The organism is Pseudomonas sp. CVAP#3, from assembly GCF_018986375.1.
GTDB classification, from domain to species: Bacteria; Pseudomonadota; Gammaproteobacteria; order Pseudomonadales; family Pseudomonadaceae; genus Aquipseudomonas; species Aquipseudomonas helvetica.
Genome location: NZ_JAHMSC010000005.1, coordinates 56551 through 170751 on the forward strand (window position 1 = coordinate 56551; position 114201 = coordinate 170751).

Annotated in this window: 98 protein-coding genes, 2 pseudogenes and 1 riboswitch (1 of these 101 only partly in view); of the genes and pseudogenes, 57 read left to right on the forward strand and 43 right to left on the reverse strand. The window is 58.9% G+C overall.

Annotated elements, in window-relative coordinates; genetic code table 11:
- Positions 1 to 32 precede the first annotated feature (32 nt).
- A complete protein-coding gene (locus tag KRR23_RS10885; RefSeq protein ID WP_054598207.1) occupies positions 33 to 263 on the reverse strand; it encodes a hypothetical protein in 231 nt (76 codons plus the stop codon).
- Positions 264 to 424: 161 nt separating this feature from the next.
- On the opposite strand from KRR23_RS10885, the gene KRR23_RS10890 reads away from it, so the two are divergent.
- Complete coding sequence (locus KRR23_RS10890; protein WP_216742499.1) at positions 425 to 2083, forward strand: SulP family inorganic anion transporter; 1659 nt, start codon at positions 425 to 427, stop codon at positions 2081 to 2083.
- Positions 2084 to 2146: 63 nt separating this feature from the next.
- Here KRR23_RS10890 and KRR23_RS10895 read toward each other — a convergent pair whose 3' ends face one another.
- Positions 2147 to 2332 (reverse strand): ribbon-helix-helix protein, CopG family, encoded by a 186-nt coding sequence (locus KRR23_RS10895; protein WP_216742500.1) that lies wholly within the window; start codon positions 2330 to 2332, stop codon positions 2147 to 2149.
- A gap of 254 nt (positions 2333 to 2586) precedes the next feature.
- Positions 2587 to 4227 carry an NRAMP family divalent metal transporter gene (locus KRR23_RS10900; RefSeq protein WP_216742501.1) on the reverse strand — a complete coding sequence of 547 codons (1641 nt, stop codon included), beginning with the start codon at positions 4225 to 4227 and terminating at the stop codon, positions 2587 to 2589.
- A gap of 1316 nt (positions 4228 to 5543) precedes the next feature.
- Between KRR23_RS10900 and KRR23_RS10905 the strand changes: the two genes are divergently transcribed.
- The 5 genes from KRR23_RS10905 (at position 5544) to KRR23_RS10925 (ending at position 12418) form a co-directional block, all read left to right on the forward strand.
- Positions 5544 to 7286: an ABC transporter permease subunit gene (locus tag KRR23_RS10905; RefSeq protein WP_216742502.1), complete on the forward strand. Its 1743-nt coding sequence runs from the start codon at positions 5544 to 5546 to the stop codon at positions 7284 to 7286.
- Positions 7287 to 7300: 14 nt separating this feature from the next.
- Positions 7301 to 8623, forward strand: a complete 1323-nt coding sequence (locus KRR23_RS10910) for an AAA-associated domain-containing protein (protein ID WP_216742503.1) — start codon at positions 7301 to 7303, stop codon at positions 8621 to 8623.
- A 43-nt stretch (positions 8624 to 8666) separates the two neighbouring features.
- Positions 8667 to 9569, forward strand: a complete 903-nt coding sequence (locus KRR23_RS10915) for a LysR family transcriptional regulator (protein WP_216742504.1) — start codon at positions 8667 to 8669, stop codon at positions 9567 to 9569.
- 130 nt (positions 9570 to 9699) lie between these two features.
- Positions 9700 to 10323 (forward strand): glutathione S-transferase family protein, encoded by a 624-nt coding sequence (locus tag KRR23_RS10920; RefSeq protein WP_216742505.1) that lies wholly within the window; start codon positions 9700 to 9702, stop codon positions 10321 to 10323.
- A 64-nt stretch (positions 10324 to 10387) separates the two neighbouring features.
- A complete protein-coding gene (locus KRR23_RS10925) occupies positions 10388 to 12418 on the forward strand; it encodes a pyridoxamine 5'-phosphate oxidase family protein (RefSeq protein ID WP_216742506.1) in 2031 nt (676 codons plus the stop codon).
- A gap of 21 nt (positions 12419 to 12439) precedes the next feature.
- Here KRR23_RS10925 and KRR23_RS10930 read toward each other — a convergent pair whose 3' ends face one another.
- From KRR23_RS10930 to KRR23_RS10955, 6 genes and pseudogenes are all read right to left on the reverse strand, one after another.
- Positions 12440 to 13570, reverse strand: a complete 1131-nt coding sequence (locus tag KRR23_RS10930; RefSeq protein ID WP_216742507.1) for a glycosyltransferase family 1 protein — start codon at positions 13568 to 13570, stop codon at positions 12440 to 12442.
- Complete coding sequence (locus tag KRR23_RS10935) at positions 13554 to 14921, reverse strand: glycosyltransferase family 1 protein (RefSeq protein ID WP_216742508.1); 1368 nt, start codon at positions 14919 to 14921, stop codon at positions 13554 to 13556. Before KRR23_RS10935 ends, KRR23_RS10930 begins: the two co-directional genes overlap by 17 nt.
- The gene (locus tag KRR23_RS10940; RefSeq protein ID WP_216742509.1) at positions 14918 to 16171 is read right to left on the reverse strand and encodes an ABC transporter ATP-binding protein; all 1254 of its coding nucleotides are present in this window, start codon (positions 16169 to 16171) and stop codon (positions 14918 to 14920) included. The genes KRR23_RS10935 and KRR23_RS10940 overlap by 4 nt, the downstream gene beginning before the upstream one ends.
- On the reverse strand, positions 16171 to 16968 hold the full coding sequence (locus KRR23_RS10945) for an ABC transporter permease (RefSeq protein WP_145018220.1): 798 nt from the start codon (positions 16966 to 16968) through the stop codon (positions 16171 to 16173). Before KRR23_RS10945 ends, KRR23_RS10940 begins: the two co-directional genes overlap by 1 nt.
- A pseudogene (locus KRR23_RS10950) lies at positions 16969 to 17229 on the reverse strand (mannose-1-phosphate guanylyltransferase/mannose-6-phosphate isomerase); the annotation flags it as partial.
- Between the two features lie 38 nt (positions 17230 to 17267).
- Entirely contained in the window at positions 17268 to 18188 is a 921-nt protein-coding gene (locus KRR23_RS10955; RefSeq protein ID WP_216742510.1) for a GDP-mannose 4,6-dehydratase, read from the reverse strand.
- A gap of 429 nt (positions 18189 to 18617) precedes the next feature.
- On the opposite strand from KRR23_RS10955, the gene KRR23_RS10960 reads away from it, so the two are divergent.
- The 7 genes from KRR23_RS10960 (at position 18618) to KRR23_RS10990 (ending at position 28112) form a co-directional block, all read left to right on the forward strand.
- On the forward strand, positions 18618 to 20183 hold the full coding sequence (locus KRR23_RS10960) for a glycosyltransferase (RefSeq protein WP_216742511.1): 1566 nt from the start codon (positions 18618 to 18620) through the stop codon (positions 20181 to 20183).
- Positions 20177 to 21481 (forward strand): glycosyltransferase, encoded by a 1305-nt coding sequence (locus KRR23_RS10965; protein WP_216742512.1) that lies wholly within the window; start codon positions 20177 to 20179, stop codon positions 21479 to 21481. The genes KRR23_RS10960 and KRR23_RS10965 overlap by 7 nt, the downstream gene beginning before the upstream one ends.
- On the forward strand, positions 21478 to 22371 hold the full coding sequence (locus KRR23_RS10970; RefSeq protein ID WP_216742513.1) for a class I SAM-dependent methyltransferase: 894 nt from the start codon (positions 21478 to 21480) through the stop codon (positions 22369 to 22371). The genes KRR23_RS10965 and KRR23_RS10970 overlap by 4 nt, the downstream gene beginning before the upstream one ends.
- Complete coding sequence (locus tag KRR23_RS10975) at positions 22365 to 23204, forward strand: class I SAM-dependent methyltransferase (RefSeq protein ID WP_216742514.1); 840 nt, start codon at positions 22365 to 22367, stop codon at positions 23202 to 23204. Before KRR23_RS10970 ends, KRR23_RS10975 begins: the two co-directional genes overlap by 7 nt.
- 249 nt (positions 23205 to 23453) lie before the next feature.
- Complete coding sequence (locus KRR23_RS10980) at positions 23454 to 24662, forward strand: acyltransferase (RefSeq protein WP_216742515.1); 1209 nt, start codon at positions 23454 to 23456, stop codon at positions 24660 to 24662.
- Between the two features lie 116 nt (positions 24663 to 24778).
- On the forward strand, positions 24779 to 25978 hold the full coding sequence (locus KRR23_RS10985; protein WP_216742516.1) for a DUF3142 domain-containing protein: 1200 nt from the start codon (positions 24779 to 24781) through the stop codon (positions 25976 to 25978).
- Entirely contained in the window at positions 25965 to 28112 is a 2148-nt protein-coding gene (locus KRR23_RS10990) for a hypothetical protein (protein WP_216742517.1), read from the forward strand. The genes KRR23_RS10985 and KRR23_RS10990 overlap by 14 nt, the downstream gene beginning before the upstream one ends.
- Here KRR23_RS10990 and KRR23_RS10995 read toward each other — a convergent pair.
- A complete protein-coding gene (locus KRR23_RS10995) occupies positions 28109 to 28738 on the reverse strand; it encodes a LysE family translocator (protein WP_216742518.1) in 630 nt (209 codons plus the stop codon). The two genes, KRR23_RS10990 and KRR23_RS10995, sit on opposite strands and share 4 nt — an antisense overlap.
- Positions 28739 to 28882: 144 nt before the next feature.
- Here KRR23_RS10995 and KRR23_RS11000 point away from each other — a divergent pair, with 144 nt between their 5' ends.
- The 7 genes and pseudogenes from KRR23_RS11000 to cfaB all read left to right on the forward strand — a co-directional run bounded on the left by KRR23_RS11000 (position 28883) and on the right by cfaB (position 36945).
- A complete protein-coding gene (locus KRR23_RS11000; RefSeq protein WP_054594814.1) occupies positions 28883 to 29356 on the forward strand; it encodes an Lrp/AsnC family transcriptional regulator in 474 nt (157 codons plus the stop codon).
- A 170-nt stretch (positions 29357 to 29526) separates the two neighbouring features.
- A complete protein-coding gene (hflK, locus tag KRR23_RS11005) occupies positions 29527 to 31500 on the forward strand; it encodes a protease modulator HflK (protein ID WP_216742519.1) in 1974 nt (657 codons plus the stop codon).
- Positions 31497 to 32546 (forward strand): protease modulator HflC, encoded by a 1050-nt coding sequence (gene hflC, locus KRR23_RS11010; protein ID WP_019694358.1) that lies wholly within the window; start codon positions 31497 to 31499, stop codon positions 32544 to 32546. Before hflK (KRR23_RS11005) ends, hflC begins: the two co-directional genes overlap by 4 nt.
- On the forward strand, positions 32543 to 33601 hold the full coding sequence (gene hflK / locus KRR23_RS11015; protein ID WP_216742520.1) for a protease modulator HflK: 1059 nt from the start codon (positions 32543 to 32545) through the stop codon (positions 33599 to 33601). The genes hflC and hflK (KRR23_RS11015) overlap by 4 nt, the downstream gene beginning before the upstream one ends.
- The gene (locus KRR23_RS11020; RefSeq protein ID WP_216742521.1) at positions 33598 to 35508 is read left to right on the forward strand and encodes a cation-translocating P-type ATPase; all 1911 of its coding nucleotides are present in this window, start codon (positions 33598 to 33600) and stop codon (positions 35506 to 35508) included. Before hflK (KRR23_RS11015) ends, KRR23_RS11020 begins: the two co-directional genes overlap by 4 nt.
- A gap of 39 nt (positions 35509 to 35547) precedes the next feature.
- Positions 35548 to 35673: pseudogene (locus KRR23_RS29085) on the forward strand (DUF2063 domain-containing protein); the annotation flags it as partial.
- A gap of 84 nt (positions 35674 to 35757) precedes the next feature.
- Entirely contained in the window at positions 35758 to 36945 is a 1188-nt protein-coding gene (gene cfaB, locus KRR23_RS11025) for a C17 cyclopropane fatty acid synthase CfaB (RefSeq protein ID WP_216742522.1), read from the forward strand.
- A gap of 10 nt (positions 36946 to 36955) precedes the next feature.
- Here the strand turns inward: cfaB and cls are convergent, their stop codons facing one another.
- On the reverse strand, positions 36956 to 38395 hold the full coding sequence (gene cls, locus KRR23_RS11030; RefSeq protein WP_216742523.1) for a cardiolipin synthase: 1440 nt from the start codon (positions 38393 to 38395) through the stop codon (positions 36956 to 36958).
- A gap of 131 nt (positions 38396 to 38526) precedes the next feature.
- Here cls and KRR23_RS11035 point away from each other — a divergent pair, with 131 nt between their 5' ends.
- Entirely contained in the window at positions 38527 to 39048 is a 522-nt protein-coding gene (locus KRR23_RS11035) for a DUF3617 domain-containing protein (RefSeq protein WP_216742524.1), read from the forward strand.
- Positions 39049 to 39142: 94 nt separating this feature from the next.
- On the opposite strand, the gene KRR23_RS11040 is transcribed toward KRR23_RS11035, so the two are convergent.
- Genes KRR23_RS11040 through folE2 form a run of 5 tightly spaced genes read right to left on the reverse strand, consistent with a single transcriptional unit; the run spans position 39143 to position 43029 of the window.
- Complete coding sequence (locus KRR23_RS11040) at positions 39143 to 39703, reverse strand: DapH/DapD/GlmU-related protein (RefSeq protein ID WP_216742525.1); 561 nt, start codon at positions 39701 to 39703, stop codon at positions 39143 to 39145.
- The gene (locus tag KRR23_RS11045; RefSeq protein ID WP_216742526.1) at positions 39700 to 40584 is read right to left on the reverse strand and encodes a metal ABC transporter substrate-binding protein; all 885 of its coding nucleotides are present in this window, start codon (positions 40582 to 40584) and stop codon (positions 39700 to 39702) included. Before KRR23_RS11045 ends, KRR23_RS11040 begins: the two co-directional genes overlap by 4 nt.
- A gap of 11 nt (positions 40585 to 40595) precedes the next feature.
- Positions 40596 to 41462, reverse strand: coding sequence for a metal ABC transporter permease (locus tag KRR23_RS11050; RefSeq protein WP_216742527.1), 867 nt, complete (start codon positions 41460 to 41462; stop codon positions 40596 to 40598).
- Positions 41462 to 42136, reverse strand: a complete 675-nt coding sequence (locus KRR23_RS11055) for a metal ABC transporter ATP-binding protein (protein WP_216742528.1) — start codon at positions 42134 to 42136, stop codon at positions 41462 to 41464. The genes KRR23_RS11050 and KRR23_RS11055 overlap by 1 nt, the downstream gene beginning before the upstream one ends.
- On the reverse strand, positions 42133 to 43029 hold the full coding sequence (gene folE2 / locus KRR23_RS11060) for a GTP cyclohydrolase FolE2 (protein WP_216742529.1): 897 nt from the start codon (positions 43027 to 43029) through the stop codon (positions 42133 to 42135). The genes KRR23_RS11055 and folE2 overlap by 4 nt, the downstream gene beginning before the upstream one ends.
- Before the next feature lie 86 nt (positions 43030 to 43115).
- Between folE2 and KRR23_RS11065 the strand changes: the two genes are divergently transcribed.
- A complete protein-coding gene (locus tag KRR23_RS11065; protein WP_216742530.1) occupies positions 43116 to 44327 on the forward strand; it encodes an N-acetylmuramoyl-L-alanine amidase in 1212 nt (403 codons plus the stop codon).
- Here KRR23_RS11065 and KRR23_RS11070 read toward each other — a convergent pair.
- On the reverse strand, positions 44324 to 44701 hold the full coding sequence (locus KRR23_RS11070) for a glutamine synthetase (protein ID WP_216742531.1): 378 nt from the start codon (positions 44699 to 44701) through the stop codon (positions 44324 to 44326). The two genes, KRR23_RS11065 and KRR23_RS11070, sit on opposite strands and share 4 nt — an antisense overlap.
- 137 nt (positions 44702 to 44838) lie before the next feature.
- Between KRR23_RS11070 and zigA the strand changes: the two genes are divergently transcribed.
- Together zigA and KRR23_RS11080 are read left to right on the forward strand one after the other, a co-directional pair.
- Positions 44839 to 46047, forward strand: coding sequence for a zinc metallochaperone GTPase ZigA (zigA, locus tag KRR23_RS11075; RefSeq protein WP_216742532.1), 1209 nt, complete (start codon positions 44839 to 44841; stop codon positions 46045 to 46047).
- The gene (locus tag KRR23_RS11080; RefSeq protein WP_216742533.1) at positions 46047 to 46688 is read left to right on the forward strand and encodes a DUF1826 domain-containing protein; all 642 of its coding nucleotides are present in this window, start codon (positions 46047 to 46049) and stop codon (positions 46686 to 46688) included. Before zigA ends, KRR23_RS11080 begins: the two co-directional genes overlap by 1 nt.
- Position 46689: 1 nt before the next feature.
- On the opposite strand, the gene KRR23_RS11085 is transcribed toward KRR23_RS11080, so the two are convergent.
- Positions 46690 to 47046: an NADH:ubiquinone oxidoreductase gene (locus tag KRR23_RS11085; protein ID WP_216742534.1), complete on the reverse strand. Its 357-nt coding sequence runs from the start codon at positions 47044 to 47046 to the stop codon at positions 46690 to 46692.
- 27 nt (positions 47047 to 47073) lie between these two features.
- On the opposite strand from KRR23_RS11085, the gene KRR23_RS11090 reads away from it, so the two are divergent.
- A complete protein-coding gene (locus tag KRR23_RS11090; RefSeq protein WP_216742535.1) occupies positions 47074 to 48045 on the forward strand; it encodes a GTP-binding protein in 972 nt (323 codons plus the stop codon).
- 13 nt (positions 48046 to 48058) lie between these two features.
- Here KRR23_RS11090 and KRR23_RS11095 read toward each other — a convergent pair whose 3' ends face one another.
- The gene (locus KRR23_RS11095; protein WP_103314819.1) at positions 48059 to 48457 is read right to left on the reverse strand and encodes a DUF3301 domain-containing protein; all 399 of its coding nucleotides are present in this window, start codon (positions 48455 to 48457) and stop codon (positions 48059 to 48061) included.
- A 259-nt stretch (positions 48458 to 48716) separates the two neighbouring features.
- On the opposite strand from KRR23_RS11095, the gene pdxY reads away from it, so the two are divergent.
- Positions 48717 to 49589, forward strand: coding sequence for a pyridoxal kinase PdxY (gene pdxY, locus KRR23_RS11100; protein WP_103314818.1), 873 nt, complete (start codon positions 48717 to 48719; stop codon positions 49587 to 49589).
- Between the two features lie 65 nt (positions 49590 to 49654).
- Here the strand turns inward: pdxY and KRR23_RS11105 are convergent, their stop codons facing one another.
- Positions 49655 to 50137: an acyl-CoA thioesterase gene (locus KRR23_RS11105; protein WP_019694342.1), complete on the reverse strand. Its 483-nt coding sequence runs from the start codon at positions 50135 to 50137 to the stop codon at positions 49655 to 49657.
- A 259-nt stretch (positions 50138 to 50396) separates the two neighbouring features.
- Between KRR23_RS11105 and KRR23_RS11110 the strand changes: the two genes are divergently transcribed.
- The gene (locus tag KRR23_RS11110) at positions 50397 to 52160 is read left to right on the forward strand and encodes a cation:proton antiporter (protein ID WP_216742536.1); all 1764 of its coding nucleotides are present in this window, start codon (positions 50397 to 50399) and stop codon (positions 52158 to 52160) included.
- 21 nt (positions 52161 to 52181) lie between these two features.
- Here KRR23_RS11110 and KRR23_RS11115 read toward each other — a convergent pair whose 3' ends face one another.
- The 4 genes from KRR23_RS11115 to uvrD all read right to left on the reverse strand — a co-directional run bounded on the left by KRR23_RS11115 (position 52182) and on the right by uvrD (position 56543).
- A complete protein-coding gene (locus KRR23_RS11115) occupies positions 52182 to 52589 on the reverse strand; it encodes an SMI1/KNR4 family protein (RefSeq protein ID WP_019694340.1) in 408 nt (135 codons plus the stop codon).
- Positions 52590 to 52725: 136 nt separating this feature from the next.
- On the reverse strand, positions 52726 to 53598 hold the full coding sequence (locus KRR23_RS11120; protein WP_103314816.1) for a Tim44 domain-containing protein: 873 nt from the start codon (positions 53596 to 53598) through the stop codon (positions 52726 to 52728).
- A 178-nt stretch (positions 53599 to 53776) separates the two neighbouring features.
- Positions 53777 to 54217 (reverse strand): EamA family transporter, encoded by a 441-nt coding sequence (locus KRR23_RS11125; protein WP_216742537.1) that lies wholly within the window; start codon positions 54215 to 54217, stop codon positions 53777 to 53779.
- A 142-nt stretch (positions 54218 to 54359) separates the two neighbouring features.
- The gene (gene uvrD / locus KRR23_RS11130; RefSeq protein WP_123584396.1) at positions 54360 to 56543 is read right to left on the reverse strand and encodes a DNA helicase II; all 2184 of its coding nucleotides are present in this window, start codon (positions 56541 to 56543) and stop codon (positions 54360 to 54362) included.
- Positions 56544 to 56804: 261 nt separating this feature from the next.
- Between uvrD and KRR23_RS11135 the strand changes: the two genes are divergently transcribed.
- The gene (locus KRR23_RS11135; protein ID WP_216742538.1) at positions 56805 to 59672 is read left to right on the forward strand and encodes a bifunctional diguanylate cyclase/phosphodiesterase; all 2868 of its coding nucleotides are present in this window, start codon (positions 56805 to 56807) and stop codon (positions 59670 to 59672) included.
- Between the two features lie 89 nt (positions 59673 to 59761).
- Here KRR23_RS11135 and KRR23_RS11140 read toward each other — a convergent pair whose 3' ends face one another.
- The gene (locus tag KRR23_RS11140) at positions 59762 to 60076 is read right to left on the reverse strand and encodes a hypothetical protein (RefSeq protein WP_216742539.1); all 315 of its coding nucleotides are present in this window, start codon (positions 60074 to 60076) and stop codon (positions 59762 to 59764) included.
- A gap of 425 nt (positions 60077 to 60501) precedes the next feature.
- Here KRR23_RS11140 and hexR point away from each other — a divergent pair, with 425 nt between their 5' ends.
- Both hexR and KRR23_RS11150 read left to right on the forward strand, forming a co-directional pair.
- A complete protein-coding gene (hexR, locus tag KRR23_RS11145; protein ID WP_007954250.1) occupies positions 60502 to 61368 on the forward strand; it encodes a transcriptional regulator HexR in 867 nt (288 codons plus the stop codon).
- 249 nt (positions 61369 to 61617) lie between these two features.
- Positions 61618 to 61827 (forward strand): PA3496 family putative envelope integrity protein, encoded by a 210-nt coding sequence (locus KRR23_RS11150; protein WP_081013719.1) that lies wholly within the window; start codon positions 61618 to 61620, stop codon positions 61825 to 61827.
- Here KRR23_RS11150 and KRR23_RS11155 read toward each other — a convergent pair.
- On the reverse strand, positions 61769 to 62731 hold the full coding sequence (locus KRR23_RS11155; protein WP_123427499.1) for a LysR family transcriptional regulator: 963 nt from the start codon (positions 62729 to 62731) through the stop codon (positions 61769 to 61771). The genes KRR23_RS11150 and KRR23_RS11155 overlap by 59 nt on opposite strands.
- A gap of 189 nt (positions 62732 to 62920) precedes the next feature.
- On the opposite strand from KRR23_RS11155, the gene KRR23_RS11160 reads away from it, so the two are divergent.
- Together KRR23_RS11160 and oadA are read left to right on the forward strand one after the other, a co-directional pair.
- The gene (locus KRR23_RS11160; protein ID WP_020294870.1) at positions 62921 to 64336 is read left to right on the forward strand and encodes an acetyl-CoA carboxylase biotin carboxylase subunit; all 1416 of its coding nucleotides are present in this window, start codon (positions 62921 to 62923) and stop codon (positions 64334 to 64336) included.
- 11 nt (positions 64337 to 64347) lie between these two features.
- Positions 64348 to 66156, forward strand: a complete 1809-nt coding sequence (gene oadA / locus KRR23_RS11165) for a sodium-extruding oxaloacetate decarboxylase subunit alpha (protein WP_103314812.1) — start codon at positions 64348 to 64350, stop codon at positions 66154 to 66156.
- Between the two features lie 77 nt (positions 66157 to 66233).
- On the opposite strand, the gene KRR23_RS11170 is transcribed toward oadA, so the two are convergent.
- The gene (locus KRR23_RS11170; RefSeq protein WP_253912031.1) at positions 66234 to 67415 is read right to left on the reverse strand and encodes an autotransporter domain-containing protein; all 1182 of its coding nucleotides are present in this window, start codon (positions 67413 to 67415) and stop codon (positions 66234 to 66236) included.
- Between the two features lie 733 nt (positions 67416 to 68148).
- Between KRR23_RS11170 and KRR23_RS11175 the strand changes: the two genes are divergently transcribed.
- Complete coding sequence (locus KRR23_RS11175) at positions 68149 to 69474, forward strand: HipA domain-containing protein (protein ID WP_216742541.1); 1326 nt, start codon at positions 68149 to 68151, stop codon at positions 69472 to 69474.
- The gene (locus tag KRR23_RS11180; protein ID WP_216742542.1) at positions 69471 to 69749 is read left to right on the forward strand and encodes a helix-turn-helix domain-containing protein; all 279 of its coding nucleotides are present in this window, start codon (positions 69471 to 69473) and stop codon (positions 69747 to 69749) included. Before KRR23_RS11175 ends, KRR23_RS11180 begins: the two co-directional genes overlap by 4 nt.
- A 4-nt stretch (positions 69750 to 69753) precedes the next feature.
- Here KRR23_RS11180 and KRR23_RS11185 read toward each other — a convergent pair whose 3' ends face one another.
- On the reverse strand, positions 69754 to 70590 hold the full coding sequence (locus tag KRR23_RS11185; protein WP_216742543.1) for an amino acid ABC transporter permease: 837 nt from the start codon (positions 70588 to 70590) through the stop codon (positions 69754 to 69756).
- A complete protein-coding gene (locus KRR23_RS11190) occupies positions 70587 to 71408 on the reverse strand; it encodes an ABC transporter substrate-binding protein (protein WP_216742544.1) in 822 nt (273 codons plus the stop codon). The genes KRR23_RS11185 and KRR23_RS11190 overlap by 4 nt, the downstream gene beginning before the upstream one ends.
- 113 nt (positions 71409 to 71521) lie before the next feature.
- Between KRR23_RS11190 and KRR23_RS11195 the strand changes: the two genes are divergently transcribed.
- The gene (locus KRR23_RS11195; protein ID WP_216742545.1) at positions 71522 to 72421 is read left to right on the forward strand and encodes a homocysteine S-methyltransferase family protein; all 900 of its coding nucleotides are present in this window, start codon (positions 71522 to 71524) and stop codon (positions 72419 to 72421) included.
- A 114-nt stretch (positions 72422 to 72535) separates the two neighbouring features.
- On the opposite strand, the gene KRR23_RS11200 is transcribed toward KRR23_RS11195, so the two are convergent.
- From KRR23_RS11200 to KRR23_RS11210, 3 genes are read right to left on the reverse strand one after another with little or no spacing between them, the layout of a single operon-like run.
- A complete protein-coding gene (locus KRR23_RS11200; RefSeq protein WP_216742546.1) occupies positions 72536 to 73207 on the reverse strand; it encodes a GNAT family N-acetyltransferase in 672 nt (223 codons plus the stop codon).
- Between the two features lie 17 nt (positions 73208 to 73224).
- Positions 73225 to 73671, reverse strand: a complete 447-nt coding sequence (locus tag KRR23_RS11205; RefSeq protein ID WP_216742547.1) for a GNAT family N-acetyltransferase — start codon at positions 73669 to 73671, stop codon at positions 73225 to 73227.
- Between the two features lie 2 nt (positions 73672 to 73673).
- Positions 73674 to 74303, reverse strand: a complete 630-nt coding sequence (locus KRR23_RS11210; protein WP_216742548.1) for an FMN-binding negative transcriptional regulator — start codon at positions 74301 to 74303, stop codon at positions 73674 to 73676.
- Between the two features lie 104 nt (positions 74304 to 74407).
- Here KRR23_RS11210 and KRR23_RS11215 point away from each other — a divergent pair, with 104 nt between their 5' ends.
- Positions 74408 to 75952 carry a PLP-dependent aminotransferase family protein gene (locus KRR23_RS11215; protein WP_216742549.1) on the forward strand — a complete coding sequence of 515 codons (1545 nt, stop codon included), beginning with the start codon at positions 74408 to 74410 and terminating at the stop codon, positions 75950 to 75952.
- 41 nt (positions 75953 to 75993) lie between these two features.
- On the opposite strand, the gene KRR23_RS11220 is transcribed toward KRR23_RS11215, so the two are convergent.
- The 6 genes from KRR23_RS11220 to purM all read right to left on the reverse strand — a co-directional run bounded on the left by KRR23_RS11220 (position 75994) and on the right by purM (position 88560).
- Complete coding sequence (locus tag KRR23_RS11220) at positions 75994 to 80532, reverse strand: DUF6543 domain-containing protein (RefSeq protein WP_216742550.1); 4539 nt, start codon at positions 80530 to 80532, stop codon at positions 75994 to 75996.
- 157 nt (positions 80533 to 80689) lie between these two features.
- Complete coding sequence (locus KRR23_RS11225; protein ID WP_216742551.1) at positions 80690 to 85315, reverse strand: DUF6543 domain-containing protein; 4626 nt, start codon at positions 85313 to 85315, stop codon at positions 80690 to 80692.
- Between the two features lie 346 nt (positions 85316 to 85661).
- Positions 85662 to 85850, reverse strand: coding sequence for a hypothetical protein (locus KRR23_RS11230; RefSeq protein ID WP_216742552.1), 189 nt, complete (start codon positions 85848 to 85850; stop codon positions 85662 to 85664).
- A 267-nt stretch (positions 85851 to 86117) separates the two neighbouring features.
- A complete protein-coding gene (locus tag KRR23_RS11235) occupies positions 86118 to 86831 on the reverse strand; it encodes a DUF3108 domain-containing protein (RefSeq protein WP_216742553.1) in 714 nt (237 codons plus the stop codon).
- Positions 86832 to 86839: 8 nt separating this feature from the next.
- Positions 86840 to 87490 carry a phosphoribosylglycinamide formyltransferase gene (purN, locus tag KRR23_RS11240; RefSeq protein WP_216742696.1) on the reverse strand — a complete coding sequence of 217 codons (651 nt, stop codon included), beginning with the start codon at positions 87488 to 87490 and terminating at the stop codon, positions 86840 to 86842.
- Between the two features lie 11 nt (positions 87491 to 87501).
- A complete protein-coding gene (purM, locus tag KRR23_RS11245) occupies positions 87502 to 88560 on the reverse strand; it encodes a phosphoribosylformylglycinamidine cyclo-ligase (RefSeq protein ID WP_216742554.1) in 1059 nt (352 codons plus the stop codon).
- 385 nt (positions 88561 to 88945) lie between these two features.
- Here purM and KRR23_RS11250 point away from each other — a divergent pair, with 385 nt between their 5' ends.
- From KRR23_RS11250 to KRR23_RS11275, 6 genes are all read left to right on the forward strand, one after another.
- Positions 88946 to 89995 carry a DUF2066 domain-containing protein gene (locus KRR23_RS11250; protein ID WP_216742555.1) on the forward strand — a complete coding sequence of 350 codons (1050 nt, stop codon included), beginning with the start codon at positions 88946 to 88948 and terminating at the stop codon, positions 89993 to 89995.
- A 35-nt stretch (positions 89996 to 90030) separates the two neighbouring features.
- A complete protein-coding gene (locus tag KRR23_RS11255; RefSeq protein WP_216742556.1) occupies positions 90031 to 91101 on the forward strand; it encodes an AI-2E family transporter in 1071 nt (356 codons plus the stop codon).
- 232 nt (positions 91102 to 91333) lie between these two features.
- Entirely contained in the window at positions 91334 to 92038 is a 705-nt protein-coding gene (gene hda / locus KRR23_RS11260) for a DnaA regulatory inactivator Hda (RefSeq protein WP_008033543.1), read from the forward strand.
- Positions 92039 to 92251: 213 nt separating this feature from the next.
- The gene (locus tag KRR23_RS11265) at positions 92252 to 92875 is read left to right on the forward strand and encodes a C40 family peptidase (RefSeq protein WP_054593560.1); all 624 of its coding nucleotides are present in this window, start codon (positions 92252 to 92254) and stop codon (positions 92873 to 92875) included.
- A 165-nt stretch (positions 92876 to 93040) separates the two neighbouring features.
- Entirely contained in the window at positions 93041 to 93574 is a 534-nt protein-coding gene (locus KRR23_RS11270; protein ID WP_216742557.1) for a C40 family peptidase, read from the forward strand.
- Between the two features lie 15 nt (positions 93575 to 93589).
- The gene (locus KRR23_RS11275) at positions 93590 to 94252 is read left to right on the forward strand and encodes an O-methyltransferase (RefSeq protein WP_216742558.1); all 663 of its coding nucleotides are present in this window, start codon (positions 93590 to 93592) and stop codon (positions 94250 to 94252) included.
- 27 nt (positions 94253 to 94279) lie between these two features.
- On the opposite strand, the gene KRR23_RS11280 is transcribed toward KRR23_RS11275, so the two are convergent.
- Positions 94280 to 94864: a hypothetical protein gene (locus tag KRR23_RS11280; RefSeq protein ID WP_216742559.1), complete on the reverse strand. Its 585-nt coding sequence runs from the start codon at positions 94862 to 94864 to the stop codon at positions 94280 to 94282.
- 157 nt (positions 94865 to 95021) lie between these two features.
- A riboswitch (cobalamin riboswitch) is annotated at positions 95022 to 95257 on the forward strand.
- Positions 95258 to 95337: 80 nt separating this feature from the next.
- Between KRR23_RS11280 and cobO the strand changes: the two genes are divergently transcribed.
- The 13 genes from cobO to KRR23_RS29300 all read left to right on the forward strand — a co-directional run bounded on the left by cobO (position 95338) and on the right by KRR23_RS29300 (position 106042).
- Positions 95338 to 95949 carry a cob(I)yrinic acid a,c-diamide adenosyltransferase gene (gene cobO / locus KRR23_RS11285; RefSeq protein WP_216742560.1) on the forward strand — a complete coding sequence of 204 codons (612 nt, stop codon included), beginning with the start codon at positions 95338 to 95340 and terminating at the stop codon, positions 95947 to 95949.
- The gene (locus KRR23_RS11290; RefSeq protein ID WP_216742561.1) at positions 95946 to 97283 is read left to right on the forward strand and encodes a cobyrinate a,c-diamide synthase; all 1338 of its coding nucleotides are present in this window, start codon (positions 95946 to 95948) and stop codon (positions 97281 to 97283) included. Before cobO ends, KRR23_RS11290 begins: the two co-directional genes overlap by 4 nt.
- Positions 97280 to 97930, forward strand: coding sequence for a 5,6-dimethylbenzimidazole synthase (gene bluB, locus KRR23_RS11295; RefSeq protein WP_216742562.1), 651 nt, complete (start codon positions 97280 to 97282; stop codon positions 97928 to 97930). Before KRR23_RS11290 ends, bluB begins: the two co-directional genes overlap by 4 nt.
- Positions 97927 to 98835 carry an adenosylcobinamide-phosphate synthase CbiB gene (gene cbiB / locus KRR23_RS11300; RefSeq protein ID WP_216742563.1) on the forward strand — a complete coding sequence of 303 codons (909 nt, stop codon included), beginning with the start codon at positions 97927 to 97929 and terminating at the stop codon, positions 98833 to 98835. Before bluB ends, cbiB begins: the two co-directional genes overlap by 4 nt.
- A complete protein-coding gene (gene cobD, locus KRR23_RS11305) occupies positions 98828 to 99820 on the forward strand; it encodes a threonine-phosphate decarboxylase CobD (RefSeq protein ID WP_216742564.1) in 993 nt (330 codons plus the stop codon). Before cbiB ends, cobD begins: the two co-directional genes overlap by 8 nt.
- Positions 99817 to 101268 (forward strand): cobyric acid synthase, encoded by a 1452-nt coding sequence (locus tag KRR23_RS11310; protein ID WP_216742565.1) that lies wholly within the window; start codon positions 99817 to 99819, stop codon positions 101266 to 101268. Before cobD ends, KRR23_RS11310 begins: the two co-directional genes overlap by 4 nt.
- A gap of 12 nt (positions 101269 to 101280) precedes the next feature.
- On the forward strand, positions 101281 to 101802 hold the full coding sequence (gene cobU, locus KRR23_RS11315; protein ID WP_216742566.1) for a bifunctional adenosylcobinamide kinase/adenosylcobinamide-phosphate guanylyltransferase: 522 nt from the start codon (positions 101281 to 101283) through the stop codon (positions 101800 to 101802).
- Positions 101799 to 102854 carry a nicotinate-nucleotide--dimethylbenzimidazole phosphoribosyltransferase gene (cobT, locus tag KRR23_RS11320; protein WP_216742567.1) on the forward strand — a complete coding sequence of 352 codons (1056 nt, stop codon included), beginning with the start codon at positions 101799 to 101801 and terminating at the stop codon, positions 102852 to 102854. Before cobU ends, cobT begins: the two co-directional genes overlap by 4 nt.
- The gene (gene cobC / locus KRR23_RS11325) at positions 102851 to 103426 is read left to right on the forward strand and encodes an alpha-ribazole phosphatase family protein (protein WP_216742568.1); all 576 of its coding nucleotides are present in this window, start codon (positions 102851 to 102853) and stop codon (positions 103424 to 103426) included. Before cobT ends, cobC begins: the two co-directional genes overlap by 4 nt.
- Positions 103427 to 103428: 2 nt before the next feature.
- Positions 103429 to 104160 (forward strand): adenosylcobinamide-GDP ribazoletransferase, encoded by a 732-nt coding sequence (locus KRR23_RS11330; protein ID WP_216742569.1) that lies wholly within the window; start codon positions 103429 to 103431, stop codon positions 104158 to 104160.
- Positions 104161 to 104242: 82 nt separating this feature from the next.
- Positions 104243 to 104647 carry a MarR family winged helix-turn-helix transcriptional regulator gene (locus KRR23_RS11335; protein WP_054593546.1) on the forward strand — a complete coding sequence of 135 codons (405 nt, stop codon included), beginning with the start codon at positions 104243 to 104245 and terminating at the stop codon, positions 104645 to 104647.
- 76 nt (positions 104648 to 104723) lie between these two features.
- Positions 104724 to 105923: an MFS transporter gene (locus KRR23_RS11340; RefSeq protein ID WP_216742697.1), complete on the forward strand. Its 1200-nt coding sequence runs from the start codon at positions 104724 to 104726 to the stop codon at positions 105921 to 105923.
- Positions 105920 to 106042, forward strand: coding sequence for a hypothetical protein (locus KRR23_RS29300; protein ID WP_301542412.1), 123 nt, complete (start codon positions 105920 to 105922; stop codon positions 106040 to 106042). Before KRR23_RS11340 ends, KRR23_RS29300 begins: the two co-directional genes overlap by 4 nt.
- An 87-nt stretch (positions 106043 to 106129) precedes the next feature.
- Here KRR23_RS29300 and KRR23_RS11345 read toward each other — a convergent pair whose 3' ends face one another.
- The 3 genes from KRR23_RS11345 to KRR23_RS11355 all read right to left on the reverse strand — a co-directional run bounded on the left by KRR23_RS11345 (position 106130) and on the right by KRR23_RS11355 (position 108532).
- The gene (locus KRR23_RS11345; RefSeq protein ID WP_216742570.1) at positions 106130 to 107401 is read right to left on the reverse strand and encodes an OmpP1/FadL family transporter; all 1272 of its coding nucleotides are present in this window, start codon (positions 107399 to 107401) and stop codon (positions 106130 to 106132) included.
- A gap of 145 nt (positions 107402 to 107546) precedes the next feature.
- Complete coding sequence (locus KRR23_RS11350) at positions 107547 to 108029, reverse strand: hypothetical protein (RefSeq protein WP_019693082.1); 483 nt, start codon at positions 108027 to 108029, stop codon at positions 107547 to 107549.
- 278 nt (positions 108030 to 108307) lie between these two features.
- Positions 108308 to 108532: a hypothetical protein gene (locus KRR23_RS11355; RefSeq protein WP_007898912.1), complete on the reverse strand. Its 225-nt coding sequence runs from the start codon at positions 108530 to 108532 to the stop codon at positions 108308 to 108310.
- A 1018-nt stretch (positions 108533 to 109550) separates the two neighbouring features.
- Between KRR23_RS11355 and KRR23_RS11360 the strand changes: the two genes are divergently transcribed.
- On the forward strand, positions 109551 to 109874 hold the full coding sequence (locus KRR23_RS11360; RefSeq protein WP_216742571.1) for a sel1 repeat family protein: 324 nt from the start codon (positions 109551 to 109553) through the stop codon (positions 109872 to 109874).
- A gap of 175 nt (positions 109875 to 110049) precedes the next feature.
- The gene (gene rmuC, locus KRR23_RS11365; RefSeq protein WP_216742698.1) at positions 110050 to 111414 is read left to right on the forward strand and encodes a DNA recombination protein RmuC; all 1365 of its coding nucleotides are present in this window, start codon (positions 110050 to 110052) and stop codon (positions 111412 to 111414) included.
- Positions 111415 to 111432: 18 nt separating this feature from the next.
- On the opposite strand, the gene KRR23_RS11370 is transcribed toward rmuC, so the two are convergent.
- Positions 111433 to 114201, reverse strand: the 3' portion of a protein-coding gene (locus KRR23_RS11370) for a hybrid sensor histidine kinase/response regulator (RefSeq protein ID WP_216742572.1). 702 nt of this gene lie beyond the right edge of the window; the window shows 2769 of its 3471 coding nt (coding positions 703-3471); the start codon falls outside the window, past its right edge; the stop codon is at positions 111433 to 111435.

The window sequence follows — 114201 nt, forward strand, 5'->3', positions numbered from 1 at the left end:
TACCGACATGATCCCCTCCAAGGGAGGGGCAGTCAGAAATGAATCTCAGCGGATTTGATGCCGATCTCCCGAAGCTCATGGATCAGGTCATCCAGCTGTCGAAATGACTCGATTTCTTCATTGTCATTGATCAGAAAATAACTGCTTCCCACCTCTTTTTTAAACAGGATGATCCACTCGTGCGTGTTGGCCGGGTTGACTATCACGTGCGTGTCGAAGTGCATGCCTTCACCGTGTTTGGTTTTGACGTCTTCGCGTTTCATGTGGATCTCCGAGCGTGGACTCATTTTGTCCACAAACATGATTCTGGATCATTCAACGCTGGTTTTTCAGCGTCGCGGATGCTGTGCAAAGGGTATTTCAGTGGCTTTGCTATTATCACTTCATGTAAATATTATGCACATGCCACCAGAGAGGGCTAGTCATGATTGCGATACGAGAAGCCTGGAAAGCGGGCCTGTTACGGCCTGAGCACTGGCTTCGAAATATCGTCTCTGGGGTCATCGTCGGCGTTGTGGCGCTGCCCTTGGCCATGGCGTTTGCCATCGCCTCAGGCGTCAAGCCGGAGCAAGGAATTTACACCGCCATTGTCAGTGGTCTCCTGGTTTCTCTTTTCGGAGGGAGCCGTCTTCAGATCGCAGGCCCGACAGGGGCATTCGTTGTCATTTTGTCCGGAGTGACCGCCAAATACGGCGTTGATGGCTTGCAGATCGCAACGATGATGGCCGGGGCGATTTTGTTATTGCTCGGTATCACCAAGCTTGGCGCCATCATCAAGTTCATTCCCGACCCGGTGATTGTTGGATTCACCGCCGGCATTGGTGTGATCATCTGGGTCGGGCAGTGGAAAGATTTCTTCGGTTTGCCGAAAATCAGCGGTGAGCATTTCCATGAGCGACTCTGGCACCTGGGTCAGGCTCTCCCCAGCTTTCATGTACCTACGACACTGTTAGCACTCTCGAGTCTGGTGCTGGTGATCACCGCTCCCAAAATACCTGGCATAAGACGTGTTCCTGGCCCCTTGATCGCCATGGTCGTCGTGACGGCGCTGCAGTCATTTTTTCAGTTCGCTGGCGTTGCAACGATCGGGAGTGCTTTCGGAGGGATTCCTCAAGGATTGCCTGCGGTCGGCCTTCCCGCAATAACACTGCCTCAAGTGATTGAGTTGATTGGCCCGGCGTTCGCCATCGCGATGTTGGGCGCTATCGAGTCATTACTGTCTGCTGTTGTCGCCGACGGTATGGCCGGTACCAAGCATGACTCCAATCAGGAGTTAATCGGCCAAGGCATCGCTAACCTGGTCACCCCTTTGTTCGGTGGCTTTGCCGCGACAGGTGCAATTGCTCGAACCGCTACCAACATCCGCAATGGAGGTAACAGTCCCATCGCGGGTTTTGTACATGCGCTCACATTGATATTGCTGATTTTATTCCTGGCGCCGTTGGCTTCGGATATCCCGCTGTGTGCGCTGGCAGCGATCCTGTTCGTGGTCGCTTACAACATGAGCGAGTTGAAGCATTTTCAGCGCATGGTCAAGCGTGCCCCGAAAGCCGACGTGGCGATACTGCTCATCACCTTCAGCCTGACCGTTTTCAGCGATTTAGCGATCGCTGTGAACATTGGTGTCATTCTCGCGATGCTGCAATTCATGCGTCGGATGGCATCTTCTGTCGAAGTGCAGCAAATGGTCGAAAAAGAGCTTGAGGTTGAGTTACGGATCAATGGGCACGTTCGTCTGCCGCCTGGCGTTTTGGTGTACACCATTGAAGGGCCGCTTTTCTTTGGCGCAGCAGAAACCTTTGAGCGCGTTCTGGCCCAAACGCACACCGATCCGGGGACATTGATTATTCGTCTAAAGCGAGTGCCGTTCATGGACATAACGGGCTTGCAAACGCTGCTCGAAGTCATTGAGCACTTACGCAAGCGCAGCATTGTCGTAAAACTGTGCGAAGCCAACGAGAAGGTTCTTGGCAAGCTGGACAAAGCAGGAATACTCCAAGCGCTCGGTCCGGAGCATTATCATGCCGACTTCAGTGGTGCATTGGGCAGTTTCGAGATCGACAAGACACCACGCCTCGGCTGAGCGGAGCTTTAGTGGGCAGAGCGATAATCGGGTTCCCGACGTGCCGGCCCCATGGCGAGTGAACTACTTACCATTGGCCGCTATTTTGCTTTTGGTCGAGTAGGACACGCCATGTGTCTCCAGGTAGTCTCGAATAAGCTGACGGACGACCTGTGAAGGCGTCAGGTCCTGAGATGCACAGAGCTCCTCAAGGGCTTTTTTCTTGACGGGATCAATGAGCACAGTCAGTCGTGCAGTCTTATTTTCCATGGAGTTGGCAGTACCCTAAGGCGTTCGATGATAATCAAATTCTAATGGCCGAGGCTTTGTTTGTCACCGTTCAGGTTCGTATGGTTTAGTTAGTTTGACTGTGATCAATGAGTAGTGCGAGCGCGTGAATCAGTGGTTTAAACGGATTAAGGTTTGAGTTGCAAGGCGGTGTAGTTCGGACGCTTACAAAAGGATTGCGGTTGTTTTACAGGCGGGACGAAAGCTTGCGCAATCCGGCCCGCCTGCTCACAGATTTATGCGAGTGCAAGTTGAATGACTTTGTAAATCACCATACCCATTGCCACCACCAGGTAGCCGCGCAACACCCCCATCCAGATGCGATTTCGTTGCGACAGTACCATTGGCTTCAGCTGTGCCAGTGGCGGCATCCGCCACGAGTACATCATTTGTTGGGTGAAGGTAACGGTGCTCTCAGGCAGCATCCCTTTGTCGACTTCTGCGCGAGCGTGCAGCACATTCACCGCAATGGCGATGACGAGCCCCACCAGGCCTCCACCGATGAGGATGTTGGTGATGGTTTCACCGGACATATCCGGGAAGGCCACCGCCGCGGTCAAAATGACCGACATCAGTACGAGCACTGCCACGATGACTGCAGTAATGAGATTGGTGAAGCGCTTGTTCGTCCATGGGCCCAGTACTTCCTTATCGTTGCACAGTAGCAACAGGAATACGGTGGCGCTTGGCAGCAGTACCCCCGCCAGCGTCTGTACCGCGTTGGTCAACAGGCCGAGCGGCACGCCCGGAATCAACACCAGCGCCGCAGCGAGGGCGATCAAGGCGCAGTACATCAGGTAAAAGCCTTTGGCATCGCTTGGTTTACGGTGTAGCGAGTGTTTAAGGTTCAGTACATCACCCAGTGCGTAGGCGGTCGATAGCGACACCGCCATTGCCCCGATGATGCTGGCGTCGATCAACGCGATGGCAAACAACACGCCCGGCAGGCGTCCGTTATATTTGGCGATACCTGTGGCGATGGCGCCGGCATCGGTGAACTGGCCAAATTCAGGGTGACCGACAAAAACCTGCGCGGTGAAAGCGATCATTGCCACGGCACCAATCACCACCATTGCAATGCCCAGCCATAGATCGGCGCGTTCGTACTTGATGAAGCGCGGAGTGATGCGTTTGTCGATCACGTAGCTTTGCTGGAAGAACAGCTGCCATGGCGCCACGGTGGTACCCACGATGCCGATGATCAGCAACAACACTTCCGACAGCTTGCCGTCAGTCGGCAGTTGCGGGATGAAAAAGTCGTGAGCGACTTGTGCCATCGGTGGATGAATCATCACGAAAATCGGTACCAGCAGCAGGCTGCCGATCACCAGGATCAACGCGAAGCGTTCGAAGCGCCGGAAGTCGCCGGTACAGGCGGCGAGCATGATGAACACCGCTGCCACACACACACCGGCCACCTTGGGCACACCGAGGAACTCCATCCCGAGGCTGATGCCGATGAACTCGGTAACAATGGTCAGCGCGTTGAGGATGAACAGGTCGATCGCACTGAACGCACCCCAGAACTTGCCGAAGCGTTCAATGATCAGTCGGGCGTGACCGACACCCGTCACGGCCCCCAGACGCAGCACCATTTCCTGGTTGACGTACAGCACCGGGATCAACAGTGCCATGGTCCACAGCAGCATGGTCCCGTAGTTCTGGCCGGCCTGGCCGTAAGTGCTGAATGCGCCGGCGTCATTATCGCCGACCATTACGATCAACCCGGGGCCGAGGATGGCCATCAGTGTTTTGAAGCGCTGCCACCAACCCTTGCGCGGGGCGATGTCGTCATGACGGATGGTACCGAATGCTCCGCGGATGTCTCCGGCGTGGGCGCTGTCAAGAACAGCCGTTTCAATCTTCAAGTTGGACATAACGAATCTCTCCAAAAGCGTAACGCTGGATGCCGCTTTCGATTCCCGCCGGACAGGTGCGCAGGTGCTTTCCCTCTGAAAACCACAGCCTGAAGCTGGATCAGAGTGGAAAATCAGGCGTCCTGGCGCTCAGGGGCGCGAAATAAACGGGCACTAAACCGTCGACCAAAAGTGGTCAGGGTCGTGAAGAGGTCACTCGGAGAGAAATGCGGGGGGAAGTACAGGAAGGAGATCAGCCAGTGATGGTTGTACTGCTACCCGCTAGACGCCGCCATTTCAGTCAGAGTGACCGGACTACTATTACTGGGGTCCATAAGTGGTCTCTCCTTCATGTTTTTCGTGGCGGCACAGCTTCAAATATTGAGAGGGCCGTAGATTTCTTTCAGGTGGCATGACGCCCTCCTTTACGTACCTGGCGGTACGAACACGTTAAAACAATCGCTACTGCACAGATGAAGGCAGGCGATGGGTCAGAAACCTGTGACCGTAGTGAACGCGAGGCGCACGTACGGATTAGAAGCGCACAGAAAAATCCGCCCGCTCAGGTTTGATGTTTTAGTTACGCGAAGGAGTTTGATACTGATGCGCGCAACGTCCTGCTCTCGGCAAGACGTTGGCTAAGGGGATCTAGCTGAGGTCGTGCCGAGCTTTTACGGAGAATTTCTCCGATTTACAACAATGACTGTCCAAAGAAAAATGACCTCAGATGTAACAAGTTGTAAATTTTGGCGGGCCGAGCAGGGAAAGTCAACACAGCCCATCCAACCCCCTGCTCGCTACCAGATGGCCGGTGGAGTCGGGGTGCGGCGACAGGTATCGATTCCGCCAAGGGGATGGTGGCCATTCACAAATACGTAAAAAATACGTCAAGTTTATGTTTCTGTAACAATTTGAAACGTACAATCCGGCCCGGAAATGCAGCGCGTCGGCATTGATCTCGATTGCGTGTGCCGCAGGCAAAACCTGCGGCCGGATGACGTCGTGCTTTTCCTGTCCAAATATCCTTTTCACTCCCGTTCAGGAGACTCCAGCCATGGATCCTGCCGATTCTCGGCGGGCCACCCATTGAGATGCCGAGTGAGGCGCAGAGGGTAAATGGTGTGTTCGGATCCCCGGAGTTCTGAGCCACTGAACCATTTTCTGCATCGCCCCCGTAGCGTTCGTTTGTGTGGCCTCCCTCCGTCGTTTTATTACCCCGCTAGAGTGTACTTAGCTGTGCTTCAACTGCTTGTCGAGCCGTTCTGTGCGCGGTTGCTCTAGAACCTGTTGATCGGTGGTCAACGATCACCTCCAGAACGCTACTGGAATCACTGAACATGAATAAGGTATTGCGTCATTACATACCGGCCACGGCACAACGATTGCTTCCCAACCGATGGGACCTGATCGCCATGCCGTTGGTGATTGGCTTCTTGCTGTTTTTCTCGATTGGTGCGCGCGAGACCTGGGCTCCAATTTCGACGTTGCAGACGCAGGTCATTTCACTGGACCCGAGCGACCTGCCTGAATATGCAATCCGCACGACATTGCGCATGCTCGCGGCCATGGTGGCGGCGCTGATTTTCACGTTGGTCTACGGCACGTTGGCGGCCAAGAGCCGGCGGGCAGAGAAGCTGCTGGTGCCGGTGCTGGATATCCTGCAATCGGTGCCGGTGCTGGGCTATATCTCGTTTACCGTGACATTTTTCCTGCTGTTGTTTCCAGGACGTGTGCTGGGCGCGGAGTGCGCGGCGATCTTTGCCATTTTCACCAGCCAGGCCTGGAACATGACGTTCAGCTTCTACCAGTCGCTGCGTACGGTGCCTCGGGATCTGGAAGAGGTGTCCAGCAACCTGCAGCTTTCCGGCTGGCAAAAGTTCTGGAAACTCGATGTGCCGTTCGCCATTCCGGGCCTGGTCTGGAACATGATGATGAGCATGTCCGGTGGCTGGTTCTTCGTGGTGGCCTCGGAAGCGATCACCGTGGGTGACAAGACCATCACCTTGCCGGGCGTCGGCTCCTATCTGGCGACGGCCATCGAACAACGCAACATGCATGCCGTGGGTTACGTGATTCTGGCGATGATTGTAGTCATCCTGGTTTACGACCAATTCCTGTTCCGGCCGCTGGTAGCCTGGGCGGACAAGTTTCGGATGGAAGACACTGCTTCACAGGCCGGGGCCCCCGAGTCCTGGGTACTGAATCTGATCCAGCGTACCCGGGTCGTTCAGCGCCTGTTGCGGCCTTTTCTCCGGGCCATCGTGCGTATTACCAACATGCGCCTTAGCCTGCCACGCTCCAAAGCAGTGGCCGTTCAGGCCAGTCCGACGGTTTCAAGAGTTATCGATTGGGTCTGGGCGTCAGCGATCGTTGCGATGACTCTTTACGCGCTGTATCACATTGTCATCTATGTCGGCAGCGAGGTGACGTTTGATGAACTCTGGCATGTGATCGGTCTGGGCACCATCACCCTGCTGCGGGTGGCCTTGTTGATTCTGGTGGCCTCGCTGATCTGGGTCCCGCTGGGTGTGATGATCGGCTTGCGTCCGCATCTGGCGGAGAAAATCCAGCCGCTGGCCCAGTTCCTCGCGGCGTTCCCGGCGAACCTGTTGTTTCCGGTGTTTGTCATCGTGATTCTGCGCTATCAGTTGAACCCGGATATCTGGTTAAGCCCGCTGATTGTGCTGGGCACCCAGTGGTACATCCTGTTCAACGTGATCGCTGGTGCCAGCGCCTTTCCCAACGACTTCCGCGAGGCTGCGACCAATTTCCGTATTCGCGGCTGGCAGTGGTGGCGCAAGGTCATGCTGCCCGGCATCTTTCCTTATTACGTGACCGGTGCGATTACCGCCTCGGGCGGGGCGTGGAACGCCAGTATCGTGTCCGAATTCGTTTCCTGGGGGCAGGACAAGGTGGTCGCTCACGGTTTGGGGGCCTACATCGCCCAGACCACTGCGGCTGGCGACTTTCCGAAAATTACCTTGGGTGTGGTGGTGATGTCGTTCTTTGTCGTGGCGTTCAACCGCGTTCTGTGGCGACCGCTCTACGCGATCGCTGAAAACAAACTCCGTCTGAATTAACAGGGGTCGATTTGATGAATAGCCAGGCTGAAAAAACAGGCGCGCACTCCGAAATTTATGCACTCAAGAACGTCTGTCGAGGGTTCGGTAAGGGCAAGGACGAGTTACAGGTACTCAGCGATGTCGATCTGACCCTGCGCGAAGGTGAAATCGTCGGCATGCTGGGTCGTTCCGGCTCCGGCAAATCGACGCTGCTACGGATCATTGCCGGTCTTATCCTGCCCTCCTCAGGCGAGGTTCACTATAACGGCTCGTTATTGACCGGACCTGCCGAAGGCGTGGCCATGGTCTTTCAGACCTTTGCCCTGTTTCCCTGGCTGACGGTTCTGGAAAACGTCGAGGCCGGTCTTCAGGCGTTGCAGGTCGAACCCAAGGCCGCGCGTAAGCGTGCACTGGCAGCGATCGACCTGATCGGCCTCGACGGTTTCGAAAACGCGTACCCACGGGAATTGTCGGGTGGCATGCGCCAGCGCGTAGGCTTTGCCCGGGCGCTGGTGGTCAATCCGACCTTGCTGCTGATGGACGAGCCTTTCTCGGCGCTGGATGTACTGACGGCAGAAACCCTGAGAACCGATTTGCTGGACCTGTGGAGCGGCGGTCAACTACCGATCAAGTCCATCCTGATCGTGACTCACAACATTGAAGAAGCGGTGTTGATGTGCGACCGCGTGTTGGTGTTGTCGTCGAACCCCGGCCGGGTCGTGGCACAAATCCGTGTGCCGTTCGCCCACCCGCGCAACCGTCTGGACCCGGCCTTTCGCAAAATGGTCGATGACATCTATGCACTGATGACCAACCGGCGCAGTGCCGATGCCAAAACCGGCAAGGCCGAACTGCAATTGGGCAGTCCATTGCCTGAAGTGTCGACCAACCTGATGGCCGGTCTGATTTCGGCACTGGCGGCCGAGCCGTATTATGGGCAGGACAGCCTCTCCAACGTCGCCGAGCGTCTGTTGCTGGAGGTCGACGACCTGTTTCCGGTGGCGGAAATGCTCGAGCATCTGGGGTTTGCCGAACTCAAGGGCGCCGACATCAAGTTGACCGACGCGGGCAAGCTGTTCGATGAGTACGGTACCCAGGAACGCAAAACCATTTTTGCCGATCATCTGCTCAGGTATGTGCCGTTGGCCGCCCGTATTCGCCAGGTGTTGCAGGAGCGACGCGGTCATTGGGCGCCACGTGTGCGTTTCGAGCAGGAGTTGGGAGACTCGCTCAGTGACACCGCAGTAGAAGAAACGCTGGAGAACGTGATCAGTTGGGGCCGGTACGCCGAAATATTCTCCTATGACGACAACACCGAAACCTTCAGTCTGGAAGATGTCGAAGGCAGTCTGTAACCGGCTCATTCAAGGCCGGACACGACGATGCAACAGGTAGCTCATGGACAGACTCCAGGAAATGCAGGTATTCGTCGCCGTGGCGCAAGAGCAGGGTTTCTCTGCGGCGGCGCGGCGTCTGGGGTTGTCTGCTGCCAGCGTGACGCGGGCGGTGGCGGCGCTGGAGGTGCGTATCGGCACTCAATTGCTCACACGCACCACGCGCAGTCTGCATTTGAGCGAGGCCGGTCAGCGTTATCTGGACGACTGTCGACGCATTCTGGCGGACATTCAGGAAGCCGAAGCGTCAGCTGCCGGCAGTCATGCGCAGCCGCGTGGGCAACTGACGATCACTGCGCCAGTGCTGTTCGGTGAGTTGTTCGTGACGCCGGTGATGGTTGGCTACCTTGAGCAGTTTCCCGATATCAGTATCAACGCGTTGCTGGTCGACAGGGTGGTGAGCATGGTCGAGGAGGGCATCGACGTCGCCGTGCGCATCGGTGAACTGCCTGACAGCAATCAGCACGCCATTCTGGTCGGTGAGGTGCGGCGGGTTATCTGCGGGTCTCCCGATTATCTGAAGCGCCATGGCCGGCCTGTGCATCCGAATGATCTGGGACGAGCGCGGATTGTTGCCACCTCGTCCATTGGGCAACAGCGAAACTGGCCCTTTAGCGAGGCCGGAGAGGTGTTGAGCATTCGCCCTGAACCGCGTCTGGTCGTCACGGCGAATCAGGCGGCAATCACGGCCGCGGCTCTGGGGCTTGGATTGACCCGGGTTCTTTCCTATCAGGTGGCCAGCAAGGTCGCCAGCGGTGAGTTGGAAATCGTCCTGCAAGACTTCGAACTGCCGCCGTTGCCCATCCATGTGGTGTATCAGGGCGGGCGCAAGGCGCCGGTGCGGGTACGCAGTTTCGTGGACTATGCGGTGAAGGCATTACGTGAACATCCGGCATTGCGCGCCTGAGGTGTTATTGCGCTGGGTGAAATGATCGATTGTGTTTTCTGGTTATTCTGTTGTTTTGATGGCAGGTGGAAGATAACGCCACTTAGCGCGGTTCCCTCCTGAACCGCGCGATCCAGCCGCGGAGTCGACTATGCACGCCATCAAACTCTACAACTTCCCACGCTCCGGCCACGCCCACCGTGTGGAACTGATGTTGTCGTTGCTTGAGCTGCCAACCGAACTGATCTTCGTCGATCTGGCGAAAGGCGCACACAAACAGCCGGACTTTCTGGCACTCAATGCCTTTGGACAGGTCCCGGTGATCGATGACCAAGGTGTGGTGCTGGCCGATTCCAACGCGATTCTGGTGTACCTGGCGCAGAAATACGGCAAGGGCCGCTGGCTGCCTGCCGACCCGGTCGGTGCGGCCAGGGTTCAGCGCTGGCTGTCGATAGCGGCCGGGCCGATTGCCTTTGGCCCGGCCATTGCCCGGCTGATCACGGTATTCGGTGCGCCTAACAATGCCGATGAAGTGATTACCCGTTCGCACAACCTGCTCAAAGTGATTGATCAGGAACTGAGCAAATCGACCTATCTCGCTGGCGATGAGCCGACCATCGCCGATGTTGCCGCCTACAGCTACATCGCCCATGCGCCGGAAGGCAACGTGTCGCTGACTGGCTATGCCAACGTGCGGGCCTGGCTGGCGCGGATCGAGGCCTTGCCCGGTTTTGTCGGCATGCCACGCACCGTGGCCGGATTGCAAACTGCCTGAAGCGCTTACGGCCCGGCGATGTCGGGCCGTTCACACTGCGCCGGGTGCGCAGAGGAGAACCGCGATGGAGCTTTCACCTTGGCATGCCGGCGAGAAACAGTTGCAGGCTCATGCAGGGGTTGCCGAGCGTATGGAAGCGCACGGACGCAAGGTGATCCGCAAGCAAATGCCGGATCAGCATCGGCAGTTCTATCGTCAGTTGCCGTTCATGGTGTTCGGTGCCGTGGACGCCGACGGTAACCCTTGGGCGAGCATCCTCGAAGGCCCACCGGGTTTCGCCCATTCCCCTGAACCTGCGCAGTTGCAACTCGACAGCCTGCCAACGCTGGACGACCCGGCGCAATTACACGCCGGGGCGGCGATTGGTTTGCTGGGGATCGAGTTACACACCAGGCGGCGTAACCGGATCAACGGCCGGGTCAGCGCGATTGGCGCGCAAGGCCTGAGTGTCTCGGTCGAGCAGTCTTTCGGTAATTGCCCGCAGTACATTCAATTGCGGCAGTTCGAATCGGTGCCGTTGGCCGATCCGTCGACCCGTATCGCACAGCGCCTGAATTCGCTGGATGACGCGGCCACGGCGATGATTCGGGATGCCGACACCCTTTTTGTCGCCAGTTACGTGGATGTGGATAACTCACGCTCTGTGGATGTTTCCCACCGTGGTGGCCAGACGGGTTTTGTTCAGGTCGAGGGCGACTGCCTGACCATCCCTGATTTTGCCGGCAATCTGCACTTCAATACCTTGGGCAACCTGCTGCTCAATCCGCGCGCCGGGTTGCTGTTTATCGATTTCACCTCGGGTGACTTGTTGCAGGTCAGCGGTCGTACCGAAATCATCCTCGATGGCCCACAAGTAGAAGCCTTTCAAGGCGCCGAACGGTTGTGGAAGCTGCATGTGCAGCAGGTGGTTCGGCGACCCGCAGCATTGGCGTTGCGCTGGCGCTTCGATGGGGTTTCGCCCACCAGTCTGCTGACCGGCACCTGGGAACAGGCTGCTGCCAGGTTGCAGGCAGCGGCATTGGGCGATCACTGGCGGCCATTGCGGGTGTCCCGGATCGAGCGGGAAAACCAGAGCATTCGCTCGATCTATCTGGAGCCGGCTGACGGTGCCGGGTTACCGCTGTTCCAGGCCGGGCAGCACTTACCGGTGCGTTTCACGCTTGATGGCCAGGTGCATATCCGCACTTACAGTCTGTCGAGTGCGCCCTCCGATGAATTCTTCCGTATCAGCGTGAAACGTGAAGGGTTGGTGTCGTCACATTTGCACGAACACATTCGGGTCGGCGACCTGATTGAAGCCCGCGCACCGCAAGGGCATTTCACGGTAGCCGCCAATGAACAGCGACCACTGGTGCTGTTGGCGGCCGGCGTCGGTATCACGCCGTTGTTGTCGATGCTCCGTGAAGTGGTTTACCAGGGCCAGCGCACACGGCGTACCCGCCCGACCTGGTTGATCCAGAGTTCGCGTAGCCTGGCTGATCAGCCATTTCGCGCTGAGCTTGAGCGCTTGCTGGAGGGCGCGGATGACGCGGTGCGGGTATTACGTCTGCTCAGCCAGCCGGAACGCGAAGCCCTGGAAGGCGAGGATTTTGACCTGACCGGGCGCATCGACCTCGCACTGCTTAAAACCATCCTGTTGGTGGAAGACTACGATCAGCTGGATTTTGTCCTGTGTGGTCCGAGCAGTTTCACTCAAGGGCTGTACGACGATTTACGTGGGTTGGATATCCGCGATCAGCGGATTCACGCCGAAACCTTTGGTCCTTCGACGTTACGTCGGCAACCGGATCCGGAGGCGGTAGTCATTGAGCAACCTCCTGCGGCCACCACCCCGGTCGCGGTGGTGTTTCAGCGCTCGGCCATTGATGCGCGCTGGCAGCCAGACAGCGGCAGTTTGCTGGAATTGGCAGAAAGTCGGGGTTTGCGGCCAGAGTTCAGCTGCCGCGGCGGTTCCTGCGGCACCTGCAAGACCCGCTTGATCAGCGGTCAGGTCAATTATCCACAGCCCCCGGCGGAGTTACCCGGTGCGGGGGAAGTGCTGATTTGCTGTGCGGTTCCGGCTCAGGGCCAGCAACCGCTGGTGCTGGATGTGTAGGGGGGCATGGAGTACGCACATTCAACCTCCCAAAGCCTGACGGTAGGCGTGAGCTGTTATCGCCGCGCAACGCTCCCAGGAAAAAAGCTTCGCTTGTTGCAACCCCGCTTCTCGGCATGCCTGCCAATGCGCTTCATCCTCGACCAGATGGCTCATGGCCGCGCACAAGCCGTGCAAATCATCAGACTCAATATAGTTGCCCGCAGCGCCCGCGACTTCCGGCATTGCCGAGCGTCGAGTCAGTATTACTGGCGTGCCACTGGCCATGGCCTCCAGAACCGGAAGGCCGAAGCCCTCATAAACTGACGGAAAGATCAGTGCTCGGGCGCCAGCTACCCACTGAGCGACGTGCTCATCGGGTAAATACCCGAGCAGGCGAACATGACCGGCTGCCAAGGCGTTGTTCAGTTCATCGCTGAACTGGCCACGTTCCCATCCGGCCATTCCGATCACCAGTAAAGGAAAACGCTGGCGCAATGTCTCGGGCAGTTCAGTGTGGGCGCGCAAGGCCAGCGACAGGTTCTTGCGTGGTTCCAGGGTGCCGACACACAGGAAGTACCCCTGTGGTTTTACCCCATAAGGTTGCAGCACCTGCTGTAGCGATGCGTTGGAACGCGGATGAAAACGCGCCGCTGCCCCCAGCGGGGCAACCACGAAGCGCTCAGGTCCAAGGCCGAAATAACGCTGAGCCTCTTGGGCAACAAACTGCGAGTCGGTCAGGATCAGGCGGGCCTGCTGCACGCCCTGGCTCAGTCGGCGTTCTATCTCCCGCAACCGCGCTGCGGGCTGGGTCGACGGGTAGTGCAGATGGGTCAGGTCATGCAGGGTCATGATGGTCGGTCCCTTGAACGCCAGGGGCCACAGACTCGGTTCGTGGTAGAGGTCGATGGTCGCCGAGCGCCCTCGGTCGAAGCGTCGTTGCTCCAGCCAGCGCCGCGCCTGGTAAGAACCGGGGATTTGCCGTAGCAACGGTGTGAGCCGTGAGTAACCGGGCATCGTTGCCTTTGGCAGCGACGAACTCCAACCCCAACCGTGGAACAATGACAGTTCGAGGTCCGGATCATGGGCCAGGGCACTGACCAGCTCGGCCAGATAGTGGCCGATGCCGGTTCGGGGGGCCTGGAGAATTCGTGCGTTAAGGGCAATCTGCATGCTGCCTCTCAACGGTCACCGGGGACTGTTTCAGGTTGCGCAGAACGCGCTCAACCAATTGCTTACTGGCCTCGCGCCAACCGAGCCAACGCCATTCGCTCACCTTGCGCGCGGCCGGGAAGGCTCCGGTGTTTTCCATGTGGGTGACCAGATCGACCAGGCTTTGCGGGGACGCGAGATCGAAGTAGGCCATGAATTCACCGCCAATCTCGCGAAACACGGGAATGTCACTGCCCATCGCTGGCAAACCGCGTTGCATCGCTTCCACCAGTGGCAGGCCGAAACCTTCGACGTAGGACGGAAACACCAGTGCACTGGCGTGGGAGTAGGCATATTCGAGGCTGGTGTCGCTCAGGTCGTTAAACATGAACAGCCGCTGGTTCAGCTCCGAATGTTCACGCACGCGGGCGAGCAGGGCATCGCACTTCCAGCCGATTCTGCCGGTAATGCACAGTCGGGCTTTGGAGCCTGCGGCCCAGGCAAGCTCGAAGGCGTCCAGCAGATAGTCGTGGTTCTTGCGCGGTTCAATGGTGCTGACCATCAGGAACACCGGTTCCGACGTTGCGAACAACTGGCTCAGACGCGGTTCCACGGCACCGGAGGCTTCGCTCAGGTCCAGTTCAGAGCCGAGGTGAAAATAGTCGAACCACAATGTGTCGCCTTTCGCCGGGCCGACCCTGCGATGTACTTCCTCACGCACCTGATCGCGCACCGTGGCGGAAATCGCCACATAGCCGTCGGCGGTTTTGGTGATCCAGTCGAACCACTGGGTAAAAATCTGCACCAGCCGCGTGTCGTAGAAGTGCGGGTGGGTCAGGGGAGTCAGGTCGTAGATCACCGAAACGATACCTACGCCGTCGCGTTTGAGCTGTTCGGCCAACGGAAAGGAATCCGCGTGCCAGGATGAATCCAGCAATACCAGTTGATCCCCCGGCTGATGTTGCAACGGCGAGCAACGCTTGGGTAGATGATATTGGTTGATCTGGTCAATCAGGCGCAACGGAACGCTGAAACCCGCCAGTGCCGTGAGGCGGTAAGCCACATACAGCGCTCGCCGGGTCCATCGCGAAGTGCAGCGTTTGTCGAAACGTTGGTGCAGTTGGCGGTAGCGGTGCGCCAGGCGCTCCAGGCGCCCGGCGAACTCCATTAGCCCATCGAACAACGGAATGTTCAAAGGGGCCAGCTTCAGCACTCGGTAGAGCTTGCCCTTGAGCATCACCACGGGAATGCATTGCACGCCGTCCACGGTTTCCGGCAACTGATTGATGACGTTGCGCACCACCCGCTGAATGCCCGAATTGATCTTGGGGTGTTGGAACACATGGGTACACTCTATCAGCAGGCGAGTCATGGTGTAGTCTCCGAAACAATCTGTGCGGTTGTGCGTGTGATGGTGGTTTTCGCTCCCAGCCACGAGCAGCCGACGAAGTCCTCATGTCGGTTGTTGATGACATGGAACACCAGGCCGTAATCGCGCCATTCGAAATTGCGGTCCAAGTGCGAATCCAGTCGCGACAGGCTCAGTGCCACGGAGTAGTTGCCTTTGCCCAGGTGCATGGGGAAGGCAAACCGGTAGGTCACCCGTTCTCCGGTCCTCAAGTCGGTGAGGGCTTGGTCCAGGCGATGGGTATTGATGCCGTACATGGGTTGGCCCAATCGATCCTTGATCATGAAACCCAGTACCAGGCGCTCGATATCCTGGCGAACCTCGACCTGAACCTCGAGTACCACCGGTTGGCCGACTTCGGTGGCTTCGATCGAGCGTTCACGCTCGTCGAGCATGCGAACGCTGAGAATGCCGGCTTCACCGGTTCCGGAAACGGTCTGTACCTGACCGGTGGCGAGCATTTCCTGGCGTACGATCTGACCTTCGCGCTCGGCTATCATGGCGTTGTAGTAGTCGAGTACCTCTTCCGGTTTTCCGTGCATGGCCATGTGGCCATCCTTTAGCAGGATTGCGGTGTCGCAGATCGACTGGATCGCCGAGCGATCATGGGAAACGATCAGTAGCGTAGTGCCTGCCCGGCGATAGCTGCGGATACGTTCGAAGCTCTTGTGCTGGAAGTAGGCATCGCCCACCGACAGCGCTTCGTCGACGATCAGGATGTCGGGTCTGCGGGCGGTGGCGACGCTGAAGGCCAGGCGCATTTGCATGCCGCTGGAGTAGGTGCGCACCGGGTGGTCGATGGCCTCGCCGATCTCGGCGAATGCTTCGATCTGTGGCATCAGCGCTTCGATTTCTTCTACCTGCATGCCCAGCAGTTGCCCGGCCATGAAGACGTTCTGCCTGCCCGTGAAGTCGGCATGAAAACCCATGCCCAGTTCCAGCAGCGCCGCCACGCTGCCCTGTACTTCAATCTTGCCGCAGGTCGGCTGTGTGGTACCGGTGATCATCTTCAGCAAGGTACTCTTGCCGGCGCCATTGACCCCAACGATACCAACGGCCTGCCCCGGCGCGATTTCAAACTCGACACCTTGCAGGATCCATTGCTGGTGATGGCGCGGTTTCGAGAACGGAACAATCCATTCGTAGAGTCGGCTCCAGCGGTTTTGGTACTGCTTGTAGGCCTTGCCCAGGCCGGTTACGCGGATATGTCCCATCAGAGTTCGTCCACCATTTCACCCACTCGCTGGCGGAACAGCCGCAGGCCAATGGCACACAGCAGTAGTGTGATGACCAGCATCGGCAGCAACGAACTCCAGACCGGCCATTGGCCGTAGAGGAATACGTTCTGATAGCTGGTCATCAGCGCGGTCAGGGGGTTGAGCTCAAGCAAGCGCTGGATTGGCTGGGGCAGGATCGCAAGCGGATAGACGATCGGCGTGAGCCAGAACCAGAATTGCAGGCAGATGGCGAAGAGTTGCCCGACATCACGAAAGAACACGTTCAACACCCCAAGAATCATCCCAAGGCCGGCACAGAACAGTATTTGCAGGGCAACCAGGGGTAACAGCGCCAGCAATGCCATGCCTGGCAGGCGACCGCTGATCAGCAGAAAACCGAGAAACAGCGCCATGATGATCGCGAAGTTAATCCCGGCATTGAACAGCACGATGACCGGCAGACAGATGTGCGGAAAGCTGATCTTCTTCAGCAGGTTGGCGTTTTCCAGAAACATGCCCTGGCTACGCAGGGTGATCTCGGAAAAAAAGCCCCAGGTCAGTAAGCCGGCGCACAGGTAGATGCTGTAGGCCAAACCGTCGTCCACGCCAGGCAATCGCGCGCGCATGATGTGGGAAAAAATCACCGTGTAGACGACGATCATCGACAGCGGATTGAGTACGGTCCAGAGCGCACCGAACAGCGAGTTGCGATAACGCGCTTGAAACTCCCGTTTGACGCTACCAAGGATGAAACCCCGGTAGCTCCACAGCGAGCGATACAAATTGAGCAACATTCAGACCGTCCTGCCGTATTGATCTTCGAAGCGGACGATATCGTCCTCCCCCAGATACTCACCGCTTTGCACTTTAATGATCACCAGATCGATCACCCCCGGGTTTTCCAGACGATGCTTGTGCCTGGCGGCAATGAAGGTGGGCTCGTTTTTGGCTACCAGGTGCGTCCCCGAGCCATTGTTGGTGATCTTGGCCATGCCTTCGACCACGACCCAGTGTTCGTTGCGGTGGTGGTGCATTTGCAGTGACAGCTTGGCCCCGGTTTGACCGGTGATCCCTGTGATCAGTGCACTTTTTGTCATTCTTGTAGTACCCGAGACTCCCAGTCGGAAAGGATCGCCCGCAAGGGCAAGGATTGTTGTGTTGTAAGTTCAGGCGCCCATCCTGTGGCATGGTGCAGCTTGGCATGGCTGCCACAGACACGACGCTGTTCTGCACGGCGCAGGAGCGTCGGGTCTTGAATCAGTTGCATATCGATCTGGGCCAGATCTGTCAGTTGCTCGATCACGGAGCGGATGCTCTGCTCGACCCCGGAGCAGATGTTGTAGACCTGCCCGGGCGTACCGCACGCCAGCAATGCCAGGTAGGCCGATACGACATCGCGGACATCGAGAAAGTCGCGCGTCACGTCGATGTCGCCCACTTCAAGTTCAGGCGCTTGCAAGCCGAGCTTGATCCGGCAGATCTGCCGGGCGGCGCTGGCGATGACGAAGCTGTCCAGCTGCCCGGTGCCGATGTGGTTGAAGGGACGCGCGACTAGCACGGGCCAGCCTTCGGTCATGCCCCATTGCAGGCACAGCATTTCCGCCGAGAGCTTGCTCACGGCATACGGGTTGCGCGGGCAGGGTGGCTGGCGTTCGTCGATCGGCAAGGCGCTTTCGCTGACCTGGCCGTAGACATCGCCTGAGCTGACATACAGGAAAGTGCCGTTGAAGCCTCGGGCCTTGAGGGCTTGCAGCAGGTTCAGGGTACCCAGCAGGTTGACCTGAAAAGTCTTCGCCGGGTCACGAAAGGCTTCGGGGACGAAAGTTTTTCCTGCCAGATGAATCACCGCGTCCGGCATGTGCGGCCACAGGCCGTCGAGGCTTTTGGGTTCACACAGGTCATAACGGGATGGGACGGGCGACAATTCCCAACCCGAGTCAGAAGAGTTCAGACGGGATTGGATGTGACGTCCTACGAATCCATTCAGACCCGTAACGAACAGACGCTTCTTCAAGCAGCAGCCCCCTCAATGAGCAAACTTCGGCAACCCCAGTCTTTGCTAGGTAAAACCGGAAAGCAGAGGCTGCTTTCTCGGAAATGTCTGGTATGCGAAGTTGTTGTTGTAGTTGTTTGGTAGCCAATCTGTGCCAATTGCGTGGCAATTTCAATAAGTCCCACCGTGACCGGTCAGTTCTCGTCAGCGTAGCCTGATTTATTCTCGCCGGACGGTTCACGAACCCTCGGCGGATGTGTTTAGAATGCCCCTCGTCATGATCGTCCAGGGTTCGGCGGGTTGTTCTGAAACTCCGCGAAACTGACCACTAAAACAAGAACGTAGACGGGCAAGAAGACGATGGACGAGGGCCGGCGAATACCGACTCGATCCGTGGTTTTGCCGTCATAGAGTGAGGCTGCCGGGACGGCAGTTTCATCGTGGGATGCCATGAATTTCATTCTTTACTCGGACGTCAACGACAGTTCCATCAGCCAGAGCCTCGGTCGTCCCGAATACAGTTATTACTTCGTCCTCAAGGCTTATCGCCCGGTGCTCGAAAGCCTTGGGCGGGTGCATGTGGTGTCCTCCACTGCCGAGGTCGACCCCCTCTATCGACAATTGCTTGCCGTCGGCGAAGACAGCCTGTTCCTGTCCTTCACTCCGCCGCAGAAAACCCCGAACGACCTTGAGTGTCCGACGATCTGTGTAGTGGCCTGGGAGTTCGACTCGATTCCCGATGAGCAGTGGGACAACGATCCGCGACAGGACTGGACGCAAATGTTCGCGCGCCAGGGGCGGGTGATCACGCTCTCCAGTCACACCGCCCGGGCGATTCGTCGGGCCATGGGCGAAGACTTCCCGGTGTTGGTCTTGCCGACACCAATATGGGAAAACTTCTCGGCCATTCGTAGCTGCCACACCAGCACGCCGGTCAACTCGGGCTCGACCCTCGACATCAAGGGCTGCATCTTCGATAGCCGCACGCTCGGGCTGTCTGCCGATGCGCTGATTCCTGTGCCGCTGACCGCCGAGCAACTGGCGGAACAGGAGGCCTTACGGCCGCCACCGCTGACGCTAAAGCGCCGCTTGGTCATTGCCCGCCATTACCTGCGCTTGTGGGCGCTGGATCTGGGCAAGGCGCAACCGGTGCCGGTCCCTCGTACGCACTTCCTGAGGCAGTGGTACTGGGAGGGGATTCGCGATCTTTTATCGGACGCTGCCCATTACCGACTGGCGAGGGTCCTGCCGGCCATCGCCAGCCCGCAGTTGGTTGTGGCGCCTGAGCCTGCCCCGATGGATTTTCCCGACACCGCCGCTCAGGTCGAAACCGAGGTGGACGGCGTGATCTACGTCAGCGTGTTCAACCCTCAAGACGGTCGCAAGAACTGGCATCGACTGATTTCGGCGTTCTGCTGGGCCTTCCGTGAAACCGAGGACGCCACGCTGGTGCTGAAGATTACCCACAACGATCTGTCGTCCTACTACACCGAACTGATGACCTTGTTGGCGCAGCTGTCGCCGTTCGCCTGTCGGGTGGTGGTGATGCACGGTTATCTGGACGATCCGCAATACGCCCGGCTCTATGAAGCCGCCAGCTATTACGTCAACGCTTCACGCTGCGAGGGCCTGTGCCTGCCGTTGATGGAGTTCATGGCCAGTGGCAAACCGGTGATCGCTCCGGACCACACGGCGATGGAGGATTACATCGACGAGCGCGTGGCGTTCGTGGTCGAGTCCAGCGAAGAACTGACCATCTGGCCTCAGGACAGTCGCATCATCTACCGCACCCTGCGCTATCGGCCGGACTGGGGCTCGTTGAAAACGGCTTACGAAAACAGCTATCGAATGGCCAAGGAGCAACCGCAGGATTATCAGCGTATGTCTCACGCCGCCATCGAACGCATGTACGACTACTGCGCATTCGCCCCGGTGCAACAGCGCCTGTCGGATTTTTTCGGGTTGGCACCGCTGACTTCGCAGGCAACAGCCGTGACGGATAACGCCTCATGCTGATCATCATTCATTCGGAAACCAACCAACACACCATCGCCCAGAACCTTGGGCGCTCGGAGTACAGCTATTACTTCGTGCTCAAGGAATACCGGCCGGTGCTGGAGCGCTTGGGGACGGTGGTGGAAGTCAGCGACCCGCAGACCGAAGTCGATGCCCTGTACCTCGACTGCCTGTCCCGTGGGGAAGACTGTGTGTTCCTGTCGTTCTCGCCACCTCATCGCACACCGGTACATTTTACCTGTCCGACCCTGGCGGTGTTCGCGTGGGAGTTCAGTACCATTCCCAACGAGCCATTTGCCGGTGAACCACACAATGACTGGCGTACCGTATTGCGGGCGTCAGGCGCGGCGATCACCCATTCCAGCTACACCGTCAATGCAGTGCGCGAGGCGATGGGCGCCGATTATCCGATCGTGGCAGTACCCGCGCCGGTGTGGGACCGTTTTGCCTCGCGGGGTGCACAGTTACAGCGCCAGCCGCTGGCCCGTCAGGCGCGATTGAAGATCAAGGGATTGCTGGCAGACAGTCGCCAGCTCGACCTGCGTGCCTTTGGTCCTGCGCATTTGCGCGCCGGCAAAGGTATCGATTTCCAGGCGCCGGCTCGCGAGCATGATTTAGTCCTCGACGGAGTGATCTACACCTCGGTGTTCAACCCAAGTGACGGGCGCAAGAACTGGGAAGACATGCTCAGTGCCTTCTGCGTGACCTTCCGCGAGGTGGAAGACGCGACGCTGGTGCTCAAACTGACCCACCACGATGCCGAAGAAGCGCTGACCGACATTCTTCACCACTTGTACAAAAACCAGTCTTATCGCTGCCGCATCGTACTGATTTACGGCTACCTCGCGGATGCGGACTACGAGCGTCTGGTTCAGGCTACCAGTTATGTGGTGAACACATCCTACGGTGAAGGCCAGTGTCTGCCGTTGATGGAGTTCATGTCCTGCGGCAAGCCGGCAGTGGCGCCACGCACCACGGCGATGATCGATTACCTGGATGTCGACAACGCTTTCCTGATCGATACCACCGATGAACTGACCGCCTGGCCTCACGACCCGCGAAGGGCGTTCCGCACCCTGCGATACGTCACCAATTGGGCGTCGTTGTGCAGGGCTTATCGGGCTAGCTACGAGGTGGCCAAAGACGATCCCGGGCGTTACGCGCAGCTGTCCGCCCATGCGGTGGCCAGTCTCGAAACCTTCTGCAGCCAGGCGACCGCAGAACAACGCCTTGAAGGTTTTTTTGCTCGGCTGTTCAAGGCCCGTGCGGTGTCTGCCGTGGAAACCCCCAAGGCATGATCCGCGCACTGATGAAACGCCTGTTTCCTGCGGTGAAATCCGAACCGTTACCGATTGTGCCGAGCCCGGTTTCGCCCAGGGATGTGGGTCTGCACGACGCCGTGCTCGACGGCTGGTTTTCGGGTGACAGCGGTGAGTTGCTCAAGGGTTTCGCCATCACGGCGGACGACACCTTGCTGGACGTCGGTTGCGGTGACGGTGTGGCGACGTTGTTTGCGGTGCGCCAGGGTGCGTCGGTGATCTTCACCGACAGCGAGCACGACAAGGTCCGCGACCTCGCCCGGCAAGTGGAAGCCCGGTCAGACAAGCCGAGCCTGGGGCTGGTGAGCAACAGCCTGCCGCTGCCCTTGGCCGATGGCTGTGCAAGCAAGGTCGTGTGTATGGAAGTGCTTGAGCACATCGATCAGCCCGAGCCGTTCATGGCCGAACTGGTGCGCATGGGACGCCCCGGCGCGTTGTACCTGCTGAGTGTGCCGGCGCCGGTAGGTGAACACCTGCAAAAGGGCATCGCGCCCGCTGGCTATTTTCAATCGCCCAACCATGTGCAGATCTTTACCCCGGAGCGCTTTGCCGCGTTGGTTGAAGACGCTGGGCTGGTGATCGAGCATCGTCAGGCCACAGGCTTTTTCTGGGTCATGGGCATGATCTTTTTCTGGGCCGGCGAGCGTGCGGCCGGGCGTGACCTGGGCGGTGCAGTGCGTGACCGGATCACGCCACCGTTCTCACCGTTGATGGAGAGTTGGGCGCGTACCTGGCAGGACTTGCTGACGCAACCCGACGGGCTGGCGATCAAACAGTTGCTGGACGGATTCATGCCAAAAAGCCAAGTGATTATTGCCCGTAAACCCTACGCAAGCAGCGACCCCCACACTGGAGCCACCTCATGCTGAGCCTTCTGAAAAAACTTACGGCGGGCAAAAAAACCGCTCCGATGCAGGCAGAAGTTGCGGCAGCCACCCCGCCCAAGGTCGACTCCTACCAGCTGGGCCTGGAAGATGCCATGCTCAGTGGCTGGTTCAATCAGCAAATCCACGAGCTGTATACCGGGTTCAAGATTTCCCCTGAGGACACGGTGTTGGACGTCGGTTGTGGGGACGGCGGCAACGTGCGTTATTGTGCGATGAGCGGCGCGAAAATCATTGTCGCTGACATCGACGCGGCGAAGATTGCCGCCACCGGCGAGCGCCTCAAGGACACCCCGGCGCGTGATGTCGAATGCTATGTCACGGACTGCAACCCGCTGCCATTGCCTGACGCCATTGCCACGCGCATTGTGTCCACCGAAGTGATCGAACACGTGGACGATCCGGCGCAGTTTCTCGCAGAACTGGTGCGGGTTGGCAAGCCAGGCGCCTTGTACTTGCTCAGTGTTCCCCACCCCAGCTCCGAACACCTGCAGAAGGGCATTGCCACCGAGCAATATTTCCAGAAGCCCAATCACATCCGGATCATCGGCGAAGAGCAGTTCAAGCAGATGGTTGGTGATGCCGGCCTGGAAGTGATCAGTCACAGCCAGTTCGGCTTCTACTGGTCGATGTGGATGTTGCTGTTCTGGGAGACTAAGGTCGATCTCTACAATGCCGATCATCCGCTGCTCAATCACTGGGCTGAAATGTGGCGGCTGATCCTGGATTCCCCACGTGGTCCGCAGCTCAAGCAGGCGCTGGATGCGGCCGTGGCAAAAAGTCAGGTGATCATTGCCCGCAAGCCGCTGTCTGCCTAGGCTCTGTACGAAAACTGCCTGCGCGTCGACCAAGCTGCGTTAAAACAGGCTCGGAATGCTCATTTAGGGGCCTAAAGTCGCGTGCGACCCCAGCCGTTCCTCGCCTGTTTTTGCCTTGCCTGATCGCCGCTCGGCGAGTTTTCGTACAGACCCTGGCGCTGAGCAGCCAGGCGCCCGAATGACAAATGCCAGTCAATTAAGCTGACTGGCGGCCGCAGATGAAAACCAATAATGAATGTAGAGCGTTCGATGAGTAGCAAGAAAAACCTGGAAATCGAATACCTGCGCGGCATGGCGATTGGCCTGACCCTCTTCGCGCATCTGTCGATGCTGCTGCCGTTCTACAAAGACTTTTTTTCCCGGGTGTTCAATCTGTATGCCATGGGGTCAGGGGTGGATTTATTTTTCTGCATCTCAGGCTACGTTGTAAGCAAAAGTTATCTGGACTACTTCGACAAACACCGGCAACAGGGTAGCTACGGTCTTGCGACCTTTACCTTCTGGCTGCGGCGTGCGTACCGACTGCTGCCTACAGCTTGGCTCTGGGTACTGATTCCGCTGTTTTTTTCGATTTTCTATAACCAATCCAATGCGTTTGATTCCTGGTTCAACAACGTTCGCAGTTTCACAGCAGTTGCCACCTTCAGCGGCAACCTCGCGAATCAATATGGAATGTTGCTGGGTCCCAATTCCGTTTACTGGAGTCTGGCACTGGAAGAGCAGTTTTATTTCATTTTCCCCCTGTTCCTATTGTTGGTTACCTCGCAGCGCTGGCGAGTCATCGTGTTGCTGCTGCTGATTGCTGCGCAGTTCGGCCTTGATCGCAACATGTTCGCCCCTGCCCCGGCGGCCATGCTGTTTTCATTCCGTCTGGATGCCATGATGTGGGGCATTTTACTGTGCATGTTCACCCGCACCGACCTCTACAAACAGATGGAACCTATAGTCCTGCGCAGCAGCCTGCTCAAGCGTCTGGGTGTGACTCTGTTCTTGCTTTACATGCTCGGTGCCGCCGGTGCGCAATTGAGTTCGACACCGATTGCCTACGGCCTGGTCGCGATCGTGTCGGTCATTCTCGTTTGGCTGGCCAGCTACCAGAAAGGCTATGTGTTCAGCCCTGCGCCACTGTCTCTTGTGCTGGAATGGCTAGGCTCGCGCTCGTACGCACTGTATGTGATTCATGTGTTTGCCTATCACTTGAGCACTGAAATATGGTCGCGGGTTGCCATGGAACAAGGACTTACACTTGCTCAGGGTTTCACCACCGAACTGCTACTGACAGCGGTGGCAATCATGCTGGTATGTGCTGAGTTGAACTACCGCTTCATCGAAACACCCTTGCGCCTCCGGGGTGCAGAAATCGCCCGGCGCAAACTGGCACACCTGGAAACTGAGTTCGCCCCCCAACCGCCTCGCCCGTCAACGCCTGACATTCTCCCTGGCGCGGTGAAAGAGTGAGGCAGGCTCGACATCAGCTTGTAGCGAAAAAGCGGTTCTGAGTGGCTAGTGTCAGTCAGTTAAGCGCAATCCATGCGGGCTCGGCGCACGACCGTCCCCAAAGGTTCCACTCCTTAATGTCTGCGATATTCTTTGTCCGTTGCACGCTGGCACTAGCCGCTATGCTGCTCAGCGCATGCCAGCCGCAGGATGCGCCGCCGCTCGATCAACAGCTTTACGTCTGGCAGCGGCAATGGACCGATGCCCATGAGGATGCTCTGGCTCAATCGCGCGGGGACTTTTCGACGTTGCGGGTGTTGGCGTTGCAGACTTATCCACAGGCTGGCTGGCGTCGCGCGCGAATCAAGCCGGCGCTGTTGAAAAATGATGGTCGCCCGCTGATTGCGGTGATTCGACTCGATGGCCAGCTCAAGAGCCTGGATCGAACCGAAGCCACGGCGCAGATCCAGAGCGTAGTGGCCGAGTGGCAGGCTCAGGGCCTGACACTGGCCGGCGTCGAGATTGACCACGATGCCGGTACGGCGCGCCTATCGGCTTACCGTGAGTTTCTCGCCGGGTTGCGCAACGTGTTGCCGGCTACGTTGAAACTGAGCATCACCGCGCTGCCGGCCTGGCTCGACAGTCCCGAACTGCCGGGGTTGCTGGCGGTGGTCGACAGCAGTGTGTTGCAGGTGCACGCGGTGAGCAGTCCCGAACACGGTTTGTTTGATCCGGTGCAGGCGAAACAATGGGCCGGACGCTGGAGCCGGATCACTGTGAAACCTTTCTACCTGGCGTTGCCGGCCTACGGAATCGCATTGCTGCCGGGGGACGGCGGGGCGCCGATCGTCGAAAGCGAAGTCCCGATCGAGCGCGTTGGCCAGCGCCGTGAGTTGCTGGCTGATCCGCAACAGTTATCGAAACTCGCCAGCCAATTGCGCGCCGAGCCACCGCCCCATCTGGCCGGTTTGATCTGGTTTCGTCTGCCGCTCAAGGGCGACCGACGCGCGTGGAGCCTGGCAACGTTGCGCGCGGTGGCGCAGGGGGATCGGTTGGCCAGTCAGCTCGAGCTGAACCTTTCCAGCCATGACGGTCTTTACGACATTGCGGTGAGCAATCGCGGCAACCTCGACGGAGGTCTGCCCGAGCGCGTGACGCTGGCGGTCACTGAATGCGATGCGGTGGATGCGCTCAACGGTTATGCCGTGCAGCAGACGCCCGGACAACTCAGCTTTACCCGCCTCAAAGACGGCCGATTGTCGGCAGAGGCCGAACGCACCCTTGGTTGGGCGCGCTGCACAAAAATTGATCAAGGAAGCTCACATGTCTATCCCTAACTGGCCGCGTCATTTACTCGCATTAAGCCTCTGTCTGCCGCTGGGCTGCGCGATGGCCTGTGGGCCTGATTTTCCGCTGCGCTTGCTCGGCGACCGGGCTCAGACCCTGGGTGAATTGCCGGAAGGCAGCTTCCGGTTCGAAGTGAATCGCCTGGGCAAAGCCATCGCCGGTTTGAAGCCTGCGCAGGTCATGAAGGGCGACTATGTTTACGGCGCAGACAATGATCTTTATGTGCAGGCGCGAAACACCGCTGAACAGGCGGGTTTGAGCGACGCTCAGCGTGCGCAGGTAGCGCAGTTGCGAACACTTCCGGACGCGCAACAAGTGCAAGCCGAGGGCGCCAGCCTGCCGCCTGAACTCAGCCTGTACACCGCCGGTGCCGTGGCCTTCAACGCGGGCGAACATGCCGTGGCGGCAGAGTATTTCCGCAAAGTGCTGGCGCTGCCGGCAGATCAGCGGGCGTTGCGCAGCACCTGGGCGGCTTACTCGCTGGGACGGGCCTTGTTCGCCATCAGTCAGGAGGCCAATGACCTCGATGAAACCGGGCGCCGCGAGAGTCTGCAACAGGCCCGTCAGGCCTTTGTGCAGGCTCGTCAGTTGAGTATCGAAGGCTTCAGCGACCCTCAGGAATTGGGCATTGCCAGCCTCGGCGAAGAAGCGCGGTTGGTACGTCTGGCCGGCGACTGGAACACCGCCGTCGAGCTTTACGCGACCCAAAGCCTGCAAGGCTCGCAAGTCGGTTACAGCTCGCTCAAGCAGTTGATGAATGAACTGGGCGAGATGCCGGAGGCGCAGCTCAACGAGGTGCTCAAAGGCAAAGCGGTGCAGCAATTGGTCACGGCGGCGTTGATCAGCCATGTTGGCTGGTCGTACGGTGAACAACCGCCAGCTGAACAAAAAATGATCAAGTCGCTGGTCCAGAGCACCGTTGGCAGTCTGGATAACGCCGACCGTCTGGCGGCGCTGAATTATCAGATCGGTGATTACGCCACCGCCAAAGCCTTGCTCGAACATGCCGGTGACGGCGGCCTGGCCTGGTGGCTGCGAGCCAAAATGGCGTTGCGTGAGGGTGACAAAGCGGCGGCTGCCGGCGCCTATGCCAAGGCAGCCAAAGCCTTCCCGCAGGATGAAAACTGGGGCGATCGCAGGGCGTCCAGCGGCGACTACGAAACGCTCAAACCCGGCTGCCGGGTCGACGGTGAAAGTGCGCTGTTGGCGCTGGAGCGTGGTGATTACCTGCAAGCCTTTGAGCAGTTGTATCGCAGCCAGGATCTCTACTGGGAAGACGCGGCTGTTGTCGCGGAACGGGTGCTTACCGTCGATGAATTGAAGCAGTTTGTCGATCGTCAGGTGCCAGCGCCAACGCCGTTGACCCAGCAGGAGCGCGAGCGTTATGTGCCGATACCGATCGCGGTACGTCTGCGGAACTTGCTCGGGCGTCGGTTGCTGCGTGAAGAGCGCTACGACGAAGCGCCGGTGTACTTTGATAATCCTGAATTACAAGCCAAGGCCAAGCACTATGCAGAACAGCGTCAACTGGCTGAATCAACTTGGTGGCCCACTCGTCGTGCGGCAGCTTATTTCAATGCAGGCATGGCTGCTCGTCATTGGGGAATGGAGCTTCTCGGTTACGAAATGGCCCCGGATTACGCCACGTTCGATGGGAACTACAGCCTTGAGACAACTGAGCTAAAAGCCGGGCCGCTGATCTCCGAAGGTGAGGTGCAACGCCAGCAGGCCAGCGCAGCCAAACCGGACGAACGTTTCCACTACCGTTACGTTGCTACAGGCCTGGCTAGCAAGGCGGCGGACCTGTTGCCCCATAGCAGTGGGGCGTTCGCGGCGGTTCTGTGTGCAGCGGCGGGTTTTGGTACCAGCGTTGAGGAGGAAAAGGCCTTCTACCAACGTTACGTCAAAGAAGGACCTTATGTGGATTGGGCGGTGAACTTCGGGCATCAATGCCCTTATCCCGACTTTCAGAACGCCGATAAACGTTACGTGACTCAAGTCCTGGAGCCCGTGCGTTCAACCTTGCGGCCCTATAAAAAGTGGCTGCAGATGGGCTCTGTGGTGGTGTTCACGGCATTGGCCCTGTGGCTGATCAATCGCCACAAGCGCAAGGTCCATCGTTAAGCCTGCTGAACGAACGTCAGGCGCAGCGCAAAACCGATCAGCAGGCTGCCAAACAGCCATTGCTGCACGCGCTGCGCCGAGGGGCTGCGCTCCAGCCAGCGACCGAGCCAGGCGCCGATCAGCGCGTAACCGCTGTCGAACAGCAAGCCGGCCACCACCAGCAACACACCCAGGGTCGCGAACTGCGTCAGCACCGGCCCTGCCTGCGGGTCGATGAACTGCGGCAACAGCACCGAGCAAAACAGCAGCGCCTTGGGGTTGAGCAAGTTGGTTAGCAAGCCGCGCTGGATCGCCTCGCGCCACGCCAGCTTCGCAGCGGCTGTGCCGTTGGCATTCAGGTTCGGTAGCATGTTTGAGCGCAAGCATTGAATCCCCAGCCACAGCAGATAGGCCGCGCCGGCCAGGCGCACCACTTCAAAGGTCCAGGGTGCAGCCTTGAACAGCGTCGCCAGGCCCAGCGCTGCCAGCGCAACGTGGCAACCCCGGGCAATCGCCAGGCCAATGGCGGTGGCCAGCGCGGCGGCTTTGCCCTGCCGGGCACCGGTTTGCAGCAGCAGAATCATGTCCGGACCGGGCAACAGGTAAACCACTGCCAAGGCCAAAAAGAACATCCAGAGCTCTGCCATGCTGCACCCCATTCGTTAGCGATTCGGTGATCAAAGTCTAGGGCCGAAGGGCAGGGCAGGTGGTTGCGTAGTCGCGCCTGGAAACAGCTAGACTTGGCAGCTTCTGCCAATCGATGAATAAAAACAGTCGGGAACTGCCAAACCATGAAACTGGACGCCTACGACCGCCGAATCCTTGCCGCGCTGCAACGCGACGGTCGCCTGAGCAACGTGCAACTGGCGGACGAGATCGGCCTGTCCGCTTCGCCGTGTCTGCGCCGGGTGCGGATGCTGGAAGAAGCCGGGGTGATTCGCGGGTATCAAGCCAACCTCGACCGCGACGAAGTGGGGCTGGGGTTGACCGTGTTTGTCGGGGTCAAGGTCGAGCGCCACAACGATGAAGAGGCCGAAGCGTTTCGTCTGGCGGTAACGGCATTGCCTGAGGTGATTTCGGCGTTTTTGGTGTCAGGCGAATCGGATTTTCTGCTACAGGTGGTGGTGCCGGATTTGCGCGGTTATGAGCGTTTCCTGACCGGCAGCCTGCTCAAGTTGCCGGGTGTGAGCGATATTCGCAGCAACTTCGCAATTCATACGGTAAAAACCCCGGGGCCATTACCGCTGGGGCATTTGCCGAGCTGATGCCCTTGCTCAGCCCGGCTACGCTTTCATCTTTATATGTGCGGGTTGGGTGATGGGCGGGGAGCCAAAAATTCACTACCATCGTTATATCGTAACGATTTGCAAAAAATGCAACGGCCTGACGACTTATCCACAGGTCTGGTTCACGTAACAGCAAGTACTGAGGTGGTATGCAAGTCGATCTGGAGGCTGAGGGGGCGAACGTGGAAGAACTGCCGCGTTTTCAGCAGGCGGTGTTTCACGGACGTCGGTTGAAGCGGGTGGGCATCGGCCTGGCGAGTTTCGCAGCAGCAGGATTGTTGTTGGCGTTTTTTGTCGGGCTGTTTGCACCACAATCGATCTGGCCGCCGCTATTGGTCAGTCAGTCCTCGGCGTTGATCGTGGTGGTGGCCGGTTTGCAATCGGCCTGGTGGATCACCCAATGGCGGGCGCGGGCGCTGGTTGAACCGGTGGTTGTGCTGGCTGCGGAACAGATCGAAATCACCGAGGCTCTCGGCTGGTATGAGCGACTGTTGGCGCGAGCGGGTGAGCGCTGGATCAGATTGCTGGCGCAGATCGGCGCGCCGACGTTGTGGCTGGCCGGTTGGTCATTGCTGGCGTTGTTCAGCCTCGAACAATTCTGGAACCTGACATTATCCGCCGCTGCACTGGGTCTTTCGGCCAGCGTTGGGGCGGCACTATCGTTGTTGCTGGCGTTCGGTTTGCTGGTGTGCGAACGCCAACTGACTCAGGAAAATCCCGCGCAATGGCCCGAAGCCGGGCAGTTGGCGCAGCTCACTCGCGTGGCGATCATCTGTCTGGTGACCGGCGCATTCTGCCTGTTGTTCAACAGCGAAACTGCCGTCTGGCCGGTGCGCCTGGCGGTGTTGATCGGTTTGCTGCCGGGGCTGGTCGCTGCAGAGTTGTTGCTACGTGCGGTGTTGTCGTTGTTCAGTCCGCGTCGCGATCTGCTCGAACCGACGCTGCTGGCGCGCAGTTTTGTCGCAGACATGTTGCGCTGGCCGCCACAACCGTTGTTGGCGTTGCAGCACGAATTGCATAACCGCTTTGGCATCGACCTGCGGCAGATCTGGGCTTTCACTTACATGCGTCGGGCCTTCTTGCCTGTGCTGACCGTGGTGCTGTTCGTGGGGTGGCTGCTCACCGGGATTCATGAAATACCGCTGCAAGGGCGGGGGATCTACGAGCGCTTTGGCAAGCCGGTGCAGGTGTTTGGCCCGGGTTTGCATGCCGGTTTGCCTTGGCCGTTGGGCCGGGTGCTGAGCGTCGAAAATGGTGTGGTTCACGAATTGGCAACCAGTGTCGGTGACGCGCCGGCAGCGACGGTGGCCGATCCTGCGGAAGGGGCCGCACCGGCCATTGCCAATCGGTTGTGGGACGCCAGCCATGTGAACGACAAGTCCCAGGTGATTGCCAGTAGCAGTAACGATAAACAGAGCTTCCAGATCGTCAACATGGACGTGCGTTTTGTCTACCGCATCGGTTTGAGCGATCAGGCCGTGTTGGCGGCGACCTACAACAGCACCGAGGTCCCGACACTGATTCGCAGCACCGCCAGCCGGATTCTGGTACACGACTTTGCCTCGCGGACCCTCGACGGTTTACTTGGCGCAGATCGGGTAGGGCTCGCCGAAGACATTGGTCGTGCAGTGCAGGCTGATTTGCAGAAACTCGACAGCGGCGTGGAAATCCTCGCGACAGTCGTTGAAGCCATTCACCCTCCGGCCGGAGCTGCCAACGCCTATCACAGCGTGCAAGCCGCGCAGATCGGCGCGCAAGCGTTGATCTCGCGCGAGCGTGGCGCGGCTGCCGAGCAGACCAATCAGGCGCAATTGCAGGCCAGTGTCGCCCATGACCAGGCGCTGGCCACGGCCCGCGAAGTCAACGCTACGGCAGAGGCCGCCGACCTGCGTTTCGCTGCCGAGCGCAAAGCCTACGCCGTAGCCGGTCGGGCCTTTGTGCTGGAGCAATACTTTGCCCAGCTGTCGCAAGGCCTGGCCAACGCCAAGGTACTGGTGCTCGATCATCGCTTGGGCGGCAACAGTACGCCGACCATCGACTTACGCAGCTACACGTTACCCGCCACCTTACCGACTGACACTTCGCCGTCACGTCAACCCGTTCAGTCAGGAGCCGCCAATTGAGCCCGTCGCATTCCCACGAGCCGCATGATCATCACGACCACGCCGGCCACGATCATGGCCATGGCGGGCATCATCACGGCCACCACCATCATCACCATGGCGACCCGCAAGAGGCGGGCCCCTTCCCGTGGCGACGCATGGGCTGGGCGGCGCTGCTGGTGCTGTTTGCCATTGCGGCGGCGAGCCTGGTGCAAGTGCGCTCGGGCGAGGCGACGGTGATTACCCGTTTCGGCAATCCTTCGCGGGTACTGCTGGAGCCGGGCCTCGGTTGGCGCTGGCCGACACCGTTCGAGGCGGCGATTCCGGTAGACCTGCGACTGCGCACCACCTCCAGCGGTTTGCAGGACGTGGGCACGCGCGATGGTTTGCGGATCATCGTTCAGGCTTATGTCGCGTGGCAGGTGCAGGGTGATCCGGACAATGTGCAGCGCTTCATGCGAGCGGTGCAGAACCAGCCGGACGAAGCCGCGCGGCAGATTCGTACGTTTGTCGGCTCGGCGCTGGAAACCACTGCCAGCAGTTTCGACCTGGCCAACCTGGTGAACACCGACGCCAACCAAGTGCATATCGCCGATTTCGAGGCGCAACTGCGCAAGCAGATCGATCAGCAACTGCTGACCACTTACGGCGTGCGTGTGCTGCAAGTGGGTATCGAACGGCTGACACTGCCGTCAGTGACCCTGACCGCCACCGTCGATCGTATGCGCGCCGAGCGTGAAACCATTGCCACCGAACGCACGGCCATCGGCAAGCGCGAGGCGGCGCAGATCCGCTCAGCCGCCGAGCGCGATGCGCGCATCGTCCAGGCCGACGCCACGGTGAAGGCCGCGGACATTGAGGCCCAATCGCGGGTTGAAGCCGCGCAAATCTACGGCAAGGCTTACGCGGGTTCGCCGCAGTTGTACAACTTGCTGCGTTCGCTGGACACCTTGGACACGATGGTAAAGCCCGGCACAAAGTTGATTCTGCGTACCGATGCTGCGCCATTCCGGGTGTTGGTTGATGGACCGCCGACGCTGGATAACAAGTCTGGGTCGCAGCCATGAGTGTAGTTCCACGTGGAACAAATGAACTCGACAGCCCGTGGATTCAGGCGGGGCGTCTGGCATTTCTTGCGCTCTATGCCGTCACGGTGTTGGCTGCGTTGGCCTGGGCTTTCTCCAATGTGCGGCAGATTGATCCGCAGGATCGCGCCGTGGTGTTGCACTTTGGCGCGCTGGATCGCATCCAGAACGCCGGCTTGCTGTTGGCGTGGCCGCGTCCGTTCGAGCAGGTGATTTTGTTGCCGGCAGCGGATCGAGTGATCGAACGGCGGGTGGAAAATCTGCTGCGCTCTGATGCTGCGCTGCAAGGTGAGCGTGTGGCGAGTTTCGCCAATCCACTGAGCGATGCGCTGGCCGGCTCTGGGTATTTGCTCACTGGCGATTCGGGCGTGGTGCAACTGGATGTTCGGGTGTTTTACAAAGTGACCGAGCCTTACGCCTTCGTCCTGCAGGGTGAACATGTACTGCCGGCGCTGGATCGTTTGGTGACTCGCAGTGCGGTGGCGCTGACGGCCGCGCGAGACCTGGACACCATTCTGGTTGCTCGGCCGGAGTTGATCGGTGCTGACAATCAAGCCGCCGAACGTCGCGAACGTCTGCGTGGTGATCTGGTGCAAGGGATCAATCAACGCTTGTCCGAGTTAGCCGCGACAGGGCAGGGACTGGGGATCGAAGTCGCCCGGGTCGACGTGCAATCGAGTCTGCCCGAACCTGCGGTCAATGCTTTCAACGCGGTACTGACTGCCAGTCAGCAGGCAGATAAGGCCGTAGCGAACGCACGTACTGAAGCCGAAAAGCTCACTCAGACCGCGACCCAACAAGCTGATCGCACGCTGCAAGTGGCTCACGCTCAAGCGAGTGAACGCCTGGCCAAAGCGTCGGCTGACACCGCCACGGTGCTCAGCCTGGCGCAGGCGCAGCAGAAGGGCAGCGACCCGGAAATGCTCCTGCGGATCTATCGCGAGCGTATGCCGAAAATTCTTGGTCAGGCCGGTTCGGTTACGACGGTCAACCCTAAAGACGATTCCCGCCTGATCATTCAGGGAGCCGAACAATGACCGCACAAACCGCCGCCGCGCCAAGCATGTTGAGCACGGCTGAACAACGCAGCGCCGCACGCCAGTTGACCTTGGCTATGCTCGCTTTGGGCTTGCTCGGCCTGGGGCTGGTCTGGCGCTGGTTGTCGCCGGAGCAAACCGGTGTCAGCCAGTTATTGCTCGGGCTGGCTTCGCTGCTGGTGGCCGTTCCGGTCATGCGTTCGGCCTGGTACAGCCTGCGTTATCCGAGCCTGCACGGAATCACCGATCAACTAATCGCCTTGGCGATGATGGGCGCTTGGGCGACGGGCGATCTGCTGACCGCGGCCTTGTTGCCGATCATCATGATCTTCGGCCACGTGCTGGAAGAGCGCAGTGTGATTGGTTCTCAGGAAGCAATTCACGCGCTGGGCCGTCTGACGCGCAGCCACGCGCGCAAGGTTCAGGCCGATGGCTCGATTATCGAAATCGACAACGCTGCGTTGAAGGCCGGAGACATAGTGGACGTGCGCGCAGGCGATCGAGTCCCAGCGGATGGGCGGGTGTTGTCCGGTCAAGCGAGCCTGGACACTGCGCCGATTACCGGTGAGTCGGTGCCGCTTGAGGCCACCGTCGGCATGCAGGTATTCGGCGGGGCGATCAACCTCGATGGTTTGCTGCGGTTGGAAGTGACCCGCACCGGCAACGAATCGACCCTCGGCAAAGTCATTGCGCTGATGCAAAGCGCCGAGCGCTCCAAGCCACCGATCACCCGTTTGCTGGAACGCTATGCCGGCAGCTACATGGTGCTGGTGTTGCTGTTGGCCGCAGTGACCTGGTTCGTCACCAATGATGCGCAAGCAATGCTTGCGGTACTGGTTGCCGCGTGCCCATGTGCATTGGTGCTGTCGGCCCCGGCCACGGCGATTGCCGGGATCGCGGTGGCTGCGCGCCACGGCATCCTGATTCGCAGCTCGGCATTCCTCGAAGAGTTGGCGGACCTGACGTCGTTGGTGGTCGACAAGACCGGCACCCTGACGTTCGGCACGTTGCGTTTGCAGTCTATCGACAGCCCGGTCGAGGATCGCAGCACGTTGCTGAAACTGGCCGCCAGCCTCGGTTCGGCCAGCAGCCACCCGGTCAGTCGGGCATTGGCCGGGTTGGTCGCTCAGGAGCATTTCCTGTTGCTGTCGGATATTCGGGAACGCCAGGGTTTGGGTGTGGTGGCGATGACCGAACAGGGCGAAGCGGCGCTCGGCCGACCCGAGCTGTTTGCACAGTTGGGCATCGCCACCTCGACGGTGCCGGTGCATGATGGGCCGATTGCCGGTCTGGCGTTGGATGGACGTTTCCTCGCGTGGTTGTTGCTGGCTGACAGCGTCAAACCGGAAGCGCGTTTTGCCATGAGAGAACTGCGCGAACTGGGCCTTGGCCGGCAGTTGTTGTTGACCGGCGATCGGCAGAGCGTTGCCCACAGCCTGGCCCATGAAGTCGGCATCAGCGATGTCGAGGCGCAAGCCTTGCCGGAAGACAAACTCAATCGCGTCCTGACTGAAATCGATAATGGTTTCCGGCCGATGGTGGTCGGCGACGGCATCAACGATTCGTTGGCGCTCAAGGCCGGCGTGGTCGGAGTGGCCATGGGCGCAGGCGGGGCAGACATCGCCCTGGCCTCGGCCGACATCGTATTGATCGGCAGCGATCTGCGTCGACTCGGTACTTGCGTACGCCTGAGCCGCCAGTGCCGGCAGACCTTGCAGGTCAATGTGATCATCGGTCTGGGCTGGACGCTGGCGATCGTCGCGTTTGCCGCGTTTGGCTGGCTGGGAGCGGCAGGGGCGATGATTGCTGCGGTCCTGCATAACCTGAGCACGTTGCTGGTGTTGGGCAATGCCGGGCGTTTGCTGCGGTTCCAGGAGCCGCTGTTGAAGCTGAAAGAAGAGGGTTGAGGGGCCAGCCTGCCACTCAACGAAGGGCAGGGACTGAACGGCTGAAGCGTCGCCGAACTGTGCGCACAATTGACAGTCAACTGTGAAGAGGGCGCACCTCTTCAGGCCGTTACATGGCTGAAACAGTGGGTTTACGACAGCTTGTTGCTCTATCGTGACTCATAGGAAAAGGCTATTAAATCGATAGCCAGCTAATTTTCCACAATGGTCTACCCTCAAATCAGACGTCTGAAACAAGGGGGACTATTCATGCTCGCGCAACTGCCACCGGCCTTACAGAATCTGCAATTACCGCTTCGCTTGCGACTCTGGGACGGCCATGAATTCAATCTGGGCCCTGCGCCCAGCGTCACGATTGTGGTCAAGGACCCACAATTGGTGTCTCAATTCACCCGTCCAAGCCTCGACCTGTTGGGCGCCGCCTTCGTTGAGGGCAAGCTCGAACTCGAAGGCTCGATCAGCGATGTGATCCGGGTGTGTGATGAGTGGAGCCAGGCATTGCTGAATGAAGCTGACGACAATCAACCAGTGCGCTCAGTCCATGACAAAGCCACTGACGCGGCGGCGATTTCCTATCACTACGACCTCTCGAATGCTTTCTATCAGCTCTGGCTCGACAGTGACATGGCGTATTCCTGCGCTTACTTCGAAACCGGCAGCGAAACCCTGGAGCAGGCCCAACAAGCAAAATTCCGCCACCTGTGTCGCAAACTACGGCTACAACCCGGTGAGTACCTGCTGGATGTCGGCTGCGGCTGGGGAGGGTTGGCGCGTTATGCGGCGCGGGAGTTTGGAGTGAAAGTATTTGGCATCACCCTGAGCAAGGAGCAGTTGGCGTTGGCCAGGGAGCGAGTGATCGCTGAAGGTTTGCAGGATCAGGTTGAGCTACAACTGCTCGATTACCGCGATCTGCCTCAGGATGGGCGGTTCGATAAGATCGTGAGCGTCGGTATGTTCGAACACGTCGGGCACGCCAACCTGGCGGAGTACTGCAAGACATTGTTCGGTGCCGTGCGTGAAGGCGGCCTGGTGATGAACCATGGCATTACCGCCAAGCACACGGATGGCCGGCCGGTCGGACGCGGAGCGGGTGATTTTATCGAGCGCTACGTATTCCCTAACGGGGAATTACCGCACCTGTCGATGATTTCGGCTGAAATCAGTGAAACGGGGCTGGAGATCGTCGACGTCGAAAGTCTGCGTCTGCATTACGCACGCACGCTGGACCACTGGAGCGAGCGGCTGGAGGACAACCTTGAAGCCGCTTCCAAAGAGGTGCCGGAGCAGGCATTGCGGATCTGGCGACTGTACCTGGCAGGCTGCGCCTATGCGTTCGCGCGGGGCTGGATCAACTTGCACCAGATCCTCGCGGTCAAGACTCACCCCGACGGCAGCCATGAGCTACCGTGGACGCGTGACGACATCTACAACCCTTAAAGGATCAGCCTTAAAGGATCGGCGAGATAAGCCGGGCGACCCGCATGCCAAGCTGTTGCAGGCGGTGGGTCTTCCGGCTTTCGCCTTTGGCAATTTCGTGGGCTTGGGCAAAGTCGTCGTTGAGCATGTGTTCCACTTCATTGGCGAATTCGCTATCGACGGTCAGTAGCATGACTTCGAAGTTGAGCCGGAACGAACGGTTGTCCAGATTCGCACTGCCGATGGCAGTGATCTCGCTGTCGATCAGCACGACCTTCTGATGCAGGAAGCCCGGTTGGTAACGGAATACCCGAACCCCGGCGCGTACCGCTTCGAAAGCGTACAGGCTGGAGGCGGCATAGACGATCCGGTGATCTGGCCGCGATGGCAACAGGAGCCGCACATCGACACCGCGCAGCACCGCCAGGCGTAGTGCGGCAAACACCGCTTCATCAGGAATAAAATACGGGCTGGTGATCCACACGCGTTCGGTCGCGGAGTGGATGGCTTCAACGAAAAACAGCGAGCAGGTTTCGTAAGGGTCCGCCGGTCCGCTGGCCAGTAGTTGGCAGAGCACGCCGTCATCGGGGTAGCTCTGTGGCAGTATCAGCGGTGGCAGTTTTCGGGAGGCCCAGAACCAGTCTTCCGCGAAAGACTCCTGCATGCACGCAACCACGGGGCCGCTGACGGCGACGTGCGTATCGCGCCACGGTGCCAGCGGTGGTTTCTGGCCCATGTATTCGTCACCGACGTTATGCCCACCGACAAATCCCTGTACTCCGTCGACCACGACAATCTTGCGGTGGTTGCGAAAGTTCACCTGGAACCGATTGAGCCAGCCACTGCGTGTGGCAAACGCTTCGACCTGCACCCCGGCATCACGCAAGGGTTGTACATAGCTGTGAGGCAGGGAATGGCTACCAATCCGATCGTAGAGCAGGTAAATGGCGACGCCTTCAGCGGATTTTTCCATCAGCAGTGTTTGCAGGCGTCGGCCCAGCTGGTCGTCATGGACGATGAAAAACTGAATCAACACAGCTTCGCGAGCGGCGCGGATCGCTTCGAAAATCGCATCAAAGGTTGCCTGGCCGTTGATCAACAGACGCACCTGATTGTTTGCCAGGCACGGCATCCGCCCCAGCTTCGGCATCGCCCGTAACGAGGTGTAGGCTTTGGAGGCGCGGGCGGTCAGCGCTTCCTCGATCCACGGACGCCAGCTCAAGTCGGCGATGGCCTTGTGCATTTCTTCGTTGGCCTGTCGGCGCGCCTTGATATAAGCGTCGAAGGTGCTGCGACCGAAGACCAGATAAGGAATAAGCGTCAGGTAAGGTATGAAGACCAGTGACAAGGCCCAGGCAATCGAGCCTTGAGCGGTCCTGACGGTCAATACGGCGTGAATGGCGGCGATCGTGCCCAGTGAGTGGATGAGCGCGATCAGATACGCGAAAAGATGGGGTCCAAAAAAATCCATGGGGCAATCATGCTCCTGACAATTCAATGCTTAACAGACCATGTTCCACGGTGAATGTCGCTATTTAATTCGACATGCAACCGAAGTAGATTGGCGACGTCTAAGGGGCACTATTGTCTAGGAGTTACTCGATGAACGTACGTCTGCTGGGTTTGGCCATGGCTGTTGGCTTGTCACTTCCTGTGGTCGCTCAGGCACAGATGCTGCAACCGGGTTTGTGGGAGTTGACCTCAAGCAACATGAAGGTCGATGACCAGAACCTCCCGGATCTGCAGTTGATCCTTAACCAGTTGGGCAGCCAGATGACGCCGGCACAAAAGACCGCACTGGAGAAACAGGGCATCACCATGGGCGGTAAAGGGATTCGTGTGTGCCTGACCCAGGCACAGGTTCAATCCGACACCATTCCCCTGCAAGACCCGCAGTCAGGCTGCACGCAGCAGGTCACCGACCGCAGCGGCAACCAGTGGAAATTCCGCTTCAGCTGCCCGAAAGCCCAGGGCGCCGGCGTTGCTACGTTCCTTAGCGATCGCGAATTCAACACCACGGTCAACGGCACGTTCAACGCCACCGGCATTCAGCAAAAGGGCAGCATGGATACACGCGCCGTGTGGTTGGGACAGGATTGCGGAACGGTCAAACCTCGGGCCTGATCTCTATTGCTGGCAAGGCAGCGGCCTTGCCAGCAATAGCTTGCGCTTCAATCCTGCTTCAACACTCATCCACCCCAGATCCCGCGGCTCATGCTCAAAACTCGTTCTGCAGGGCTTTGTAGCCGCGCACCAGATCGACGTTGGTGCGCGCCACGTCCTCAGAAAACTCTGAGGCGCTGATGCTGACCGGCGGGAACTGCGACAAGTCGGTTTTGGGGCCGATGCGTGTGGTGGACGGTACGTAGAAGTCGGCCGGCAAGTCTCGCCCGTCGACCACCGAGTTATGCCGCACCACGCAGCCGTCGCCGACCGCACAGTTGAACAGCACGCTGTTGAAACCGATGAACACCCGGTTCCCGACGGTGCACGGACCATGGACGATGGAGCGATGAGCGATGGAGCTGAACTCGCCGATGGTCACCGCTGCACCGGATTTGGAGTGGATCACTACACCATCCTGGATGTTCGAGTTGGCACCGATGGTGATCGGTTCCATCTTGCCCGAATCGTCGACTTCATCAGCGCGGATCACCGCGTAGGGACCGACGAAGACGTTCTCGCCAATCACTACCTTGCCGCAGATGATCGCGGTTTTATCGACGTAGGCGGACTCGGCAATCCGCGGCAAATCGCCGGACGGGTTCTTGCGGATCATGGTGTGCTCAAGGCGTTGTAAAGCGTGTTGAGGTTGTATTCGAACAGCCCGGCAAAGGTGCTGGCCGGACCTTCGGCGGCGAGTGCATCCGAGTACAGGGTGCCGCCAATATGCGCGCCGCTTTCATCGGCGATTTGCTTGAGCAGGCGGGCGTCCTTGATGTTTTCCATGAACACCGCTTTGACTTTGGCCCCACGGATCTGTGTGATCAATGCGGCCACTTCGGCGGCAGACGGTTCGCGTTCGGTGGACAGGCCTTGAGGTGCCATGAAGTCGATACCGTACGCTTGACCCAGATAGCCGAAGGCGTCATGAGACGTAACGATCTTGCGGTTGCCCGGTGGCAATGCGCCGAGCTTGGCTTTGGCTTCGGCCAGCAGACGATAGATCTGCTTCAGGTAGGTCTGGCTGTTGTGTTCGTAGTCGGCTTTGTTCGCCGGGTCTGCGGTGATCAGCGCCTTGGTGATGTTGTTCACATAGAGTTCGGTATTCGCCAGATTGTGCCAGGCGTGTGGGTCGGGGAGGGTCTCGCCGTCCTCTTCCATTGTCCTGGGGATCACTCCGCGGCTGGCGGTGATCACCGGGGTTTTGGTTGCGGTGCTGGCTACCATGCGGTCCAGCCATGGCTCGAAACCGAGGCCATTTTTGAAGATAAGTTTGGCCTTGAGCAGGGCCTTGGCGTCATCCGGAGTGGGCTCGTAGGCGTGAGCGTCAGCGTCCGGGCCGACCATGTTGGTGATTTGGATGTGCTCACCGCCGACCTGATGAACCATGTCGGCAAGGATGCTGAAGCTGGTAACCACCGGAAGTTTTTCTGTTGCCGATGCCGTTGAAAGCGACATCGACAACCACACACTGAACAGCATGAGTAGAGCGCGCATCGGGAAACACCTCATTGGGATGTGAGCAAAGGCGGGCGGCGCAGCAAACCGTGCACCGGACCGAACACCACGGACAGCAGGTACAAACCGCCGGCTACCAGCACGATGGCCGGGCCGCTGGGCAGCGAGTAGTAGAACGACAGCAACAGACCGAACCACACCGAGAGGCAGCCGAGCAGCCCTGCGATGGCCATCAGCATCGGCAAGCGACGACTCCAGAAGCGTGAAGCGGCGGCCGGTAACATCATCAAACCGACCACCATCAGTGCGCCGATGGCCTGGAAACCGATCACCAGATTCAGCACCACCGGGGTCAAAAACACGCCATGTGCCAACGGGCCGAGACGGCTCACGGTTTGCAGAAACAATGGGTCGAGGGTGTCCAGCAACAGTGGCCGATAGATCAGTGCCAAGGCGATCAGACTGATCCCTGAGACCCAGAGCATGCCGGTCAACGTCGGGCCGTCGACGGCCAACGCCGAGCCAAACAGCAAGTGGAGCAAGTCGAGGCGTTTGCCGGCGATCCCCAGAATCAGCACGCCACTGGCCAGCGAGATGGGGTAGATCGCCGCCAGGCTGGCGTCCTCCCGAAGGCCAGTGCGGCGAGTGATCCATGCTGCCAATCCGGCCATGCTCAGCCCCGCACCGAGGCCACCGATGGTCAGTGCTGGCAAGCTCAAACCGGCGAACCAAAACCCTAACGCGGCGCCAGGCAAGATGCCGTGAGCCACGGCATCACCGATCAGGCTCATGCGTCGCAGGATCAGAAACACCCCAAGCGGTGCGGTGCTGCAAGCCAATACCAGACCACCGATGAGGGCCCGGCGCATGAACACGAATTCGTGAAACGGTTGCCAAAGTTGCGCAGCGACGAGCATTACGCCACCTGCGTATGTGGTTGCTGAAGGATCAGTTCATGGCTCGGCGCCAGGACACAGCCCGAGCTTTTGATCAGCAATGCTTGAGGAATGTGTTGGCGAACCGCAGCCAGGTCATGACATACCACGACCAGCGTTCGGCCCTCGTTGTGCCAGGTGTGGATGTGTTTCCACAGCAGCGCCTGGCCGAGTTCATCCAGAGCCGCATGAGGTTCGTCGAGCAACGACAGTGGCGCTTCGGCGAGGCTCAAACGGGCGAGCAGGGCGCGTTGCAATTCGCCGCCCGACAACGCCATTAATGGGCGTTGCTCCAGGCCACTCAAACACCAGTCGTTCAGTACATTGTCGAGGCGTTGGCGGCGAACGTCCGGCGTTTGCTTGCTGCCCCAGAATCCGGCACTCACCAACTCTTGCAGGTTGATGGGGAACTGTCGGTCGAGGTGCTGTTGTTGTGGCAAAAAGGACAAGCCACCCCGTGTTGAAACATCGAGGACGACTTTACCTGCTAGCGGTTTTTGCAGACCGGCGATGACTTTCAGCAAGCTGCTTTTACCCGAGCCATTGGCGCCAATGACTGCCGTCAGGCTGCCCCTGGGTAAATCGAAATCGAAATCGAGGGCGGGAGTGAGTGGTTGGCCGGGTGCGCCCCAGCGCAATCCTTGGCAGCGAATCATGCGGCCTCCCAGTTCCAGCGACTTTCGGCCACTGCATCGTGGGCGTGCAGACTTTCGGCGTGAACTACGCGCATCTGAAAAGCCTTGATGCCAGGCGAGCGTTTCAACGCCAGATTTAAACGTCGTGCAGCGTCTTCGCAGAACATCAGGTTTTGACCGTTAGCCAGTGCGAAGGCTTGTTCGTCGGCGCGTTTGACCGCGGTTTGAACCGCGGTACCGAGCGCGGCTTCGGCGTCATTGATCGCCGCGATCAGGGGCAGATCGTCCAGATAGTCATCCAGTCGTAGCCGCAATTGCGCACTGCTGCGTTGGCTGTGGGGCGTTGCGACGATGCCTTTTGATGATCCGAGCCAAGTCAAAACGTCGGCGTGCTGCAACGGCTTGTTGGCAAAGTCATCGATGAATTGCTGCTGAATAAGTTGTCTCGACAGTGCGGCTGAACAGGGGCACGTGGACGAATAAGGAACTTCAATTTTTAGTTCCACGTGGAACACTGTGTTTTCCAAGCGCGCTTCGATGCTGATCGGATAGCTTTTCCAGCCGGCCAAAGGGCTGATCAAGGCTGGGCGTTTGAGCAGTAAATCAGCGTGAATGCGCAGGTAAGCGGCATTGGATAAACCCTCGTGGCTGTCGAGGAAGCGTTGCAGAACTTGCTGCAATAACGCCGGGGTGAGGCTTTCTTGCTCAAGCATCTCCAGCGCCAGATACAGCCGCGACATATGAATGCCACGTGCTTCGCCATCATCGAGGCTGACGCCAGCGTCGGCTTTTGCGCTCAATCGCTGACCGTCGAACACAACAGGAAGAGCAATGCCGCACATGCCCACCCATTCGAGTGGCAAGGCTTGGCGTGAGGCCTGCGCGGCGATATCCGGCAGAGTCAGCGCATTCATGAGCAGGTCCATCGTTGGAAATGTTTTGCCATGTTATATTATAACAATCAAATCGACGATGCCTTTTTCTCGAGCGGTCTTTCACTATGCACAGGCGACAATTGCTCAACCTGTTGTTTGCCAGCGCTGCGCTGGTTTTACCTTTCGGCGTGTCGGCGACGCAGATCCGCAATGCACGGTTCTGGCGTTCGGATGACAAGCTTCGCCTGGTACTCGATCTGAGCGGACCGGTGCAGTACAAAACCTTCTCGTTGAGCGCGCCCGAGCGACTGATCATCGACTTGAGTGGTGCGCAGCTCAGCGGTGACTTCAGCCAATTGGCGCTCACCAACACGGTGATTCGTTCGATCCGTTCGGGGCACTTCGGGCAAGGCGATACGCGGATCGTGCTCGACCTTACCGGTCCGGTGCGGCTCAATAGTTTTCAACTGCCGCCACAGGACGGGCAGGGCCATCGTCTGGTGCTCGACCTGCTCAACGCGGCGCCTGTGCAGATCGCTGCGGCGGCACCTTTGGTCCAGCGTGAAACACCGGCTGACAAGGCTCACCCCAAGCGCGACATCATCGTCGTGGTCGACCCTGGCCATGGCGGCAAGGACCCCGGCGCAATTGGCGCCAAAGGCGAGCGCGAGAAAGACGTGGTGCTGTCCATCGCACAATTGCTGGCCAAGCGCTTGAAGCGCGAAAAAGGTTTTGATGTGAAATTGGTGCGCAACGACGACTTCTTCGTGCCGCTACGCAAGCGCGTGGAGATCGCCCGTACGCACAAGGCCGACATGTTCATCTCGGTACACGCTGACGCGGCGCCACGGCTCACGGCTTCTGGCGCTTCGGTTTACGCATTGTCCGAAGGTGGCGCGACTTCGGCCACGGCGCGCTTCATGGCGCAACGGGAAAACGGTGCCGATTTGCTGGGGGCGAGCAGTCTGCTCAACTTGAAGGACAAGGATCCGATGCTCGCCGGGGTGATTCTCGACATGTCGATGAACGCTACCATCGCCGCCAGTTTGCAGCTCGGTAGCACAGTGCTCGGCAGTCTGGCCGGAATTACCACGCTGCATCAGAAACGTGTGGAACAGGCAGGTTTTGCGGTACTGAAATCACCGGATGTGCCATCGATCCTGGTAGAAACCGGCTTCATTTCCAATGCCCGCGACAGCCAACGGCTGGTCACAGCACGGCACCAAAAGGCGGTAGCCAACGGCCTTTTTGAAGGCTTGCAGCGCTATTTTCAGAAGAATCCACCGATGAACAGCTACATGGCCTGGCAGCAGTCGCAGCAAAAATCGCAGGTCTAGCAACCCGTCAGTCGGCTACAGGTGAACTTGCCACTGGAGCCGCCGGAGCTGGAAAACCGATTGAGTGTGGTCCAGCCAACGCGGCGGCTGTAACCGACCCAGGCTTCTCCATCCGATGCCAAACCGGTGAAGAACGTCAGTTGGCCGTAACGGCTGCTGGTTTGCGCCCAATAGCGTTTACCGCTCACTTCAAACCCGCGCATGTAGGTCGTGCTGCCCGCCGTGGCGACGCTGTAAAAGTTGCCGTCCGGGTCTACGCAGGCCAGCAGATTGGCGCTGCGCGTGCACTTCGCCTGGCTCGATGCCTGCGCGCAGGCGTCTGCTGCGACAAACAGCGAAAGGCTCAACAGTGTGCATTTCAAGGCGTTGTGCATGGGTTTTCTCGTGGTGCGAACGGGCTCAAGCATTGCGTCCTTCGTCGCTGGGAGCAAGAGGAGATTGGCGTGTTTGTGTTGTTATACTATAACATTAAAAAACCACCTGACCGGCCACTCCTGATGAGGAACACCTGATGCTCAATCGTCTCCCCGTTACCGTGCTGTCCGGCTTTCTCGGCGCCGGCAAAAGCACGCTGCTCAACTACGTACTGCGCAACCGCGAGAACCTTCGAGTCGCGGTGATCGTCAATGACATGAGCGAAATCAATATCGATGGCAGCGAAGTCCAGCGCGATGTCACCTTGAACCGCGCCGAAGAAAAACTCGTCGAAATGAGCAACGGCTGCATCTGCTGCACCTTGCGCGAAGACCTGCTGGAAGAGGTCAGTAAACTGGCCAGGGACGGTCGCTTTGATTACCTGCTGATCGAGTCCACCGGTATTTCCGAACCTCTTCCCGTGGCGGAAACATTCACCTTTCGCGACGAAGAAGGCCAAAGCCTGGCCGACATTGCGCGGCTCGACACCATGGTCACGGTGGTCGACGGGATGAACTTTCTGCTCGATTATCAGGCCGCCGAAAGCCTTGCATCACGGGGTGAAACCCTGGGCGAGGAAGATGAGCGTTCGATCACGGATTTACTGATCGAGCAGATCGAATTCGCCGACGTGCTGCTGATCAGCAAGATCGATCTGATCAGCAGCGCCGAGCGCGAAGAGTTGATCGCGATCCTCAAACGGCTCAACGCCCAGGCGCACATTATCCCGATGGTCATGGGCGAAGTGCCGCTGAAAAAAATCCTCAATACCGGCCGCTTCGACTTTGAAAAAGCCTCTCAGGCACCGGGCTGGCTTCAGGAATTGCGCGGCGAACATGTGCCGGAAACCACCGAGTACGGCATCGCTTCCATGGCCTATCGGGCACGTCGACCGTTTCATCCGCAGCGCTTTTTCAGCTTCATCAATCGACCATGGGTGAATGGAAAACTGCTGCGCTCCAAGGGCTTTTTCTGGTTGGCCAGCAAGCACCAGGACGCCGGTAGCTGGTCGCAGGCCGGTGGCTTGATGCGTCACGGGTTTGCCGGTCGCTGGTGGCGCTTCGTGCCGAAAGCGCAGTGGCCACAGGATCAGGAAAGTACCGCCGCGATCATGGAAAACTGGACCTCCGTCACCGGTGATTGCCGTCAGGAACTGGTGTTCATCGGCCAGAATATCGACTTTTCTGAACTCACCGAACGCCTCGACAATTGCCTGCTCAACGATGACGAAATGTCCCTCGGTGTCGAAGCATGGCGCCTGATGGCAGACCCGTTTGGTCCATGGCTCGAAGAGGAGGCAGCCTGATGTTGGCGCCGAGTCTGAAAGCGCGCCCGGTGATTCGCCAGGTACAGGACCAAACCCCTGACGTCTTCACGCAGATACTTCAAGACGGTACCAACCTGGCCCTCTGGCAGCGTTGTTTGCCGGCACATATTGCTGACTTCGGTGCATTGCTGTTATCGCTGAACGAGCCGCTGGCCGAGTCGTTGGTGATGGAATTGGCGACTGACGACGCTGAGCCCAATCTGCGTGGCCTGGCCGAAAGCTACAGTGACCTGGAGGGCCACGAAGGATTTATCGCCGATGTTTCATGGTTGGTCAGCGCGTTTGCCTGCTTGCTGGGCGCGACGCGTATCGGCTTGCGTTTGCGGGTGCTGGATAAAGCCATGTGCCCGCGTTTCCACGTCGACCATGTGCCGGTGCGGCTGATTACCACCTACGCCGGTATCGGCAGTCAGTGGCTCAGAGAGGGCGCCATGGATCGCAAGAACCTGGCCAAAGCGGAGGCCGAGCCGCAGGACTGTGAGCAAATGCTCTGCGGCGAAGTCGCGTTACTCAAAGGCGAGAAGTGGCACGGCAACGAGGGATTCGGGTTGATTCATCGTTCACCGCAACCGGCACCGGGTGAGCGCCGGCTGATCCTGACCCTCGACTGGCTCGCGTGACTCAAGGCGTGAGCCACGCGCCCTGACTCTGGCCTTCGCAAAACGGTTTCAGGTACGCCGCGTCGGTGGCCACGCCGTAATAGTGAATATCCTGCCGGTAAGGCATATTGGCAACTTGAGCGTTGCTGCACACTCCGAAGGCGCCGCTGGGGCATTGGTCGAGAAATGCGACGTCGACCTTCTGCCCCGCGAGGTTCGGCTGACAGAAACCGTCATGGAACAGCTTTTCCGGGATATTGCGGTTCTGCTGACAGACTTTGACGTCGAGCCGCTCCGCCTGGCTGTGAATCACGCAGGCCTGGGCCAACGCCTCGCCCGAAGCGAAGGCCAACAGTAACGACAAGCCAATCAGTCGCATCCTTTTCCTCCCAAGAAACCGTCGAACATGTTGCAGAACATTCCTACTCACGTCATCGCCGGACCGTTAGGCGCCGGCAAGACCAGTCTGATCAAGCATCTGCTGACACAGCGGCCGGCGAACGAACGCTGGGCGGTGCTGATCAACGAGTTCGGCCAGATCGGTCTCGACGCCGCGCTGCTGACCACGGGCGCCGATGGTATCGCACTGGGGGAAGTGGCTGGCGGCTGTTTGTGTTGCGTGAATGGTGCGCCGTTTCAGATTGGCCTCGGGCGGTTGCTGCGCAAATCACGGCCGGACCGCTTGTTTATCGAACCCTCGGGGCTGGGACATCCGGCGCAATTGCTCAAGCAATTAAGTGAAGCGCCGTGGCAGGGTGTACTGGCGATTCAACCGAGCGTTCTGGTGCTCGACGCTCAAGCTCTGGCTGCCGGAAAACCACTGCCAGAGGCGCAGCAGCAAGCGCTAGCGAGCGCGGGTCTGTTGCTGTTGAACAAGGCCGAGCACCTGAACGATGAAGATCGCCAGCGCATCACCGCGCAGTTGCCGGAATGCCCGCTGTATTGGACGCAGCAGGGCGCTCTGGCATTGAGTGACTTGCCGGGTGTCAGCCGTCGAGCGGTCAAGGGTGTGGATAACTTCAGTGTGCCAAAAGGTCTGGCGCAAATGCCGGCGGTCTGGACTGATCCCATACAGCCGATTTGCCTGAGTCAGCAGCAGGAAGGTGGCTGGAGCATTGGTTGGCGTTGGCACCCGAGTCAGTCGTTCGAACTTTCCCGGGTCCAGGCTTGCCTGGCGGCGTTGGACTGGCGCCGGGCCAAGCTGGTTATCCACAGCGCCGAGGGTTGGGTGTCGGCCAATTCGCTGGATAACGCCGTGCTGCACTGGCAACCCAGTGAATGGCGTCAAGACTCGCGCATCGAGCTTATTTTCGATAAGCCGCAGGATGTCGAATCACTACAGGGGAAACTTGCGAGTTGCCGGGTGAACCTGACTTAACGCGGTTCAGGGCTCAGTGACGCAACTTGTTGTGGTCCTGGCGCCATTGACTCAGCTCGATCACCTCGGCGCTGGGCAGCACAGGTTTTTCCTCGAGCGGGACCGGGTAGGGTGCCAATTCGATCTGCGCGCTATGGGCACCGAATTGGGTAATGGTGCCCATGTGACGCGTTTCGCCGGTCACGGTGAACTCAAAGTTATACACGCGGGCCAGACGTCGCCGCCCGTTGGCGTCCTTCACGAAGCCGATTTTTTTCAACGCCACATTGCCGTCGAGCAATTCGATGTCGAGTTTGGCGCAATGCCGCTTGACCCGTTCCAGGGCCCGCTCGCGCAAGCCATGGTTGTGCCACAGCCAGGCGGCACCGGTCGCCAGCAGCATCAGCACGAAGATATTTCCAAGGGTCAGCATGAACAGTGCTCCAACAAATTAGTGTCAGCTTAACTGTGTCTCTGGTCTGTCGTACAGGCTCCGTTTAAAGGCTGTGTGAAAACTGCTGCGCTCGGCAATACTGCGTTAAAAACAGGCTCGGAATGCTCATTTACAACCCGTAAACTCCGCTTCCTCGCCTGTTTTTGCCTTGTCTTGCCTTCGCTCGCTACGTTTTCACCCAGCCTTTTTAGTCGCATACTGCGCGGCTCGAATTTCAATCGGTTTACGGATATCCCGCATGAAACGTACTCCTCATCTGCTCGCCATCCAGTCCCACGTGGTTTTCGGTCACGCCGGCAACAGCGCCGCGGTTTTCCCGATGCAGCGGGTCGGGGTGAACGTCTGGCCGCTGAATACCGTGCAGTTTTCCAACCACACTCAATACGGCCAGTGGGCCGGTGAGGTACTGGCGCCGCAGCAGATTCCCGATCTGGTGGAAGGGATTGCGGCGATTGGCGAGCTGGGCAACTGCGACGCCGTGCTGTCCGGTTATCTGGGCAGTGCCGCTCAAGGGCGGGCGATCCTTAGCGGCGTTGCACGAATCAAGGCGATCAACCCCAGCGCCTTGTACCTGTGCGACCCGGTGATGGGGCATGCGGAGAAAGGTTGCATCGTACCGGCTGAAGTCAGCGACTTCCTGCTGGATGAGGCGGCAGCGGTGGCGGACTTCATGTGCCCGAATCAGTTGGAGCTGGACAGTTTCTCCGGTCGCAAGCCGCAGTCATTGTTCGATTGCCTGGCGATGGCTCGCGCGCTGCTGGCGCGTGGCCCGAAGGCGGTGTTGGTCAAGCATCTGGACTATCCCGGCAAGTTGCCGGAGAGCTTCGAGATGTTGCTGGTGACGGCCGAAGGCAGTTGGCATCTGCGTCGTCCATTGCTGGCGTTTCCACGTCAGCCGGTGGGCGTGGGCGACCTGACGTCGGGCCTGTTCCTGGCGCGGGTGTTGTTGGGCGACAGTCTGGTCGCGGCCTTTGAATTCGCAGCATCCGCAGTGCATGAAGTGCTACTGGAAACCCAGGCCAGCGCAAGCTATGAGCTGGAACTGGTGCGGGCCCAGGACCGTATTGCCCATCCTCGGGTGAAGTTCGAGGCAACGGCGATCAGTTTGTAACGTCGTCGCCGTAGAAAAGATCGCAGCCTGCAGTAGTTTCTACAGAGGCTGCGATCGGCGCGGTATCAGGCGTCAGCCTTGATTTCGCGATAACGCTGATCCAGTTCCTGACGAATCTGCCGACGCTGTTTGGCTTGGGCGTATCGGCGTTTGTCTTCGCTGTTCTGCGGTTGCAACGGTGGGACAGCCGCCGGCTTACGCTGATCGTCGACCGCGACCATGGTGAAGAAGCAGCTATTGGTGTGACGCACCGAGCGCTCGCGGATGTTCTCGGTCACCACCTTGATGCCGACCTCCATCGAGGTATTGCCGGTGTAGTTGACCGAAGCCAGAAAGGTCACCAGCTCACCGACATGGATCGGTTCGCGAAAGATCACCTGATCCACCGACAGGGTTACCACGTAGCGCCCGGCATAACGGCTGGCGCAGGCGTAGGCGACTTCGTCGAGGTATTTGAGCAGGGTGCCGCCGTGGACATTGCCAGAGAAGTTGGCCATGTCGGGGGTCATCAATACCGTCATCGACAGCTGGGCGTTTCCGGGTTCCATAGCACACTACTCACGGTTCAAGGCTGGGATTGCGGGAGCACCTCTGTGGGTGCCTGGCTGGTTTTTCAAAACCACCGTTAACGGGACGCCACGCCAATGAAGGCCGTCACGCCCGAATCGATCTGTTTCTATATATTGCACCGCCTTTGCGCCCGAAGTCGCGGTGTTACCCTTCAAAAGCCCACCTCAAGGGCCCATTCATCCGATCCGGTAATCGCCCAACGACGTCAGCACACCCACGCGCCAAGGAGCCCTCGCCATGCATGCCATCAGTTTTATTCAGGATCTGGCAGTGATCATGCTGGTTGCGGGTGTGGTGACCATTGTTTTTCATCGGCTCAAACAGCCGGTTGTCCTGGGCTACATCGTGGCCGGTTTCATCATTGGCCCGCACACCCCGCCATTCGGGTTGATCCACGACGAGCAAACCATCAAGACCCTCGCCGAACTCGGGGTGATTTTCCTGATGTTCTGCCTGGGCCTGGAGTTCAGCCTGCACAAGCTGTTCAAGGTCGGTGCCACGGCGTTTATCGCGGCGTTCCTGGAAATCGTGCTGATGATCTGGATCGGTTATGAAATCGGCCGCTGGTTTGACTGGAGCACCATGGATTCGCTGTTTCTTGGCGCGATCCTGGCGATTTCCTCGACCACCATCATCGTCAAGGCCCTCAATGACCTGAAGATGAAGAATCAGCGTTTTGCCCAGCTGATCTTTGGCGTGTTGATCGTCGAAGACATCCTCGGCATCGGCATCATTGCCTTGCTCTCGAGTATCGCAGTCAGCGGCACCGTGAGCTCCGGCGAGGTGTTTTCCACGGTCGGCAAACTCTCGCTGTTCATGATCGTTGCACTGGTGGTCGGGATCCTGCTGGTGCCGCGCTTGCTGGCCTATGTGGCGAAGTTCGACAGCAATGAAATGCTGTTGATCACCGTGCTTGGCCTGTGTTTTGGCTTTTGCCTGCTGGTGGTCAAGCTTGAGTACAGCATGGTGCTGGGGGCGTTTCTGATTGGCGCGATCATGGCCGAGTCTCGGCAGCTGGTGAAAATTGAACGCCTGATCGAGCCTGTTCGCGACATGTTTAGCGCCATCTTTTTCGTTGCGATCGGTCTGATGATCGATCCGCAGATTCTTCTTCAGTACGCCTGGCCCATTGCGGTGATTACCGTCGCGGTGGTGCTCGGCAAGATGCTCTCCTGTGGTCTGGGGGCGTTTATCGCCGGCAATGACGGACGCACCTCGCTGCGCGTCGGCATGGGCCTGTCGCAGATTGGCGAGTTCTCTTTCATCATCGCGGCGCTGGGCATGACCTTGCAGGTCACCAGCGATTTCCTTTATCCAGTGGCGGTCGCTGTTTCGGCCATCACCACCTTACTGACGCCGTACCTGATCCGTGCCGCCGATCCGCTTTCGTTGAAGCTGGCTGCAGTTATCCCGCAGCGTTTGGGCCGCGTGTTGGGGATGTATGGGGAGTGGCTGCGCAGCATTCAACCGCAGGGCGAGGGTGCGCAGCTGGCGTCGATGATTCGGCGGATTTTGTTGCAGGTCGGGGTCAATCTGGCGCTGGTGATGGCAATCTTCTTCTCGGGCAGTTTTTTTGCCGAGCGGATTTCCAGCTATCTGCATGCCTGGATCAATGATCCGAGCTGGCAGAAGGCATTGATCTGGGGCGGGGCGTTGTTGCTGTCGCTGCCATTCCTGATTGCCGCCTATCGCAAGCTGAAGGCGCTCTCGATGTTGCTGGCGGAAATGGGCGTTAAACCGGAGATGGCCGGCCGCCACACGCAGCGAGTGCGTCGGGTGATCGCCGAAGTGATCCCGATACTCTCGCTGCTGGTGATTTTCCTGCTGCTGGCAGCCTTGTCGGCCAGTATCTTGCCGACCAACAAGTTGCTGGTGCTGATCGCCGTTGTAACCGCCGCGGTAGCGGCCCTGCTCTGGCGCTGGTTCATCCACGTGCACACACGGATGCAGGTGGCCCTGCTGGAAACCCTGGACAACCATAAGGATTCGTCCGGGCATTGACCCAGCGGGGCGTCAGGCAGATCAGCTTTCCAGCCAGACGTCCCGCGCCCAGTGCCACACCGATTCCCAGGTTTCTTCGGCCAACAGCTCTTCTTCGGCCAGCCACAGCACCACGGTGCCGTCTTCTTCGACCAGGTAGTAGTTGTCACCGTCCTGGCAGATCGGAATCATGCTGCGATCAACACCGGCATCCCAGGCGTTGGCGGCAACGTCCGGCAGGTAGGTGTGCGATTGCGGGTCGGTGACAGTCACCGGCTCCAGGCTGCCGTACACGACGTCGCTGACGGTCAGCAGGAATTCTCTGAAGACGAACGGGATATCGATGAACAGTTGTTCTTCGATTTCCACCAGCAGGTCTTCGTCAGGCAGCTCCAAGGGCACCGGTACCGGTTCGTTGGCTTCTCGCAGTTGTTCAATGATTTCTTCCACGTCCGGGATCCTCTTGCTCAATGGCGCGGTTTAGTTGGGGCGGTTTATACAGTAGCTCGCTATAGATGCAACTGCGAAATAGAAAACCCCGGACAAGTCCGGGGTTTTTATTACAGCATGCGAAACGAGTGCGGTATTAGCCGTTCTGACGAATACCAGCCACCAGCCAAGGCTGGTTTTCGCCTTGCGGACGTTCCATGTTCCAGCTTTCGCTGAACACTTCGCCCTGGTCGAAGCGCGAGGTTTTCGACACGCCCGTAAAGGTCAGGGTGGCGATGGTCTTGTCTGCGCGATCATCCACGCCGTCCAGTTGAACGTGGAGGTTGTCGATATAGGTGGACTGGAAGCCGTCACCCAGATCGGCGCGTTCGCGTTTGAGGAACTCCAGCATTTGCGGGGTCACGAACTCGGCGATCTTGTCCATTTCATTGGCGTCCCAGTGCTGTTGCAGGGACTGGAAGTGGTTGCGTGCGGCTTCAACGAAGCGCTCTTCGTTGAACCAGGCCGGAGCGTTGATCACCGGACGAGCGGCAGCAGGGGCAGCAGAACCGCCGAAGATCGAACCCATGGCCGGCTTCTGTTCGTACACTTCACGCTGCATTGGCGCGCCCGCAGGGGCCATATGCTCTTGTTGCTTGCGGCGACGAGCGGCGATGAAGCGGAAGATCACGAACCCGATGACTGCCATGATCAGGATGTCGAAAATCTGCATTCCATGGAAGCCGCCGCCCATGAACATGGAGGCCAGCAGACCGCCGGCAGCGATACCGGCCAGAGGGCCGAGCCAGCGCGAAGCACCGCCAGCTTTGGCGGCAGCGCCTGCGGCACCCGCAGCACCGGCGGTCGCGGCAGCAGAACCCATGCCAGGCGAGGACGGCGCCATTTGGCTGGTCTGGTGAGTAGGCGCAGCGCCTACGCTTTTGCCGCCACCGAAGCGCTTGGCGTTGGCGTCGAGGCTCATCGTCAGGCCGATGCACAGCGCCAGGGCGATGCTAAGAAAACGTTTCATAAAGGGAATTCCCATTTGTGGATGGCACGCGCGCCATGTTGCACAGGTGAAGTGACACTGGCTAGCGGCAGAGTGTTTCGGGCTTTTGCCTGACAGGCTGCGTTCAGCTCCGTCGATACAAGGAGGCGCTTGTACATTTGTCTGTAGGACAAGTGGATAGATAGAGCAGGAGCGTTGTTTAACGTCGCAATGCCAACATCACCACACCCGCCGTGATCAGACCGATTCCGCCCCATTGACGCAGGTCGAGCCGCTCACCCAACAACACTACGCCCAACACGGCCACCAGCACCACGCTGAGTTTGTCGACGGGTGCTACCAGCGAGGCTGGCCCGAGTTTCAGCGCACGGAAGTAGCAAATCCATGAGGCACCGGTTGCCAGGCCGGACAGCAGCAGGAACAGGTAGCTCTTGGCGGATATCGATCCCAATGACTGATATTGGCCCGTTGCGTACAAAATCAAGGCCAGGCTGACCAGTACCACGATCGTGCGCAGCAGCGTCGCGAAGTCGGAATTGACGCTTTCGATGCCGACCTTGGCGAAAATCGCGGTCAGCGCAGCGAAAGCCGCTGACAACAGGGCCCAGAATGTCCAGGAAGAAAAGAAGCCCGAGCCCATGTGTGATCCTCACCGTTTATCGTTCCCACGCTCTACGTGGGAATGCCGCCATGGACGCTCTGCGTCCGCTTTGGAAAGTGACGCAGAGCGTCACGGGATGCATTCCCACGCGGGAGCGTGGGAACGATCAAGCAGATAGCCGTTAGATGGCCTCGAGCTTGGCGTAGCCGAGCATCAGCCACTTGCTGCCTTCGCTGAAGTTCACTTGCACCCGGGCCTGCGCACCGGCGCCTTCGAAGTTGAGGATCACCCCTTCGCCGAAGACCGCGTGTTGCACTTGCTGACCGAGGCTGAACGCGGTTTCCGGGATTTCCGTGCCAGCGAACATGCTGCTCGAACTTTGCTTCTGGCCGCCACCGAATGGACGGCTGACGCTGTTGGACAGCCGCACTTCCTGAATCAGGCCTTTAGGCACTTCGCGTACGAAGCGTGAAACCTTGTTGTAGGTTTCGCTGCCGTACAGGCGTCGGGTTTCGGCGTAGGTCATCACCAGGTTTTGCATGGCCCGGGTAATGCCGACGTAGGCCAGGCGGCGTTCCTCTTCAAGGCGGCCGGGCTCTTCCAGGCTCATCTTGTGCGGGAACAGGCCTTCTTCCATACCTACCAGGAACACGTAAGGGAACTCCAGGCCTTTGGCGCTGTGCAAAGTCATCAGCTGAATGCTGTCTTCGTGTTCGTCGGCCTGGGTGTCGCCAGCCTCCAGCGAGGCATGGCCGAGGAACGCGGCCAGCGGCGTCAGGTCTTCGTCTTCTTCGGCACTTTCAAAGTTACGCGCCGCGCTGACCAGTTCCTCAAGGTTTTCTACCCGCGCCTGACCTTTCTCGCCTTTTTCCGCTTGGTGATAGGCGATCAGGCCGGACTGCTCGATGACGGTCTGAGTCATCAGGTGCAGTGGCATTTCGGCGGTGGTGGTCGCCAGGTGCTCGATCAACTCGATGAACGCACCCAAGGCGCTGGCTGCACGACCGGTGAGGCCTTTATTGGCCACCAGCTGACGCATGGCTTCCCACATCGACACATCGCTGTGACGAGCGTGATCACGGATCGCTTCGACGGTTTTTTCGCCAATGCCACGGGCCGGAACGTTGATCACCCGTTCCAGCGCCGCATCGTTGCCGCGACCTTCGAGCAACCGCAGGTAAGCCATGGCGTTCTTGATTTCAGCCCGCTCGAAGAAGCGCTGGCCGCCATAGATGCGGTACGGAATGCGTTCGCGCAGTAGCGCTTCTTCCAAAACCCGCGATTGGGCGTTGGAGCGGTACAAAATCGCGATATCGCTGCGCGCCATGCCGGTTTTCAGCGCGCTTTCGATGGTTTCCACCACGTAGCGTGCTTCGTCATGTTCGTTGAATGCGGCGTACAGGTTGATCGCTTCGCCTTCGCCGCCGTCGGTCCACAGCTCTTTGCCCAGACGCCCGGTGTTATTGGCGATCAAGGCGTTGGCGGCCTTGAGGATCCCGGCGGTGGAGCGGTAGTTCTGTTCCAGTCGAATGACTTCCGCGTCCGGGAAGTCGGCCGAATACTGGTGAATGTTCTCGATTTTCGCGCCGCGCCAGCCGTAGATCGACTGATCGTCGTCACCAACCACCATCAGGCTGTCGCCGCCCTTGGCCAGCAGACGCAACCAGGCGTACTGCACGGCGTTGGTGTCCTGGAATTCATCCACCAGCACATGACGGAAGCGCTTCTGATAATGCGCCAGCAGGCCCGGATGATCGCGCCACAGGTCGAGGGCGCGCAGCAGCAGCTCGGAGAAGTCGATGACGCCAGCGCGCAGGCACGCGGCCTCATAGGCTTCATAAATGCTGCGCATGGTGGCCAGGAACAGATCGCCGCTGGCTTGAATATGTTGCGGACGCAGACCTTCGTCTTTTTGCCCGTTGATGAACCACTGGGCCTGACGGGCCGGCCAGCGCTGTTCGTCGAGGCCCAGTTCGCGGATCACGCGCTTGACCAGACGTTGCTGGTCATCGCTGTCGAGGATCTGGAACGTCTGGCTCAGGCCGGCTTCCTGCCAGTGCGCCCGCAGCAAGCGGTGCGCCAGGCCGTGGAAGGTGCCGACCCACATGCCGGCCGGGTTGATACCCATCAGCTGCTCGATGCGATGACGCATCTCGGCGGCGGCCTTGTTGGTGAACGTCACCGACAGGATCGAGTGTGGCGAGGCGTTCTCGACCTGGATCAACCAGGCGATACGGTGCACCAGCACACGGGTTTTACCGGAACCAGCACCGGCCAGGACCAACTGACGACCCACGGAGGCAGCTACGGCCTGACGTTGGGCATCGTTGAGGGAGTTCAGCAGAAGGGAGAGATCATCGCGCATCAGGGCATTCTAGGGCGCCACGCCACACCGGGCAAACCGAGCTTTGCATTAACCGATGAAAGAAGCGCAGGGGACGACCGGTCAGTCATTCTTTGCAAGCCTTGATGGACAGCGCTTCTGCGGTTTTGAGCAGTGGCAACGGGCCATTTGTTTTGTCGGTTTTATGATCTGGAGCAGTTTGGTCCGGGCCATTGCTTGTGTATGCTCCGTCGACGTTTCGGGCTCGTCGCGCTCACCTTTATAAGAACAAGAATATTGCCTATGACCCTCAGCACCAGCCTGTCGGGCCCTTCTGTGGACCCGCGGGTTATCCGCAAACAATACGCCATGGAGTTGGCGGTCGAGCGCACGCGTCTGCTGTATCAGGGCTCGTTGCTGCCCACGTTGTTCATGTTGATCAATGGTCTGGTCTGCGCCGGTTTGCTCTGGAGTCCGCAGCGCTATTTCCTGGTGAGCATCTGGCTAATCTGGTTACTGTCGCTGGTGGCGCTGCGGGTGATTCAGGTCGCAGCCTTCGACTCGGCGATGCCCAGTCGTCAGGCGCAGCCAGTCTGGCGTCGAATGTTTCTGTTGGGTTCGGCCATGACCGGCCTGACGCTGGCCGGTGCCGGTATTGCCTTGGTGCCTACCGACAGCTTCCTGCAACAAGCCTGGGTATTCGGCCTGATCGGCGCGGCAACCCTCTCGGCCAGTGTCGCCTATGCGGTGAGCCTGCCGGCCTTCCTGTCGTTCACCTTGCCGTGTCTGTTACCGGCGATCGGTTATTTGTTCTGGGGCGGCGATGAACAGCAGCAAGGTTGGGGCTGGCTCGGGCTGATTCTGTTGGGCTCTCTGAGTGTGGTCGCGTGGCAGGTCAACCGGCTGATCCAGCACGGCTTGATGCGGCGTTTCCAGAATCAGGCACTGATCGAGCACTTGCAGCAGGCGCAAAGTCGCAGCGATCAGCTCAATCAGGAGTTGGCGCGGGAAATCGAACAGCGCCGCCACGCCGAAGAAGAGCTGCGTGACGCTCAGGTCGGTCTCGAAAGCAGGGTAGCCCAGCGTAGCCGCGAACTGGATGTCGCCAATCAAGCCTTGAGCAAGAGCGAAGCACGGCTGGCGTTGGCATTGAAGGCCAGTGAGCTGGGTCTCTGGGACTGGAACCTGCAAACCGATGAGGTGCATCACACCCAACTCAAGGAGTTGTTCGGCATTGAGCCGGAATTCGTCACGGCGATGCTCAGTCATCTGAAACCACGGCTGCACCCTCAGGACTTGCCGCCGCTGCGGCGGGCGTTGGTCGAGCATTTGAAGGGCCGCACCGAGGATTATCAGATCGAATACCGCGTGCGCCACGGCGATGGCCACTGGGTCTGGATCGAAGACCGCGGCCGAGCAGTGGAGCGGGGTGCCAATGGTCGGGTGATCCGGATGGTCGGCACCCGACGTGACATCAGCGTCAGCAAAGGGCTTGAAGAGCAGCGGCAACTGGCGGCGACGGTATTTGAAGCGGCCAGCGAAGGCATTGTGATTTTCGACCCGGATTACGCCTTGATCGCGGTCAATCAGGCGTTCAGCCGGGTCACCGGGTATCAGATTGAAGATTTGCTGGGGCGCAATGTGGTCGAGTTGCCGTGCAGTCGTGACGCGCGGCGGCATTATTCGGTGATCCATCAGGCACTGGAACAGCAGGGCAGTTGGCAGGGTGAGTTGGTGGAGGCGCGCAAAAACGGCGAGCTCTATCCGCAATGGCTGCAACTGAATGTGGTGCGCGATACTCGAGGCAATGTCAGTCATATCGTGGGCTTTTTCGCCGATCTGTCAGCCCGGCGCGAATCTGAAGAGCGCATGCGCTACCTGACCCACTACGACGAACTGACCGGGCTGGCCAACCGCTCGTTGTTCCGCGAGCGCCTGCATGAAGCCCATCAACGGGTGCGCCAGGGCGGCCGGAGCCTGGCGTTGCTGCACATCAACCTGGACCGCTTCAAATTGCTCAACGACAGCCTCGGCCATGAAGTTGCCGATCAGATGCTGCAGAAAATCGCTCGGCGTCTGGTCAATGCGCTGCCGGAGGCGGACACCATTGCGCGCTTGTCCGGCGACGAGTTCGCGGTGCTGTTCGACGCTTATGGCAACCTGTCGAGCCTGGCGCGGGTCGCCACCCGATTGTCGACCAAGCTGCGCTTGCCGCTGACCGTTGAAGGGCATGAGCTGGTGGTCAGTGCGTCGATGGGCATCAGCATGTTGCCGGACAACGCGCGGGAAATTTCCGCGCTGGTCAGCCAGTCAAACATGGCCATGCAACATGCAAAGCATCTGGGCGGGAACAACTTCCAGTTCTACACCGACAGCCTGCAGGCCAGCACCCTTGAGCGCTTGCAGCTGGAGAACCAACTGCGCAAGGCCATCGAAGACAAGCAGCTGAAAGTGTTTTACCAACCGAAACTCTGCCTCGCGACTGGCCGGCTGAACGCCGCCGAAGCGTTGGTGCGCTGGGATCATCCGACCATGGGGCAGGTGCCGCCGGGGGATTTTATCGGGTTGGCAGAGGAAGTCGGGTTGATCGGCGCCATTGGCGAGTTCGTGCTACGCCAAGCCTGCTGGCAAGCGTGCGAGTGGCAGCGTCAGGGGCTGGAGCCGATTCGGGTTTCGGTCAATCTGTCGGTCCACCAGCTGCGTCAGGGCAAGCTGGTCAGCCTGGTGCGCCAGGTGCTTGAAGAAACCGGTCTGGCGCCGCACTACCTCGAACTGGAGCTGACGGAAAGCCAATTGCTGGACAGCGTCGAACATATCATCGCGACCTTCCAGCAATTGCGTGATCTTGGTGTGAAACTGGCGATCGACGACTTTGGCACGGGGTATTCATCGCTGAGCTACCTCAAACGCATTCCCGTGGACTATGTGAAGATCGATCAGGCGTTTATCCGTGGGTTGGGTGAGGGCGGGGAAGACGCGGCGATCACCCGGGCAATCATTGCCATGGCGCATGGGCTTTCGCTGAAAGTGGTAGCAGAAGGCGTGGAAACTGCGGAGCAGTTGGCATTCCTTGAGGCTGAGTCCTGTGATGAGGTGCAGGGCTACCTGATCAGCCGTCCGGTGGAGGCGTTCAAGCTTGCCAGCTTGTTAAGAGGGGGGCGCCCAGAGTGAGTTTTATTTTTTACGTACGGAAAAAGCCTGCCAGTTAATGTGATTAGCCTGGCAGGAAAAGATCTGGGGGTAATAAGTGTCTTTTTATCTTAATGGGTGATCATGACGTCTTTAATATGGTGCAGAAGTTTGCCTTCGAAGAAAATACTGACGCCGGTGACATGTGAGTCGCCCAGGTTTTTATAGGTGACGGCTTTTTCTGTTTCGACCTGAGTTGTAATGTCGCCAGAATCTTTAAGTTCCAGATCAAGTCTCAGGTCGAAGGACTTGTCTTGCAGTGGGCTCAGTACCAATGTCGGTATAATGCCGGGATGCGCCACGGTTACGGTTCCGTAAGTGCGGAAAAAAAGGTCACCCGGCATACGGTTGATCTGCGCTACCCAGTCACTGTTTTTAATGGTCATGTTTAATATTCCATAAGTTAGAATTAAAGTGCTTCCTGCCCGGCCATTATTAGCGCGAAGTATTTTATTTGTGGAGTGGCAGAGTTGTTCAAGATGTGAGCGTGTTCATGCGTTGAGAGTTAGCTGGGTGTGGATTGACTTTGTTAGTTGGGCGAAGTGCAGGTGTCGGCAGTGAGTGCTGAGGGGGGACGTTGTCGTTTCAAGTTGAGATAAGGGATAAAGGCGCGTCAAGGGGCCTGAAAACGACAGCGGCTGCTTGCAGATGGGGTAACGTGCGAAGGCAGCTACATCGGGTATGCAGGGCCAAAACCGTGGGCAGCACAGGCATTGAGTTACGGATTGAACAGGCAAAAAGCGAATTCTTGTAGTATAACTACAAAATTGCTACATCCCCGGCGTCAGCCAATAACAATGAGTCCTGCCCTTTGAATCTGTTGCAGCACATCGCCCAGTCACGCCATCTGTTACGCAAGTCGGAGCTCAAGGTCGCCGATCATGTGCTGCTTGATCCTGCGGCTGTGATGCACAGTTCCATGGCCGATCTTGCCCACAGTGTCGGCATCAGCGAACCGACCATCGTGCGCTTCTGCCGGGCCATCGGTTGTTCGGGCTTTCAGGACTTGAAGCTGAAACTGGCGCAAAGCCTGGCAGCAGGAGCGAGTTTCGGGCAGTTCGCGATTCACGAAGACGACTCGGTCGCCGACTACAGCCTGAAAATTTTCGACACCACCCTGCACACCCTGATGGAAGTTCGCGAGAAACTCGATCCGTTGGAGTTGCAGAGGGCGGTGACCCTCATGTCCCAGGCTCAGCGCGTCGAGTTCTATGGTTTTGGGGCGTCCGGCGCGGTGGCGGCGGATGCCCAGCATAAATTCTTCCGGTTGCTGCTGACGGCTGCGGCCTATTCCGACCCGCACATGCAGGCGATGTCGGCGGTCACGCTGAAACCGACGGACGTGGCGATCTGCATTTCCCAGTCCGGCCGCTCCAAGGACCTGTTGATCACCGCCAACCTGGTGCGTGAAAGCGGTGCCTCGCTGATCACGTTGTGCCCGAGCCAGACGCCGTTGGCCGAGCTGTCGACCGTCAACCTGGCGATCGATGTGCACGAAGACACCGAGATCTATACACCGCTGACCTCGCGTATCGCACACCTGGTGGTGATCGACGTGCTGGCCATGGGCGTGGCCATGGCGCGTGGGCCGAGCCTGGTCAACCACCTCAAGAGCGTCAAACGCAGCCTTCGAAGCCTGCGTCTGTCGCCCAAATCGGTCAAAGCACTGGACGACTAATCCGGCGATAGTGCGACAAGGGGCTTTTTGTGGCGAGGGGGCTTGTCGGAACGCCGCATCGCCCCGCTGGGTCGCGAAGCGGCCCCAGAGCTTTTTACGCCTGCTACGCAGCCGAGCGGGGGCAAGCCCCCTCGCCACAATGGATCTGGTTGCGGCAAAAATTTTCATCTGTCTGTAATCCCCCCGCCGCCAAACCGTCATCCCCGACGCCTATCTTGAAACTCCCGTACTCGCCTTGGGAGACTCGAAATGGCCCAGCACTACGAAGAACGCAACAGCGCTGTCAAAACCCGCCGTCAGCAAGAAGACCAGCGTCGCATGGCGTTTCGCCGAGCGATTGAAGATCGCTGCGAGCACCGCCAGCTTCTGGCCGAAATCGGTGAATATCCGGATCTGGAACTCAACTATTGGCAGGCAACACCGGCAGCTTCGCGTCGAAACGCTCAACCAGCGCGCTGATCTGCACCCGTTCACTGCGGATAAACCCCAGGAATGCATGCGCTACCGGTGACAGGCGTTTGGCTTTGGCCTGCACCAGGCACCAGCTGCGGTACAACGGCAGCTCTTCGACCGGCAGCTCTTTGAGTCCGCCGGTCGCCAACTCCAGGTTCAGGGCGTGGCGCGTCAACAAGGCCAGGCCCAGACCCGCCACCACGCATTCGCGCTGGGCTTCGGCCGACGAGACTTCCTGGGTCTGGTTGAAGTGCACGCGCTTCTCTTTGAAATACTCCTCGCACGCCAGCCGTGTCCCGGAACCGGGCTCGCGCAGCAGCAATGTGTAGGGCTCAAGATCCTGCAAGCGCAAGGGACCCATGTGGCACAGCGGATGATCCGGTGGCGCCACGGCAACGATCGGGTTGTTGAGGAACGGCAAAAACTCCAAGCCCATGTCCTGCGGCACCATGGACATGATCACCAGGTCGTCGCGGTTGTCGGACAGACGTCGGATCACCTGTCCACGGTTGACCACCGTCAGTTGCAGGTTCACTTCCGGGTGCTGGCGCTTGAAGGCGGCAAACAAGTGCGGTACGAAGTACTTGGCGCTGGATTCCACAGCCAGTTTCAGCTGACCTTGCAATGAACCTTGCATGTCCGAGAGCTGCATATCGAGGTTTTCCAGGCGCCCGAAAATATCCCGGCTGGCGCGCTGTAACGCTTCAGCCGCTTCGGTCATGTAGAGCTTTTTGCCGACGTAATCGAACAAAGGCTGACCAATCAGCTCTTCAAGCTGACGAATCTGTAGGCTGACGGCCGGTTGTGTGAGCGACATTTCGTCAGCTGCACGGCTGTAGGAACGCAAATCGCAGACTTCGTTGAAGATCTGAAGCTGGCGTAATGTCATACGCATCAAGGACTTACGCATTATTTAAACACTCAGGTCGCGGGTGGGCTCTTCAACTATAAGTCTTTACTTATGCCTGACCCAATTATTATTGATTTTTGTTAATCCCTTGAGCGGGCTAGTGTGACTGTGCGACTGGCTTGAAACATTTAGTCACGCGCCGACCCAGTCCAAGGTCGTGGGTAGCAACCGGCTCAAGGGAACCTCCAAGTGATAAAAAAGATCCTGATTGCCAACCGTGGTGAAATCGCCGTACGAATCGTACGTGCCTGCGCCGAGATGGGCATTCGTTCGGTCGCGATCTATTCCGACGCCGATCGCCATGCGTTGCATGTCAAACGCGCCGATGAAGCCCACAGCATTGGTGCCGAGCCACTGGCCGGTTATCTGAACCCGCGCAAGCTGGTGAACCTCGCGGTGGAAACCGGTTGCGATGCGTTGCACCCAGGTTACGGCTTTCTTTCGGAAAACGCCGAGCTGGCCGATATCTGCGCCGAGCGCGGTATCAAATTCATTGGCCCGTCAGCAGAAGTCATTCGCCGCATGGGCGACAAGACCGAAGCCCGCCGCAGCATGATCAAGGCTGGTGTGCCAGTCACGCCCGGCACTGAAGGCAACGTCGCCGACATCGCCGAAGCCCTGACTGAAGGCGATCGCATCGGGTACCCGGTGATGCTCAAGGCCACCTCCGGTGGTGGCGGTCGCGGGATTCGTCGCTGCAACAGCCGCGAAGAACTGGAACAAGCCTTCCCGCGGGTGATTTCCGAAGCGACCAAGGCCTTTGGTTCGGCGGAAGTCTTCCTCGAAAAATGCATCGTCAATCCCAAGCACATCGAAGCGCAGATCCTCGGCGACAGTTTCGGCAACGTGGTGCACCTGTTCGAGCGTGACTGCTCGATCCAGCGTCGTAACCAGAAGCTGATCGAGATCGCCCCGAGCCCGCAACTGACGCCAGAGCAGCGCGCCTACATTGGCGACTTGTCGGTGCGTGCGGCCAAAGCGGTGGGTTACGAGAACGCCGGCACCGTGGAGTTCCTGCTCGCCGAGGGCGAGGTGTACTTCATGGAGATGAACACCCGGGTGCAGGTGGAACACACCATCACCGAAGAAATCACCGGTATCGACATTGTCCGTGAGCAGATCCGCATTGCCTCTGGCCTGCCGCTGTCGGTGAAGCAGGAAGACATCCAGCACCGCGGTTTTGCGCTGCAATTCCGGATCAACGCCGAAGACCCGAAAAACAACTTCCTGCCGAGCTTCGGCAAGATCACCCGTTACTACGCACCCGGCGGTCCCGGCGTACGTACCGACACGGCGATCTACACCGGTTACACCATTCCACCGTTCTACGATTCCATGTGCCTGAAACTGGTGGTCTGGGCGTTGACCTGGGAAGAGGCGATGGACCGTGGCTTGCGCGCCCTCGACGACATGCGTCTGCAAGGGGTCAAGACCACTGCCGCCTATTACCAGGAAATCCTGCGTAATCCGGAATTCCGTAGCGGTCAGTTCAACACCAGCTTCGTTGAAAGCCACCCTGAGCTGACCAACTACTCGATCAAGCGCAAACCCGAAGAGCTGGCCCTGGCCATCGCCGCCGCCATCGCCGCCCACGCAGGCCTGTGAGGAATATTCCAATGACTAAGAAAATCCACGTAACCGACACAATCCTGCGCGACGCCCACCAATCGCTGCTCGCGACCCGCATGCGCACCGACGACATGCTGCCGATCTGCGACAAGCTCGACAAAGTCGGCTACTGGTCGCTGGAAGTCTGGGGCGGCGCGACCTTCGATGCCTGCGTACGCTTTCTGAAAGAAGATCCGTGGGAGCGTTTGCGCAAACTGCGTGCGGCGCTGCCTAACACCCGTCTGCAAATGCTTCTGCGCGGCCAGAACCTGTTGGGCTATCGCCACTACAGCGACGACGTGGTCAAAGCCTTCGTCGCCAAGGCGGCCGTGAATGGAATTGACGTGTTCCGCATCTTCGATGCGATGAACGACGTGCGTAACCTGCGGGTGGCCATCGAAGCGGTGAAAGCGGCCGGCAAACACGCGCAGGGCACCATCGCCTACACCACCAGCCCGGTGCACACCATCGAGGCGTTCGTGGAGCAAGCCAGGCAAATGGAAGCCATGGGTTGCGACTCCGTGGCGATCAAGGACATGGCCGGCCTGCTGACCCCGTACGCCACTGGCGAATTGGTCAAAGCACTGAAAAGCGAGCAATCGCTGCCCGTGTTCATCCACTCTCACGATACCGCCGGCCTGGCCGCGATGTGCCAACTCAAGGGCATCGAAAATGGTGCCGACAATATCGACACCGCGATCTCCAGTTTCGCCTGGGGCACCAGTCATCCGGGTACCGAGTCGATGGTTGCCGCCCTTAAGGGCAGCGAGTTCGACACCGGCCTGAGTCTGGAGCTGCTGCAGGAAATCGGTTTGTACTTCTACGCCGTGCGCAAGAAGTACCACCAGTTCGAAAGTGAATTCACCGCCGTCGACACCCGCGTGCAAGTCAACCAGGTGCCGGGAGGGATGATTTCCAACCTCGCCAACCAGTTGAAAGAGCAGGGTGCACTGAACCGCATGAGCGAAGTGTTGGCCGAAATCCCGCGGGTTCGCGAAGACCTCGGCTTCCCACCGCTGGTGACCCCGACGTCGCAGATCGTCGGTACTCAGGCGTTCTTCAACGTGTTGGCCGGTGAGCGCTACAAGACCATCACCAACGAAGTGAAGCTCTACCTGCAAGGCGGTTACGGCAAAGCGCCGGGTGTTGTTAACGAGCAGCTGCGCCGTCAGGCGATCGGCAGCGAAGAAGTCATCGATGTCCGTCCGGCGGATTTGATCAAGCCGGAAATGACCAAACTGCGCGGCGAAATCGGTGCGTTGGCCAAGTCTGAAGAAGACGTACTGACCTATGCGATGTTCCCGGACATCGGGCGCAAGTTCCTTGAAGAACGCGAAGCCGGCACCCTGACTCCGGAAGTGTTGTTGCCGATTCCGGAAGCCGGCGGCGTGACCTCGGCCGGCGGCGAAGGTGTGCCGACCGAGTTCGTCATCGACGTTCACGGTGAAACCTATCGCGTCGACATCACCGGTGTGGGCGTCAAGTCCGAAGGCAAGCGTCACTTCTACCTGTCCATCGACGGCATGCCGGAAGAAGTGGTGTTCGAGCCACTCAACGAATTCGTCAGCGGTGGCAGCAGCAAGCGCAAGCAAGCCAGCGCACCGGGCCACGTCAGCACCACCATGCCAGGCAACATCGTCGATGTGCTGGTCAAGGAAGGCGACACCGTGAAAGCCGGCCAGGCAGTGCTGATCACCGAAGCGATGAAGATGGAAACCGAAGTACAAGCGGCCATCGCCGGCAAAGTGACTGCCATCCACGTGGCCAAGGGCGACCGGGTCAATCCGGGCGAAATCCTGATCGAGATCGAAGGCTGATTTAACAGCCTCGACTGCAACGCTTTTACCTCGGGGGGGCATGTGCCCCCCTTTTTTTCGCCGCGGATTTGTGGACGTTAGAAGTTCATCCGCCACTGACCCATCACGCCGTTTTCGTGGCTATTGCTGCTTATCTCGCCGTTGTAGGCAACACTGAGGGAGTGCTGCTTCGTGACCCTCAAGTCCAACCCCGCTTCCAGTGTCAGGCTGTTGCGGTCCAGTGGAATGCCACCGACGTAGAACGACTCGCCACCGACCAAAAAGGTCTGATGTATGTGGCTGCTGACATCGCCGTAGGTGTGCTTCCAGCCAGTGCTCATACGCGGGGTCAGGCTCATGCCGTTTTCCAGGTCGCTGCGGTGTGCCAGTCGCAGGCCAAAGATACTGTTGAAGTTGCGTTGGGTTTGTTTGTCGACTTTCAGCGCAGCATCTCCACCTTTTTCCCGGTAGCTGTCACGTTGATAATGTTCATACCCCAGGCTTGCGAAAGGCTCGGCCTGCAGGGCGCCACTGCTCAGGTTGTAACCGACTTCGGCGAAAACCTGCTGGCTGCTGGCGTCGTAGCTGCCTTTGAGTGGGTCGCTGTAACCATTGAAGGCAATGTTGCGTTTGGTGGTTCCGTCATGACTGCTGTAAGTCGCACCCAGTCGCAATACCAGCGGGCCGCTTTGACGCAAGGCATAGGCACCGAGGTGCCAGCTGTCGAGATCGCCGTCCAGTAATACCCCGTCCAGGCGTGTTTGTGATTTGCCACCGAGTACGCCTGCGCGCCATTCATTGTCGAGTGACCAGTCGGCCCCCACCACTACACCGTGAGTGCGTTGTCGCAATGCGCTGTCGTCCTGTTTGTCATCGAGGGTTGCGGAGTTGCCCAGCGCCTGGACCCAGACCCTGCCGTTGGTATCGTGACCGGTTGCCGAGCGGTCTTGCAGGCTTGCATCGTTGCTCATCTCGCGCAGGGTCGAAAGCATGCTCGCGCTGACCGGCCGGACACTGCTCAAGGTGGCATTGGCGAGGTTGGCGTTGCTGACGCCGGCCAGTTGTTCCGCCGCTATAGGGGCTGTTTCGATGTTGCTGGTGAGCAGGGCATTGATGGCGGCATTGTTCGCAACCGTCTTCGGTGTCTGTGTTGTGTCGGGTTTATCGGAGTCAAGGTTGTTGGCGACCGGGGGGGCATTGGTCACCACTTCCGCCGGGAGTTCAGGTGTCAGTGCCGCGCTCAATCCTTCACTTGCCGTGGGTTCTTTGGGGTCAATCATGTTCTCGACGAGCAGCGGAACAGGATCAGAAACAGGGTCAGGAGCGTCTTGTCTGTTATCGGAGGTGATCAACGCCGCTGCGGTGGTAACGGGGACGTCGGGTAGGCGATGTCTGACGGAGTCCTGAGGGGCGGGTTTAGGTTTCGCAGGTTTTCGGGCTTTTACGGGACTGGGTTTGGCTGCGGTTACTGTGGGCTCTATTTGCTGAGCATGGGACATGTTGATGCAGCCGAAGGCGAGGGCGATCGCCAGGGCGAGATGGTGTGGACGATGAGTGTGCAAAATGGGCATTGAATGCGACCTCTTCCTTGGGGAGGTCGAACTCTAAAAGGGCGGGCGCATGCCCCGATGCCGGGTATTTCCGGCTCTTGTGCAAGGCGCTGGAGCTTCGGTTGTAGAAAAGGACCAGCCCACGAAGCCACATGATCACTGGCCTCCATGCACTGACGTTTTGCCTTACGTCGTTCTCGGATGTGTCGATTGGCGAAGGCTCGGAAACGCGTCTGCCACTGTCCAATCAGGCCATGCTTCTAGCATGCAGAGGTTTTTTCCAGATTGATGTGTGGGCTTCAATCGCGCGAAAACGCAGTTTAATGCATTTAATTGTCTGGAATTATCTTTTGTATGCATTTAAATGCATATTTTTGCCGTGTGCGGACTTAATTTATGCACTATATTGCAATCGCCTCATGTTTTAAGCCTTTGCAAATGTATTAAATTGCAGGAGCAAGCAATGCTGACGCTAACGCTACAAATTCATTCGGCTGGGGAATGGCAGGATGCTATGGTCCTGAGCTTTGATGACCCGGAGCAAGGCTTCGCCAGTCGGTGCAACTTTGGCTACGAATTGGGTTATCTGATCGACAACATCAACGATATACCAAGTCCTTTCGCTGGGGCTGTGAGCGCCAATGTCCCGATAGCCTGGGAGGGGCAGCGAACCTTGACTGCTCCGGCGTTCTTGCACGACATTGCGCCAGCGGGGGCAGCCAAACGGTTCCTCATGACGCACATTGGTCGCGACAAGCCAGAGGGCATTAGCGCCGACCTGTTTTTACTGGCACGCAGTACATCGGCCCCCATTGGCAATATGCGGATCAAGGAGTCGCTTGAAACACTGAGCAGCCGCCCGGCAGTGGGCTTTCAGCGTGACGACGTGATCTCGCGCGACAATCGCTTTCTGGAATATGCCTACGAACAAGGTGCAGCCATTGGTGGTGCGACGGGGGCAGGTGGTGAAGCGCCCAAGCTGTTGCTGACAGAAAACCGTGAAGGCCTGCTGTATCCGGATGCAGTGCTGGATGACACCGAGGTGGCACAGCACTGGTTTGTGAAGTTCGCTCGTAACCAAGGCACACAAACCGACAAAGACATCCTCAGAAGCGAGTTCCATTACTACAAGGCGCTGCAGATGCTTGGCATCGACACCGTGGCGACAGCTGGGCTGGCTTTGGAAGAGGCGACAAAACCCAGTTTGTGGATGCAGCGTTTTGACCGTCGTATAAGCGAGCAGGGCGTTGAGCGACTGGCGGTTGAGTCGATTTACTCGCTGGCCGGAGTGACTACCCCGGGAAGCCCCATGGATCACTTGGAGGTGATCCGGCTCCTCGCCGACCTTTGGCGGTCGACTGGACAAGCGGCGCACATTGAGGATCTGGTCGTGGACTACCTGCGTCGTGACCTGCTCAACAAAATACTCGGCAACTCAGATAACCATGGACGTAACACCGCGATCATCCGCCATGCCAATTCGTTTGAACTGTCTCCGATCTACGACTTGGCACCGATGGTCATGGACGATGAAGGCATCACCCGGACCACAAAATGGCCGCGGGATCTGGAGGTGGCGGGGGATGTCGATTGGCGTGGCGTCTGTAATGCGTTAACGGGGATTGTCGATTCGCAGGTGGTCTTCGAGCGGTTGCGCGAGCAAGCCAATCGCTTGCGTGCGCTGCCGGACATACTGACCGAAAGCGGTCTGCCTGAGGTGACGATGAATCACCCTCGCATTGCTCTGCGACATCTTGAGCAGCGTTTAAGGGAGTGGGGGCTGCAATGAGCATGACAGTGGCAGAGCGAACACTGCTGATCGAAAGTATTCAGCAAGGGTTAGCCAATGACACATTGGCTATCGGCGAAGCGGTGCGCCAATTGCGAGTTGAGGTAACCGGTTTACACCAAAGCCAGTTCGCAAAGATGTGCAAAATCTCCGTGCGTACGCTGGTGCACATCGAGCACGGAGAAGGGAACCAGACGCTCAAATCACTTAACGCCGTGTTCCGCCCATTCGGGATGCAAATGGGTGTGGTGAAGATTTGGCGTACGATCAGCTGAACCCCTAGCTCCGCTGCTTGTACGCCTTCGCGTAATGCCGCTCCATCCGCGCCTGAATCAACTCCAGACCAATCGACAACAGCCAGTAAATGATCGCTGCCGTGCTCAGCATTTCGATGTAGCGATAACTGGAACGGCCATACGACTGCGCCAGGAACATCACTTCCCAGACGCCCATCACCGAGATCAGTGACGAGTCTTTGAGCATCGAGATGAATTGGTTGGTGGTGGGCGGGATGATGGTGCGCATGGCCTGTGGCAGGGTGACTCGCCAGAAGATCACCGACTCGCGCATCCCCAGCGCGAGGGAAGCTTCGCGCTGGCCATGAGGTACACCGACGATGCCGGCGCGGAAGATTTCGCTCAGGTACGCACCGTAATTCAGCGATAACGCAATGATCCCGGCGGCAATGGCACCGGGGACAATACCCAGCTGCGGCAGGCCGAGGTAGATCAACAGGATCTGAATCAGCAGCGGCGTGCCACGAAAAAACGACGCGTAGAAACTGGCGATGCCGAACGCCACGGCACTCTTCGACAACCGCGCCAGGGCGGTGATGAAACCCAGCAGCGACGAGGCGACAATCGAGCACAGGCACAAAAACAGTGTCAGTGCTGCGCCTTGCAAGAAGCCGTTAGGCGCCAGATGCAGGCCGATCAGGTTCGGCAGCTTGTCGAGGATGATCGAGAACTTCAGGTCGAAGCTCAGGAAGAAACTCGCGAACAGACCCAGCATCGTCGCCCAGGTGAGATACAGGCGCGTACGAAAGCCAAAGACGCGTTTGAGCAATGACTCAGCCACCGGTTGCGGCGGCTGAGGAGGTTTGGGGAAAGAAGTCATTTACTGATATCGGCGCCGATCCATTTTTGTGACAGCCGGGTCAGGGTGCCGTCCTGTTTCAACTGGGCAAAGACTTCGCGCACTTTGCCATCCCACTGGGCATCACCCTTTTCGATGGCCACGGAGTTGGGTTCCGAGTACAGCGGCTCGCCGGCAAGCTTGAAGCGCTGGTCCTGGGTCAGGCGCGGTTGTGCGGTCACAAGGTTGGTGAGGACCGCATCCAGTCGCACGCCGGCGCCCAGGCTCAGATCCTGGAAGGCGACGTTGTCGGTGTCATACGGGGCGATCTGTACGTTCTCGAACGGGTACTGCAATCGGGTGTCTTCAGCGCCTTCGATCACCAGGTTTTTGTTCAGGTAGCTTTCGTAGCTGGACGCGCTGGTGAGGCCGACTTTTTTGCCGCTCAGGTCTTTGGCGCCATGGATGCGATCGTCTTTGGCATTGACCACGATCACGGCTGGAGACGCGTAGTACTCCACCGGGAAATCGAAGACTTCGGCGCGGGCCTTGCTCGGGGTCATGGAGCAGATGCAGATGTCATAACGACCGCTCCAGCGTCCGGCAGCGATCACGTCCCAGGACGGCGTTTCGAGACGCAGTTTGACGCCAAGTTTGTCCGCCACGGCTTTGGCCACATCGACGTCGAAACCGTCGAGCTGGTTCTGATCGTTGAGGAACGAGAACGGCGGATAGCTTTCCATCAGCACGCCCACCAACTCTTTCTTTTGCTCGATACGATCCAGCGTGGCGCCGGCAAAGGCTTGGGAAGAAGCAGCGAGAATCGTCAGGCCCAGGGCCAGTAGCGGTTGAAGTTTCACGGGCAGTTCCTGACTAAAAAAGAAGTTGTTATTAACGGAATGGTGCGTATTTAATAGTTATAAGGACGACTCTGGTAGTGAGTTATTTTCATAAGCATATGAGAAAAAAACATATGGACGCAGGCAGCACGGTAATTCTGGATGGCGGTATGGGTCGCGAACTGCAACGCCGAGGCGCGCCGTTCAGGCAGCCCGAGTGGTCCGCGCTGGCCTTGAGCGAAGCGCCGCAAGCGATTGAGGCCGTCCATACGGCTTATATCGAAAGCGGTGCAAACGTGATCACCAGCAACAGCTACGCGGTGGTGCCGTTTCATATTGGTGAAGAACGTTTTGCAGCTGAAGGTCAGGCGCTCGCCGCATTGGCGGGGGAGCTGGCACGGCGTGCAGCCGACGCGGCTAAACAGCCCGTGCGTGTGGCGGGTTCATTGCCGCCGCTGTTCGGCTCATATCGTCCGGACCTTTTTGATGCTGCCCGGGTGACTGAGTTGCTGACGCCATTGGTCACGGGGCTGGCACCTCATGTCGACCTGTGGCTGGCCGAAACCCAGAGTTCGATTGTCGAGGCGCGGGCTATTCATGCCGGTTTGCCAAAGGACGGCAAGCCGTTCTGGTTGTCGTTTACCCTGAAGGATGAAGACACGGACGAAGTGCCGCGTTTGCGTTCGGGCGAACCCGTGGCCGATGCCGCTGCGGTGGCTGCAGAGCTGGGTGTCGAGACGTTGCTGTTCAACTGCAGCCAGCCGGAAGTAATCGGTGCGGCGATTGATGCTGCGCGGGAAACCTTCGAGCGTTTGGGTGTGAAGACTCACATCGGCGCGTACGCCAACGCCTTCCCGCCACAACCGAAAGAGGCCACGGCCAATGATGGTCTGGACCCGTTGCGCGAAGACCTCGATCCGCCCGGTTACCTGCATTGGGCAGCCGATTGGCAGAAGCGCGGCGCGAGCCATCTCGGTGGTTGCTGCGGGATTGGCCCGGAGCATATAGCGGTGTTGGCGCAGAAGTTGGCCTAAAGATCGTTCCCACGCTCCCGCGTGGGAATGCCTCACTGGACGCTCTGCGTCCGCTCTTGAATGTGACGCGGAGCGTCACGGGCTGCATTCCCACGCAGAGCGTGGGAACGATCTTTAGGCGCGGCACTCAGCCAGTGTTTTCAACTGCCCTGAGTCCGTCTGATTCTCATCAGACAGCCACTTCTCAAACCCCGCCCCGATCGCCGGCCATTCCGAATCCAGAATCGAATACCACGCGGTGTCGCGGTTCTGGCCCTTGACCACCATGTGCTGGCGAAACACGCCTTCGAAGCTGAAGCCCAGGCGTTCGGCGGCGTATTTGGAGCGGGCGTTGCCGTTGTTGCACTTCCACTCCAGGCGACGGTAGCCCAGGGCGAACGATTCTTTGGCCAGCAGGTACACCGCTTCGGTGCTTTTTGGTGAGCGCTGCATCGCTGCGCCAAAGGTGACGTGGCCGATTTCGATGCGGCCGTGGGCCGGGACGATCGACATCAGGCTGAGCATGCCCTGCACATCGCCGCTGGTGCGGTCGACGATGCAGAAGAAATACGGGTCGCTGTTGGCGGCGTGATTGTTCAGCCAATCGTTGAACGCGCTACGTTCCGGAAACGGGCCGTAAGGCAAGTAATCCCACAACTTCGGGTCGGCGCCCGGGCCTTGCAGGGCTTTGAACAAGCCGTCGGCGTGGCGCGCCGGGTCGAGTTTTTCCAGGCGAATGAAGCGTCCTTCGATCAGTTGAACCGAGGGCGCTGGAACACCTTTCCAGTCAGCGAGTGAAGTCGACATGTTGCTCTCCTTGAACCTTAAAGGCCTTTGCGAAACTGGATGTAACCAGGACGCTCGGCAATGCGCTCGTAGAGCTGGATCGCGGTGGCGTTGGTTTCGTGGGTCAGCCAATGAACCTTGCAGCAACCGTCGGCCTTTGCCGTGGCATAGACGAATTCGATCAGCAATCGACCGATACCAGTACCACGCTGCTCAGGGGCCACCAGCAGGTCTTGCAGGTAGCAGGCGTTTTCGATGCTCCAGTTCGAGCGCTGGTAAATGAAGTGCACCAGACCCACTGCCTTGCCATCGAGCCAGGCAAGGGCGCCGTTGGTGGGTTCGTTCGGGTCGAGCAAGCGTTGCCATGTACTCTGATAAACAGCGTTGGGCAATTCGGTGTCGTAGAAGCGCAAGTAGGCTTGCCACAACGGTTGCCAGGCGGCGTGGTCATTGGCGGTAACGCGGCGAATTTCAATTTGGCTCATGATCATTCCTTTGGCATCAAATGGGCGAGGGCCTGGTCGTGCGGGTTGGCGCTGGCGATCAGCCCTTCGCGCACGCCGGCGATGTCTGCGGTACTGCGGTTCTGGCTGAGCTTGCGCTTGCCTTCCAGACGCTGGATCGGCAGGGCGAAGCCGACGATGGCCTTGAGCATACCGTCAATGTAATGGGCCGGCGCATCATCGACTTTCCACGGCTGGGTGCGGTCGCGTTCATGGCGATCGGTCAGGGCGCTGACCAGATTGCGCAGGCGATGAGCATCGCTGAACACTTCGGCGTTGCCATAGGCGTGTACCGCCACGTAGCTCCAGGTCGGCACGACTTTGCCGTGGTCAGCTTTGCTGGGGTAGAACGACGGGCTGACGTAAGCATCGGCCCCGGCAAAAATCACCAGCGCCTTGGCCCCGGCTTCCAGCTCCTGCCATTGTGGATTGGCTCGGGCAAGGTGGCCATAGAGGGTGCCATTAGGGCCTTGTTCCGGGCTTAGCAGCAGCGGCACATGGCTGGCCTGCAAACCTTGCTCGCCGTGGGTGACCAGGATGGCCAGACGTGTGTCGAGGATCTGCTGATGCAGTGCGGGAAGGTCTTCAATGGCAAATGCGCTGGGGGTATACATGGAAATTTTCCTTGGCGAATGCCTTTATCCTAGGCAGGCTATTGGTCTGTTGTAAGAGCCATTAACAGCCAATTTTGTAGGTCCATTACCGGGGCTCCATTGCCATGAACAACCCGCCGCTGTCCCTGTCGTTCAACCCGGCGGGTATCGAACTCGATCGCCGTCAGGGTTTGAGTCGCCAGCTCTATCAGGCATTACGCCTGCGTGTGCTCGACGGTCGGCTGGTGAGTGGCACGCGCTTGCCCGCCAGCCGTGATCTGGCTGCTGCATTGTCGATTTCGCGCAATAGCGTGGTCCGTGCGTACGATCAACTCTATGCCGAAGGTTTCATCGAGGGGCGGGTGGGTGATGGCACCTACGTGGCGCAATTGCCGCAAACCGCGTTGCCCGCGAGAAAATTATCCACAAAAGTATCCACAGAGTTATCAACAGGCTTACCCACAGGTTTATCCACAAAAATGCTGGATTTACCTGTGATTACATCCAGTAAAGTTATCCACAGCGGTGCTTTGGAGCGGATCGAGAAGCATCATTTGACCAGGCCCACGGGTGGTCCGCCGAGGGCTTTTCGGGTCGGTGTACCGGCCTTTGACCTGTTCCCGTTCGAGGTCTGGGCCAAGCTGAGTGCGGCTTTCTGGCGCAAGCCGGATTTACAGCAGCTGTGTTACGGCGCGCCCGAAGGTGACGAACGCTTGCGCGGATTGATCGCGGCCTATCTGCGCAGCGCGCGCGGCATGCAGTGCAGTGCTGAGCAAATTGTGATCACCAGTGGCGCACAGCAGGGGATTAGCCTTTGTGCACAGCTGCTGGTGGAGCCCGGCGATGGGGTGGCTGTGGAAAACCCTGGCTATCGCGCGGCTGGGCATGCCTTCGCCGTAGCCGGGGCGCGGCTGCATGGGGTCTCGGTGGACAACGACGGCATCAATTGCGCCGAGCTCGCGGGTTTGAGCGACTGCCGATTGGCCTATGTCACGCCGTCTCATCAGTACCCGACGGGCGTGATCATGAGCCTGGCGCGGCGTCTGGAATTGCTCGCCTGGGCTGAACGCACTGACGGCTGGATCATCGAGGACGACTACGATGGCGAGTACCGCTACAGCGGCGCCCCACTGGCGCCCTTGGCGGCGCTGGATCGGCAGGGCCGGGTGCTTTACGTCGGCACGTTCGGCAAGGTCGCGTTTCCGGCATTGCGCCTGGGGTATCTGGTGTTGCCGATGGGCCTGGTAGAGGCGTTTGCCCAGCGTCGTGCGGTGGATGTGCGCCATTCCGAGGTAAGCACTCAGGCAGTGATGGCGGAATTCATGGCCACCGGGCACTTTCAGCGGCATATCCGCCGTATGCGGCGCGCGGCCTTGAGTCGTCGCAACACGCTGTTGGCCGGATGGCCTGTGGATATCCCTGGGGTTGGCAGCCTGCCAAGTGTCGCGGCGGGTCTGCACTTGACGGTGGCGGTCGACTCTCAGGCCCGTGAACGTGAATTGATCGACGCCGCGGCGAGTGTCGATGTCGAGATCAGTGGCCTGAGCCGCTATTGGCTGCCGGAGTCATGCACCCCGCCAGACCAGCGCGCCGGGCTGGTGCTGGGTTTCGCGGCGGTGCCCGAGGAGGCGATCAAGGCAGCGCTCGGGCGGTTGAAAAAGGTCTGGTGATGCTGGGGCCGGAGGATGGAGTCGCGATCAGCGTCCGTCCTTCATGGCGTTGCCTGGGGTTCCAGATCCAGAAACAGTTTACGCAGGCTCGGGTCGACTATTTTCCGTAGCACACCATCAATGGGTTCGACGGTGGTCAACAGTCGCCGCTGTTCAGGGGTGAGCGTCTCCAGGTATGTGTCCGTGACTTTCAGGTGAGCAGTAGCGGGCGTGTCTGCTGGACTCCTGAGGGTTTCGTAGTGGAAATGCGCCACCCACAACGCCTGATCATTGTTCGCCTTATCCAGAATCCGGTACTCCTGAAAGTAGTCCCCGAGCTGTTTGGTCTGGATTCGGCCTTGTTCGTTTCGGGTGATTCGAACCTGCTCGTTTTCGTGCATCCATTTGAAGCTGCTTTGCGTGGGTTTGCGCTCTTTGTACAGGCTCGCTCGGGTGCTGATGCCCGCTTCTCTTACCTTGATTGCCGCCTGACGCAGTTCCAGGCTAAGGGTGGCCACTGGCGGAGGGGTGCCTTCGGCGTTTTTGCTCCTGATCATGGCCAGATCAACGCTCGTGGCGCTTTGTTCCAGTTTGAGTGCGTACTGATCGAACAGATCCTGCATGTCGGCGGGGATGCGTCGCGGTCGCAACGCGTCTTTGCGGGTGCGCTTGATAAATGGCTGAACATCCAGGCTCTGCTCAAGACCGGCCTCAATGATGTCGGTATCGCTCAGCACCGTAGTTGGCTGCAAGCTGATACCCGGCATGACTGCCTTGAGTGGAGCTTCCTTGGCTTTGGTGACTTCGCTGTTACCGGGATCGCGAGGGCGGGTCTTGCTAACTTTTACCGGCAGGCGTGATGGGCCGGGACGTGCGGGTTCTGTTGAGCCCTGCGTTATCAACACTTCACTTTCGGGCAGCAACGTATGCAGTTGGGTGTGTGCCAGTTGTGAAAACTCTTCGATCAGTTTTCGCAGATGATCGAGTTGAGGCTGTTTGAACAGGCCGGGGTAGGTGTCTGGTAACTCCTGGATTCTTTGATCGGTGTCGGCAAAGGTATCGACAAGTCCGCCGAAGTCTTCAATACGTTTTTGTGGGTCAGCGTTACCGCCTGCAATGTTCATCAGGTCCGCAACCTGATGAGCGGCCTCGGCGGCGCTCACGATAATGCTGCCGACGGCGTTACGGGCCTGGGACATTGTCGGGCTGGCCTGCTCTTGCATACACAGCTCTTGCGCCATGCCTATCTCGTTTGCCTTGAGTTCCAGTGCCGAGAATGAAGGCAGCAGCTTGCTGATTTTTATGGCTTCAGCTATGCCCGGCCTTCCCGCCGCATGCATTCCTTGAAGTGCCGTTTGTGAGAGTTCAAGTTTCTCGACCATTGCGTGGCTCAGGTCTGTCGCCCGCCGGATGTTGTCAATGTAGGTTTGCCGTGTGATCGCTGTGTCCGGCTGGGGGGCTTGAGTAAATGCGCTGGTGGCTTGGATATACTGGTGTTTTTTTGCGGTAAACCAGAGCGAAAGATGCTTCTGCAACTCAGTGCTCAGGCGTAGCAAGTCGTAGGTATAGCCTGTTGTTCCGCCGAGCGTGCGCCACTCTCGCAGTTGCTCGAGTGCTTGCTCATAACTATTGATCAAGACTTCCAGTTTTTCCGCGTACACCCCGAGCATTCGGTCGTAGGCATCGCCGTTAGTTGTCAACATGTCTGTTTGCGCTCTTGCCAGCTCCCTTGCCTTCGCAGGTTCCTGGGTCTTGAATGAGTCCAGTGCGTTTTCCAGTTCATGTTTACGCAGCTCCTTGGCCGCTTTCAGGCTTTTGAGGCGATTTTTCGGGCCGCCGCCGCGCAGACGCAGTCGGGTGTCCACGAACCATTGACCTTGCTGGTTATGGACTAGCAGAGGGCCGGTTCGCGTGACGTCTTTGGGATCGATGAGAATGACCTGAGCGTCGGCGTCCAGCATGACGTTGAACCAGCGTTCGCCGACCTGTGCATAGGTCTTGTCGTTGAGCTGGTAGAGGTGGGGAGGTGCTTCATTGACCGTGTCCATTTCTGTGTCGGCAAGGTTTGGCGCAGAGACTTTGAGGGTGTCCAGGTAGGTGCCCAGCGTCGAAATTGTGCGGCGCGGCACGGATCCCGCGACCTCCACCGAGGAGCGATGGTTCTGTGGCAGTTCAGCGACAAGCGGGGTGGGGTCCAATGTAATGGTGATCGGTGCGGTGGGTGGTTTTATCTGCTCCTCTACCGGCAGGTGTGCAGGTTGCAGTTTGCCCGATGCCGTTTTGCGCCGCATCACGGCGTGATGGCTGAGGATGATCCCGAGTGCCAGCAGAATATCCGCCACGGAAGTCCATTCGATGAAGCTGTCACCCTGATCTCGGGCATCGAGTGCCTGCTGGATTTCGTTGATGGTCTGCCAGACCCAGACAGCGGTTCCGACAGCACCACTGAGGAAGTTTGAGGTGACGCTGAACAGCGCCCAGCTGCTGTCTTTCAACAAGCGCCAGCGCCGTTCGGCATTTGATTGCGACTGACGGTCAGCCAAATCGACGATCGTCCGTGCGTTGTTTTTGAACAGTGTCGAAAGAATGTTGCCGGTTATCTCCTCGTATTTGAAAACCACGTGTCCGAACCTGTCCACCCTCAGCAATGGATCGACAACCTGTTCGGCCACCAACCAGGGGGACGGCAGACCTGCAGGGAAAACATATTGAGCGTATTCAAAGCTCAGTGCCTTGTCGGGTAGCCATGCCAGCACCGAATCTCGGAGTTCACCGGGTTGGTGCAAGGCATACAGCAAATTTTGCCGGGAGGGGAACTGCATCAGTGGCGGGTCCAGCATCGGACGATAAAGCAGGCAAGAGCCGCTCTCGGCGCTTCGAGGGCTGATGATGTACATGTTGGCAACCGTGTCGCTGGTGCTGATCAAGCGATGTTGCGGGGTCATCGAGAGGGGGTAGATAGCGATCGGTTGTGCCGTCTCCGTGTCGGGGTTGAGCAGCTCACGGATGTATCGGTAGCCGTGCTCATCAATGCCCGCTTCTTGCTTAACCTTGCTTTCCAGTGCCATGAGCGGCAATAGCAAGCGCAGCTGGTCGCTATAGAGTTTTTCCTGGCGTCGGGACTCAACAGGGTCATCGATCAGTTTGCGCTTGATCTGTTTGGGATAGACCTCGCCGACATTGACGCGAGCCGCCACGGTCGTGAGGAACTCGGGCGTCAGCCAATCCGGAACCTGCTCGGCATTTTTGAAGAAGAGGCTCGCCAGGTAAGGCGCCTCATTCTCCAGGGCGAAGTCGGCGAGTGTTTCGATGTGCTGGTTGCGGGGATCGGGAAGCGTGAAATCACTGGCGGTGAAACTGTTGGTGATCTTGATCCGCAATTCATCCAGCGCCAGGTCCGCAGCACCGACGGCGTGGGGATCGGCAATGATTGCTTCGCGCATTCGGTATTGAGCGTATTGCGTGATGGAGGGAATCTGGTCTTTGACGGTCTTGTAGTCGGGCTGACGATACAATTTCCCCAGCGCCGTGACATATCGGCTGTAGTCTTGTATGTCGCTGCCTGATGCGTTGCGCAGCCAGTCGGGAATTGCCGCAGCCAGTTGCTGGATCCGCAAGTGTTCCGTGCTGCCGGGCTCGACATAGGGCTCAAGCACATCGCTTGTTGGCGCCTCGAGGAGCCTGAGTGAATCGATGGCATCGAGCTGCGTCGACACCAACGCCCAGGCCATGTGATCGAAGACATTGCCATCGGGTTCGTAAAGCCGCCATTTCAGGGCGCGCCCTGCCAGTTGCTCTTCCAGGCGAGCGGGAAGCGAGTCACCCAGTTGTTCCATCGAGTCGAATGACTCGTAAGCGTGTTCGATGGTGTACATCACAATCAATTCGCGCTTGCGGTACGTTGCCTTGAGAACCAGTACGCCACCGATGAGGAGGTGGCTGTCAACCTCGTTTTCGACAGTGTCTATGTCGATCAGGCACGCCTGGATCGCTGAAAAGTCGCTGTTCACTGTTTTACGTGTGGCTTTGTCGGGAGCCATGGAAATTTCCCGCGCCATGGCACATTCATCAGCATCCCAACCTTTGACCTGTCGTACGTTCAGCGCCTTGCGCAGTGAGTCGGAGAGTTCCTGCCAGCGCGCGATCTTATGTCCCTTCTGGTTCCAGAACTCCAGCTGTCGTGCCTGGAATTCGACGAAGAACAACGGTGCATAGTCATTGAGCGCACCAGCGATTTCCTCGATGTTGACGGCGAGATGAATCGGGTTTTTGGCGCTCGGCTCAAGGGTGAGAAAGTGCTCTCCCTCGATGTAGTTGACCGTTGCCGCGTTAAAGCTCTGGCGGATCAACGCATGCGTCAGTGATTCGAATCGAGTTGGGCCAGCCTCGATCTGGCCGTCTACCAGAAGCCATTGTGGTGTTGCGATCATCGCGTGGTCGGGGTCGATGTTCAGGTCTGGGTAGAGTTCTTTCAGCATCTGATTCAGCAGGTGCGAGGCAACCTGATTCAGCGTTGGGCCGTGACTGGTCTGGTTGACCAGATCGCTTTTCTCTACAAGGGGGGTCGAGTTGTCTTGGGGAGGGGGAATATTGCTGGTCATGGTCGTTACCTGAGGGCGGTGGTTGAGGATGAGAGAGGTGTCTACTCTTGTTGCACCGAAAGTAGCGGGAAGCTGAGAGCCCCTGGCGGTAACTAAATATGCGTGCAAAAAAAGACCCGCATCAGCGCGGGTCTCGGATTCCAGTCGGGCGTATGGCTCACGACACTGAGGCAGAGGGGGGTGTCTGCGTGAAGAACAACTCTTTGGCCTGTTGCGGGCTGATCTCACTGCGATAGACCGCAATCAGCTCGTGATTGCTGGTTGTCGCACGCGAGTCGAAGCGCCCCTTCAATAATCGTTGGTCACGGGTTTTCAGGTGAGCCGCCGTAAACGAATCGGCAGGGCCCGTCAGCCCGGCGTAATGGAAGTGCGCGTACCACAGCGGTTTCCGGGTTTTTCGGTCAAGAATTTCGTATTCCTGAAGGTAATCCTTCCCAGGGCCTTTGAGTCGTTTGCGTTCGCCGTTGCGGACGATGTCGACAGCGTTTTTGCTCCGTAACCACTCGATGCGTGCGGCAGTGGGAGGTTGCAGTTTGATCATTTCCAGCCGGGTCATATGACCCTCCGAGTAAAGCCGCGCGACCGCTTCGGTGAGCTGTTTTTTCAGGGTTTTGGCTGAATCTGATTGAGTGTTCGTGGTGTTGCCGGTACTCAAGGCCTCTTCAATACCGTCGGCTGCGCGCTTCAGCTTCCGGGCTTGCTGTTGGAACATGTCCTCTATTTCCACCGGAATCCGGTTCGGGTGCTTTGCGTGTGCTCTGGTTCGTTGGATGAAGGCTTCCAGACCATCGAATAGCGCTTGTCCGAGCGTTATCCGGGCACCCAGATCCGGCTTCGGATCGGTTGCTGGCGCGGGTTTTCCGGTCTCTCGTTCAAGCCAGACGCCGGGTGTTTTCTCATGAAAGGTAGCAATGACTTTGCCTGTCATCGGCTCGGTGACGTCGACCAGAACCTCATCGACCGGCGTGTCCTTGCGGACTTCACCGACGACTATGCCCTTGTAACGGGTCTTGATGATTTTTTTGCGCGGCGGTGCGGCGACTGGTGAGGGACCCGGCTTGGGCTCCAGGGCCTCTCGCTCGCGCAGCAACTGCACCAGGTAGTTGACCGTCGCCTGATCGAACTCATTGGTTCGCTTGCGCAGACGGTCAAACTGCTGCTGAGCAAGCTGCTCGGGGTAGTCGGTTGCGAAGTCTTCAAGGCGCTGGTCGATGGCTGCGAACTGACTCACCAGGGTATTGAGGGTCTCGATGCGTTCACCAAGGTTGAGTTCGTTATCCTCAAGGGTCACATCCCGGGATGCCTGAATGGTCAGATCGGCATCCTCACCGATACTGTCCATGGCAATCCTGGCCTCGGTCATGAGGGGGGTATTGCTGTCTTTCAAGCACAGCTCCTTGGCCAGGGTGACCTGGAATGCTTTCAGATCCTGCACGTCAAAGGTGGGTAATTTCTGCTTGTACTCTTGGGTCAGCTCGGTGGCATTCTTTCCGAGCACGCTCAGTTCCTGGAAGCGCGATTGAGCGAATTCGATCTTGTTGATGAGCTCTTCGGTCAGATCCGTCATTTTCTGCAGCGTGCCGCGATCCAGCTCTTTTCCTCCTGTCTCCGCTTGTTCAAGAAGCTCGAAAGTACGTCGTAGCGTCTGGTTATAGGTGGTTTGCTGTTGATCGATCCGGGTTTGATTGAAGAACAGCTGAGTACCCAGCAGTTCGACCATGGCGGTACGGTAATTGGGCACCGTATCGAGCCTGTTCAGGGTTTTCAGCCGGTCGAGCGCAACGTCATAGTCCTTCAGGCGTGTGTCCAGTTTGTCGAGAAACAGCTGGCGCCTGGCTTCAGCGGATGTGCCGGGTGCATTGTTCAGGGCGGTATGGGCGCTCGTCAGCTCGGCGCGTTTGCTGTCCATCTCCAGGTCGAATGCAGCCAGTTGTGTGCGAAGTTCGGCGATGCGTGCTTTGTTCTCGCGCTGCATCTGTTCCCTGCGACTTTTCAAGCCGCCGCCACGCAGTCGTAGCCGGGTATCGATGAACCATTCACCGGCGGTGTTGCTGATCAACAACGGGCCTGTACGTACAGGCGATTGTCGGGAGTCAGTGATCAGCACATCGTCGTTATCGTTTACGGTGACCTCAAACCATCGTTCGCTCACCTTGGCGTACCATTTTTGCCCTAGGGGCGAGAGGTGTTGGTGCGGACCTTGCTCGATCGCGGGTTGGCCAAGGCCTTTGGGTTTTGGAATCTTGAAGCTATCGAGCAGGTGTCCCAGGCTCAAGCGAGAACGGATCAGTGCAGTATCTGAGTGCAGCGATGTTTCGTGTAAGGCAGGCAGGGTGTCAGTGGCGACATCGGGTTTGCGGGTCACGCTGACTTTGTCTGGAAGCGCTGTCTCTCGTGGCGCGCTGCTATGGGGTGTTGTGGTTTTCTGTGCGGATTCGCGTGGTGCGGTTGCGTGACTGACGAGCACCATCGCGAGGGTCAGGAAAACGTCGGTCAAGGCGGCCCACTCGTGCTGGCCATCGGCATTTTCCCTGGCATCGGCTGCCTGTTGCAGGTCATCCATGATCTGCCAGATCCAGGCGGCCGTGCCCACCGTGCGTCCGAGGAAAGGCAAGGCGGCATTGAAGATCATCCAGGCACTTTGCTTGAGCGTGGCCCAACGATTTTCAGCGTTTGATACCGATTGCCGGTCCGCCAGAGTGATCAACGCGTTGGCATTGGCGTTGAAGAGCGTTGGCATCAGCTCGTCTTCGATCGCCCTTTCACCGAATGAAATCGGGCCTGTCATCGTCAGCGGCGTCAGTGGATCGACCAGCAATTGCGACAGGCTCCAGACCGAGGGCAGCTCACCAGGGAAAACGTAGCGGGCGTAGTTGGTGCGGGCGCTGTCAGGTAACCAGGCGAGCACAGACAGGCGTAATTCTTTCGAATGCTTGATCGCGTACAGCAGGTTCTCGGTAGAGGGGTACTGGATTAGCGCAGGAGCGAGCAATGGCCGGTAGAGCAAGACCGGTCCGGTGCCCTGAACCCTTGGGCCGATCACGAACATGTTATCGACCTCATCGGGCGTAGCGTCGGGCTCGAGACTCGGGAAGAAGGCCAGCGGGCGCATGACGATCTCATGCCCGTCCACTTGGCGGTTCTCGCTGGAAGACGCCATGACAGCGGCCACATATCGATAGCCCCGCTCATCGATGCCGGCCTCGCCGCGGATTTTGTTTTGCAGTGCCAACAGTGGCAGTTGCAGGCGCAAATGACGGGCGTAGAGGTTTTGTCTGCGCTGTGTGTCCAGGGTGGCGTCGATCAATGTGCGCTTGATGAGTGCGGGGTAGGTCTGGCCGATATTTACCTGACTCACCAGTCCTTCGAGGTAGGTTGGTGTCATCCATACCGGGACCGCATCAGCGTTTTTGCAATGCACGATCTTGTTGCCAAGAGGGATCGCAATCAGGTTCTCCAGTGCAAGTTCGGTGAGAGGAATTCTGGTGATATCGGTCTTGCCGGGAAGCACGAAGGTGCCCCAGACGACGGGGCTGGTGACGACGATTTCGATGTCTTCGAGTTTCAGCTTCGCTGCGTCGGGATGTTCTATGAGCATCTGACGCCGAATGGCCTGGAGGGCAAAGTCCTGGATCGATGGAATGCCATCCTGAAAGGATCTGCCTGCGTTTTCACCTTGCAGTTGTGCCAGGTCCAACAAGTATCGGCTGTAGGAGCTGAGATCCGCTGACGAGGCCTTCGCAAGCCAGGCGGGTAGCAAGTCGTGTATTCGGTTGAAGCGCGAATGCTCTTTGGCACTCACCCCATCGAAGTCGTTCGCGACACTGCTGACGTGATGTCCGGGTTTGGATGCAGGACGTGGAGTGGAGGGGTCTATAACGCCTATTGCGTCGCTTTGACTGGCAATTATGGTGCAAGCCAGGAGGTCGAAAAAGTTGCCGCTCGGCTCAAACAGCCGCCATTGCACGGCAGTTGCTGGCGTTTCGAGGTGGGCGAGCAATGACTGGCCCAGTTGCTCCAGGGTGTCGAACGACTGGAAGTCGTTGGCAATCGAATACGTGAGGATCAGTGTGCGCGTCCCGACAACACCGATCAGCACAGCAATATCAAGGAGGCGGATGTGTTTCGACGTTTCGCCGTCCTGAATATCCAGATCGATCAGATAGCTCCTGCTCAGGTATTTGTCGTGGGGTAGCCGTACCGCCAGGTCCGGGTAATTGAAGAGGTTGCGGGCCATTGCGCACTGATCGTCGTCCCAGCCTTTGACGTTGTCGACATTCCAGATCTTGTGCAGCGAGCGAGACAGTTCCTGCCAACGGGGCATTGCCGCGCTACCGGTCTGGTTCCAGAAGTCCAGTTGCTGTTCTTGATACGCCACGAACAGCAATGGCGCTAGCTCGTTGATCAGGCGTCCGATCGCATCGATTTTGACTGGGAGCTGGATCGGTGTGCCGCCGTTTGGTTGCCGCGAGAGGTAATGCTCGCCATCGATATAGGTCACGGCTGTTTTGTGCAGGCCATGTCTGGCCAGCGTACCTGTGAGTGATTCAACCCGACTGATGCCGGGCACCACTTCCCCCTCGATGATTTGCCATGTCGGCGTCACGACGAAGACGAGAGCGGGATTGATGTCCAGTTGAGGGTACAGCGCTTTGAGTGCCGGCCGCAGTGCGCTTGAGGCAACCTCGCGGATTGAGGGACCGGAGGACAGTTGCCTTAGTAAATCACTGAAGAGGGGGGCCGAGGCGCCGGATACCGGCCTGGTCGTTGAACTGTCGGGCATGGTCATTTCCTTATGACGTTTTGCTGGCGGTTGAGTACACCGCCGACTGGCTGAATCGCAAGGTAGAGAGCTGGCGATGGGGCCTGGTGGTATTTAGTTAGGGCAGTCAAAAAAAAGACCCGCACAGGTGCGCAATGCTGTTCACTTAAGCCGATGTTTCAGGCATATCCGCAGTTGTGGCGAGGGAGCTTGCTCCCGCTGGGGCGCGAAGCGGCCCTGAATTGGGCCTGCTACGCAGTCCAGCGGGAGCAAGCTCCCTCGCCACAGATACTTCTCAGGCCTCCAGACTTCCTTAAGTGAACAGCATTGCGCACATAGGCGGGGTTTGTTGTTTTCAATGCGGTCATTACACGGAACGGACGTCTCGTTGCTGTTCCAGATTTTCCAGTTCGGCCTTGTAGCTGTGGGCATCGCTCTCGGAGTGGAACATCCCCACCAGCATGTCTTGTTGATAGACGTCCCAGATCCGGATGCCGGCGGCTACGCCTTCGTGGGATTTATGTGAATCGTCGCGTTCAGTTACTTTTACAGTCATCTGCTGGCTCCAATCTCAATTGTTCTGCAGCAAGGCGTGTGCAGGCCTTTGTTATATATTTTGTTAGCTTGCTAAGTAAATGCTTGTGCGCGGTAATGATCTTTTGCAGAAATTGAAAAAATCCCGCAGCCCTTGCAGTCCGTGACATTCGGTCGCAGGGTGCCGGGTTTCATGACAGAAGTTTCATGTTTCCAACGGCTTGGACACAAAACGACAGACGAAAAAAAGCCCCGCAATCGCGAGGCTTCTTCATTTCGAGCTGCTTGCTTAGCTGCCTTTGACAGCCTTGCCGTCGACCGTACCGTCGAGGAGCATGATGTTGTACTCCTTGCCGTCGGTCTCGACCTGGCGCAGGGCTACCAGGATGTAGCCCCAGTCCTTGGCGAACCACATTTCGGTGATGCGCTTGTTCTGTGTCGGGTCGCGAACACGTTCGACCTTGATCGCATCGACCGAGCCCGCTTTGGTCTGGACTTTCTCTGAGCCAATCACGCGGAAGTCGTAGGTGTCGGTGTCTTCACCTTCGACCACTTGGTAGCTCATGCTTTTTTTGCCGGCGGCTACATCGCGCTGCAGGGCCAGTTGGTAGGTGGACTTGTCCAGCATGCCGGTGTTCAGCGGTACCTTGACCGGATCGCCGCGATCAGTGCCGGTGACCATCTTGGTGGTCCAGTCGAAGTCCAGATTGACCTTCTTGGCTTTGCCCAGGCCGCCGCGTTCGAAGCGATATGACTGGGGTAGCAAGGCGTCCTTGTCCAGCTTCAGGGTGCTTTCTTCGGTCAGGCTGGCGACCAGCATGGAGGCCTTGAAATTCAAGGTCCAGGAGCCGTTGTCATTTTTCGACAGGCTGCGTTCGGCCGAACCGCTCATCGGGAGCTGCTTCCAGTCGGCGGTGTAGCTGGCGGAGAACGGTTGAAGGTCTGCCGCCTGCGCAAGGGGCAGGGCGAGCAGAGCACAAGCGAAGAGCAGGGCGCGACGCATAAAATCTCCTAGTTTCGAATCAAGTGACCGCTGGTCGCGAGTAACTGACCATCCAGTAAAGCACCCTGTTCGCCAAGGCTCAGTCGGCCCTCGGCAAACCAGCGTACGGCCATCGGGTAAATCTGGTGTTCGCGGGCGTGAACCCGTTGCGCCAGACTTTGCGGCGAATCGTGCAACTCTACCGGTATTACTGCCTGTACGACCAGTGGTCCGCCATCGAGTTCCTCGGTGACGAAGTGCACGCTGCAGCCATGTTCGGTGTCGCCGGCTTCCAGCGCTCGCTGATGAGTGTGTAACCCTTTGTATTTGGGTAGCAGCGAAGGATGGATATTGAGCAGGCGACCCTGATAGTGACGGACGAAATCAGCGCTGAGAATACGCATGAATCCGGCCAGCACCACAAGCTTGGGTTGGAAGGCGTCGATCAATTCGATCAAGGCGGCATCGAAGGCCTCGCGACCTTCGAAAGCCTTGTGATCCAGGGAGCGGGTGTCGATGCCCGCGTCCCTGGCGCGCTGAAGACCATAGGCGTCAGCGCGGTTCGAGATCACCGCGCGAATGCGCACAGGGTTGTCCGCGTTCTGCACGTCGTCGATCAAGGCCTGCAAGTTACTGCCGGTGCCGGACAACAGCACCACGACATCACAGGTGGCGGACATCTGCTCTTGCATCAATGCGCCTTGAGGTTCTTCAGTTCAACCTGAGCCGCGCCTTCGGCAGCGGTGCCGATCTGACCGATGACCCAAGGCTGCTCGCCGGCTTCACGCAGTACGTTCAGCGCGGTTTCGACGTGCTCCTGAGCAACGCAGATCACCATGCCGACGCCACAGTTCAGCACGCGGTGCATTTCGGTTTCGTCGACGTTGCCTTTTTCTTGCAGCCAGTCGAACACCGCCGGACGGGTCCAGCTCGCTACGTCAACCACGGCTTGAGCGCCTTTTGGCAGAACGCGCGGGATGTTGTCGAGCAGGCCGCCACCGGTGATGTGGGCCATGGCCTTGACTGCGCCGGTGTCTTTGATCAGCTTGAGCAGCGGCTTGACGTAGATGCGGGTTGGCGCCATCAGCAGGTCGGTCAGCGGCTTGCCGTCGAGCTGGATGTTTTTGATGTCTGCACCGGACACTTCGATGATCTTGCGGATCAGCGAGTAGCCGTTGGAGTGCGGGCCGGAAGACGGCAGGGCGAGCAGGGCATCGCCAGCCGCGACTTTCGAACCGTCGATGATTTCCGACTTCTCGACCACGCCCACGCAGAAGCCGGCCAGGTCGTAGTCTTCGCCTTCGTACATGCCAGGCATTTCAGCGGTTTCGCCGCCCACCAGCGAGCAGCCGGACAGTTCGCAGCCAGCACCGATGCCGGTGACGACTTGAGCGGCGGTATCGACGTTCAGTTTGCCGGTGGCGTAGTAGTCGAGGAAGAACAACGGCTCGGCACCGCAGACCACCAGATCGTTGACGCACATGGCAACCAGGTCGATGCCGATGCTGTCGTGCTTGTTCAGGTTCAGAGCCAGGCGCAGCTTGGTGCCAACGCCGTCGGTGCCGGAAACCAGCACGGGCTGCTTGTAGCCAGCCGGGATTTCGCAGAGGGCGCCGAAACCGCCCAGGCCGCCCATGACTTCCGGGCGCGCAGTGCGCTTGGCGACGCTCTTGATGCGTTCGACCAATGCTTCACCGGCGTCGATGTCTACACCGGCGTCCTTGTAGCTCAGGGAGGGTTGCTTGCTCATGATCCAGGCCTTTAGGGGGGATTCAGGGGTAACGACCGAGTCCGGCGAGTGCGCTGAAATACGTCTGACGCGATTGCCGCGCAAGTATTTCAGAGTACCCAGCCGTTGCCGGTCTACGAAGGCGCGCGATTTTATCAGGCTTGAGGGGCAGCGGCCATCCTCGGGCCGACGGGCAGAGGCATATCGTGTTAAAAAAACCGAAAATGCCCGTGCTGGTGACCTCGCTCGTGGCTGTATAAGGTATAGCCGTTAACCGGCTATCGTTATGACAGAGTGAAAACTTCCATCGATTGCGTGAATGTTTTGCGCAGGCCGGCGGTCACAGCCTTGCTCAAGTCTGTTCATGCGGTCTGTTCCAGCCGCTTTTTGTCGTCGGGAATCCTCCATGCGTTTGTGTAAATTACTGTTTGTGGGCTGTTTGTCGTTGGTCAGCCTGGCGAGTCATGCCCAAACCGTTAACGGTCTCTATCAAGTGCGCGAGCCGGTCAGCAGTCAGACCCCGGAGGAGCGCGATCAGGCCACCCAGCGTGCGCTGGATACCCTGGTGCTGCGTCTGACCGGTGATGCCAAGGCAACACAGAGCCCGGGGCTGGCGGCGATTCGCAAGGACCCGCAGCAGATCATCAGCCGATATGGCTACGACGCCGGACCGCCGGAAAGCCTGCAAGTCGATTTCGATCCGGTCAGCACCGATCGGGCGCTGCGTCAGGCAGGCCTGGCCTTGTGGGGTGCCAATCGACCGTCGATTCTCGGCTGGTGGCTGAACGATTCGACCGAAGGCTCAAGCCTGGTGGGCGACGGTCAGGCCAGTGCCGCGCCGCTGCGGCGTGCTGCACAGCATCGGGGGCTGCCGTTGCGCCTGCCGCTGGGTGACCTGAACGAGCAGATCGTCGCCACCGCGCCGCATCTGGAAGGCAATGATCCGGCGCCGCTGCATGGCATCTCTGAACGTTACGGCGCGGACGCTCTGTTGGCCGTGCATGCGCGGGAAGAGGGTGGTCAGTGGCAGGCCAAGTGGCATTTATGGTTGGGTGACCAGCGCGAGCAAGGCAGCGTGCAAGGGCCCGACAGTGCGGCCGTGGCCGATGCGGTTTTGCTGGCGGTGAGTCAGCGTCTGGCGCCGCGTTTTGTTGCCAGGCCAGGAGCGTCCACCGAGCAGGTGCTTGAGGTGCAGGGCATGAACCTGGAGCGTTACGCGGCGCTGGGGCATTTGCTGGAGCCGTTTGGTGCGCGCCTGCAAAGTGTCGATGGCGACCGGATCGTGTATCGCGTCAACGGCAGTGCCGATCAGCTGCGAGCGCAGTTGAGTCTGGCGAAGTTGCAAGAAGTTCCGGCGGGCGTTGCGCCTGCACCGGTTCAGCCTGCGGTCATCGGTGTGGCACCTGCGGTCGCCCCGGCACCCGCGCCCAAAGCGCAGTTGAGTTTCCGTTGGTAGATTTTTCTTTCCTTATATAGAAGCTGGAGTGATTCATGGCTGATACACGGCGTTGGGTGTGGCTTGGTGGGATAGCCCTGCTGTGCGCATTTGTGTACCTGTTGCATCCGATCCTTACACCGTTCCTGGTGGCGTTGTTGCTGGCCTATCTGTTCGACCCGCTGGTGGATCGCCTGGAGAAATTTGGCCTGTCGCGAACCTGGGGTGTGGTCGCGGTATTCGCGCTGTTCACCCTGGTCGTCATGACGTTGTTGCTGGTGTTGGTGCCGATGCTGGCCAAACAGCTGTTCCGCTTGTATGAGCTGGCGCCACAAATGCTTGATTGGTTGCAGCACACGGCGATGCCCTGGGCGCAGTCGAAATTCGGGTTGGCGAATGGGTTCTGGAAGTTCGACAAGGTCAAGGCCGCGATCACCGAGCACATGGGGCAGGCCACTGACATCGTCGGTATCGTCCTGAGCCAGGCCACCGCATCGGGTTTGGCATTGATCGGTTGGCTGGCCAATCTGGTGTTGATCCCGGTGGTGAGTTTTTACCTGTTGCGCGACTGGGACCTGATGATGGCGAAGCTCCGTAGCCTGTTGCCGCGTGATCGTGAAGAGCGTGTAGTCTCGCTGGCGGGTGAGTGTCACGAGGTGCTTGGCGCATTTGTTCGTGGGCAGTTGCTGGTGATGCTGGCGTTGGGTGTGATCTACGCGGCGGGCCTGATGCTGGTCGGGCTGGAGCTGGGGCTGTTGATCGGTCTGATTGCCGGTCTGGCAGCAATCGTGCCGTACATGGGCTTTGTGATCGGGATCGGCGCGGCGCTGATCGCCGGGTTGTTTCAGTTTGGTGGCGATATGTATCCGATGATCGGGATTGTCGCGGTGTTCATGGTCGGTCAGGCGCTGGAAGGTATGGTGCTGACGCCGTTGTTGGTGGGGGACCGGATTGGTCTGCACCCGGTGGCGGTGATCTTTGCGATTCTGGCGGGTGGAGAGCTGTTCGGTTTCACCGGGATCCTGCTGGCGTTGCCAGTGGCGGCGGTGATCATGGTGCTTGTTCGTCATCTACATGATTTATATAAAGATTCTGGCATGTATAGCGGTGTGGAAGATTCGGATTGATCAGCCCTGTCGATCAAGTGCTCAAGGACGCCCGGTGCATTGCCGGGCGAGCCTGTAAAACTCTCCCGGCTGTCACATACGCCGCCAAACAAACCCCGGCGATACCCGCAAGTTAACGCAAACCTTTGATTTTGCTTATGGTCTGCTGCATTGTGCGGCTGGCGTCACGGGTATAAACTTTGCAAACTTTACACAGAGGCCACTAACGGTTCGTTTGAACTGTTCAGTCAGCATGAAACCGATTCAGCTGCCCCTAGGTGTGCGTCTGCGTGATGACGCTACCTTTATCAACTACTACCCTGGCGCCAATGCCGCTGCACTCGGCTATGTCGAGCGGCTGTGCGAAGCCGACGCCGGCTGGACCGAAAGCCTGATCTATCTCTGGGGCAAGGACGGTGTAGGGCGTACGCACTTGCTGCAAGCCGCGTGCTTGCGCTTCGAGCAGTTGGGGGAGCCGGCGGTGTACCTGCCGTTGGCCGAGTTGCTGGATCGCGGTATCGAAATCCTTGACAACCTTGAACAGTACGAACTGGTCTGCCTGGATGACTTGCAGGCAGTCGCAGGGCGGGCTGATTGGGAAGAGGCGTTGTTCCATCTGTTCAATCGCCTGCGAGACAGTGGTCGGCGCCTGCTGATCGCTGCTTCAACCTCGCCACGCGAGTTGCCGGTAAAACTGGCTGACCTCAAATCCCGCTTGACCCTGGCACTGATTTTTCAGATGCGGCCGCTGTCCGATGAAGACAAGTTGCGTGCGCTGCAATTGCGCGCGTCGCGTCGTGGCCTGCACCTGACCGACGAAGTCGGGCATTTTATTTTGACGCGCGGTACTCGCAGCATGAGCGCGTTGTTCGAGCTCCTTGAGCGCCTCGATCAGGCCTCCTTGCAGGCTCAGCGCAAGCTGACGATCCCCTTTCTCAAAGAAACCCTGGGCTGGTAAAACCGCGACCTGTAGCGCGTTTCGGCATCTTTCAGGCGTTAGAAAACCCGCTTCCGGAAGGGTATTCGCGGCGCGTGCAGATTTAAAATGGGCTTAAGCGCTTAGATGTTAACGAGAAACCGATAAGTCACATTTGGATCGATTGAATTTGCAAATGAGGACGATAGAAGGCATAGTCTCGCCTTCTTTACAACTTCAGCCACGGTCGTGCCCATGCTAAATCGCTTCGCACCCCTCGTGCCTCTCGCACTTGTGACCCTGCTTTTTGGTTGCGCGGTTCATTCCCCGGTCTCGCAACAACAAAACGATCAGCAGATTAAAAATTCAGCGACTGCCCAGTCTTCCGTTATTTATCAGGAAGAGCTGGCTACCGAAAAAGAACTGGCCGACTTTGCCAGCAGCAAGCCTTACCAGCTTCCGGTTCTGGCCGACAGCATCCTTGAGCGTGGCCTGTCCCTGGTCGGTACCCGTTACCGTATGGGTGGTACCTCAGAAGCCGGTTTCGATTGCAGCGGTTTCATCGGTTATCTGTTTCGTGAAGAGGCTGGCATGAACTTGCCGCGCTCCACTCGCGAAATGATCAACGTGAATGCCCCATTGGTTTCGCGCAACAACCTGAAGCCTGGCGACTTGCTGTTCTTCGCCACCAATGGTCGTCGCGGTCGCGTCAGTCACGCCGGGATCTACCTGGGTGATGACCAGTTCATCCATTCCAGCAGCCGCCGCAGCGGTGGTGTCCGGGTCGATAACCTGGGCGACAGCTACTGGAGCAAGACCTTCATTGAGGCCAAGCGAGCACTCGCCATGGCACCAACGACAGTCACGGCACGCAAGTAAGCGGACTTTTTGTAAGGCTAACTTAAAGTCTTACTTGAAGTTTGGCGCGTAGCCGCTAGAATCCTGATCTATTGTTGACTAACTAACCGCGTAAGCCCTGCTTACGCGGTTTTGTTTTCAGCCTCTCGGCAGAGAAAGCCGCAGCCAGATCAGGATGTTCTGTATATGACGATGTCGGCCCGCCTTGTACTCATCTTCTTCGCAGCGCTGCTCAGCGCCTGCGCCAGTCGCACTCCGCCGCCTGTTAAAGTCGTTCGCGCCCCGGTTTTTGCTCCCGCCCAATCGTTCTCGCCTGCCGCTGAAGACGTGCTGATTCGCGCACTGGGTCTGGTCGGCACGCCTTATCGTTGGGGTGGCAACACGCCGGATTCAGGTTTCGATTGCAGCGGCCTGATCGGTTACGTCTACCGCGATGCGGCGGGTATTTCCCTGCCGCGTTCAACTCGCGAGATGATCGGCATGCAAGCGCCGAACATTGGCCTGGAGGCTCTGCAAACCGGTGACCTGATCTTCTTCGCCACCAATGGCGGCTCGCAAGTCAGCCACGCCGGGATCTATGTCGGCGAAGGTCGCTTCGTGCATGCCCCTGCCACGGGTGGTACGGTGAAGCTCGACAGTTTGTCCAAGGCCTATTGGCAGAGGGCCTACCTGAGCGCCAAGCGTGTTATCGAGCCTGAGCATCTGGCGCACAATTTCTAGTTCGCAGAGGTTGTCATGACCGCTCGCACGCTCAATCTCGACGATTCCCTTTATAACTACCTGCTCGACGTTTCCTTGCGCGAAACGCCGCTGCAACGCCGCTTGCGTGACGAAACCCAGGCGCTGCCCATGGCGCGCTGGCAGGTGGCGCCCGAGCAAGGTCAGTTCCTCGCCTTGCTGGTCAAGCTAACGGGCGCCAGGCGCTTGCTTGAAGTCGGTACCTTCACTGGTTACAGCGCCTTGTGCATGGCGGCCGCCTTGCCGGATGGCGGTTCGTTGATCTGCTGTGACATTCCCGGAGACTACAACGCCACGGCGCGTCGTTACTGGCAAGAGGCTGGGCTCGCCGGGCGCATCGATTTGCGTTTGGCCCCCGCGTTGCAAACCCTGGCTCAACTTGAGCAGCAAGGGCAGGGCGGTTGCTTCGATCTGATCTTCATCGATGCCGACAAGGCCAACTATCCGGCTTATCTGGAAAGCGCTTTGCGGCTGCTGCGAAGCGGCGGGTTGGCGGTATTCGACAACACGCTGTGGAGTGGGCGAGTACTGGAAGTGAACCCTGCGAGCGAAGACACCCGAGCCATCCAGGCGCTTAATCGTGCCTTGAAGGATGACTCGCGTGTCGATCTGTCGTTGTTGCCGCTGGGCGATGGTCTGACCTTGTGCCGCAAGCGCTAGCCACGGATCGGTGTAAGGTTCAACCTGTCAGCCGCGGGCCTCTTTAAGCAAGAGTGCGATGCCCGGATGGTAGTTGCCGGCTTCGTTGTGCAATTTGCGATAGGCGTAGGGAAAGTACCAGGCCACGGCGCAGGTGTGTTCCTTTTGCAGGTCGTCGACCATGTCCTGGAGTTCTTCCGGCGTAGGGCTGTGCTGGGCTTTTTGTGGGGCGACGAACAGGCAGCCGAGCTTCAGGTCGCTGGCGTAGCTGATTTTTTTAGCATCGCTCACGGCATCGAGCAAGGCCTGGGTCAGATTCAGGTTGTTGACTCGCGGCCAGCGTTGCGTGGCTTGAAGGTAGACGCGCTCTTCTTTGCTGGCGATAAACAGATCGGCGCGGCCATTGCGTTCGCCTTCCTCAATCTGCTTTTTTGTCGGAGTCTGTTCAAGGGTGACCATTTCAGCCATCCACGCCGCCGCGGAAAACAGGCTCAGGTTGGCGCGTTCGTCAAACCAGTAAGGGCTTTCGTTATCGCCGCGTACCGCGTTGTAACGGTCGATGCACTCGAACCAGCGTTCCAGTACCGGGCGCAGGAATTCCAGCTTCGGGTTACTGATGATCATGCCTTGCATGTTGCCCCCTCTTTGTTCTTGTAATGTAAGGTTGTGGCTCTTTGATATCACTGCTTTCAGTGTGGCACAAGATTGGCGCCAGTTTATTGATCGGGGTCGGTTTCAATCCATCGATGAGCCCCCGGCTTTAATTGACGCTCCACCCCCAACCCTCTAACCTTCGCGACTTGTTTCAGGTGCTCTGTGACCCAGTGGTCGACCGAGTGAAACAGGGAAGCCGGTGAGGGCGCGTTCTTTGACAGAGCGGGCGACGATCCCGGCGCTGCCCCCGCAACGGTAAATGAGTAAAAGCTGCGCTTTGAGCCACTGTGTCGAAGGTCGATATGGGAAGGCGCGCAGTCAGGCGTCAGCCGCTCATGAGCCCGGAGACCGGCCTGATCCATCCAGCGGCATCACGGTGGGCGATGCCAGGCTTCTTGCCGTCTATTTCTATGCCTGCCCGCCGTTATCCAGCCTCAACGGAGAGCTCCCCCATGACTGATTCCCCCGATCGTGACGAACGCCATCTGGCACGCATGCTGCGCAAGAAAGCCGTGATCGATGAGCGCATTGCCAACTCGCCGAATGAATGCGGCTTGCTGCTGGTCCTGTCCGGCAACGGCAAGGGCAAAAGCAGTTCTGCGTTCGGCATGCTCGCCCGGGCGATGGGCCACGGCATGCAGTGCGGCGTGGTGCAGTTCATCAAGGGGCGCAGCAGTACCGGCGAGGAGCTGTTCTTCCGGCGCTTCCCGGAACAAGTGCGCTTCCACGTGATGGGCGAAGGTTTCACCTGGGAAACCCAGGATCGCCAGCGCGATATCGCCGCCGCCGAGGCCGCATGGGAGGTCTCCCGCGAATTGCTGCGTGACCCGACCATTGGTCTGGTGGTGCTCGATGAACTGAATATCGCCCTCAAGCACGGTTATCTGGACCTCGATCAGGTGCTCAGCGACTTGCAGGCGCGTCCGCCGATGCAACACGTGGTGGTCACCGGTCGTGGCGCCAAGCCGGAAATGATCGAACTGGCCGACACCGTCACCGAAATGGGCATGATCAAGCATGCTTTCCAGGCCGGGATCAAAGCGCAGAAAGGCGTTGAGCTGTGAGTGAGCCTCGCTTTTGCCCGGCGGTACTGATTGCCGCGCCGGCTTCCGGTCAGGGCAAGACCACTGTCACCGCCGCGCTGGCCCGTTTGCACCGCAATCAGGGGCGCAAGGTCCGGGTGTTCAAATGCGGCCCGGACTTTCTCGATCCGATGATTCTCGAGCGCGCCAGTGGTGCACCCGTCTATCAATTGGACATGTGGATGGTCGGCGAGCAGGAAAGTCGTCGGCTGTTGTGGGAAGCCGCCGCTGAGGCTGATCTGATTTTGATCGAAGGTGTCATGGGCCTGTTCGATGGCACGCCGTCCAGCGCCGATCTGGCGCGGCATTTCGGTGTGCCGGTGCTGGGCGTGATCGATGGCACCGCCATGGCTCAGACCTTCGGCGCGCTGGCGTTGGGGCTCGCACGTTATCAGCCGGACTTGCCGTTTGCCGGTGTCTTGGCCAACCGCGTCGGCACCTTGCGTCACGCGCAATTGCTCGAAGGCAGCCTCACTGAAGGCTTGCGCTGGTACGGCGCCTTGTCCCGGGAAACCGGAATCGAATTGCCTAGCCGTCACCTGGGGCTGGTCCAGGCCAGTGAATTGAATGACCTCGATCTGCGCCTCGACGCAGCCGCCGAAGCGTTGGCCAGCAGCTGCGAAGTAGCATTGCCGCCTGCCGTCGAGTTCGCTGCACCTGACGTGATTGCTGCCGAGCCACTGTTGGCCGGTGTGCGAATTGCCGTGGCTCGCGATGAAGCGTTTGCCTTCACGTATGGCGCGAGCCTCGACTTGTTGCGGGCGATGGGCGCCGAGTTGCGATTCTTCTCGCCGATCCATGACCGTGAAGTACCTGAAGCCGACAGCCTGTATCTGCCTGGCGGTTATCCGGAGTTGCACCATGTGGCATTGGCTGAAAACCGCACAATGCTCGATGCCATTCGCGAGCACCACGCCGCTGGCAAGCCGTTGCTGGCCGAATGCGGCGGCATGTTGTATCTGCTCGACTCACTGACCGATGTCGATGGTACGCGCGCTGAGTTGCTTGGACTGCTGGCCGGTGATGCGGTGATGCAAAAGCGTCTGGCCGCGTTGGCCCTGCAAGCGGTCGAATTACCTGAAGGCGCGTTGCGCGGCCACACGTACCACCATTCATTGACCAGCACCGAGCTTGAGCCGATCGCTCGCGGCCTGAGCCCTAACGGCGGGCGCGGTGCCGAGGCGGTTTACCGTGACGGGCGGATGACGGCGTCTTATGTGCATTTTTATTTCCCGTCCAATCCATCCGCGATCGCCGCGCTGTTTGCGCCAGACCTGAATCTTGTAGGGGCGGGCTCGCCCGCGAAGAGGCCATGACCGACAACGCATTTTCCGAGGCCGAGCGCGAAGCGGTGTATCGCGCGATTGCCGAGCGTCGCGACATGCGTCACTTCAGTGGTGGCAGCGTCGAGCCCGAACTGCTTCGGCGGTTGCTCGAAGCGGCGCATCGGGCGCCAAGTGTCGGTTTGATGCAGCCCTGGCGGTTCATCCGCATCAGCGACCGAGCGTTACGCGGCAGGATCCAGCAACTGGTGGAAGAGGAGCGAGTACGCACCGCCGAGGCGCTGGGCGAACGCTCCGACGAATTCATGAAGCTGAAAGTCGAAGGCATCAACGACTGCGCCGAAGTACTGGTCGCCGCGCTGATGGATGATCGCGCGCGGCATATCTTTGGCCGTCGGACTTTGCCGGAAATGGACATGGCGTCGTTGTCCTGCGCGATCCAGAATCTTTGGCTGGCGTCGCGTGCCGAAGGTCTGGGCATGGGCTGGGTCTCGTTGTTCGAACCGCAAGCCTTGGCGGATCTGCTCGGACTGCCGCCGGGGGCCAAGCCGCTGGCGGTGTTGTGCCTGGGACCGGTCAAGGAGTTTTACCCGGCGCCGATGTTGGTCCTTGAAGGCTGGGCGCAGGCGCGTCCGCTAAGTGAACTGTTGTACGAGAATTTTTGGGGAGTGAGTCAATGAGTGTGGCGTTGCTGAGTGTCGCCGGCGTAGCACTGGATGCGCTGCTGGGCGAACCCAAGCGCTGGCATCCGCTGGTGGCGTTCGGCCGTTTTGCCGATCGTGTCGAGCAACGTTTCAACTCCGCCGGCCGTGGCTGGCGCAGTCACGGCGTTACGGCCTGGGTAATTGCCGTACTGCCGCTGACCCTGTTGATCACTGCATTGTCCTGGCTGCCTTATTTAGGCTGGATCGTCGAGATTCTCGCGTTGTATTGCGCCCTCGGTCTGCGCAGCCTCGGTGAGCATGTCGAACCGGTGGCTCAGGCCCTGCGCAGCGACGACCTGGATGAAGCACGCAAGCATGTCGGCTATCTGGTCAGCCGTCAGACCAGTGAGCTGGACTCGACCGAAGTGGCCCGTGCCGCCACCGAATCGGTTCTGGAAAATGGTAGCGACGCGGTATTCGCCGCGCTGTTCTGGTTTGCCGTCGCGGGTGCGCCGGGCGTGGTGCTCTATCGACTGAGCAATACCCTGGACGCCATGTGGGGTTATCGCAATGAGCGCTTTGAGCGCTTCGGCTGGGCGGCGGCGAAAATCGACGATGTGCTCAACTATATTCCAGCGCGTCTGGTGGCATTGACTTACGCGCTGCTGGGCAAAACCCGTTTGGCACTCAAATGCTGGCGCACCCAGGGGCCGACCTGGGACAGCCCGAACGCCGGGCCGGTGATGGCCGCTGGCACGGGTGCGCTGGGCGTCGAGTTGGGCGGGGCGGCGATCTATCACGGTGAACTGCATCAGCGTCCACAACTGGGTGAAGGTGTGCCGGCAGACGCCAACTCCATCGATCGCGGCTGGCAACTGGTTCAGCGTGGGGTATGGCTTTGGTTGCTGATTCTCTGTGTGGGAGCCGAGTTTTATGCTTGAGCACGGTGGCCGCTTGCGCAAGGCGGCGTTGCAGTACGGCATCGCCGAAACCGATTGGCTCGACTTGTCCAGCGGTCTGGCACCTTGGCCGTGGGCGATCCCGGACATCCCGTTACGGGCCTGGGCACGCTTGCCGGAAACCGATGACGGCCTGGAGCAGGCTGCACGCGAATACTACGGCGCCTCGCAGGTGCTGCCGGTCGCGGGTTCCCAGGCGGCTATCCAGTTGCTGCCACGCCTGCGTCGCGCCGGCAAAGTCGGCGTGCTCTCGCCATGTTATGCCGAGCATGCCGAAGCCTGGCGTCGCAACGGCTACGTCGTGCGTGAAGTGCTGGAGCAGGAAGTCGACTTTTTCCTCGATAGCCTCGACGTACTGGTAGTGGTTAACCCGAACAATCCCACCGGCCTGAGTCTGACCCCGGAACGTCTGCTCGACTGGCATGCACGGCTGGCGCAGCGCGGTGGCTGGCTGGTGGTTGACGAAGCGTTCATGGACAACACCCCGCAGCTGAGCCTGTCGTCTTATACCGATCAGGTCGGCTTGATCGTCCTGCGTTCGTTCGGCAAGTTTTTCGGCCTGGCCGGGGTGCGATTGGGTTTTGTGCTGGCTGAGCGCAAGTTGCTCAAACTGCTCGCCGAGCAGGTCGGTCCTTGGGCGGTCAGCGGGCCGACCCGGGTATTGGGTCAGGTCTGTTTGCGTGACACCCAAGGTCATGCTCGCCAGCGTCTGCGCAGTGAAGAAGCGAGTCAGCGTCTGGCTGAGGTTCTCGAACGTCATGGCTTCAAGCCGCACGGTGGTTGTGCGTTGTTTCAATGGCTGATCACCGAGCGCGCAGAGCACTTGCACGAATTCATGGCCCGGCGCGGCATCTTGCTGCGCCTGTTCACCCATAACAGCAGCCTGCGGTTCGGTTTGCCGGCCGATGACGCCGATTGGCAGCGTCTCGAGCAGGCTTTCGAAGCCTACGCCAAGGAAACCCCATGACCACGCTGATGGTGCAAGGCACCACCTCGGATGCCGGCAAAAGCACCCTGGTCACCGCGTTGTGCCGCTGGCTGACGCGCCAGGGTGTTCGCGTGGTGCCGTTCAAGCCGCAGAACATGGCACTCAACAGCGCGGTAACCGCCGACGGTGGCGAAATCGGCCGCGCTCAAGCCGTGCAGGCCCAGGCGGCCAACCTTGAGCCACACACCGACATGAACCCGGTGCTGCTCAAGCCGAATAGCGATACCGGCGCACAAGTGATCATTCACGGACGTGCCGTGACCACCATGAACGCAGTCGCCTATCACGACTACAAAGCCATCGCCATGCAAGCGGTGCTCGCCTCTCACGAACGTTTGAGTGCAGCCTATCAGGTGGTGATGGTCGAAGGCGCCGGTTCACCGGCCGAGATCAATCTGCGTGCCGGCGACATTGCCAACATGGGGTTCGCCGAAGTGGTGGATTGTCCGGTGGTGCTGATCGCCGACATCAACCGCGGCGGGGTATTCGCGCATTTGGTGGGCACGCTGGAGTTGCTGTCAGCCACTGAGCAGGCGCGGGTCAAAGGCTTCATCATCAACCGTTTTCGCGGCGATATCGCCTTGCTGCAGCCAGGCCTCGACTGGCTGGAAGAACGCACCGGCAAACCGGTGATCGGCGTGCTGCCGTATGTCATGGATTTGCATCTGGAAGCCGAAGACGGCATCGATCAGCGCCAGGCCGATAAAGCCGACCGGGTGCTCAACGTGGTGGTGCCGGTGTTACCGCGTATCAGCAACCACACCGACTTCGATCCGCTGCGTCTGCATCCTCAGGTCGATCTGCAATTCATCGGGCCGGGTCAGTCGATTCCGCCTGCCGACCTGATCATCTTGCCGGGCTCGAAGAGCGTGCGCAGCGACCTGCACTACTTGCGCGCCAACGGCTGGGACGCGGCCATTACCCGCCATTTGCGTTACGGCGGCAAGCTGCTCGGCATTTGTGGTGGCCTGCAAATGCTCGGCGAGCACGTGCACGACCCTCTGGGGTTGGAAGGCGCGGCGGGCTCCAGTACTGGTCTTGGTTTGCTGGCTTTCGAAACCGTGCTCGAAGAAGAGAAGCAGCTGCGCAATGTGCGCGGACATCTGGCGTTGGAAAACGCTGAAGTCAGCGGTTATGAAATTCACGCCGGGGTTACCACCGGTATTGCTTTGGAGCAGGCGGCGGTGTTGCTGGATGACGGTCGCAACGATGGAGCCCGAAGTGCTGACGGACAGGTGCTCGGCACGTATTTGCACGGCCTGTTCGAATCCCCGGCGGCATGCAGCGCGCTGTTGCGCTGGGCCGGTTTGCAGGACGTACAGGAAGTCGATTACCACGCCTTGCGCGAGCGCGATATCGAGCGGTTGGCGGATTTGGTGGAAAAGCATCTTGATACGGGCTATTTACGCGAACTTTGTGGGCTCTAAGGGATTTCAATCATGTTGCAACTGATCCTCGGCGGCGCCCGCTCCGGTAAAAGCCGTCTGGCTGAAAAGCTCGCCAGCGAAAGCGCTCTGGCGGTGACGTACATTGCCACCAGCCAGCCGCTGGATGGCGAAATGAATGCCCGCGTGGCCCATCATCGCGAGCGCCGTCCGCCTGAATGGGCGCTCATTGAAGAGCCGCTGGAACTGGCCCGGGTGCTACGCGAAAATGCCAGCGCCGAGCGTTGCCTGCTGGTGGATTGCCTGACCTTGTGGCTGACCAATCTGCTGATGCTGGAAGATCCCGAGCGTCTGGCGCATGAGCGTGAAGCCCTGCTGGGGTGCCTGGCATCACTGCCGGGAGAAATTGTTTTTGTCAGCAACGAGACCGGTCTGGGTGTCGTGCCGCTGGGCGAATTGACTCGCCGCTATGTCGATGAAGCCGGTTGGTTGCATCAAGCCCTGGCTGAGCGCTGTCAGCGTGTTGTATTGACCGTCGCCGGCCTGCCCCTGACTTTGAAAGGTACTGCGTTATGACTCATTCCTGGTGGTTGAACCCGTGCAAACCGATCAATGCGCAAGCGCATGAACAAGCAACGGCCCGACAGCAGCAACTGACCAAACCAGCGGGCTCCCTTGGGCAGCTGGAATCGGTAGCGGTGCAACTGGCAGGGTTGCAGGGGCGGGTCAAACCGAGCCTGAATCAGCTGTGGATTGCGATTTTTGCCGGTGATCACGGGGTGGTCGCCGAAGGTGTTTCGGCGTTCCCGCAGGAAGTCACCGGGCAGATGCTGCACAACTTTGTCAGTGGTGGCGCGGCGATCAGCGTATTGGCGCGGCAACTTGAAGCGCGGCTGGAAGTGGTCGATCTCGGCACCGTCACGCCTTCGTTGAATTTGCTGGGCGTGCGCCATCTGCACATCGGTCCGGGCACTGCGAACTTCGTTCACGGCCCGGCGATGACGCAAATCCAGGGCGAGCAAGCCTTGCAGGCTGGCCGTGACAGCGTGTTGCGGGCGATTGCTGAAGGCTCCGAGCTGTTTATCGGTGGCGAGATGGGCATCGGCAATACCACCGCCGCCAGCGCTGTGGCCTGTGCATTGCTCGATTGCCCGGTGGCGCATCTGACTGGGCCAGGCACCGGTTTGAGCGCGGCGGGTGTCAGCCATAAAGCCCAGGTGATTGAGCGCGCTCTGACGTTGCATGCCGCTCAGCGTGGCGACGTGTTGCAGACATTGTTCAACCTCGGCGGTTTTGAAATCGCTGCGTTGGTCGGTGCCTATTTGGCCTGCGCGCAGGAAGGTTTGGCGGTGCTGGTCGATGGCTTTATTTGCAGCGTGGCAGCCTTGGTCGCGGTGCGCCTGAATCCGGCGTGCCGCGAGTGGTTGCTGTTTGCTCATCGCGGGGCTGAACCGGGCCATCGGCATGTCCTGGAAACTTTGAATGCCGAGCCTTTGCTGGATCTCGGCTTGCGACTGGGCGAGGGCAGTGGTGCTGCTCTGGCGGTGCCATTGCTGCGTCTGGCCTGCGACCTGCACGGGCAGATGGCGACCTTCGCTGAAGCGGCTGTGGCCGATCGCCCGGCATGACGTTGCGTCTGGATCTGCTGCGCCATGGTGAAACCGAACTCGGTGGCGGTTTGCGCGGTAGCCTGGATGACGCGCTGACCGCCAGAGGCTGGGAGCAGATGCGCGCGGCGGTGATTGATCAAGGTCCGTGGGATCGCCTGGTCAGCTCGCCGCTGCAACGCTGCGCGCGTTTTGCCGAGGAACTGGCTGAGCGGTTGAACTTGCCGGTGGTGCTGGACAAGGATCTGCAAGAGCTGCACTTCGGCGCCTGGGAAGGGCAGAGTGCAGCCGCGCTGATGGAAACCGACGCCGAAGCATTAGGCAGGTTTTGGGCCGATCCCTACGGGTTCACGCCGCCGGAAGGTGAGCCGGTGACTGCGTTTTCCGCACGGGTGCTGGCGGCTGTCGAGCGTTTGCATCAGGTCTATGCCGGCGAGCGGGTGTTGCTGATCAGTCACGGTGGGGTCATGCGTCTGTTGCTGGCCCGCGCACGCGGATTGCCGCGCGAGCAATTGCTCAACGTTGAAGTCGGTCATGGTGCGCTGTTTTCGTTGCGCGTCGAGGCTGATGTCGTGCTCAGGGAAGAGGGTTGAACATGTCGCCGTTCTGGATCGCCTTGCAGTTTCTCAGCAGCTTGCCGATTCGTCTGCCAGGCATGCCGGCGCCTCAGGAGCTTGGGCGCTCGCTGCTGTTTTATCCATTGGTGGGGCTGCTGTTTGGCGGGCTGTTGTGGGCGCTGAATGGGCTGTTGCAAGGTACGCCCGCGTTGTTGCATGCGGCGTTGCTGTTGAGTGTCTGGGTGATGCTCAGCGGTGGTTTGCACCTCGACGGTCTGGCCGACAGCGCTGACGCCTGGCTTGGTGGTTTTGGTGATCGCGAACGCACCTTGAGCATCATGAAGGACCCGCGCAGTGGGCCGATCGCGGTGGTGACGCTGGTGTTGGTGCTGTTGCTCAAGTTCACCGCGTTACTGGCGTTGATTGAACAGCACTCCATGGCCGGGTTGATCCTCGCGCCGGTGATCGGTCGCAGTGCCTTGCTGGGGCTGTTTCTGAACACGCCGTATGTGCGCGCCGGCGGCCTGGGACAGGCGCTGGCCGATCATCTGCCGCGCAAGACCGGTCAGCAGGTGTTGTTGCTCAGCGCGCTGGCGTGCGTGCTGATCGGCGGCTGGAGCGGTGTTGTTGCACTGGTGCTGGCGGCTCTGATGTTCTTCTGGTTGCGCCAGGTGATGTTGCGGCGTCTGGGCGGGACCACCGGCGATACGGCAGGGGCGTTGCTGGAGCTGCTGGAAACGGCGGTGCTGGTGGGTTTGGTGCTGCTCTGAGAGTAACCTTCAACATGCGCGGCCTAACGGCCGTTTGATAATCAAACTTGCTTTAACTTTATCGCGGGTATATACACGCACCATGCTTGCCTCTCAATGTTTATGCACCAACCTGCGTCGCGCCGCTCGTGGCGTCAGCAGGCATTACGACGGCGCCCTCGACGGCTTCGGAATCAACGTTGCGCAGTATTCCTTGCTGTGCAATTTGCAGCGCCTCGATCAACCGAGCATTTCCACCCTGGCGGAAGCCATGGGCCTGGATCGCAGTACGCTGGGGCGTAATCTGCGGGTGCTCGAGGGGGAGGGGTTGGTGATGCTGGTCGAGGGTGAAGATCAGCGCAATCGCATCGTGCAACTGACCGAAACCGGGCGTGAACGCCTGGCGGCGGCCTTGCCGGCCTGGGAAGCGGCGCAGCAGCGGCTGATTGATCGTCTGGGCGCAGAGAAACGTGCAACCTTGCTGGCCTTGCTGGATGAACTCGCCTGAGGCGGCGGACTTTTCCGAGCATAAGCCCGAACTTAAGCGGGTATATACCCGCTACCGGAGAATAAGAATGACATCGATGTGGCGTACCAGCGGTTGGGTTCTACTTGGAAGCGCACTGATTCTTGCGCTGTCGCTTGGCGTGAGGCATGGCTTCGGGCTGTTTTTGCCGCCGATGAGCGCGCAGTTCGGCTGGGGGCGGGAAGTGTTCGCCTTTGCCATCGCCCTGCAGAACCTGATCTGGGGGCTGGCGCAGCCATTTACGGGGGCCTTGGCGGACCGTTTCGGCGCGGCGAAAGTGGTGCTGGTCGGTGGCGTGCTGTACGCCGTGGGTTTGGTGTTCATGGGTTTGTCCGATTCAGCCTTGTCGCTGTCGTTGAGCGCTGGCTTGTTGATCGGTCTTGGTCTGTCCGGTACTTCGTTCTCGGTGATTCTTGGCGTGGTAGGGCGTGCCTTGCCGCCGGAGAAACGCAGCATGGGCATGGGCGTCGCCAGTGCTGCAGGCTCCTTCGGCCAGTTCGCCATGTTACCGGGCACGCTGGGGTTGATCGGCTGGCTCGGTTGGTCAACCGCGCTGCTGGTGCTGGGAATGCTGGTGGCATTGATTGTGCCACTGGTGAGCATGCTCAAGGACAAACCGCTGCCCGTGCTCGGTCATGAGCAAACCCTGTCCGAGGCCCTGCGCGAGGCGTGTTCGCACTCGGGCTTCTGGTTGCTGGCGTTCGGTTTTTTTGTCTGTGGTTTCCAGGTGGTGTTTATCGGTGTGCATTTGCCGGCCTATCTGGTCGACCAGCATCTGCCTGCCAGCGTCGGTACCACGGTGCTGGCGTTGATTGGCCTGTTCAATATCTTCGGTACTTACACCGCCGGCTGGCTCGGTGGGCGCATCTCCAAACCGCGTCTGTTGACGGGGCTCTACCTGCTGCGAGCGGTAGTGATCGGTCTGTTCATCTGGGCGCCCGTGACGCAAACCAGTGCTTATCTGTTTGGCATGGCCATGGGGTTTCTCTGGTTGTCGACAGTGCCTTTGACCAACGGCACGGTAGCGACGCTGTTTGGTGTACGAAACCTCTCTATGCTCGGTGGTATCGTTTTCCTCTTTCACCAGTTGGGCTCGTTCCTTGGCGGCTGGCTGGGTGGGGTGGTTTATGATCGAACAGGCAACTATGACTTGATCTGGCAGGTGGCGATTCTCCTCAGTCTGTTGGCGGCAGTCTTGAACTGGCCTGTACGCGAGCGTCCCGTGGCACGGTTGCAAGCTCAGGTGAGTGCGGCATGAGCAGGATCGCAGCCTGGTTCGCCGCTGTCGGTGCTGTCGCGCTGTTGTTGGCGCTGGCCTGGTGGGGCTGGCATCAGGGAGGGTTGGCACTGATGCAACTCGGTATGGGTGCTTGCTGAGTCAGCGCCCACTAAAAAGCCCCGCCTCTGTGCAAGAGAGCGGGGCTTTTTCAATTCAGCCGGTGGGCTGTTCAGGCTCGCCGTGAATCAGAAGCGGTAGGTCGCGCCGACACCAAAACCGTTGGCGCTGTTTTCGTACTTGGCGCTATAGCTGTCTACTGCGTTGGAGTGATTCACCGTGACAGCTTCTTCCTTGAGATAGGAGTAGGCGACGTCGATGGTCAGATCATCGGTGACGTTGTAGCCAGCACCAAGGCTGAAGATTGTGCGGTCACCGGTAGGAATGCGTGGCGAACGGTCAGTATTGTTGGTAGGCGACTGGTCAAAGGTCAGGCCAGTGCGCAATACCCACTGCTTGTTCAACTGGTAGGAAGTACCGATGGCGTAGGCCCAGGTATTGTGCCAGTTCTGCTCTTCCTTGATGGTGCCGAACAGGGCTGGGGACAATACACCGCCCTGTGCCGCAGTGACGCCTTCGTTATTGACGGTGATGTCTTTCAGGCGGCTCCAGCGGGTCCAGGTGGAACCTGCATACACGGTCCACGCATCCGTCAGCTGTTGCGTTACGGAGAAGTCGACCGATTCAGGCGTTTCGATTTTCAGCGAAGCGTCGTATCGATTGCTTTGCAGGAAGGCGGAAGGAGCATTGGCGCCTGCGGTGATATCGGTATGACCTTCAAGCTTGTATTTCACTTTCGAGTGATAGGTCAGGCCGACGCGAGTCGTGTCGGTGGCTTGTACCAGAACCCCGAAGTTGTAGCCCAGAGCGGTATCGTCCCCTTTGATCTTGACGTGGGTGTCGCCAAAAAGAGGTACATCCGACTCGAGAGTGCCGCCAATACGGTTAATGGTCGGGCCGAAGCCGATCGATACTCTGTCGTTGAAGGCATAGCTGACGGTAGGTTGGAAGGTCACAACCTTGACTTCACTCTTGCTGCCGAAACCGCCACCCTGGAAGCCACTTTCGTAGTTGGTAATCAGACCAAAAGGTGCATAGACACCGAGGCCGAATGCCCAGTGATCATCGATCGGCTTGACGTAATAGCCCATCGGAACGGCTGTGAATGGCACCATGTCGCCCTTGTTGGTACCCGGATGGGCGCCATGGGCGTCTTTGATATCGCTCGAGGCATCGATAGCTGCCAGTCCGCCAGTAACTTCCTGGCGCTTGATTCGCGACATGCCGGCAGGGTTGCCAAATACAGTACTTGCATCATCGGCAGATGAAGAGCGTCCCGCAAAACCAGTCCCCATCCCGCTGATGCTCTGTTCGTTGAGGGCAAAGCCACTTGCGAAGATCTGGGTGGATGCCAAGGTAACGGCAAGGCTAAGGGTGGTTTTGAGTATTACTTTTTTCATTATTAGAACTCCTGATGATCACCGGGCCGAAAATTACCAACATTTTCGTCCCAGCGCTATAGGCTGTATCGCTTGAGATAGAGCGCTTTTGTAGGACAATCAGACCAAATTCGCGTCTATATGCGCGATCTTGCAAATTGCCCGGTTAACAGGCGATCTGATTCAGCGGTGATACACAGGTTTGCCAGGCGCAGGTGAAGTCACGCAGACGACCTTGCGGCTGGAAGGTCTGGCGCCAGATTCGGGCCATGCCCAGCAGGTCATCGGCTTCGGGGAGCGGGGTATTCTGTTCTTCTATTAATAGCCAGGCGATGGCGGTGGCGTAACGCAGGTTGACGGTCAGTTCGAGGTGCGGACCGCTGAGAAATGCATGCTGACTGGCCAGGCCGCGAACCAGGCTGGCGCGTTCCGGGTCCAGCGCCAGATAGTGATCCCAAAGCGCCTGGTGACGAGGTTCGGCAATTCGGTACAGGCCATGCCCGCGGCGGTCATGCAGGGCGGAACCAAGAGCGGACTGACTGGCTGCAACACCCAGTAGCAGGGATTCGGCAATCGTGCTGTGGCGTCCGAGGTAAATCAGCGTCGGACGGATCACATAACGGCACAGTTCGCTGGCGGCGATACCCATAAAGCCCTCGAAACGTGAAGTGGGCGGCGATTCCTGACGGGTGGGGCTTGGCAGCGGTGGATCGACTCAGGATCGCCGGAAGCGGATCAAGCCGCTTGAGTTGAAGTGTAGTGTCATATTCGTGCCGTAAAGGCCTGTTTTTAAAATATTTCCGGCACCGAGTTATAACCGTTATATCGCTTGGTACTTAAGCCGATACAGCGTGCGGAGAAATATCAGGCAATAAAAAGCCCTACTTTTTAAGCAGGGCTTTTGAGGTTTTCAGCTTTTCTGGTGTTTCAGGCAACCAGTGCCTGACGGGTACGCTCGATCACGGCCTGCAGCGGCTCGGCGCTGGAGTATTGATCGGGGTACAGGCGTTCGCTGTGACGAGCGATGCCGTGTTCATTGACCAGGGTGAAGCTGAAGCAGCCTTTGCGAGCAGCCATGATCAGGCAGTTCATTGGAGCAAAAGCGTTGGTTAGGGTGCGGATGGCATCCTGAGTGTGGATTTGAGTAGACATGGTTATTGGGTGTTCCTACAAATGACACGGATAAGAACCGTGCAACGTTAAAACGTTCCAGTAACGACGATCACCATTGATCGAACGAAGAACCCGACTGGAACAAAGCAGCCAGTTGAAGCGCTATGATTTTTGCGCGCTTGGGCCGGCAGGTAGGTACTTAGGAGGGCAGGCAACACATCAAGGGCAAAGGTTCTGGGCCCGGGGTGAAGATCCTGATCAATTTGCAGGTTGGTTCGGTCAGAGTAAGTGAGCTTCGCAACACCCTTTGCTTTCAATTCAAAGGCAGTGTTGTCGCAAGCATTACCTGGAAACCATCGAGGTGGTCGGTCCCGTGATGTCGGTAGAGGCTTCTCTTTAGGGAAGGTATACCGCAGGAGTTGTTCGACCAGAATTGACTTTCAGCTTGGTACTAACGGCGCGGATAGTAACGGATTGAATTCGAGAAAGGAAGTGTGTTAGGCAAAAAACTTTTACTCATGCTTGAACCGCTCTGCTCGCTGGCGGGAATTTGCCGTGCCTTGGGCATTTGCCGTCGGGGGTAAAACGTCGCGGCAACAGTAAAGCACACAATTGGGTCACCGGGCGTCCAGTGGCATGAGCCATCACCTCGCTTGAAACGCAGGTACAGTGAGGCTCACTGTGACTGATTGACTGCAAAGCGCACGAAAAAAGGGCGGTGATATAACCACCTCGAAGGGACTTGTGCACATTAGTTGCGTGGGCTGTCACCCGGTTGTCATTTCACCTTCAAGCGCAGTGGGTGCCTGTAATGGAAATTTAAGTCAATGAAAAACATCGCTTTTTTTTACTGGTGAAAAAATCGTCAGTTTGACTGCGAGCCCCATTCCACAGGGCTTCTGGCGAGTTCAGGGTGGGTTGTCCACTGAGTTATCCACAGCTTCTGTGGATTGTCCCAAGCGCTTGCTCTAGGACGGGCGTGCAGGCTTTTTTCGACTTTACCCGTACGAAAAAAAGAGTAGAGTGGCGCGCCTTCCGATTCGTCCCGCAGTGCTTTATGAAGTTTCGCTCAGTACCAACCTCTATTACTTCCATCACCTCAGGTGTCACTCCGCCCAAGCGCTTTTCGATTCGAGTCGCCGAATGGTTGCTCGACAGCCCACGCCTGGGCGATAACCCCAACATCAAACATTTCGCCGGGCGTTTGCTCAAGGCTCCAGCCCGTGAAGGGGTGGTGGCTGCGCAAAGTCGTCTGGGGCTATTGATGTGCCGCGAATGCGGCAATGCCCGGGATCGGCGCATTGGCCAGGACCTGCTGCGTCAGGCCGCGCGTGCCGGCGACCGACGTGCCCGGCAGGAACTCGGTCAGATCGAAGACTGAGCTGTCCAAGCCCCGACGGCTTGGTTAACCTTCGCGCTTTAATTCATCGGCAGGAGTCGTCATGGCTATGGACGTGACCAGTGTGTTGCTCGGTCTGGCGGGTGCTGCGCTACCGTTATTGATGCTGGCGTGGCAGCTACAGCGGCGCCTGAGCACCGCGCAGTCCGAGCTGTCGCTGCTTGAAGAGCGCTTGGGTACTGCACAACTGGCGCAAGACGGGCTTAATGCGCAACTCGATGCCTGCCGTGATGAAATCAGCGACCTGAGTCAGGCCAATGCCGCCAAGCAAGCCGATCTGGCTGCCGTGCGCCGTGAAGTCGAGCTGTTGCAGATCGAGCGCGACAACGCTCGTGATGCGGCCCATGCCTGGAACCTCGAGCGCAGCAGTAAAGAGGCCGAGTTGCGGCGACTGGACGCTCAGGCCGCCTCGTTGAATGCCGAGCTGCGTGAGCAGCAGGAAAGCCATCAGCAACGCCTGAGCGACCTGCAAGGCTCGCGGGATGAGCTGCGGGCGCAGTTCGCCGAGCTCGCCGGGAAAATCTTCGATGAGCGTGAGCAGCGCTTTGCCGAAACCAGCCAGCAGCGTTTGGGTCAATTGCTCGACCCACTGAAAGAGCGCATTCAATCCTTCGAAAAACGCGTCGAGGAAAGTTATCAGGCTGAAGCTCGCGAGCGCTTCTCGCTGGCCAAGGAACTGGAGCGCCTGCAACAACTGAACCTGCGTTTGAGCGACGAGGCGACCAACCTCACGCGAGCCCTCAAGGGGCAGAAAACCCAAGGCAACTGGGGCGAGTTGATTCTCGAGCGAGTGCTGGAACACGCGGGCCTGGAGAAGGGCCGCGAGTACCAGACTCAAGTCAGCCTAAAGGGGCCGGATGGCGAGCGCTTCCAGCCCGACGTGCTGATTTATCTGCCGGGCGACAAGCAGGTGGTGGTCGACTCCAAGGTCAGCCTGACGGCCTATCAGCAATACGTGGCGGCTGACGACGACGCGATTGGCCAGGCGGCGCTGAGGCAGCATGTGCTGTCGTTGCGTAATCACGTCAAGGGCTTGTCCGATAAGGACTATAAGCGCCTGGACGGTCTGCACAGCCTGGATTTCGTATTACTTTTTGTGCCCATCGAGGCGGCTTTTTCCGCGGCATTGCAGGCTGAACCAAATCTGTTTCAGGAAGCGTTCGATCGCCATATCGTTATCGTCAGCCCGACCACCTTGCTGGCGACATTGCGGGTCATCGACAGCCTGTGGAAGCAGGAGCGCCAGAGCCAGAACGCCCGGGAAATCGCCGAGCGCGCGGGCTGGCTGTACGACAAGTTCGTGCTGTTTATTCAGGATCTGGACGAGGTTGGCAATCGCTTGCAGCAATTGGATAAAGCCTACAGCGCCGCACGCAACAAACTGACGGAAGGCCGCGGCAATCTGGTCAGTCGCAGCGAGCAGCTCAAATTGCTCGGCGCACGGGCCAGCAAGAGCTTGCCGGCCGATCTGCTGGAGCGGGCGATGACCGATGTCGATGGGTTGGCCGAGCTGCCGGAATAAATTAAAAGATTGTCTTTATCACAACGGCAAATGCCGACTCAACAACGCCCGCAATGCCGCCGGTTTCACCGGTTTCGGCAGGTATTCCAGGCCTGCTGCATGCACTTGGGCGACCATCTCCGGTCGCCCGTCAGCACTAATCACCACGCCAGGTACCGGCTCGCCGAGTTGGGAGCGTAGCCAGGCCATGAGTTCGGTACCGGTTTCGCCATGGTCGAGGTGGTAATCCACCAACGCCAGTTGCGGGCGCATGCCATCGCTGAGCAGTGCGACGCACTCATCGCGATTACGCGCGGTATACACCTGGCAACCCCAGCGCGAGAGCAGGCTGTTCATGCCGATCAGAATGCTGTCTTCGTTATCGATACACAGCACCTGCGCGCCTGTTGGCAGCCGGCCATTGAGTTTGGCAGGTGTGCCGGGCGCACTGGTTTGAGCGTGGGCCAGAGGCACGCTGACGCTGAACACACTGCCTTTGCCTGGCCAGGAGCGGACTTGCAGTTGATGACCCAGCACCCGGCATAAGCCGTCGGCAATCGCCAGACCCAGGCCCAGACCTTTTTCGGCGCGGGTCTGGTGGCTGTCGAGGCGCTTGAACTCCTCGAAGATCACTTGGCGTTTGTCTTCAGGAATCCCCGGGCCACGGTCCCAGACCTCCAGGCACAGCTGATCGCCCTTGTGTCGTACGCCCAGCAGCACAGGGCCTTTGGCGTAGCGGAAGGCGTTGGTCAGGAAGTTTTGCAGAATCCGCCGCAGCAATTTGATATCGCTGTCGACCCGTAGGCGACTGCCGCGCAGGCGAAATTTCAGCCCTTGCTCCTGCGCCAGCGCCTTGAATTCGGCGCCGAGGGTGTCGAACAAATCATTCAGCGCAAATGGCTTGCGATCCGGGTTGATCTTGCCGTTTTCCAGGCGCGAGATGTCGAGCAGGTCACTGATCAAGTCCTCGGCCGAGCGTAGCGAACTGTCCAGATGCTGCACCAGTTGCCGGGTCTCGCAGGAGAGATCGTCGTTCTGGTGGGAGAGGGCGGCCGAGAACAGCCGTGCGGCGTTCAATGGCTGCATCAGGTCGTGGCTGACGGCTGCAAGGAAACGGGTTTTCGACTGGTTGGCCGACTCGGCGGTACCTTTGGCTTCGGTCAGCGCGATGTTCAACTGCGACAGTTCATGGGTGCGCTCGGCGACGCGTCGCTCCAGTCCCTCGTTGGCCTCGGTCAGCGCTTGCTCGGCTTCGCGAAACGCGGTGATGTCGGTGAAACTCATGACAAACCCACCGCCCGGCATTGGATTGCCGATCAGCTCGATTACCCGGCCATTGGGGAACAAGCGCTCCGAGGTGTGGGCGCGCCCCTGGCGCATCCAGTGCAGACGCCGGGCAACGTGGACTTCCGCCTCGCCGGGGCCGCACAGGCCGCGTTCGGCGTTATAGCGAATGATGTCGGCAATCGGCCGGCCGACGCTGATCAGGCCATCCGGGTAGTTGAACAGTTCAAGGTATCGACGATTCCAGGCCACCAGCTTCAGCGACTGGTCGACCACGCTGATGCCTTGGGTAATGTTCTCGATCGCGCCTTGCAGCAAGGCGCGGTTGAATTGCAGCACTTCCGAGGCTTCGTCGGCGATTCGTACCACGTCCTCGAGTTGCATTTCCCGACCTTCAATAGCGGCTTTTACGACGGCGCGGGTCGATGACGCCCCGAGTACACCGGCGAGCAAGCGTTCGGTGTGGGCAATCCATTCACCGTCGGCATTCTGATTCGGGTTGAAACCTTTGCCTTGGCGGTAGGCGAAGCGGATGAAGCTCTGGCGTGCCCGTTCTTCGCCGACAAAACGTGCCGCGAGTTGCAGCAGATCGTCGATTTGCACCGCCAGCATCGAGCGCGCGCTCGGCCGTGTGCTGATCTCCTGACCAATGAAGCGCCCGGCCTGCCAGTGTTCCGAGACCCGTGTGCGGGACAACACCGACACCCAGGCGAACAAGGTGAAGTTACCGGCCAGCGACAACACCACGCCTTGAGTCAGCGGGGAAATCGGCAGGTTCAGCGGATTGCCGTGCAGCCAGCCCAGCCCTGGGAAACTGTGCAGCGACCAGCCCAGGCTGTTGGCGGCGATCGGCAGAATCAACGTGTAGAACCAGAGAAAAGTCCCGGCGGCGAGACCGGCGAATACCCCGCGGCGGTTGGCCTGTTTCCAGTACAGCGCGCCGAGCATCGCCGGCGCCAATTGGGTCACGGCGGCAAATGCGATCTGCCCGATGGTGGCCAGGCTGGCGGTCGAACCGAGCAGGCGATAGGAAACATAGGCCAGCAGCAGAATCGCAACGATGCTCACCCGACGCACCGAGAGCATCCAGTAGCGGAACACCTCGAACGGCCGCTCGGCGTTTTTTCGGCGCAGCAGCCATGGCAGCAACATGTCGTTGGAGACCATGGTCGACAGCGCCACGCTGGCAACGATTACCATGCCGGTAGCGGCCGATGCACCTCCGATAAACGCCAGCAGCGCCAGTGCCGGATGGGCCTGGGCCAGTGGCAGGCTGATCACGAAGGAGTCGGGCAGTACCGAGCTTGGCAGCATCATTTGCCCGGCCAGCGCGATCGGTACCACGAACAATGCGGCCAATCCCAGATAAGCCGGGAATACCCATTTCGCCAGGCGCAAATCCTGCGGTTCGATGTTCTCCACCACGGTCACATGGAACTGTCGGGGCAGGCAGATGATCGCCATCATCGCCACGCCCGTCTGCACCACCATCGATGGCCAATTCACGGTTTCTTTCCAGTATTC

What these genes read in the sequence shown, in the direction of transcription:
- KRR23_RS11140 (WP_216742539.1), bottom strand. Translation starts at nt 60,076, where the DNA reads ATGACCATTAAAAACAGTGACTGGGTAGCGCAGATCAACCGTATGCCG.
- KRR23_RS10905 (WP_216742502.1), top strand. Translation starts at nt 5,544, where the DNA reads ATGAATAAGGTATTGCGTCATTACATACCGGCCACGGCACAACGATTG.
- KRR23_RS11040 (WP_216742525.1), bottom strand. Translation starts at nt 39,703, where the DNA reads ATGATCCGCAAGAACCCGTCCGGCGATTTGCCGCGGATTGCCGAGTCC.
- KRR23_RS11275 (WP_216742558.1), top strand. Translation starts at nt 93,590, where the DNA reads ATGACCGCTCGCACGCTCAATCTCGACGATTCCCTTTATAACTACCTG.
- KRR23_RS10895 (WP_216742500.1), bottom strand. Translation starts at nt 2,332, where the DNA reads ATGGAAAATAAGACTGCACGACTGACTGTGCTCATTGATCCCGTCAAG.
- KRR23_RS11270 (WP_216742557.1), top strand. Translation starts at nt 93,041, where the DNA reads ATGACGATGTCGGCCCGCCTTGTACTCATCTTCTTCGCAGCGCTGCTC.
- KRR23_RS11210 (WP_216742548.1), bottom strand. Translation starts at nt 74,303, where the DNA reads ATGTATACCCCCAGCGCATTTGCCATTGAAGACCTTCCCGCACTGCAT.
- KRR23_RS10915 (WP_216742504.1), top strand. Translation starts at nt 8,667, where the DNA reads ATGGACAGACTCCAGGAAATGCAGGTATTCGTCGCCGTGGCGCAAGAG.
- KRR23_RS10965 (WP_216742512.1), top strand. Translation starts at nt 20,177, where the DNA reads ATGCTGATCATCATTCATTCGGAAACCAACCAACACACCATCGCCCAG.
- KRR23_RS11355 (WP_007898912.1), bottom strand. Translation starts at nt 108,532, where the DNA reads ATGTCTACTCAAATCCACACTCAGGATGCCATCCGCACCCTAACCAAC.
- KRR23_RS11330 (WP_216742569.1), top strand. Translation starts at nt 103,429, where the DNA reads ATGTCGCCGTTCTGGATCGCCTTGCAGTTTCTCAGCAGCTTGCCGATT.
- cfaB (WP_216742522.1), top strand. Translation starts at nt 35,758, where the DNA reads ATGCTCGCGCAACTGCCACCGGCCTTACAGAATCTGCAATTACCGCTT.
- zigA (WP_216742532.1), top strand. Translation starts at nt 44,839, where the DNA reads ATGCTCAATCGTCTCCCCGTTACCGTGCTGTCCGGCTTTCTCGGCGCC.
- bluB (WP_216742562.1), top strand. Translation starts at nt 97,280, where the DNA reads ATGACCGACAACGCATTTTCCGAGGCCGAGCGCGAAGCGGTGTATCGC.
- KRR23_RS11070 (WP_216742531.1), bottom strand. Translation starts at nt 44,701, where the DNA reads ATGCACAACGCCTTGAAATGCACACTGTTGAGCCTTTCGCTGTTTGTC.
- hflK (WP_216742520.1), top strand. Translation starts at nt 32,543, where the DNA reads ATGAGTGTAGTTCCACGTGGAACAAATGAACTCGACAGCCCGTGGATT.
- cobU (WP_216742566.1), top strand. Translation starts at nt 101,281, where the DNA reads ATGTTGCAACTGATCCTCGGCGGCGCCCGCTCCGGTAAAAGCCGTCTG.
- KRR23_RS11340 (WP_216742697.1), top strand. Translation starts at nt 104,724, where the DNA reads ATGTGGCGTACCAGCGGTTGGGTTCTACTTGGAAGCGCACTGATTCTT.
- cls (WP_216742523.1), bottom strand. Translation starts at nt 38,395, where the DNA reads ATGGATTTTTTTGGACCCCATCTTTTCGCGTATCTGATCGCGCTCATC.
- KRR23_RS11150 (WP_081013719.1), top strand. Translation starts at nt 61,618, where the DNA reads ATGGCCCAGCACTACGAAGAACGCAACAGCGCTGTCAAAACCCGCCGT.
- oadA (WP_103314812.1), top strand. Translation starts at nt 64,348, where the DNA reads ATGACTAAGAAAATCCACGTAACCGACACAATCCTGCGCGACGCCCAC.
- purN (WP_216742696.1), bottom strand. Translation starts at nt 87,490, where the DNA reads ATGTCCGCCACCTGTGATGTCGTGGTGCTGTTGTCCGGCACCGGCAGT.
- KRR23_RS10970 (WP_216742513.1), top strand. Translation starts at nt 21,478, where the DNA reads ATGATCCGCGCACTGATGAAACGCCTGTTTCCTGCGGTGAAATCCGAA.
- KRR23_RS11215 (WP_216742549.1), top strand. Translation starts at nt 74,408, where the DNA reads ATGAACAACCCGCCGCTGTCCCTGTCGTTCAACCCGGCGGGTATCGAA.
- KRR23_RS11345 (WP_216742570.1), bottom strand. Translation starts at nt 107,401, where the DNA reads ATGAAAAAAGTAATACTCAAAACCACCCTTAGCCTTGCCGTTACCTTG.
- KRR23_RS11280 (WP_216742559.1), bottom strand. Translation starts at nt 94,864, where the DNA reads ATGCAAGGCATGATCATCAGTAACCCGAAGCTGGAATTCCTGCGCCCG.
- KRR23_RS10940 (WP_216742509.1), bottom strand. Translation starts at nt 16,171, where the DNA reads ATGGGACATATCCGCGTAACCGGCCTGGGCAAGGCCTACAAGCAGTAC.
- KRR23_RS10930 (WP_216742507.1), bottom strand. Translation starts at nt 13,570, where the DNA reads ATGCAGATTGCCCTTAACGCACGAATTCTCCAGGCCCCCCGAACCGGC.
- KRR23_RS10910 (WP_216742503.1), top strand. Translation starts at nt 7,301, where the DNA reads ATGAATAGCCAGGCTGAAAAAACAGGCGCGCACTCCGAAATTTATGCA.
- KRR23_RS11255 (WP_216742556.1), top strand. Translation starts at nt 90,031, where the DNA reads ATGGCTGATACACGGCGTTGGGTGTGGCTTGGTGGGATAGCCCTGCTG.
- KRR23_RS11175 (WP_216742541.1), top strand. Translation starts at nt 68,149, where the DNA reads ATGCTGACGCTAACGCTACAAATTCATTCGGCTGGGGAATGGCAGGAT.
- KRR23_RS11095 (WP_103314819.1), bottom strand. Translation starts at nt 48,457, where the DNA reads ATGCTGACCCTTGGAAATATCTTCGTGCTGATGCTGCTGGCGACCGGT.
- cobD (WP_216742564.1), top strand. Translation starts at nt 98,828, where the DNA reads ATGCTTGAGCACGGTGGCCGCTTGCGCAAGGCGGCGTTGCAGTACGGC.
- cbiB (WP_216742563.1), top strand. Translation starts at nt 97,927, where the DNA reads ATGAGTGTGGCGTTGCTGAGTGTCGCCGGCGTAGCACTGGATGCGCTG.
- KRR23_RS11125 (WP_216742537.1), bottom strand. Translation starts at nt 54,217, where the DNA reads ATGGGCTCGGGCTTCTTTTCTTCCTGGACATTCTGGGCCCTGTTGTCA.
- KRR23_RS11230 (WP_216742552.1), bottom strand. Translation starts at nt 85,850, where the DNA reads ATGACTGTAAAAGTAACTGAACGCGACGATTCACATAAATCCCACGAA.
- KRR23_RS11110 (WP_216742536.1), top strand. Translation starts at nt 50,397, where the DNA reads ATGCATGCCATCAGTTTTATTCAGGATCTGGCAGTGATCATGCTGGTT.
- KRR23_RS11065 (WP_216742530.1), top strand. Translation starts at nt 43,116, where the DNA reads ATGCACAGGCGACAATTGCTCAACCTGTTGTTTGCCAGCGCTGCGCTG.
- KRR23_RS11350 (WP_019693082.1), bottom strand. Translation starts at nt 108,029, where the DNA reads ATGGGTATCGCCGCCAGCGAACTGTGCCGTTATGTGATCCGTCCGACG.
- KRR23_RS11135 (WP_216742538.1), top strand. Translation starts at nt 56,805, where the DNA reads ATGACCCTCAGCACCAGCCTGTCGGGCCCTTCTGTGGACCCGCGGGTT.
- cobT (WP_216742567.1), top strand. Translation starts at nt 101,799, where the DNA reads ATGACTCATTCCTGGTGGTTGAACCCGTGCAAACCGATCAATGCGCAA.
- hda (WP_008033543.1), top strand. Translation starts at nt 91,334, where the DNA reads ATGAAACCGATTCAGCTGCCCCTAGGTGTGCGTCTGCGTGATGACGCT.
- pdxY (WP_103314818.1), top strand. Translation starts at nt 48,717, where the DNA reads ATGAAACGTACTCCTCATCTGCTCGCCATCCAGTCCCACGTGGTTTTC.
- KRR23_RS11020 (WP_216742521.1), top strand. Translation starts at nt 33,598, where the DNA reads ATGACCGCACAAACCGCCGCCGCGCCAAGCATGTTGAGCACGGCTGAA.
- KRR23_RS11000 (WP_054594814.1), top strand. Translation starts at nt 28,883, where the DNA reads ATGAAACTGGACGCCTACGACCGCCGAATCCTTGCCGCGCTGCAACGC.
- KRR23_RS10935 (WP_216742508.1), bottom strand. Translation starts at nt 14,921, where the DNA reads ATGACTCGCCTGCTGATAGAGTGTACCCATGTGTTCCAACACCCCAAG.
- KRR23_RS10980 (WP_216742515.1), top strand. Translation starts at nt 23,454, where the DNA reads ATGAGTAGCAAGAAAAACCTGGAAATCGAATACCTGCGCGGCATGGCG.
- KRR23_RS11055 (WP_216742528.1), bottom strand. Translation starts at nt 42,136, where the DNA reads ATGATTCGCTGCCAAGGATTGCGCTGGGGCGCACCCGGCCAACCACTC.
- KRR23_RS11200 (WP_216742546.1), bottom strand. Translation starts at nt 73,207, where the DNA reads ATGTCGACTTCACTCGCTGACTGGAAAGGTGTTCCAGCGCCCTCGGTT.
- KRR23_RS29300 (WP_301542412.1), top strand. Translation starts at nt 105,920, where the DNA reads ATGAGCAGGATCGCAGCCTGGTTCGCCGCTGTCGGTGCTGTCGCGCTG.
- KRR23_RS10900 (WP_216742501.1), bottom strand. Translation starts at nt 4,227, where the DNA reads ATGTCCAACTTGAAGATTGAAACGGCTGTTCTTGACAGCGCCCACGCC.
- uvrD (WP_123584396.1), bottom strand. Translation starts at nt 56,543, where the DNA reads ATGCGCGATGATCTCTCCCTTCTGCTGAACTCCCTCAACGATGCCCAA.
- KRR23_RS11085 (WP_216742534.1), bottom strand. Translation starts at nt 47,046, where the DNA reads ATGCGACTGATTGGCTTGTCGTTACTGTTGGCCTTCGCTTCGGGCGAG.
- KRR23_RS11185 (WP_216742543.1), bottom strand. Translation starts at nt 70,590, where the DNA reads ATGACTTCTTTCCCCAAACCTCCTCAGCCGCCGCAACCGGTGGCTGAG.
- KRR23_RS11250 (WP_216742555.1), top strand. Translation starts at nt 88,946, where the DNA reads ATGCGTTTGTGTAAATTACTGTTTGTGGGCTGTTTGTCGTTGGTCAGC.
- KRR23_RS10925 (WP_216742506.1), top strand. Translation starts at nt 10,388, where the DNA reads ATGGAGCTTTCACCTTGGCATGCCGGCGAGAAACAGTTGCAGGCTCAT.
- cobO (WP_216742560.1), top strand. Translation starts at nt 95,338, where the DNA reads ATGACTGATTCCCCCGATCGTGACGAACGCCATCTGGCACGCATGCTG.
- KRR23_RS11225 (WP_216742551.1), bottom strand. Translation starts at nt 85,315, where the DNA reads ATGCCCGACAGTTCAACGACCAGGCCGGTATCCGGCGCCTCGGCCCCC.
- KRR23_RS11195 (WP_216742545.1), top strand. Translation starts at nt 71,522, where the DNA reads ATGGACGCAGGCAGCACGGTAATTCTGGATGGCGGTATGGGTCGCGAA.
- KRR23_RS11120 (WP_103314816.1), bottom strand. Translation starts at nt 53,598, where the DNA reads ATGAAACGTTTTCTTAGCATCGCCCTGGCGCTGTGCATCGGCCTGACG.
- KRR23_RS10945 (WP_145018220.1), bottom strand. Translation starts at nt 16,968, where the DNA reads ATGTTGCTCAATTTGTATCGCTCGCTGTGGAGCTACCGGGGTTTCATC.
- KRR23_RS10960 (WP_216742511.1), top strand. Translation starts at nt 18,618, where the DNA reads ATGAATTTCATTCTTTACTCGGACGTCAACGACAGTTCCATCAGCCAG.
- KRR23_RS11310 (WP_216742565.1), top strand. Translation starts at nt 99,817, where the DNA reads ATGACCACGCTGATGGTGCAAGGCACCACCTCGGATGCCGGCAAAAGC.
- KRR23_RS10975 (WP_216742514.1), top strand. Translation starts at nt 22,365, where the DNA reads ATGCTGAGCCTTCTGAAAAAACTTACGGCGGGCAAAAAAACCGCTCCG.
- KRR23_RS11170 (WP_253912031.1), bottom strand. Translation starts at nt 67,415, where the DNA reads ATGATTGACCCCAAAGAACCCACGGCAAGTGAAGGATTGAGCGCGGCA.
- KRR23_RS10920 (WP_216742505.1), top strand. Translation starts at nt 9,700, where the DNA reads ATGCACGCCATCAAACTCTACAACTTCCCACGCTCCGGCCACGCCCAC.
- hflK (WP_216742519.1), top strand. Translation starts at nt 29,527, where the DNA reads ATGCAAGTCGATCTGGAGGCTGAGGGGGCGAACGTGGAAGAACTGCCG.
- KRR23_RS11080 (WP_216742533.1), top strand. Translation starts at nt 46,047, where the DNA reads ATGTTGGCGCCGAGTCTGAAAGCGCGCCCGGTGATTCGCCAGGTACAG.
- KRR23_RS11035 (WP_216742524.1), top strand. Translation starts at nt 38,527, where the DNA reads ATGAACGTACGTCTGCTGGGTTTGGCCATGGCTGTTGGCTTGTCACTT.
- KRR23_RS11180 (WP_216742542.1), top strand. Translation starts at nt 69,471, where the DNA reads ATGAGCATGACAGTGGCAGAGCGAACACTGCTGATCGAAAGTATTCAG.
- cobC (WP_216742568.1), top strand. Translation starts at nt 102,851, where the DNA reads ATGACGTTGCGTCTGGATCTGCTGCGCCATGGTGAAACCGAACTCGGT.
- KRR23_RS11105 (WP_019694342.1), bottom strand. Translation starts at nt 50,137, where the DNA reads ATGGAACCCGGAAACGCCCAGCTGTCGATGACGGTATTGATGACCCCC.
- KRR23_RS11220 (WP_216742550.1), bottom strand. Translation starts at nt 80,532, where the DNA reads ATGACCAGCAATATTCCCCCTCCCCAAGACAACTCGACCCCCCTTGTA.
- KRR23_RS10890 (WP_216742499.1), top strand. Translation starts at nt 425, where the DNA reads ATGATTGCGATACGAGAAGCCTGGAAAGCGGGCCTGTTACGGCCTGAG.
- KRR23_RS11205 (WP_216742547.1), bottom strand. Translation starts at nt 73,671, where the DNA reads ATGAGCCAAATTGAAATTCGCCGCGTTACCGCCAATGACCACGCCGCC.
- KRR23_RS10990 (WP_216742517.1), top strand. Translation starts at nt 25,965, where the DNA reads ATGTCTATCCCTAACTGGCCGCGTCATTTACTCGCATTAAGCCTCTGT.
- purM (WP_216742554.1), bottom strand. Translation starts at nt 88,560, where the DNA reads ATGAGCAAGCAACCCTCCCTGAGCTACAAGGACGCCGGTGTAGACATC.
- KRR23_RS10885 (WP_054598207.1), bottom strand. Translation starts at nt 263, where the DNA reads ATGAAACGCGAAGACGTCAAAACCAAACACGGTGAAGGCATGCACTTC.
- KRR23_RS11265 (WP_054593560.1), top strand. Translation starts at nt 92,252, where the DNA reads ATGCTAAATCGCTTCGCACCCCTCGTGCCTCTCGCACTTGTGACCCTG.
- KRR23_RS11335 (WP_054593546.1), top strand. Translation starts at nt 104,243, where the DNA reads ATGCTTGCCTCTCAATGTTTATGCACCAACCTGCGTCGCGCCGCTCGT.
- KRR23_RS11235 (WP_216742553.1), bottom strand. Translation starts at nt 86,831, where the DNA reads ATGCGTCGCGCCCTGCTCTTCGCTTGTGCTCTGCTCGCCCTGCCCCTT.
- KRR23_RS11090 (WP_216742535.1), top strand. Translation starts at nt 47,074, where the DNA reads ATGTTGCAGAACATTCCTACTCACGTCATCGCCGGACCGTTAGGCGCC.
- KRR23_RS11050 (WP_216742527.1), bottom strand. Translation starts at nt 41,462, where the DNA reads ATGCTCGTCGCTGCGCAACTTTGGCAACCGTTTCACGAATTCGTGTTC.
- KRR23_RS11045 (WP_216742526.1), bottom strand. Translation starts at nt 40,584, where the DNA reads ATGCGCGCTCTACTCATGCTGTTCAGTGTGTGGTTGTCGATGTCGCTT.
- KRR23_RS10985 (WP_216742516.1), top strand. Translation starts at nt 24,779, where the DNA reads ATGTCTGCGATATTCTTTGTCCGTTGCACGCTGGCACTAGCCGCTATG.
- folE2 (WP_216742529.1), bottom strand. Translation starts at nt 43,029, where the DNA reads ATGAATGCGCTGACTCTGCCGGATATCGCCGCGCAGGCCTCACGCCAA.
- KRR23_RS10995 (WP_216742518.1), bottom strand. Translation starts at nt 28,738, where the DNA reads ATGGCAGAGCTCTGGATGTTCTTTTTGGCCTTGGCAGTGGTTTACCTG.
- KRR23_RS11360 (WP_216742571.1), top strand. Translation starts at nt 109,551, where the DNA reads ATGAAGTTTCGCTCAGTACCAACCTCTATTACTTCCATCACCTCAGGT.
- KRR23_RS11155 (WP_123427499.1), bottom strand. Translation starts at nt 62,731, where the DNA reads ATGCGTAAGTCCTTGATGCGTATGACATTACGCCAGCTTCAGATCTTC.